The sequence below is a fragment of the Paenibacillus sp. PsM32 genome (assembly GCF_030433815.1).
GTDB classification, from domain to species: domain Bacteria; phylum Bacillota; class Bacilli; order Paenibacillales; family Paenibacillaceae; genus Saccharibacillus; species Saccharibacillus kyungheensis.
Window position 1 is genome coordinate 346030 of the sequence record NZ_JARUWY010000003.1, and the last position, 115343, is coordinate 461372.

The window sequence follows — 115343 nt, forward strand, 5'->3', positions numbered from 1 at the left end:
CAACTGAAAGTTATCATTAATCTGTTTGAAAAAATAATCTCGATCTGCAACAGGGCCAATCCATTGACCATACTTCAAAATATCAAGCGGTGCTTTCATGTACGGATTTTCCTTCAGAAATTTAGGGTTATTTGCGACTTCTTTTTTGGGAGGTACCGTAAATGTACTTATATTCCATTGAAGCAGATTTTCATTTTCACTTAGGAATTGAATAAAATTCAAAGCTTGCTTCTGTATTTCACTTTTACTGGCTACTACTACACCCCATCCTGATTCTGCTGCAAAATAAGGATTCTCATTCTTAAATGAAGGAACAGGTACATACTCAAAGTCTTTTACCTTATAGTTATCCAATCCAGAAGCAACCGTCCAAGGCCCACGATAGGTCATAGCAGAATTGCCACGGAAAAAGTAGTCAGAACTATCCAATTGACCGCCAAAAACAGAAAGATCAGTCACTTTATCTACACTAACCAAAGAAGTAAGCGTATTCATTGCTTGGATAGCTTCTGGAGTTTGAAAGTTTACATGGTTATCTGTTCCCCAATACTTTCCATTCTGTTGCAAAATCATAGAAAGAAAGGTAAACGTAATATTGTCTAAAGAAATAAAATCAAATCCTTTGATTTGGATACCGTTATCATTACGTACTGTTAATATTTTGGCATTTTCGACTAAATCGTCCCATGTTTTGGGTGGGTACTCTAGCCCTTTGTTTTTGAACATTTCAGGATGGATTAACATACCTCCGTTTTCGAGGTTGTATTCAAGTGGTAAGCCATACAACTTTCCATTGTATTGATAAGCTCCTAATGGTGCAGGATAATACTCTTTGCTGATCTTATCGATATTAGGAACTTCGGTCAGTGCTCCATTTTTGCTATACTCAGGAACCCATGTACCAAACATCTCAGCTACGTCAGGAGGGTTTTGTGCAGAAAAAGAAGCTTTAAGTTTTTGATTATACACATCATAAGGAAAAGTCTGAAAATCAATTTCGATATCGGGGTGTTTGGCTTCATAGGCTTGGATCAGCTTGTGATATGCATCATTCATTGCACTTTCTTGATGTGCCCAAAATACGATTTTAGTTTTACCGGAGGAACCTACATTTTTAGAATTTGATGCACACCCTGCTAGCATTACAGTAATCAAGACGAGAAAGATGAAATGATTCAAAACCTTAGTAAGCATATCAATGAATTCCCCCTTTCAAATTCAGTAGTCTTACATGCTCTATTGGTATTACATATAACGTATAGACAAAAGTTGGATATTAGACCTAAGCAACCTTGTCTATACGTATAAACAGCTATATCATCAGATAGATATCTCAATCATTAGACTAGTTGTAGTTGAACATGCTCTTTGTCACATAATTGCTGTAACCAGGAGTCAGCATGTACATTAGTGATAATGCCGGTCACTTCTTTTAAAGGCATAATCGTAAATAAAGCTGTTTTTTCAAGTTTACTTTGGTCGAATACCGCATACACTTCACTAGAACGTTCACTTAATTGCTGAGCAATCCGTACTTCTAATTCAGAATGCATCGTAAATCCTCGTTCAGATGCGACACCATCTACACCCAGAAACATTTTGCTTAAATTAATCTTCTGAATAACACTTTCAGCTAAAGGACCGATTAATTCATAACTTTGTGAGCGCATTACGCCACCAGTTAGAACCACTTGAATCCCTTCTGCATCTGCCAATTCAAAAGCAATATTGACGGCATTGGTAACCACAGTAATATTTTTATGATGCTTTAATGCCATCGCTATCAAAAAAGTAGTTGTACCACCTGTAAGTCCAATAACATCACCATCAACGACCAATGCAGCAGCAGCTTCCGCAATTTTTTGCTTATCTGGTTGCTGATCTAGCTGTTTATCAACAAATGGAACTTCATCTTGATTGATTTTGCTTCCACCTTCGTAGACGGCTCCACCAATCGTACGAATAAGCTGCCCTTCTTTCTCCATGAGATCGAGATCACGTCTAGCTGTAGCTTCAGAGCAACCAATAACTCCAGTGATTTCTTGAACAGATATTTTGCCATTCTTTTTGATCATATTCATAATTTTTGTACGTCGTAATTCACTTTTAGAATACTCCATTTCTGCAATCTCCTTTGATTTTTATGAGCATTATTAATATAATTTTGCTCTTTTTAATCATTTTGTATGATTACAGAATGAATTGCAAGCATCTATTATAGGATAATTTTTTCACCTTTATAAGGGAATGACCTGAACAGCAGATTCTAACTCCAGGTAAGTCGCATAATCCATATCGCCTGCTTTTTCAGATAATGCATTTGCAGTGGCAACAGCAGAAGCTAACTTTAACTGTTGTATAGGTTCATACTGTCTTGATGTTGCAAATGCCATCCCTGCTACAAAAGCATCACCGCACCCCACCGTATTGATGGCTTGAATAGATGGAGATATCACTTGATACACTTGCTTATTGATAATCGCAATAGATCCTTGACTTCCTCGGGTAATGCAAACTTTCTCTATACCACGATCAATTAGAAGCCAAGCGGCGTCAATGTATTGTTGATCTGTAGTCAGCAAAGTATTAGTCCATTGCTCTAACTCTTGTTGATTCGGTTTGATAAAATAAGGCTTAGCTTGGATCGAATCTGTAAAAGCAGCTCCACTTGTATCCAAAAAAGCATGTCCGCCTGCCTGCTGTACAATTTTGATGAGTTCAGCATACCCATTCGTCGCCACTCCTTGAGGCAAGCTTCCTGAAAAAACAATAATCGTAGACATCTGTGCAAGTTGCTGTATTTTCTGTTTGATAGCTATCCATTGCGATGAAGAAATGATAAGCCCGGGTTCTAACAATTCAGTAGAAGCATGTTGGCTAGATTCATCAATAATATTGAGACATGTTCTCGATTCACCTGATGTCATAACAAAATCTGTACTTATTTTGCGCGCTTGTAACAAATGGTCTATTATCTGTCCATTGTCTCCTCCTATACAACCCGAAGCAGTCACTTCGCCACCTAATAATTTGATGATTTTGGCTACGTTATTTCCTTTACCACCTGGTTCTGTGAGTACACGTCTAACCCGATTGACCTGATGTGTAGCAAATGAATCCATATAATAGGTTTTATCGACTGCTGCATTTAAGGTCACCGTAGTAATCATTGTAAAACGCCTGCTTTACCTGCCGATCCGCATAGTCCAATTTTTTGCATCGCTAATTGTTTAACCGCTTCTTTAGCAGGAATCATATATTTACGTGGATCATTTTCGGAAGGATTCTCGTCAAAAATATGTTTGATTGCATCTGAGAAAGCGATACGTAATTCAGTAGCTACATTCATTTTAGACATGCCTAGAGCAACTGCTCGCTTCACTTGTTCTGCTGGAATCCCTGAACCTCCGTGAAGAACCAATGGAATATCGACCAATGCTGCAATTTTCTCGATTCGTTCAAAATCAATATGAGGATCGCCTTTGTAAATACCATGAGCTGTTCCAATCGCAGGTGCTAATGTAAGTACTCCTGTTTGTTTTACAAATTGTAGACATTCTTCAGGATCTGCTAATAAAGCATCTTGTTCATCAACAACAATATCGTCTTCTACCCCTCCTACTTTGCCAAGCTCTGCTTCTACATTCACACCCGCAGCATTTGCTATTTCCATAACTTTACTAGTGATGGCTACATTATCCTCATAAGGATGCATTGAAGCATCAATCATGACTGAGGTATAGCCTGCTCGTATACACTCAATAATAAGATTGAATTCTGTACAGTGATCCAAATGAAGTGCAATAGGAATAGAAGATTGATTCGCAGCAACTGTAGCTGCTTCAACTAGATACTTCGCACCTAAATGACGAACAGTACCTACTGTCGATTGGATAATAAGTGGAGATTCCATTTCTGTAGCAGCATCTACAACAGCCTGTAGCATTTCCAAAGTATGTACATTGAAAGCAGCTACAGCATAGTGATGTTCTCTTGCCTTTTGGAGCATGACAGTTGATGAAATAATTGGCATATTAGCATCTCCTTAATGATTGAATAAATCATTTAAATTGATTCTTTAGATCATTTTTTAATTATAATACTCTTAATTAATGATCAAAACAATCTTTTTTTATCATTTTTTGTTAATTTATTTATTTTTTGATTAAAAATATAAAAAATAAGTCTAAAATATATTTATTTGATTTATTTAGTCATAATAATGATTGAATAAATCATATTAAAGAAATATACTATATGGTAAGTACCCATTGTAATGATTATCTTGCAAAATATACTATATGGAGGTCAATTCATGAACTTAACGTATCAGGAAGTGAAAAAGCAATATACAGCCCTACATCAGACATTCGATTATATGTTAGAACATCGTCAAGCTATCCAAGACTTACTGGAACAACTTCATCCTACTTCTATTACCTTTGTAGGTTGCGGTTCTAGTTACTGTCTAAGTGAATCGGCTGCTTTTTCTACTCGTTTGTATACCAATATGCCTGCATCCGCATTAGCAGGGGGCGATCTCATGCTAAATGCAGAGCGGTATGCTCCCCTTTTGGCAAATACATTATTGGTCGCTCCATCACGCTCAGGGAGTACGAGCGAAATTATAGAAGCTATTCAACGTGTACGTAAACAACAACCTCTTTCTGTTCTTTCTCTATCTTGTGTATCCAGTTCTCCTTTATCTACAGAAGCTGATTTATCGTTAGAATTACCATGGGCGTTTGATCATAGTGTCTGTCAGACTCGTACAGTAACAAATTTGTATGTAGCTAATCTATTGATTAATGCTTTTTGGAGTAATAACGAAAAAATAATTGAGGATATTCAAAGTGCCATTCAAATGGGCGAAGCTTATATGGAAAAAGTAGAAGCTTCGATTCGAGAAGTAGCTGATTTCGCATGGAAACGTGTCATTTTATTAGCAGATGGTGAATTACAAGGATTAGCTAATGAAGGTGCAATTGCTATCACTGAAATTGCTCAAGCAGAAGCACATGCTTTTCACTTATTAGATGTTCGTCATGGACCAATGGTAACTATTGATCAAGATACTTTGGTGATTGCAGCACTAACTGGAGAAGGCACATCGTATCAACACAATCTTATTCAAGATATCCATGCTCGTGGAGCACGAATTATTGCGTTAGCAGATCACTCCAATCGGATTCCAGACGCATCGGTAAATCTAGGCATTGTTTTAGAACAACCTTTGCATCCAGCAGCTCAAGGGATTCCTTTTATTTTCATCCCACAAATAGTAGCATTAGCCAGTGCAGAGCGTCAGAATATTAATCCTGATCAACCGGATGGATTGGAAGCATGGGTCAAGTTGTAAAGATCGATTTTTGATAGCTATAATGCCTTATATACAATAAAATCAAAAAGAGAACAGTCCTGTATAAGGATCTGTTCTCTTTTTGATTTTACTATTTTGCATGTAGTTTATTTATTTCATATCACACCCAGACCTGCTAATAACGTCCAAATTCCCGATAAAATGATCAAACCAAGCGAATACTTTTTAAATTTCTGTTCATTCAAATACTTAACGGCTTTGACTCCTACCCATGTACCAATTAGCATCACCGGTAACATCCAACCTAGATATAGGCTCATCTCCTGATCGATCAATCCACTATATACAAAGGTAATAATCGTCACTCCATTTAATATTACACCGACTAATGCTAGATTCGCTCGAAACATCTGCTTGGACATGCCTTGATTAGACAACATCAATGCCATCGGAGGCCCACTTACAGATATACTTCCACTTAATAATCCGCTGATAGCTCCTGCTAAGACATAAGCGACTTTTTCATTAGCAATCGGAATAATTCGTCCACTCATCAAAAATACAGCAAATAAAGTGATCAGTATACCTGTTACAATTTTAAGAGTACTTCCACTAATAATAAGCAGAAACAACGTTCCAACCGGCGCCATAACCACACTTGCAATAATCAATAATCCTATTTTATGGATATTGGTATCCCTATAGAGAGAACACAAAACCAACAAGCAAATCAGCATACTTAATATGACAATCATCGGCACGACACGCTGAATTGGTAGAAATAAACTAAGTAAAGGCAGAGCAATTAAAGCAAAACCAAAACTTGTTAATCCTTGCACAAAACTTGCAATAAGGATAATCCCTGCACCGATCAACAAAGCATTTATAGTAATCATGTATACTCCTTTATAACAACTAGATTCTACAGTTTCACCACTTACTTTTTCGATAATGATGATCCCTAAATACATAACGATAATATGAGCTGTTTTTTCTTTTAAACTATCAGTTTCTCATTTGCTGTAACTGTTGCAATGCTTCAGTAACAGATTGTTGAACAGCAGGATTATGATGCAACGTATATGATTATACAACTTGCTTATATTATACCGCTTATAGTATGCATGCTTACTTTTTTAAAATGTAACTTTCCTTTATCTAAATCCACCAACATCTTTGATTATATTCTAAGGTATACTGTTATAGATTAAGGAATAAAGCAACTCACTATGATCCAAATAAGAAGCAAATAAATCATAACAATAGGCGGGATAATGCTATGAAATTAGAGCGATTGATTGCGATGATCTACAAATTGCTTAATCATGAAGTGTTATCTGCTTCTGTCTTGGCTGAGCAGTTTCAAGTGTCACAACGAACGATTTATCGGGATATTGATGTACTCTGTGCGGCTGGATTGCCGATTGTATCGTATCAAGGAAGTAGTGGTGGATATGGGATTATAGATGGGTATAAAATGGACAAAAGTCTGCTTGGTGCATATGACGTCGATTCATTAATTACTGTGCTAACGAGTCTTTCCACTGTCTTTCAAGATGAACGTGCGCAAAGTACAATCGAACGTCTACAGACCATTGCACCTGAACATCACAATTCTAATCTAGCAATCAATTTCGATACATACCGAACAGAACCTTATGCTCTTGTTTATCTACGTCAAGGGATTACAGATACCAAAGTAGTCCATTTTGATTATATTAACGCCAATAATGAACATACTCATCGGAAGATCGAACCGCTCTGGCTTCATTTCAAATATAGCACATGGTATGTACATGGATTTTGCCAGAGTAAACAGGATTATCGAGAGTTCCGCTTATCTCGAATGATGGATGTACAGTTAACGACCGAAGATTTTCATCCTCATCCATCTACTCCACAGAACATTCTACAGACTGAGCCAGAATGGGAAAAGCAATTAAAAGAAATTGTGATTCGAGTAGCCCCTCAATCTTTAGCAGAAGCAATGGATCAATTTCAGCAAGCAGACAAAACATTTCAGTCTGATGGAAGTATGATCATGCGTATTCCTATCTATAAACCTCTTGAAGCCAAATGGTTATGGTCGATTTTGCTTAGCTTTGGGAGTGGTGCTGAAGTGTTAGAACCTGCCGAGTTACGAGTCATATTAAAACAACAACTTGAACAAGCACTCCACCTTTATAAAGAAGTATGACACACTGTTGTCATACTTCTTTGGCTATGATGAGAACTGTAATACCATTCATTATCATTCCAAAGGAGCTGTTATTGATGTCTAATCATCCTGTAGAAATGTTCAAGTACCACATCTGGGCAAGTCGTATTATTATGGAAAGAATCCAAGCACTTCCTGAGTCTGTACTACATCAGGAGGTGAATAGCTCTTTCCCAACGATAGCGCATGCGTTAAGTCATATGTATGCAGTGGATCGAATGTTTTATCAAGTTTTACAAGGTGAAGAAATGCCGGAAGCCTTACAAGAATGTATGGCTTTGAATCAGACCACACTGACTTCTATCGATGAGTATATCACTCGTTTTGCAGTATTAACTGATCAGTATCAACAATGGCTACAAAGTGGAATAGATTTAGAACAATCTTTTCTCCTGAACAATCCTTATGTCGGCCCAAGGCAGACGAGCTTAGCGGAAATCGTACTCCATGTAGTAAACCACGGAACATATCATCGAGGAAATATTTCTACTATGCTTCGTCAATTAGGTCATGCTTCTGTAATGAATGATTATCTATTATTCTGGTATCAGGAATCGGCATCATCTATCTAATGATCGAAAGGAACATGATACATTGAATATTTCTAGCGTTTGCCAAGCCCTATCAAAGAATACGAATAGATACGATTCAGAGTACGTATCATCAACCAGAGTTGTTCTACAACCGACTTCAGAAATTTATCATCAACACCAAAGCCAATAAAATGTATGGTCAACGGCATGACAATGGACGATTATGGGATGAACACGATTCGTTATAAATAATAATCTATATGTATATATGAGGTAGAAATAGAAATCTGATATAATTAAAACGTGTACTTCGATGCCAGACATTGACATCGAGTACACGTTTTCGTTTACCTATTGATAATAACAATACTAACTTACAACTTCTTGTTATGTTACAAGATAGTTGGACTAGATCGATTGCGACTCTATCCAACTTTTCAATTTGGGAAAGACTTGAAGCGCATTATGATAAAATACATTTTCCCACTGTGCTTCAGGTATAAGATTTTTGATAAAAGCAATATAAGCATCTAAAGGTACTAATGGCCAATCGGTTCCAAAGACCAGTCGATCATACTTCTCTGCGAATACGATAGCTCGCTTAAAATGATCAACATACGTTTGTTCCCCCATGAGACGATATACTTTGGAGCTATCACCAACGATCCAACCGGATAGATCAGCATACAGATTCGGATTTTTTTCAAGCAAAGCCGCTGTATCCATCACCCACGGATCACCTAGATGACATAACATAAAGGTAATATCCCGATGCTTGAGAAACGTTTCTTCCATTGATAAAGGATGAGAGTATTTGAGTAGCCCATGATCTGAATAAGTCAGTCCACCATGAATAACGATAGGGAGCTGATACTTGCGAGCAAGGTCATACACCGGATCATAGATAGCGTCACCCACATTATAATGATAATATCCGGCATATAACTTAATGCCGACCACATGATCCCATTGTAAAGATTGCTCGACGGCTTCTAATTGCCCTTCTTCATGAAGAGTCACTGGATTAATACCTATACATGTAAAAAGATTATCTGGCATATGCCCCTTCAAATCCAACAACATCGGATTGCGTGCGGCAGTATCAGGGAAACCTCCAGCAGACGTTTCGGTGACGCCCATACCGACAGCTGCTACTACTTCAGAACGTGCAAATTCGTCCAATAGCCCTTTTTCAGTATAATCAATAGATGCTAATGACTTAGCAGTATCGTAAAAAGAATCAATTTCGGAAAAATGGATATGTGCATCGATGATTTTCATGGTGTACTCCCTTCTTAATCCTCTGTTACAGGATTGAAATCGAATTGAATATGAAATAAATCCGTTAAAGTTGAATCCGGAATATCCGTATCCGAAATCATGTAAAACTGTGGTTTACCCCATACCTGTTGCTGATGATTAGCAAAGATTTTCTGAATAACGACAGCTGCGATCAGATGTGTATTTACAAAAACAGCGCAAGTCTCATTATCTGGATGATCGACAACGATTAATTGCGACTTCCGTTCATGAGAACCAAAGCGAATGACTTTATCTTTCACTTCGGTTTCATATTGAACTCTACCCGCTTTATAGATAATATTTTCTTTTGCTGTATTTGTAACATATGCTTTAGCATCTGTGATCTCTTCGCTCACTTTGTAAAAGCTAAAATGATTCGCTCCAAATGGTGCTAACGTTGTTCCCGTTTGTTGATCAAGCTTAATAAAGTGACAAAGCACTGGAACACCTGGCAGAGTAACATAATACTGTTGAATCGATAATCCTTTTAACTTGACATTGTTCTCAATATCAATAGTAATACAGATGCCTGACCATGTATTTCCTAGATTATCTTTGATTTCTGTAAATTCTACAGACCGTTTTTCTTCCAATAATGTTCGCTGTGATAAACCATGCACTTCTAATGAAATACCGCCTATCCACGGATTCCACCATGATCTGGCTACTGGTTGTGGAAATGAAGAATCTAACCATTCTGATCCATCATATTTAAGTGAAAATAAAGTCGGTGCAAAAGATTGACTGGCTTGAAATTCCAACACACCGTTACGCACCGTATGAATATCTCCATGTTCTGTTGAGATCACTTCTTGAATAATTGCCTGTTCAGATACTGGAAATACCAATCTTTTCTCTTCCAATACATACGAGTCCATATCCAGTTGTAATGTAAGTACATCTATTGTAGAAGATGTCTGTAGAGGAAGTTGCACCTGAAAATCATGTAATTCTAATGTTTTGGATAATTCATATTGAGTCTGTTCCACACTACCCAACTGAGATGAAATTGAGAGTGTTCCATCTAATATTGCATTTTTGTGCTCTATAATCTGTACATCTACTGATTGCTGGACGAATGGATTGCCTTGATTTAATTTACATTCAAGAGGCACAGTCGTTGTTAGATTGTGATCTGAACTATTCTGTACTGCAAATTTTCTGAAATCTTGCCAATTACTCCATGTACCGATGGCGAATAGAAGTGCAGGTGTTTCGACTTTATCTCCTACATTGCTTAAAGACAATGGATGTTCTAATCCATACAGCCAGTGATCGGTCGTTAATGTTATATCTTTTGACCACATTACACCGTATGTGGAATCAGAAGTATAGGAAAACAACCAATTTTCTGTAATATCGCTAGCTTGCCAGTAATCTATTGCAGAAGCGTCTGAACTTTTAGCTGTGTCAATATACTGATTACGGTAAGGAATAATGCTATTTTCTAACGGGAAACGGAAATGCTCTTTCAAAAATAGCGGCTCACTACGTTCCTGCTCATGTTGATTCTCTATAGTGTAATAACGGCTTATCATACCGTTTGCATACAATGTAACGATCGTTGTTAAAACAACCCCGATATGGTCTACATCGTACCTTGCTTCCATGATCATAGCATCTTCATGACGGAACGTGACTTGAGACGCACGATTTTTTTGAAATTCATTTTTATAAGGCAGTCCAAATTTAGGATAAAACAGACGAGCAGCTTCTTCTGTACCTTCATAGATCGTAAAATTATTATTGATTTTATTTAAATATACGCTGTATTTACCATTGGCTATCACCCAATCTTTAGCAGTCTCGCCTCCGAATGCAGATTGTATGCCTGGAAATACAAGACTTATGTGTTGCTCTAGTATGCGACTCTCTTCAGTACATTCTGGCTGTGTATAGATTGGAATAGCATGATGCCAGATCCCATATTGAAGTAATGTGGCTGTAAGAGTAACACAGCGACGTGATCGAGCAGGTACTTCAATAGCTACCCTAGTATCTTGAAACGACAAAATATTATCGTTAGGGCATTGCAGGTAATAAGTCATCTGTTGATCGTACTCATTTTCGACTGTTAATTCTAGTGCGACCTCTTCCCCTACTATTAACGTACGGTGAGGAGCTTCTACTTTTAAGCGTACCGGGAACTTGGGTTCAACACCGATTTTGAATACGGCAGATTGCCCATTGATGACTAATTCTGCTTCTACGACAGGATGTGTCTGAAACGGATCTTGCTCTTCTTCAATCGGCTTAATCTGAAAATGCCCTTCAATCGTAGCTTGTGATTCTACTATTCTGGATTCTTGCAATTCAAAAGCAATATCATCGTTACCGATAGACTTAATCTCAAGCGATAATGGCTTACCTGTTTTGTTAATCACTTCATAGACGATTGGATAATCGGTTCCAAATGGCAATTGATGAGCAACAGGAATGGTAGCCTGAATCAGATAATCATTCGTTTCAATCAATCGTAGGCCACGACCGGTTCGTTCATATTCCATTTTGAGTTGTAGATCATCTTTGCTCCACTGATATGTGAAATAATCAAACCCGTATTCCTGTCGTCCATCAGGTTCGGTTATAATCTCACGCGTGCTGTCGGTATACCAGTCAATCTGTTCAAAATAAGGCTGTACTGCTGGTGTCTGTAACACTGCTGGAATCAAATTAATAAGGTGTGTTGTATCGTCACGTCGTTCCCAGAAAAATCCTGCTTTTTTATACGTAGGTACAGCTTTGATATTACCCGGCCATGTGTATAAATCTAATCTTGGCCAACCTCGTTGTAATGTTTCTTCTACTGCTCGTAATACTAATCTTTTTCCGATTTTGTATCCATGATAATCTGGACGTACATTCAGTAATGGAATATAAAGTGCTCCTGTGTCTTCTTTATAATGAGAAAAGCTACAGTATCCAACCACTTCATCGTCTTTTACTGCTAGAAAAATATCAATATGTGTATGATTATGGTGCTCTTTCAAAATCATTTCTTCGGTCTGGACCGTATTATCACCGCCCCAACTTTCATGACTGGCATTCCACATCTCTGCAATCGATGCAGCAAAACGTGGCTCGTAGGTTACAATTTGAATAGTATCCATTTGGGTCATTGTCGTGGCTCCTCTTATGTAGATAGAATATCTATATTGGTATACCTAATTATGCAAGTAAGATACAATTGTCGCTCCTTTCTATCGTATTGTCTCTTATCATACTATGTGTTTGAACGATAATCAAAGTGTAACAACCATTATGTGTATTATGTGTATATCGCAAAAAGGAACAGATATCCTAAACAAAAAACCTCCTTAACTAGCAGGAGGTTTTCTATCTGTCTTGTATTATTATTGTAAAATCATTACACCATAAGCCGGTATCGTCGTCGTGCCTTCAATTATAGTATCTGTTAATACATCTGTACGTTGTTGTTTGATCTGAATAGAAGCCTCTTGATCGCTATAATTGAGCAAAAAGATGTACTGGTGTTGTTCATTCTGACGAATCCCTATCTCCACCTGTTCCGGAACTTCTAACCAATCAGCTACAGGTGAGGATATCTCTAAGATCGACAATAATTCATCGACAACCTCTTCATGGAAAGCTGCCCCATAATATAACACTTTACCTTTGCCGTATAGTCGCTGTGTTAATGCAGGAGCTTCTTCATAGTAAGATGATGTATAGGTCGCCAATACTTCTACATCGTCTTCATTTACTTGTAAAATATCGTTAAATAACTCGGCTACTTGCGCTATATGATGATGGTTATGTTGCCAGCGAAGTCCTGGCACTTGAGCATTACCTGTAATCGAAGTGAAATCCGCTACAGAGATTCCGCATAAGGAAGCGACAGGGCCCGGCATAGGCGCCATTCGGCAATGACCGGATAACTCTTTGTATCCTGTGCGTGCACCCAAAATTAGTGTTCCACCTGCTTCTACATACCGAGTCAATAAAGTCGCTGTCTGCTCAGACATGATTGCGGCATGCGGATAAATAAGCACTTTATATTGTTGTAATTCTGCGAGTGTCTGCTTACGTAAATAAATAATATCTGTTGGGATATGCTGATATTGAAGTTGCTTGAACCATGCGTTGATACTTTTGCCTGTTAAAGGGCCATGCCATATATCGTATTCGCCATCCCAATCGTTATCATAATCTTTGACGATAGCTATATCTGCTTGATAAGTTGTACCTGCAATCTTGTCACCGATCGCCACAAATTCTTGCCCTACTTGAGATGCTTCTTGAATACGACGGTTCGGTTGATTATGGTAATCATTTAAGCCATGCCAGTAGATTTCTGTACCAAATGTAGCCGTGCGCCAACGGAAATACATTACCAGATCAGCGCCATGTAATACCGATTGGTATGTCCATAATCTTAATTGCCCCGGACGTGGAGCAGGCATATTCATTCGATTCACCCATCCACCTGGCCCGGCTTGCTGTTCCATAATACAGAAATTGTTAGATATATTACGGACAACGCTCAGATTCTGACTCCATTTACGATCCAACAATGGCTTAGGTTCGTCACTGCCAAAGATGGTTGAAAATTGCGGATATGAATCATAGGAGAAAAAGTCGAGCATTTCTTCTGTTAACGCATGACTATCTAAATGTCCAAACAGACCATTCGTTGTAATCCAATGATGAGGAGCAATCTCTCTTAAAATGTCTGCTTGAATACGAGCAAAAGCGATAGTATTGTCAGAAATAAATCGTTTCTCATCTAACGCCAGATGCGGATTAGGAGAATGTGCTGTAGTAAGACGTGGCAAATACACTTGATTCCAATCTGTGTAAGTCTGACTCCAGAATACAGTCCCCCATGCTTGATTAAGCGCTTCCAAAGTATGGTAACGTTCTTGTACCCATTGACGGAAAGCAATATGGTCAGCTTCTGCATAGAATTCACTGACTTCACAATTCAGTTCATTATCAATCTGCCACCCGATAATAGCTGGATGATTTTTAAAATGATTTGCCATTTGACGTGTAATATTTGCACATAGTTCCTGATATTTAGGGCTACTATAATTGTAATGTCTTCGCATGCCATGCTGATATGTAACACCTTCAATCGTTGCATTCAATACTTCAGGATATTTCTGTGTTAACCATGCTGGTGGTGTGGCAGTAGGTGTTCCCATAATCACTTTCAGACCATATTGGTGCGCTAAGTCTAATACGCGGTCAAACAGATCAAAGTCGTATACTCCCTCTTGCGGTTCAAAAATACTCCAAGCAAATTCACCAATTCGAATATGAGACAGATTCATATCTTTCATACGTTTAAAATCATCTTCCCAGAGCGAATCAGACCATTGTTCAGGATAATAACATACTCCTAATTGTAAAGAATCAAGTTGAATCGATTTGTTCATGACAATCACCTCTAATGTTTGGATATCTTTATTTTAAAGCTATGTCATGTTTACGTATATAACGAGTAATTATCCTGATAACAATATTTTGCGATGAATATTTCAATATATAGCTGGTATTGCTATAAAATAGACTGTAGTATAGTATAAATTTCATCTGAAAGGAGTACTAAGATGAGAGAACATATTTTCTTCCCCAATCCATCATTTGCACATTATAGTTGTTATCCAGATTTTATAGGAGGTTATCAGAACCATTCTTCTCATATCGTTGATCGTCCGGCGAACAGTAGTGATTTCAAATTAAATCGATTGTATAACCTACACTTTATTTTGAAAGGAAAAGGTTATGTATACAGTCAGGGAACCAGATATGAGCTGAGTGCCGGTCATGGATTCTTATATGGCCCCGAGTTAGCAGAACGTTATGAAGCAGATTCTTATGATCCATGGGATATCCGTTGGATTCACTTTTCCGCTTCTGGTCTGGAATCGTTATTAGGTAAACGTGGAATTAGCGAAGTATGGTTATTTGAACTACACTCTATGCAGACATTGAATATATGTATGGAAGAACTGTTAGCTTTAGGTCGTAACTTTGATCTCAAGCAAGAAATACGCGCTTCGACTGTACTTTATGAGATGTTATTACATATTACCAAAGATGCAGTATCTCTTCATTTGCCCAAAGATCCTGCCCTGCCAGGTATTCATGCAGCCGCTAATTATATGCGTGAGCACTGTACAGAACCATTATCAATCAAAGAGATCGCTCAATTTACAGGATACAGCGTACCTTATTTTACGCGTAAATTTCACCAGTCTATGGGAGTAACACCAACTGCTTATTTACTGGAATCACGTATTTTATATGCGAAAAAGCTTCTTCTTTCTACAAATAAGACTATTCAAGATATCGCCTTAGATTCAGGTTTTTCGCAAAGTAGCTACTTTATTCATTGCTTCAAAAAAGTCGTTGCTATGACACCAGAACAATTCAGAGTAAGTTGGGATTCTTGATAGATCATTAGTATTAAATTCCAATGACATCCTACAACAAAAAAACCAATCCGAAACAACCATATACTATGATCGGGATTGATTTTTTTGATATTTAAAGTTATATCCACATATTTTCAATGCAATTCGTATTGTCTTTGTTCTGTAACTCCCACAGAATCAAGCATAATGATCGGATATTGTTCTATACAGTGAAGCAATATTTTCACCAGTGTACATCGTTCTTTGGTGTTCATTATTTCCTGTTCTACCTGTTGTATTTCAAGCCATTTATTGCGTTTGGTATCTATAGTTGCATTATCACCATGCACCCTTATTTTTGAATGATACAGATTGTGTTGAATATCTAATGCTCGGGATAATGTAAGACTATTGGACTGCTTGATCTGTTGGCGCAAATAATCTGTATTCCATCCTAACAGATTAACACTATCTAGCTCATATAACACAGTATTCATGATTTCTAGAAGTAAAGCACTCAACTTATATTCCAGTCGTTGATAAGCATAATGAATTGTGGAATTATGCCATTTATTTTTGTCGATCATACTGTTCTGAGATATATGCGGATAAATAAGTATCATATGTTGCATATAATTTTGTATATAGACGATTATTTTTTGCTCTGGCGTGATCTGCTGATCGGCATAATTGTAGAAAATAAGATCATCAATGTCCTGACCGATTGTATCCAAAACCAAGCAATACGCATGATCTTTACTTTTCAACTGATTAGCAAAATCGGCTTCTGTTAGACGACATATTTGCATAATATCTTGTGCTGAAGTATCTTCATATCCCTTGGTAACAAACAATAATTTGATTTGTTCAATCATCGGATAGGTATTATTCATCCAGTACCTCCTTGGCACAATGACATAGATAGCAACAACATACATCGTTGTCACTATCTACGTATAATAACTTTGCTTGGAGAAGCGATTATAATGACGAACTACTCTATTACATCGGTTGTTGATGTTTGGCTAATCGTTTGTTTTTACGTGCTAACTTGGAAGTCATGCGTTTATCGGTATACCGTGCCATAACCATATACAGTGAAGGTACAACAAATAATGTTAAGACCGTTGAGAATACCAGGCCGAAAATAATAACAACACCTAATGGACGGAATAACAGTTCACCTACTGTAGCAATTGGAATCATCCCTACTATAGCTGTTAATGATGTCAAAATAATCGGGCGAAAACGTGCGGATGCTGCCAGAATAATCGCTTCCGTTAATTCCATGCCTTCATGTCTGGCATCTTCTATAAATTCGATCAATACGATACCATTACGCACCACAATCCCTGCGAGTGCAATAATCCCCATTACCGCCATAAATCCAATCGGCGTCTGAGTGACAAATAGTCCTAACACTCCACCTGCGGCCGCTAAATATACAGTTGTCATAATAATAAACGGAATCAATAACGAATAGAATTGCATCGTAATCAGGATAAAGATAATAAATACAGCGACTAAAAATAATGCACCCAAATCTGTAAACGTATCTGTCTGGCTGGATGTTTCTCCGCCAACTTCCCATGCATATCCTTCTGGAAGCTGAATTTGCTCAAGCTTAGGTCTAATATCTTGCATCGCTTCTGTTGCTGTAGGTCCACTGAGTTCTGCTTCTATTGTATTCACACGCTTGAGATCATAATGGTTGATCTGTTGAATTGAAAATACAGGCTTGATATCGACAATTTGAGATAATGGAATCTGTATACCAGCCGCATTGGTGATATTTACCTGTTGCAATAATGTATTTGGACTGCTGTTACGTGAATCTTTGATATATAACTTGAGATCGATCAAATCACTACCATTATCAAAATCACCTACACTAAATCCGCTACCCATCATCAGCAATGTTTGAGTTAAATTTTTGTATGTGACTTGATAGCGATCCATCGCTTGTTTGTTGACAGCAAAATCTAATGTATAACTATCATTTCCGGTACTATCTGTAATCCCATACGTACCTGGAGACTCTGAAATAATCTGCTTGATCTGATCGCTCAGATGACGCAGTTCTGGTAATTGATCACCTGTTACACGGATCGAGATAGGCTTTCCGACTGGAATCCCAAGCGCAGCACCTTTTACAGAGATTTGAGTACCAGGATATTCTGTTTTTAATGATTGTGACCATAGCTCTACTATAGAATCGACATTCATACCATGTTTTCCTGTAACCAAGATCTGACCGGAATTTGCTCCACTTCCAGATTCAGAAGTACTATTGAATAGCTTGGGAGCTGCTCCGCCTACAGCATAAGCTAACTTATCAATATCAGGTTGCTTTTTCACCCAACTAGCAATATTTTCTGTAACTCGATTAGTTTCTGCCAGCGATGTTCCTGAAGGCAAGTTAACATCAACAGAAATTTGCGGTTCTTCTGATGTTCCGAACAGCTCCACAGGTGTTGCCAAAACAAGACTATACACTGCTGTACTGATCACTAACCCTGTTAAAGCAACGATCAATGGACGTTTGAGTATACCTGGCATTAAGCGGAAAGCATATCCATTTGTTAATTTCTGAATTTGTTTTCCTAATAGACCTGCTGGCTTATCAATATGACGTTTGCCTTTTTCAATTTGTCTATTTTCATACCATTCTCGGAAAATAGGAATAATCGTTAATGACATAATCATCGAAGCTAGCATACATAATGAAATAATCACTGGAATCGGTCGGATAAACGAACCCATATCCCCGGGTAGCAACATTAACGGGACAAAAGCAGCAATCGTAGCAAGTGTTGCTGTAATAATCGAAACGGATACTTCTTTGGTCCCCCGTACAGAAGCTTCTTTGGGATTTTCTCCAAGTGTGGATAGCCTTCGCTCGATATTATCATTGACTACTACAGCATCATCCACCAGAATCCCTAATACAATAATAAGACCAACAATAGTAATCTGGTTCAATGTGATGCCTGCTTGCGGTAATACAATTAAGGCTAGCGCAATAGAGATTGGAATCGAAAGAGCTACAAAACCTGCTGTCAGTAAATTCATGCCTAACGTACAGATCAGAATAACAGCAATAATAGCGATAGCCATTTCTCGTATCAAATCGTTAAAGATTCGCTGTACTTCATCATTTTGCGCAAATAATGAATCTATTTTTAGATTAGAAGGTAATGTTTTTTCTAAAGAAGCTATTTTAGTAGATAATGCTTTATTCATATTGATAACATCTGAACCGGCTTGACTACTAATATCCATCGTGATAGATGGTACTCCATTGTAGTAACTCAGATAAGATGCGGTAGTAGGAACCATTTTCACATCTGCTACATCTTTGAGATAGACAGGAATACCAGCATCTGTCTGAGCGATCAGAATATCATTTATCGTCTGAAAGTCGTCTGATTTATCGACTTTGAGCTGATACGTACGATTTTCATAGGTCAGATTTCCGACAGGTATGCGGTCATTTTCAGATTGAATCGCTTGCATTACCGTCTCCCAGGTAATATTGTATTGCTTTAACTTAGTAGTATCTGCTTCAATACTGATCTCCTGCTGAGGTAGACCTTTGATAGATACTTCAGTAATTCCTGGAATAGCACGAAGTTGCTTGCTCCATGTGTTCATCAGATCATTTAGAGCATAGATATCTTCTTTGGTTTTGCCATAGATAGCAAAAGACTGTACAAAGCTTTGTGCCAGATTATCGTTGACGATCGGCACATCTGCATCAGCAGGTAAGCTCGACTGAGCATCTTCTACTTTACGTCTAATTTCATTCCATACACTTTCTGCATCTGCTTTATCTTCCGCTTGCACAACAATCGTAGAGATGCCGTTGCCTGACGTAGATGATATTGTTTTGAGATCAGTCACTTCTTTGATCTTTTGCTCTAACACTTCGGTAACTGTCTGTTCCATCAGTTCTGGTGAAGCACCGGCATATGTTGTAGTGATTACCGCAGTTTTGACGACAACATCAGGTTGTAATTGTCGTGGTAATCCTAGACCGGAATAGACACCGTACGCAATCAACAATACAAAAAATAATAGCGTAACTTTACGTTTTTTGATAAAAAATTCAATCATGTGCAGTTACCTCTTGTTGATTCTTTGTAGTACTTTGATTTGTCTTAGTCGTAGAACTATTGGCTGGGGTAGCAAGAGCATCTCCATTGAACAAACGGTCTGCCCCTTGTACAACGACTTGATCTCCGACTTGAAGCCCGCTTTTAATCAAATATTGATTGTTATACGATTCACCTATAGTGACAAACGTCTGAACCGCTTTGCCTTTGTTATTTCTAAATACATAAGGTTTATCTCCTGTACTAATCACTGCTTCTACAGGTAATAAGATTCCTTTTTGAGTAGTTGCCTGACGGGAAGCTTTGATCACTTGACCGGGCTTCCAATCTTGCTTCGGATTGCTGACAGTTACTTCCGCGTTGATAGAACCCGTACTTTCATTGGTTTGCGGATACAATTTGGTTACTTTACCTGTACGCACATCATCATACAGGCTGACGCTCACTTGTTGCCCTACTTTCCACTGATTGATTTCACTATCAGCGATTGGAAGTAGAACTTTTAAGCGTGTTGTTTCTCCAATCACGAATGGATCAGATGAACCACCCATTGCTCCGCCACCGCTTGAACCTGCACTGACCGTTTGACCTACAGATACATTTTTTTCTAAAATCACTCCAGATGTTTGGGCTTTGAGTGTTGTATACGATAGGCTCAATACGATTTTATTTTTGGCAATAACGGCTTGATCGTAACTTGCTTGCGACTTTTGTATGTTTGCTTGAGATTGTGCAATGCCTGCTTCAGCTTGAGCTACACCGGCTTTGGCTTGTTCTATCGTTGCCTGTGCATTCGCAATGCCTGTCTGCGCTTCTTTCACTGTCGATGCTGCACTTGCACGCTCTGAAGCACTTGCACCTTCTACGATTAAAGAAAGCTTGGCTTGAGCATCTTTGAGACTATCGGTCGCATCTGCTAGTGCAGTTTGTGCTTGCTCATTTTCTTGTTGCGTTAGCAATCCATTACTAGCTAGGGTCTGCGAACGAGTTGCTTCTGCTTTTGCCTGATTGTATGCGGTTTGCGCTTTGTTTACTGCATTTTGCGCTTGTGCTTTTTCTTGGGATCGTGCTCCAGATAGCACACTTTGTTGACTCACACGAGCACTTTCAATTTTGGCTTGAGCACTTTCTAGTTGCGCGTTAGCCGAAGAGACGGTAGCTAATGAATTTTGTTTGGCTGCTTGAGCATCTCTTAAAGAAGCATTTGCACTGGACAGATCTGCTTGAGCAGCAGCGACTGACTGATTCGCATCTGCTAACGACAATTGTAGATCAGCAGTATCCAGAGTAGCTAATACCGCGCCTTTATTGACTTTCTGTCCAATTTCTCCTTTTACAGAAGTGACTGTTCCAGCCGTTCGGAAAGTAACAGGCGTTTCGTTATACGCTGTTAATGTGCCGGATAGATCGTAATTTACATCTAACGCTTGTTGCTTAATTGTTGTAAATGTGACATTGTTGCTTGTTGTCTGCACAGCAGCAGTCGATGGTTCTGTCGAGCAAGCTGTTAGACTAACCATCAGCAAGAGCGCTATCACAATGGAAGAACGTTTTGGGTTCATAGATCATATTCCTTTCTTATCTCTATCCAATATAGTTTTCTTTTCTCTGCTTTGATCCTAACAAAGCTTGCGCTCTAGCGAATCGTCCATCCGTACATCCAGCTATTGCCCTTTCGGGCATGTACGCAAAAAAGAACACACCACTATAACTATGTGATGTGTTCTTTATGTTGTTTGGCTAGATATGCACTAATCCTTGTTCTACTGCTATCGCAACAGCTTGTGCTCTTGAATCTACACCTAGTTTATTATAAATATTAGTCAAATGTGCTTTGACGGTTCGTTCGGCTATCCCCATATCAAAAGCAATTTCTTTACTCCGATGCCCATAAGCTGCTGCTTGTAGCACAATTTTTTCTTTTTCCGATAAAGAAGGAAACGAATTAGAAGTACTCTGTTTCTTCGGTGTCGCCTGACGCTTCGCTTGAAAAACGATCTCCATGATCTCCGGTTGTAATAATGTCTCACCTCGAATAGCGGAATCGAGTGTACGAAATAAATGCTCACGTTTGGTGTCTTTGAGCAAATAACCTTTTGCTCCTATGGTAAGTCCTTTGATCATAAGATCGTCTTCATTGTAGGTAGTTAGGATAACGATAGGGATAGAGCTGTGTTGTTCTTGTAATTTCTCTATCGCTTCGATCCCATTCATAACAGGCATATTAAGATCCATCAAAATAATATCAGGCTTGAGTTGTTCTATCCGCTGTAGAGCCACTTGACCATTTTCCGCTTCACCTATCACCTGATACTCTTCGCTTGTCTCCAAAATAAGCTTGAGCCCTTCTCTTACTACAAAGTGATCATCGACTATCAATACGTTATGTTTCATTATATTCTCCTGCTCTCCAGGGAATCTTCAGATGAATTGAAGTTCCTTGAGGAATACGGTTAGTAATCGTTAGTGTTCCATGTATAATACGTGTCCGTTCTTGCATACCGATCAGCCCATAATGTCCGCTTAGCTTACCAATCTGACGAGTATCAAATCCTTTACCATTATCACATATATCGATAATCAGATCATATGGATTACTGCCAATCGTTAACTCCACTTGTGTCGCCTGAGCATGCTTAATAATATTGGTTAAACATTCGCGTATAATCTGAATACTATGTTCATGAATAAGCTGTGATACCTCTATAGGTGCTACAATCTTATACTCTATCGGTATACCTGTAGATTCAATAAAATGTTGTATTTCTTTTTCAACAGATTCAGTAAAATCAATCTGTAGCCCTGTATGCACACGCAAATCATCAATAGCATTACGGGCTTCTGCTAATGTATGACGAGCACCATTCATAGATAAATGAACGATTTCATGCGCCCTTTTGATATTATTTACTGACAAATGAGCATCGACTGCTTCTAATTGCATGACCAGACCCGCTAAGCCCTGTGCCAGTGTATCATGCAAATCTCTTGCCATCCGCTGACGCTCATTCGCTACGGTTAATTCTTCTACTTGATAATGAGCAATCTCTAATTCGTTCAAAAAATGCTGTGTCCGCAAACGCGCTGAAAATTGGCGTAAAGTTAATCGAATAATTCCAGCCACCATGATATTCATCAATGTGAATAAACAGATAAACAGGATACTAATATAGACGGAATCAATATACCACATATAAAAAATACATATAATATAACTAATAATAACAAATGATATGATCTTTACTTTGGAGTAAGGGGAGTACAACATCTGTCCAATCATAATCGGATAAAGTCCGATCATCACCAAATAATAACCGGAAGTCATAAAATAAGCAGCTATGATTAAAATACCACTTTGTAATATAAAATACATCCATGTCCTTTTCTCAATAAAACGTGAGAAATGCCAATTTAAAAATATAAAACAAAAAATACTTATATTACTAATAATGATATCAAGAACACGATTATGATTCAATACTTCTAATAATGTGATCCCTATATGTGCAATAATAATCCATATCATGACAGGTTTACGCAATTCTCTAGCTATCTCAATCAAATGCTGTTTTTGCATAATGCCCTCCTTTCACAAGCTTCTTATAGTATATCAGTTGCTTGTAAAAGGATATTGTACTTTCGGGCATGTACGTTTCAAAATATAGCAATAAAACGTTTACAGCTTAACTTGCTGATTCTTTTGAAAAGCGAATATGATTTGTAAGGATTTGCTTAGCAGATGTCCACTGTATGCCAGAATAGCGATTATTATTAATCTGTTCTAGCTTTCCTAATCCGCTGAACATACCATGAACATACTGCATCCCTTGCCAAGCAGGATATAGATCATCGGTTGACTTCGAGCAGGTACGTACAATCTTAATCAATGTCTCTAAAAAGTTACGGCTTCCTGCTTTGAACAAACGGAAGCGCTGACCGGTTAGCGAGCTCATCAACACCGCTAATTGACGTGCACTGATCTGATCTCCTGCAATATAGACAAAGCGTGGAGTATGATCATCCAGAGCGATTTTGGCTGTAAAGGTAGCAACATTGTCTTTGGTGGTAAAATCCATCGGTTGATCAGCATCGTCCCAATACAGGATTCGTTTGTGAGAAAACAAAACAATCGGCGCCATACCGGTTAGCATATCTGCAAATGCTCCATTTAAAACCGATGTTGCTGTGATCGGAGCCTGATCCAATATTTTCATAAAGTCACGACGTAACTCTAAATTGCGATTCGATCCTACAGGCAATTTGGTATAATCCATAGAATAATCAGAAGGAATAAAGCGAGGAACACCTGCTGCTACAGCCGCTTCTAATAATAAAGTCTGCGTTTCTATAATTACTTCATCCAATCCACTAAGAGCTGACACTACACAAGATACATCGAGACATGCTTCTTTCATTTCAGTAGCGTTATGATAATCGACTTCTACAATGTGTATTCCTAGCTGTTCTAACGGGACTATTTTGTCTAAAGGTGTGCCCCGACGGATCAAAGCTCGTACAGTTGCTCTTTCATCGACAAGTGCTCTAGCAATTCGTCCTCCTAGATCACCTGTACTGCCTGCAATTAGAACGGTTTTGTGTTGTGATATCAATGAGATGTCCTCCTTTTAATCTAGGTCTACATTCTACGACTCTATTATCTATAACACCAAATCGCTTAAATGATGCACTACAAAAAAAGCTTATGCAGATATATAGCATAAGCTTGAACGTATGAACGACTCTATTTAACTATTCCATTCATCTCCAGAAAAGCGTTCTGTAGCTCTAGCATGTTCTTGCTTGGCTTGTTCGCTAAGACGATAACGAATCTCTTGAAGCATAATCGACATGATTTCTCTACGTTCTCCCAGATCAATCAATGCTTTGCGTAATCCGTCTCGTACCATCCCTTGTTGTTCACCTTGCTGATAACTGGCTAGCGCATTCGCACCTTTTTCTATTTCTAATTGCAAATCTTTAACATACGAAGTAATGAGCAATAACGATTCTTCGTATACGTCGCTAGAAAATCCTTTGAGCGGAGAACGAATAAACCGCTCCTGTACTTGATCTTGAACATTAACCATTACAAAAGCGGGATTACTCAACAGCAATTGCATACTTTGCATTTGTAAATCTTCAGGCATCCGATCAATTAAAATTGCTTCATTTTGTTCTAACAACTGTTTTAAGCAATAATTCAGTTCGGCATCACCTTCTGGTAATTTCTCTACTTGGTTTTTTCTCACGAAATAGATCATTGTTGTCTCCTTTAGGTTACTGAATACGTTTACTAAAATAGCTAAACAAAGTATATCGTTGTTAACATCATTATGAACAAGAGTCTTAGTAAGAAGATACGCAATATTTTAAGTATTTTTTTATAACTTAACCATTTTAAGTACATTGTTAGCATGTTCCACTCAAAAATAGACTCTTATTTACAATAATCGGCTTAAAACAAAGAAAATGTTATGTATAAATGCGAATATTAGACAAATTATGCACTAAGACCTATAACGAAAAAGACGAAAAAGAACAAAGAAATTTCATTTTTCCTTGTTCTTGCCACATTCAGGACGATTATTACATTTTAACTAATAATAATACACTTGCTATCACTATTATGACCGATTCCTTTGGATTTTACGATAGGAATAGGACGCTGTGCAGTCAGTTGTAACAGATATTGCTGAATCTGATGCCATTCATGGTGTTGTTCTATTTCGGTAAATGTACCTAACAGTATCCCCGAACAGGTAGAAAACACACCGATTTGATGTAGCTGATCCAGCATAGACATTATGCGTGCTGCACGTCCACTCCATGATTCTAACAAAATAACTTTACCCGATACATCTGGAAAATAAGGAGTACCGACCAATTTCAAAAAGCAACGAATATTGCCTCCGATCACATCACCATTCAGATTTTCACCTTGTATAAAGTCAAAATCAAATTGATATAAATCTGAACCACCTTCAAAAAAGGTACGATAAAATTGTTGCCGTTGCTCTGCTCCATGTTCTTTGATTATATTCATGATCTGATAATGGTACGTCTGAATCTGTGATTGTTGTACGATTGCATTTAAGACTACTGTTAGATCACTCATGCCAAAAAACGCGGTTTGAGCTGTGCGGATCTGTGCATAGTTTAGATACGGAAGTATTCCATTCGCCAGATCGCCACCTGAAATATCAAAAATCGCTTTGATTTGAGGATCAGCAAACAACCGATTCAATTCGTTTGCTTTTTCTTGTGCCGTATGAGCATCAATCAATGGGCTAGCTTCTACTACTTGAAGCCCCCATTGTTGTAAATGCCCGATCAGTTCATTAATCTGTACTCGCCGATCCTGTGAAATAGGGTCTGAACAAGCAATAAGTGCTACCGTATCTCCTGATTTCAGTTGCAGTGTCATTTATGTATTGCTCCTCTCTGTTGAGTGTGATCACCTTATGAATCCAGTATAACGGATAACTGATAAAACTTTTTATCCACTTGCATTACTGGAAAAGAAGCAGGTAGTTGGGTTACTTCTATTTCTTGAAAGCCATTTTTTTCATAAAATCGATGGGCGGCTATAAATTGTAGAGTTGTGCCTAAATATATATGCGTCAATTGCTGTTGGGTTGCCCACGAGACGGCTTGTTGTAACAATAATGTAGCTGTATTCCACACTTTTCCTCGATAATCAGAATGGACAAACATTTTGCGAAGAGCAACCTGTTGATTCCCTATATCTAACAAAGCAATCGTACCCACTACTTGATCACCAGCACAAGCCACCCAGAAGTTACCGTTCCCTTTTTGATAAAAAGATTGAATGGATAACAGGTCTGGCTGATCTTCCTTAGTAATCGGTATATTGTATTCTTGTTGCTGAATATGGAGAATAAGCTGTACTACTTGTTCTTGATCAATTTCTGCGTAATTTCGAATACTTAGCGATGAATTCATTGGCGATACTCCTTTAGGAAAGAATTCCATTTCTTTTTGGAAAAAGGTTTATATAACAACGTCTCAAACCCATCATATTGTTCTTCATTCATACGTAGCACTATAGCTTTTTTAGCAATTTTAGCACAGGGTTGTGAAGAATAGTTTGGACTGCCTAACTTTCTTCGGACAGGAATATTAAATTGCAACAGATCCGCTAAATCGTTCCAGCTTTCCCAGCTCCATCTAGCTTTGCGTTTCCAATCTATCGCATATAATATGTAATCAGATGTAGAGTTATTTTGTTTTTCGATCATAATCCATGTAGCTGGAATGACTTTTTGAGCTTGTCGTTGATTCATATTTGCTCCCTCACAATATGATTTCGTTATTGTTCTATTTTCATATGAATAGTCTATAAATTCAACGTTCAATTATCAATATGCAAAACAAAAAGCCATTCACCGGAAATCTTTCAGCGAACGACTTTGATTTAAAATTTATTTTAAAATTAAAATGTATGATCTAAAAAACACATTTTACAATAAAATCGAGATTAAGATAGGTAAAGAAATTAAGGATAATACCGAACTAATAACAAAAGAAGAAGCTGTTTCGACTTCCAGCGTTTCAAAGCGAGACGCAATCATTGCGGCGACTGCTGATCCCGGGAAAGATACCAACAATACAGCCATCGTAATATCTTTTGAAGATAATCCAAATGCTAAAGCTAATACATACGTTAAAATAGGTAATCCGACTACTTTTAATACCGAAATACTGATAGCATTCGCACTAAATTGAATACGATTCAGACCAATAGTTACACCAATTGCAAATAATGCCGCACCGGATGTAATACTACCAATTTGATCAAGTGAACTTTGCAGCAATTCAGGAGAATGGAATCCAAACATCGTAAGCACAACCCCTAATAAAGGAACACAAGCTAAAGGTTCTCTAAGACCATGTAAAATCGAATGAACAGTCAGTTTGAGCAAGTTTTCAGGATGTCCATCTTTTTGCCCTGCTTGTGTTTTTTTACCTACAGAACTGACAATGGTTGCGATTGGATCAAGTAACGCATTAACAACAATACCTGTAATCGCAATTGGAATAGCAACTTCAGCAGCTCCAAACAAACTTCCAAGTACAGGTATACCCATAAAAGCGAAAGAAGGTTGAGTCGCATTTAAGGAGAAAATAGATGATCTATTTAAATCTTTTTTGAACACAAGTCTTAGGATTAACAGCAAAATTACATAAAACCCGATAATCCCTAAAAACATTGTGATAAAAAAAGGCCATTTATCGATTAACGTTTGTTTACTGGTTGTAGTAATTCCGATAAAAAGGTGAGCAGGTAGTGCAAATTTGGTAACTAATGTATTTAAACCTTTGGACGATGCGGAATTGAATACTTTAAAATGACCGCCCAAAAATCCAAGAATAATAACAAAGAAAATAGGTATTAAAATAATAAAAATATGACCGACTGACATGTTGTAGGACCTCCATTATATTTTCAAATCTACCCTGTAAAGGGCAGACTGCCTATCTGCTATAGATAGACAATCTGAGAGTGATGCGATTTAGTAATAAAGCGTTGTTTAGTTTACTGGCGTCATCTCTGTAGATTTAACGGTTCTATATACGGGATGCCACATTGCGTCTTTGACAGCTTGTTCGATATCGGTTGGAGTATTTTGTGCAACACCATCTTGAATAGCCGCTTTGGCAACAGCTACAGCAACATTGAATGATACTGCTTGTAGATTTTTTACTCTAGGTAATAGTGGAGCTCCTAGATCAGAAGAGTCTACAGCATGAGCAACAGCATCGGCTGCCGCTGTAAACATTCCTTTGGTAAATACATTAGCTTTGGCAACAATCGCTCCAAGACCAAGTCCAGGGAATACAAAAGCATTGTTGGATTGACCAAATTCAAATGTGGTTCCTTGATATTCGATAGGTTCAAACGGGCTACCAGTAGCGATCAATGCTTTGCCATCTGTCCATTTGATCAAGTCAGCCGGTACAGCTTCAGCAAGTGATGTTGGGTTAGACATTGGCATAATCATTGGACGTTCTACATGTTTAGCCATTTCTTTAATGATCTCTTCTGTAAAAGCACCTGTTACACCAGAAGTACCGATCATAATAGTAGGTTTTACTTGTTTAACGACTTCCAAAAGACTTACTTTTCCATTTTCATCTGTTGCCCAATCTGCAATTTCAGACATTTGGCGAAGATATGGTTTTTGGAAAGCAAACACATTTTCTGTTTCTTCAGTAAGTAGACCACGATAATCGTATGCCCAGAAGCGATCTTCTGCTTCTTCTTCTGACAATCCTTCTTTCATCATCGCATCTCGAATCTGATCGGCATTCCCGATACCAGCCGCGCCTGGTCCAAATACAAGTACACGTTGATCTTTTAGTGATGTACCGCTAACTTGTAAACCGGACATCACAGCTGCAAGTGTTACTGCGCCTGTACCTTGAATATCATCGTTGAATGTCAAAATTTGATCGCCGTATTTTTCAATGATATTACGTGCATTCACATTTCCAAGATCTTCCCAGTGCAATAATGCGTTAGGGAATAATTTCATCGCTGTTTGTACATAACGATCTACGAACTCATCGTATTTGTCACCGCGAACTCTTTCATGACGATTACCGATATATAATGGATCATTCAATAATTTCTGATTGTTCGTTCCGGCATCAAGTACAACTGCAAGTACACGACTAGGATCAATACCTACAGCAGCAGTATATACTGCTAATTTACCAATAGCGATATTAATACCACCTACGCCCCAATCACCAATTCCTAGAATACTTTCAGAGTCGGTAGCTACGATCAGGTCGATATCTCCAGGTTGTACGCCTGTATTACGGAAAGCTTCTTCAATCCCATCCATATTATCGATTGAAAGATACACACCACCTGGTTTGTGGTATTGCTGACTGTATTCTTGAATCGCTTGTCCTACTGTTGGTGTATATACAATTGGAAGAAATTCACTCAGGTGCTCGCTTAGTAAGCGATAGTATAAAACAACATTGCGATTATATAAATCGTTTAACATTGTATTTTTGCGAAGGTTATTCGGTTCAGTACTGATCTGGTCATACACACGATTAACTTGTTCTTCAATCGTTAAGATCATAGGAGGCAAAATTCCGTTCAGTTCCAAATCTGTTCTTTCTTCTGCTGTAAAAGCGACCCCTTTATTCAAAATAGGGTTAGCTAAAATTTCTTTTCCTTTAAGAATCGTTTTAATAGAGCCGTCATTATCCAAATAAAATGCGTTCATGTTCAATTCCTTCTTTCGTAATATTGTCATATATGTGTTTTTTCTGTGTCTAAATAGTGATTACCTTATTAATAATAGTATCATATTGACATATTGTAAAGGTCATTTTCTATGATAAATAATTTAATCATTGTTAAAAACTATGATAAATCTATTTATTACATATTCAATATAAATTTTCAGAAAAATTATACATCCATAAATACGTTTTCATTGTTGTCTATTATGATAAAAATGATATATTATGTACATAATCAATAATAATGGTAGAATGATTTATCATAGTTAAAAACAATGATAAAAAGAAAATTAAATCTATTATTTTACCGTTAATCATAAGATTTAAGAAAGGAATGCTTATGGAAATTAGACAACTTGAATATTTTGTAGCCGTTTGTGAGGAATTACATTTTACCAAAGCCGCAGAGCGATTGGGGATTACTCAACCTACACTTAGTATACAAATTCGAACGATGGAAGAAGAAGTAGGTACACTCCTTTTTGATCGGATCGGCAAAAAGATTACTCTTACTGAAGCAGGATTTATTTTATTACGTCAGGCACGAAGTATTTTGTTAAAGTTGCAAGATGCTTTCGATGAGATTAATGGATTACGCGAATATACAGGCGGGAATCTGGTCGTAGGGGTAATGGCAGCAGAGTTGGACTATCGAATTACACCGATCTTGATTGATTTTCATCATCAATTTCCTAATATTCATCTTAAAATCTCTTCTGCGATTGAGGTAGCAGAGATGGTTATCAATAATGTAGTCGATATTGGTATTACATTAATTGAATTTACAGATCCTAGATTAGTTACAACTCCACTATATACAGAAGAATTTGTTCTAGTTGTCTCCGAGAATCATGAGCTGGCGGATCAAGAGTCGATTTCACTTGCCGCTTTACCTTCTATTCCATTGGTACTTTATCCTAAAGGGTTCAAAGGACGGGAATTAATCGAGCGTCACTGTAAAGAGCATGGATTAAACTTAAATATTATTATAGAGACTTCTACAGCTTCTTCATTATATGGCTTTGTCAAATCGAATGTAGCAGCATGTATTCAGCCTTATTCATTATCCGCTTCTCTTAATGATCCAACATTGCGTCTGATTAAAATAGCAGATTTCCCACCTACCCGTCAGATTGGTATTATGCATCGTACGGATAAGTATCTTGGTGTAGCGGCTTTAGAATTTATGAAGATGATCGAGAAGCATTTAAAAATGTAACGTTACAGCAAAAAAGAAGGATAAGCTTTATATGCTTATCCTTCTTTTAATTCCCTCTATATTAACTGTCATCTACTGTTCCTTAATGATTCTTTTTTTAACGGATCACTTTACTTTGCCATGCTTTCTCTAATAACTCACTGTTGATACTTATTGCCGCCATCGAACCCATTGACGCAGCAGCGACCACCTGATATTTACGTGAAGCCGAATCTCCTGCACTGTAGACACCAGCAATATTGGTTTTACCAAACTCATCTACAATGACCATTCCGGTATCTGCTAGTTCGCATCCTAACATCTGAGGCACTTCGGATCCTGCTTCCAATTCAGGTGCAAAAAATATTCCTGTACACGAAAGTGATGTACCATCTTCAAATACAATCTGTTTGACCATACCTGCTTCTGATTGTATTTGCTGAATCGGGGACGTTACTATCGGGATATGACGTTGTTCCAACTCTTCTTTTTCTTCTTCACTCCAATCCTCTGTTCCATGGGTACAAATCGTGAACTGGTCTGTCCATCCAGAGATTGTTTTGGCAAGATGCAGTGCCATCGCTCCGCTGATGATTAAAGCTAAAGGCTGATCTCGCAATTCCCAACCATCGCAATATGGACAGACGAATGCGCTTTTACCATAGACTTCTTGTAGACCAGCAATAGCAAGAGGACGATCTTTCATTCCAGTAGCAAATAGTATCTTTTTGCCTCTGTATGTATTGCCTTGTATCGTTGTCATCTCGAAATCTCCATCTTGACCTGTTGCGCGGATAACCGTATCTTTTACAAACTGTACTGAAGGATAGACACTAATCTGTTCTCTAGCTATCTGGCGAAATGTAGCAGGTGTAACTCCATCTCTGGTTAAAAATCCATGCGACTCTTTAGTCACTCGATTACGTGGAAGTTCTTCATCAATCACCAGCACATTTTTTCGCGCTCTTCCCAAAACAAGAGCTGCATTCAATCCCGCAGGTCCGCCGCCAACAATAATTACATCTACTAATTGTTCCATATTCATAAGCTCCTTTATAATTGGTTTTAAGGTAAATTTCTATATTGTTATATATTCACTTATCTATCTAGCATTTTAAGCGTAGAGATTTTATTTGAATAAGTCGGTGTAGATTCTACATTATTGGACAAATTGAGCAATCCAAGCTGGCATCGGTATCCCTTGCGGGTTCCAACCTAGTAGATGACGAGCATGTACAGCCACAGCACTGCCAATATAACCAGTGACACCTGTTATAAAAATGTTCATTTAGCTTACCCCTCATTTCTAATAAAAAGGTTATTTATAATTAAAGACGTTAAAGACTTATATTATCTCTAATTGTCGTAAAAATAAATAGAACTACGTGTGAAAGCTTATCTTTAAACTATATAATCTTTTTTTTCAATTAGAGACTTTATTTGTCTATAATATACTTAATTCATTTTAGAAGTCAAGTCATGATCGTTTTGTGCTTTTTATCAGATGAATAAATGTGGATCACCAGCATTTTACTAGGTCATTTTATACTATTATTTTAAAATACATATTCTTCTATTATTTTATATAAATGCCTATTTCTTTTTTGTAAGCGCTATCTTATAATAAGTTGCGTAAACGTTTGCACAAAATATATGTACAGGAGGAATGGTTATATTGGCATCGGGTAAACCGCATTTTAAAAAGATTATTTTGATTTTATTCGGGGTATTACTTTTATTTCCGTTGCTGTTCAGTGGTTCGTATACGACTACTCATGCAGCAGACAATTCAGTGACTGTGTATTACAAAAAAGGGTTCACTACGCCTTATATTCATTATCGTCAAGCAGATGGCAATTGGACTACCGCTCCAGGTACTAAAATGGCTGATTCTGAAGTTAGTGGTTATACCAAAATTACTGTTAATATCGGTTCAGCTACACAATTAGAAGCTGTATTCAACAACGGTAATGGAACTTGGGACAATAACAATTCCAAAAATTACTTATTCAATCCGGGTACATTCACGTTTACACCTAATTCGAGCAATACAGTAGGTACGATTACGACAGGTGCACCAGGTGGAACAACCACACCTACCAATCCTACACCGACTCCAGATAATTTTGGCCCGGTGGATTGGAGTAAACGTAGTATTTACTTTATTATGACAGATCGATTCAGCGATGGAGACACGACCAACAATAATTACGGTGGCTTCGCTTCTAACAAAAGTAATCCTTCGCAATGGCATGGTGGAGATTTTCAGGGGATTATTAACAACCTCGACTATATCAAAAATCTTGGATTTACCGCAATCTGGATCACTCCTGTAACGATGCAAAAAAGTGTAAATGCGTATCATGGTTATCATACGTATGATTTCTATTCCGTCGATGGTCATTTAGGAACTATGGCTAAATTCCAGGAATTGGTGAAAACAGCACATAGCAAAAACATCGCAGTCATGCTAGATGTTGTTGTCAATCATACTGGAGATTTCCGTCCTACCAATGGAACAGCCAAAGCTCCTTTTGATAATCCAGATTGGTATCATAATGCTGGAGATATTACGCAAAATGATTACAACACTAATAATCAATCTCGTATTGAAAATGGTGATGTGGCTAGCCTAGATGATCTCAAGCAAGAAAATACAGCAGTGGCTACAGAATTGAAAAACTGGGGTAAATGGATTATCGCTCAATCTGGTGTAGATGGTCTACGTGTCGATACAGCGAAACATGTACCGAAATGGTTTTTGAAAGATTTCGATACCGCAGTTAATACATTTACTATCGGTGAAGTATTTAACGGTGATCCTGCTTATGTCGCTGATTATTCTAATTATTCCGATGCAGTGCTTGATTTCCCTATGTACTATACGATTCAAAATGTTTTTGGACATGACGGTTCAATGAACCAGATCAAAGATCGTTATAGCCAAGATTATCGTTACAAAAATACTAATTTAAATGGAACTTTTTTAGACAATCATGATGTCAAACGTTTCTTAAATGATGCTTCTGGTAAGCCCGGCAATGCATCAGACAAATGGCCACAATTGAAAGCAGCACTTGGATTTATGCTCACTTCTCGTGGTATTCCGATTGTGTATCAAGGAACAGAACAAGGATTTAGTGGCGGAGATGATCCTGCCAATCGTGAAGATATGACATTTAACACTAATAATGAGCTGTACAAATATATTGCGAAATTGAACGCTATTCGTAATAGTCACCCTGCGCTACAAAATGGTACTCAAAAAGAAAAATGGGTCGATACCAATTTCTACGGATTCCAACGTTCTAATAGTGGTGACGAAGCCGTTGTATTAATCAACAACTCATGGGAAAGCCAAACACGTACTATTCCGAACTTGGATAACTTCTCCAATGGTACAGTGTTACGCAATCAAATGGGTACTGATTCAGTGACTGTTAATGGTGGTTCGATCACTATCACACTAGCTCCAAAAGAAGTGAAGATTTTAACGAAATAACATTCTCATACAAGTAAAATGATGATGTCTGCAAAATACCCCAAAGCAGTCTGATTTCTGCAAAAGCTATCAGATGACTTTGGGGTTATACATATGAGTCTATACGAGGATCTACTTTTAAAAGCTATGGATACGTGAAAGCTACAGTTACACCGATAATGCTATTAACCTTTTTGATTGTATTGAGCCATAAAAGGTTCTGCTAATCGGGAAGGTTGTAACTTGGCACTTAGTCCAAAAAATTCACAGTAATTCATAATCAACGGATGCCACTTTTCAGGATCAATATAATCTTGATCAGGATGAAGTAAAATACTTTCTTCTACATGCACGCGTATCATCCGTAGTTCTATTGCCGCAATTGTACCAGTTTCGCTAAAAGGAGAAATTTGCTCTACACTAGCTTCTAATTGAATCGGACACTCTTGCACCAATGGCGCTTGGACAAGATCTGCTGGAATAGCGGTTAGCCCTGCACATTCAAATTTATGAGGTTCATAGTGATAGCCCATAGTAGCTTTGTATACAGGAACGTCTTCTTTTCCAGTTGTTAGCGCTAATCGATCAACATGGTTGACTAACTGAGCAGAAGGAAGATTAAGTACGCAACTTTTCTCTCTAATTAGATTCTGTACCGTCTGTGATTGATAGCTCATTCCTAACATACAGGATTGATTAACCCACCATGCTGAAGACATCGGGGCTAGATTAGGAGAGCCATCTGGATTTATCGTACTAATAAGAACTACAGGCGTTCCAAAATAAAATACTTTAGGGTGAACAATTTTGTGCATACGTCACTTCCTTTATAAAATTTGAGGATCACAGGAACGATATATAGGATCATGTGATGCCCTTATTATAAAAGAATTACTTATCCAAAACTTTCGATGTATTGCGCTCTTATTCGAGCCCATTGTTCCTTATGTAGTACATGATCTAGTAAGATATCATCAATACTGGACAACAAATCATAAAAATAACTCAAGAAACAATCTGTATATATCACAGACTATTTCTTGAGTATTTATGGGATGTAATCTATTTTTATCATAAATGCTTCATATGATATCTTTTGACATTACAGTTGAATCCACCACTCGTCCATATGACCAGCGACTTTACTGTACATTTAAGAATGTAGACTTTGAGCTAGCTCTGTAAAAATAACACCAAGTGCATGTGCACCTGCATCAGGGTAGCCAATACTACGCTCACCTACTGCGCCTGCTCGTCCCATACGTGCCACAATTTTTTTTGTGCTTTCTGCTCCTTGCACTGCGGCTTCTGCACCTTTTGTTAGAGCGGTATGCAAGTCATCTCCTGCTTGTGCACTGGCTGTCCATGCATCTGCACAAGGCACAAGCGCATCAATTAACGTTTTATCACCGACAACAGCTCCACGCCCAAATGAACGTTCACCTGTCGCCTGAATCCCTTTCACCGCAGCTTGCATCATGTCTGCAAATTCTGCTACAGTAATCTCTTTCTTATCTCCAACACTTTTGCCTGCCGCCCGGAAAGCTGAACCCCAGATTGGACCTGATGCTCCACCGCAAGCTTCCATAATGACCAGTGAGGAATGATCTAGAAAACGACCGATTGTCAGATCATCTTCTGCTAGAATTATACTCCATTCATGTTTGAGTTCACGAAATCCTTTAGCAATACTCATCCCGAAGTCACCATCACCTGCATGAGAATCCAGATCACAGAAAGGAACTTCATTTTCGATAATGATCTCACTCATTTTGTCTACAAGATAGATCATATTATTTAAGGTAAGTGTATTGCCTTGCAGTTGTGCATAACCTGGATCTGTCTGTACTTGATAAGATACCGGCTCATCTGGAACGTCTTCTACTGCCGCCGCTTCATAATGAACAGGTGCTACAGCGCCGGATACTTTAAAAGCAGGGGTATCACTTTCTTGAGAAAGTAATGTTTTGAGTTCTTCGTCTAATTTCATAATCGTCACTGAAATACCATCCATATCAATACTGGTCATATAATTACCGACAAATTCACGATTGATCTGGATACGACGATTAGACAATTCACGTGTGACCGCATGGTTGAACAGATATAACTCTTGTAAAGGAGTTCCTCCAAATCCATTGATCAGTAAGGCGATCTCGTCTGCATGTCCATCTTCTATTTTCATATCTCGCATCAGATCATCAACCATACGCTTAGCAAGTGTATCTGCTGATGCCATCTCTTCGCGTTTGATACCTGGCTCGCCATGAATCCCTACGCCGTACTCGATCTCATTGTCACCTAATTCAAATGTAGGGCTACCTTTGGCTGGAACGGTGCAAGAGGTTAATGCAAATCCAATACTGCGTACATTAGCAGCCGCTTTTTCTGCAACAGCTTTGACACCTGCTAGATTGCGTCCTTCTTCTGCCGCCGCACCTGCAATTTTATGCACCAGAACAGTACCTGCTACTCCGCGTCGTCCGACTGTATACAGGCTATCTTCGACAGCAATATCATCTTCCACCCGTACATAATCGACTTTGATCCCATCTTCTTCGCATAAATAAGCGGCATTTTTAAAATTCATCATATCACCGCTATAGTTTTTGATAATCATCAAAGTACCTTTTTCACCGGCAGTTGCTTTGATTGCTTGATAGACTTGAATCTGAGAAGGAGAAGCGAAAATATCTCCACATACAGCTGCATCTAGCATACCTTTCCCTATGTATCCTGCATGAGCCGGTTCATGTCCGCTACCTCCACCACTGATCAAAGATACTTTTTGCGGATTGAGCTCTTTCTTTTTAATGACTTTATATTTTGAAATGAGCTCAAGTTCAGGGTGAGCCAGCACCATTCCTTTTGCCATTTCCAGTACCATATCTTCTGCTTTATTCATTACTTTTTTCATATGTTTGTCCTCCTTGTCTTTCTACTATTCAATGTAGCTTCTTATGTATCATTACCCTAAACCTTACATTTCAAAAAAAGCTATACAGATCACTGACTCTGCATAGCTTTAAGATGATTTCTTTATAATTCAAAGAACAAACTCAATTATTATTTATCTGGTTAGGTTATTCATTTTGAATTTGAACATCTTGCCAATTGGGATTGTTTTTTAGCTCCGCAAGACTACCAGTGAAAATTCCTTCTGCTTTTTTATCATTTTTTAATGTCCAAGAAAACCAAGCTGTCATATATCCATCAGTGTCGATCATCATCTTATCATGATCTATATTTTTTCGCCTTGCTGTAATGATCTTTAGATTTCTTTGCATTTTCGAAACATTTTCTTTTAATGAAACCAAAGGAGTAATTAACTCAGAATCATATTTTCCTGTACTCGATATCATAAAAGACGGTATTCTTATTTTGGATACATCATAAGACCACTTTAACTTTTTTGCTAACTCTAAACTTGTTGCGCTCGCAGTAAATAAAGATGTAAATAAGGAACTATGATCAAAATTGGTTACTGCGTTTATTGCGCCCACTCCACCTTGTGAACCACCATAAATTCCAATATTTTTTAAATCTAACTTATGATAAAAGAAACTAGATTTATCTGCATTTAGATAAATAAGGAAATTCAAACTTTCTACAGCTGAAGCTCCTGTCCAACTTTGTCTGTCATTATTACCAACAACTACAAATCCCCAAGAAGCCAAATGTTCAAATATCGGTATATATCTTGAAAAAGTCATATTACTTCCGTTAGTTATTACGATTATTGGATATATTTTATCAGTAGTCATCAATTCAGTGGGATACCATACTTTATGCTGCCACAATGAATTTTTTAATGGATCTAATTTGATAGATTGTACAGAATCATTACCAGGAGCTGTATAAATAGCTTCTTTTTGTCCACCAGTCATTGTTGTTTTATAATAATCAGATTTTACAAGTGGTCCATACTGTCCCCATAGCCACCAACCAATAACAAGAACAGAGAGTAATAAAAAAGTTAATAACACTACTTTCATTATCTTTTTCATCACTCAATGTTCTTCCATTTTTGAATATAACAAGATAGTAAACAGGCTACCATTCCCAAGCTCACTTTGTACCTGAATCTTGCCACGACAAAGATCAACAATCCGTTTGACCAAAGGCAACCCTAAACCGTTACCAGTGCTAGCATGGGAAGTATTTCCTTGAAAAAATTTATCAAAAATATGCGATTTTGTTTCTTCATTCATTCCCATGCCTTCATCTTGTATCGTAAATCGTATTTCATTTTCTATTTTTTCTAAATTAATGGTGATAGAACTATCTGGATCTGAAAATTTTATTGCATTGTCCAAAAGATTAATCCAAATTTGTTGGGTTAGTTCTTCGTTTCCGAAAAAAGTTACTTTTTCTAAATCAATATTTATATTCAAATGTTTAGCTGACCACTTCAACTCCATCAAAATAATTGTTTTTCTGATTTGTTCATCCAATCTAAATGATGATTGATCTACAATAATCTCTAAATTCTCATATTTAGCTAACATCAGAATATTAGAAGAGAGTGCAGATAAACGTTCTGATTCCGTCACTATAATATTTAGATACTCCGTTCTCTCTTCTTCTGTTAGATTATTATCCTGAAGAAGCTTGGCAAAACCTCGGATAGATATAATGGGTGTTTTGAATTCATGAGAGAAGTTGTTAATAAAATCACTTCTCAATGTTTCAATACTAGCTAATTCTTGCGTCATTTTATTAAAACTTTCTGAAAGTTCTTCCAATTCTCCAATTCCTTTTATATCAACTTTTACATTGAAATTTCCAGCAGCTACTTGGTGTATTGAGGCAATAACTCTGCGTATTGGATTCAAAGCTTTTTTACTTAAAAAAGCAGTTATGGTTGTTCCAATCAGGATACAGATTATAAAAATATTAAATAAACTCCTTATCGGACTTTCTGGATTTGCTGTTTGATTTTGAGGCTCAGAAAACGTAGTTAATCCTAATGACGAAAGCAATAAAAAAATTATAATAATCGTTACAAAAGTGGCAACCAATACACCGAATACAAGTAACACTAATGTTATGGCTAGACTTAATCTTTTCTTGAACAGATGTATCATATTCTATTCAGCACCGCCTTATAACCTAATCCCCTGACCGTTATAATTTCAAACTCTTTCCAATCCTGAAGTCGATTTCGCAAACGATTAATATGAACGCTAATGGTATGATCATCTGTTTCCGATTCAAGTCCCCAGATTTCATCCATCAGCTGTAATCTGGTAAAGATCACATTAGGATACGAAAGTAATTTGAAAAGTAGCTGAAACTCTTTCTGTGGCAAAAGAAAAATTTGTTCTCCTTTTGCCACAGTTAATGAATCATAATCAAGTATTACTTTTCCAATATTCAACTTGTGTTCACTTGCGATTTTTGCTCGTCGAAGTAATGCTTTGATACGTAGTACCATTTCTTCTTCATCTACTGGTTTTATCATGTAATCATCGGTTCCAACAAGAAAACCTTTTCTTTTATCTTCTTGCTCTTGTTTGGCTGTTACCATTAAGATTGGTAGATCTCTCCATGCAAGACGAATTTGTTTTGTCAATTCATAGCCATCCATATTGGGCATCATCAGATCAAGCATTACTAAATCGATGTGTTGCTTTTCCATTAATTTGAGTGCCTCAATACCATCCTCTGCCCAATAAGTATTAAACCCCTTTTGCTTTAACACGGCGCATGTTAACTTTCTTATATTTGGATCATCTTCCACTATTAAAATAGTAAACAAATGTTTATCTCCTTTAAGTACAGCATCTGATTCGATATTAACAAAGTACTGTATAACGAATGATCAATATTTCTTGTCTAATAGACTTAACCCATAACTTTTTACATTATTATTTACAGCATCATATATCCATCTAGCAATACTTTTATTATCTATTATTTCTTTGAATACTTGGGGTATTACTAATATGGTATGTTGAGTTAATTCTGTATCTTTCTGAATAGATCCTTCAAAAATAAATATTCCAACATCCGGTATTTTATTTTGAAGATCTCTAACCATTTCTTTTAAATCACTTTGAAAAATATCTCCTCTTTTTCTAGAAGATTGTAGAGTTCCGTCAGTTATATAACCCTGATATTGAGAAAGAATTGCATCTCTTATAGAACAATCAAACAAAATTTTAACTTTTTTATTATATTTTTTCTTTAAAGCAACTAAGCTATCTAGAGTAATATTGTCTGTTTTCAAATTATTAGTTATTGCTTGCGGAGCGTGCCATATATTCTTGGCTGTTTCATGCCACTTAGTATACAGCAGAAGTGAACTATCTACAGCAACAGTTATATTGTTTGTATTTGGAAAATGACGTATGATATTGTCGGCAAGAAGTGCTGCTCCAAATCCACCTGCAGAAGAACCAGCTATCACTAAAGCTTCTGGATCAGTATTAATATACTTTAAGGCTTCGTCTAGCATTTTCGAGTAGTTAGTATACCCGTAATGAAATTTTATATCTTTTGTACCGTCTTCTTTTATATATTCGTAAGCACCAGCTCCAACATGAAAATCTCCTGTTGAGTAGGGTATTACAATGACAGTCCAATCTTTAAATGGGTTTTCGTTTTGAGTGCCACTAATCCCCCATTTAGCCATATTATCACCATTTTCACTAGCTACATTATAAAAACCATTTTTAATCCCTTTTATATTTGGTCTTTCCTCGGTGTAATTATCTATACTGACCCCACCACCATATAATTCAATTAAAACTTTATTTTCTTTTCCAATTTTAATATTACCGTGCCATTGTTTACCCATAGCAGACTTAGCATTTTTGGGGTAAATATTATACCATTCTCCAACTTTAGGATTATCCGTTAAATTGGTAAATTGATTTGTAAAATAATGTTTAACAACAAAAAAACCACTAATACTTATTATAATAATTCCCAGAAAAATTATACCTGTTATTTTCAAGCCCTTATATTTCTTCTTATTTTTATCTTTATTTTCAACTGTCATAATTAGCTCCTTACATTTTTGTTAAACTATATGATTCATTTGATTACATATAGTTTAATGGTTTTCAAAATATTTATGAGTATATTCGTCCATTTTCTCATAGTATTCTTGTAATTTATCCGGATCGTTTAGTAGACCGTGTCCTGAATTTGGAAATTCAATATAATCATAACTCACTTTATATTTATCCAATGTTTCCAATAGTGGTATTTTTAATTGAGATGGCACAATTTTATCTTTAGGACCGTAAGCTAATAACAAAGGAATCGTATTTTTAGTAATAAATGATACCGGACTAATTTCTTGTATAGCTTTTTGATATTCCTTTGACCCTAATTGTTTTAAAGTGAACTCTTTCCCCGCCATTTTATTTACAAAATCCACTTTATTCTTATCTGTAGTAGAAGCCCATAATTCAGGTTTAAAACTTGTAGGACCACTTTGTTCAAAAACAAATTTGATTGGAATCGGTGAACTAGTTCCATATCTAAAGGCAAATAACATTGCTAAACATCCGCCTGCAGATTCTCCTGTTGTCGCCATTTCAGATATAGGATAAGCTAATTCTTTAGTTTTACTATTTATTGAATCAAGTGCTGTTTTGAGTTCATTATACATAACATTTAAATTTGAAATTTCTTCTCCATCTTGGAGTGTATAGTTGACTGATGCTACCACATATCCCTTTGATGCAAAATACTTGCTTATCGGTTCTCCATCTGTTTTATCCCCTGCTGTAAAACCACCACCATGAATATACATGATTAATGAATAATTCTTTTTACTTTTGTCTGCAGGTAAATATAAATCATAATTATTATGTGAACCTTTACTATACGGTATATTACTTACAATAGATCCAACACTATCATCCCACTTTACTTTTAAATAACTGTATTGTTCATTCGCAATTTGTAGTTGAGCGACTTTTGAACCGGCTAAGCATGAAAAAAGAAATACTCCTAGACATAGGATGATAAAAAATAGAATCTTCAACAACTTTTTCATAGCTTTTAAATTCCTTTCGCAAACCCCATCGTTACGGAATACCCTACTACTAGACCAAAAATGATAATAAGCGAAACAACAATTATTTTTTTGCTCATACTTCTGTTTACTCCTTTATGAGATCCATCTAATTTTTATGTGGTCATTAGAATAAATTTCTGTTTATTGATTATAGTATTAAATTTAGTACAACTATATAAACTGAATATCAACTGGGAATAAAGATATAATGTTTTTATATTTTTTTGAAATGTATTGATGTTGAAGGAGAATTAAGAGAGGTGAAGGATCGTATATGATTAGAAAATAATCGAAGGTTCTATACATATCTGAAACATGTATGTGTAAAAGTGTCACTGTCTCTAGGTGTGAGTTAGAAATAGTAACACTTGAAGAAGATAATTTGGAGGTCTACAAATGAACTAGATAAGAATTAGTCCTATGATATTCCAAAAAAATTGTGTTTTCTTTGGCTTGTTTGACTCTTAATCCTCAAAGAGAGCATCAGTTTCCTCTTGCAGAGCGATCTCTATGAATTCAAAAAAATGAGTAGCTTCGACAGAACGATATTCCCAATCATGCCAGAAATATAACACTTGTCCTATCGTACCTTCTTCTGTCGGATCTGTATCTATACACAAATAATCTCCTCCACCATTACTAGCAATCGGAATCCATTTGGAATTCCATGCTAACGGTTGGACCCCTGGCTGTGAATCTATTTCCCAATCTTCAGGGTCAAATTCTTCTTGCAAGAAAGTCCAATTTTCGATAATTTCGTGTATAGGAGATAAAGTAAGATTTCGCACAAAGCATGTCGTTTCTATCTGTTCTTGTTGACCATTATGTATGCGATAAAATGCTTTAATCTGTTCAGGTATCACTACACCAAGAGCATCTTCCAACCCGGCGATGTCTTGATCTGTAGCACCAGACTGTAAATGAAGTTTAGTTTCAAATTGATGATCATCGACTGATCCTTTCGCAATAATCTGCTTCCATAATTTTCGCGCTTGAGTCTCCATACTATTCTCCTTGTCTATTAGTTGATAGATTATCTTTGCCACTCTTCTGGTACATATAACCATAAAGCAGGTTCAAGACATGGTTTATAATTTGCAGTTTGTTTAAAGTCATACATAATGTAATGTTTGATTTGTGTGTTCATATCTTTACTATATTCAGACTGATTTTTGAAAGAGAGCTTATCCAGCTCTGTCGTTGGAATTTCATGAAGAGGTAACATGGTTTCGCTAAACCACCCATTTCGATACTTGCTCCGCGGTCCTCCCATATGATGAGAACAATTCTTTTGCTGGAGTTCATCCGCTGAGTTAGAATAACACCACCATGTGACAGCATACACAACGATATTATGTGTAGTTAGTGCTTCTATAAAGTCGCTCACATCGGGCAATGCTGTGATGCAGTCTATATATCCTGTACCAACAGGTTCAACTTTATACTTTTCTAATAAGTCATTCAATACGGGTTGTATCGTTGCTTGATTGTGTTGCAATTGGTGCAGGTATTCTAATGACATTTCAGTTCTCCGATCTCTAATAAAGGATGAGTTAGTTAGAGGTAAAGTGATATTGTATATATTTTTGAGCTAATTCTTGATCTGTGATAGTATCTAACCAATCTGAACGTAACCAAAGAGGAATCTGAATAATACGTTGCAAAGCATGTACAGCTTGTTCGCAGTCTGTAATGGATAGAAGTTGATTTAGGGCATCAATATGTTCACGACCAACAAGTTCTGCAAGAATACTAATATCGGCTTCTTTATCTTCTAATCCATAATCTTCTCTTACTCCATCAGAACACCATATCTGAGCAGTACTTTCAGATCCATCAACAAATACATTCATTTCAAATACATCGTCATCAAAGTATCCGATTGCAAGTACAGGAAATGGTAGACAGCTCGATAATTCTTCTGCGAAAGAACTAACTTCTCCCCATACAAAAAAATCATTTAGTACTGAAACCCATCCTTTTTTATATTCTCCGACAACATATATATTTTTTGAAAAATGCCCCATTATTTCTTGATCACGATAAGGATTCACTTCCTGTAAAGCTTTTAACACTTCTTCCAATTGATCCGTCTGAATATGTATATTAGCAAAATGTGTCCCCATGTTCTACCTCCAAATTTAAGATGATGTAGCTAAATAAATACGATCTAACTCATTATAATAACTGTACTTATCAAATTGAAGTGTAGGTATCTCTTCAAACCATTGTACTGTATCACCGATATTATGATTGCATTCGTTTACAAAATAATACATTTTATAGTAGACTAAAAAGCTAGTATTGCTATTATGTAAGAAAGGAGAAGCAGATGAAGAAATGGGAAAAGTATTTGTTCTTTTCGATTGTAACAGCGCTCATTGTTATCCCTTTAATTGTATATGTAGCTAATCGTAATCATACGTTTGCAGAATTAGTAACCGAACGAATGACAGCTAGCGAACCTGTTGTATCCCTCTCTCTTACAAAATCATCAAGTGAGAAGCAGATAAAAATCAAAGATCCTGTTCAGATTCATCAGATTATGGATAACTTATCTACAACGCAATTAGTCAAAGTAAAGTCACCCCATCTACAAGGTACCTATTCTTATTATATTCATCTTAAAGTCGGAGATAACCGGCATAGTCGGGCACGGTACGGTCTTATTTTGTATAGTAACAATTATATCAGTATTTATGATTTTGAACGCAACGATAAATATAACGGATTAACCTATCAAATAAAGTCTCCTTATTCTATACAACAGATTGATCATTTGTATGCAGCTCTATCCCATAATACATAAGAAAAAAACAAGCCAACACGAGATTAAATCTAATGTGTTGGCTTGTTTTTATATTGAAACTATATACTCATTTTATTTAAATATTAAATATTTCATATACAACGCCGTCACCAATACCTAGCATATTCAGATAATTTTCACCGATATAAGACCAGATTTCGATCGTATGTCCATTATCTTTAGTGACTGTCTTTTTATCAGGATTTCCCCAGGATAATAATACTTGTCTGCTAGTCATTCCCTCCACAACTTCAGCATTAATAATGCGATTCCATGTTGCTTGTGACCAGTTGTATTTACTACGAATATCGTAATTAAAAAATTGTTCTGTATCTGATAATAGGCTTGTAATCTCTGCACCAGTTAATCGGTCAGATAAATATTCTTTACCTTTACGATCGCTAAATTGGATCACAAATCGTGTTCTATTATAAGCATCTTTTTCTGCGTTAATATCTTTGATCGTTACTTTGCTAAATCGCTCACCAGCTTTATGATAATAATTTACCCAGTACGACTTACCAAGTAGTCTTGTTAAATTGCCAATCTCTTCTTGTTTGATTAACTTTAAAGTTTTATCTGATTGAATCGTAATCGTTGAACCATTTACTTGTATCAGGGCTTGTTGATATTTCGTATCCCAATTCACTTTAGTGTCTTTGGAAAGGCTTGATAATAAAGTGGCTGGAAATACAGTCTGATTTCCAGAAGTTTGAACTTTGCCTTTCATCTTCACTGCTTGATTGTTAACTTGAGCAACTGCACTATTTTTATTTAATACTATGCTAGTAGTTCCCCAGTTAACTTTGAATTGATTGCCATTGACTAGAATCGTACTACCCATCGCTTTGAATATAGTCTGTAAAGGTAGATAGACTGAACCATCGATCATTACTGCGCCTGTTAAAGCTTCTTCTGTTGTTCCATTTAACGGAGATTGAGCTGTTAATGTATCTGTTGTTAAAGTAATCGTAGCATTACCAATTGCTTTTACTTTAATCGTACCATCGCTTAATATTTCCGCAACGGGCGAAGGAGCTACACTCAATTCATTGGCACTAGCCGGACGAGTATTTATAGAGCCGTTGGAATACACTTCCTGAATCTGTGCATTTATTTTATCTCCTACCGAAGCGTTGGTTTTGGATAAAATCAATTTCAACTCGCTAATAGATGGTGCTTGAAGTGGGGTTACTGTTTTGTTAGCATCTTCTACCCAATCGCCGCTTTTAGTTTGAGCATATATTCCGTTAGGTGAATAGACCACTTGCGCAATATTGGCGAGTTCGCTGATCTGTTGAGGGGCAAAGCCATTAGAACGACTATATGACCATACTGATCCATCTTTTTTCACTACCAGTAATGAACGTTTAGATCCTTGCCATTCTATAGATGTTGCATCATTTGCAATGACTTGAGGCGCATCACCAGATAACAGATCAAGCAAAGTCACGCTACCATCACTACGTAGAACAGCTATTGCTATTTCGTCTTGTTTTATCGATACAGCATCAGGATAAGATCCAATTTTACGACCTAGACCATTTTGATAATTTTTATAATATAAAATATCTCCAGATTGCTTGAGTATGGCATACGAATCATTAAATGCATCAAGTAATTTCACGCTGTTCGGTAAAGTATCTGGTTTGCCTGATCCGATCATATCCACTTTGCCATCTTTATGTAATACAATCCCATTGCCCGAGATGTGAGCAACATTATTCATTCCTGCAATCACTTCGATTTGTTGAGTGATATCATCCCATCCCATGGCTTGTCCACTTGTCGTCCAACCATAATATTGATGATTCGATCCTACGCTAATCCCTTCAAATTGATATTCAGAATGCCAGGGCCCTTTCATAGACATCGCCCACATTGAACCATCAGATAATAAGTAATGATCTTTATCAATAACGCTTACAATCTGAAGATTCGAATGATTAGTTTCTGCTGCCGATACCTTAAATATAGGAGAAAACAATGGTGCATTACTCCCCAAAGATATTCCTACTACTAGCGTTGATGATATTACCCATTTAGCCAATGGAATTTTTTTCTCAAGCATGTTATAACCCCTTTTTCTATGTATTTGATGTGTTGTATAAAGCCTATATCTAATGTAAGCCCTTCTTTATATCGGCATATCAGTGAATAATTTGTAATTTTGTTTGAAATACATGCGCCATATTTTATTTGACAAAGGGGTTGAGATGTTTATAATTTTCTTTTTTCATGATTTTGATTTTATTATTGTGAATTTTTCATATGTTGAAATTTTAATTTTAATAGTAGTAGGGTTATAAAAATATGAAATATTTTTTGCCGCTCCCCTCGCTATTTTGGGCACAAAAAAAGGACCAAAATAGGATCCTTTTCGTTGTTACTTATTATGTTTTTACTTATTATTCGGTTACAAAAACACCTTGTTGATGGTACACAGAAGTATGAAGTTGATCAATCATAAAATCAGCTAGATTAGCACGAGATAGCTTTTTCTTACTGGAAGTTCCTTTATTGATGTGTGGCTCATGGATATAAGTTCCTGTTTTCGCTCCTGATGTTAGAATCGGAGGTTGAACTGATATCCAGTCCAGCCCACTGTTGGCTAGAAAAGCTTCTTTTTCTCGGTGGTCTGCGATTAAGTTCTTCATCGCTAGTGGGACGATATATTTGTATAGTGCTCCTAATTGAGACGATTCTTTGCGAACACCTATAAAGGAAACATGAATAAATTTGCTGATCTGATTGGCTTGAGCTGCTTTGATAATGTTTTTGGTCGCTTCGGTAAGTACAGGATCTCTTTGAAAAGGAGTCTTCGCTCCTAAAGCTGAGAAAACAGCGTCATATGGATGTGCTCTCATAACTCGATCAATATCATCATAATGGGATAAGTCCCCTTTTTCGATGATCAGCTTGGGATCACTAATAGTTAGCTTTTCCGGATGACGTACCAATGCAGTGACTTGATACCCATGCTCTAACGACTGCTTCACCAGTTCAAGACCTGTTTTGCCTGTGGCTCCAAAAATGATAATATTCATTGATCTCACTCCTTTAGAATGGTATTCATTTGCATTTTTTTAGGTTTTATTATTATGAATTTTTCATATGTTGAAATTTTTAAATTTGCTGTATCGTTGGTTGATCATAGGTTCTAATTTCTTATAATTCTCTAAAGAATCCTGCACATGGTATTCACCAGGTAACGAACTTGCCAAACAATCGATATAATCTGCTAAATATAGATTATCATCTTTATTTAGATATTGACGTGCAAATGCATTTCCTTCTTCTGATAGATCATTTGAACTAAGTGAACCATCAAGATACTCCTCAAAAAAATGCGCACCGCTCATTTCACCCTGCTTTACTAGATTTATACTTGTTTGATACTGATCTACAATTTTCTGAGTCAGTAGATTATTTATTATAAGCCAAGTGACAAACATTCCAGTATGTATATAAGCTTGGAAAGGCAATAATGTTTTGGGATAGTCCCCATCATAGTGCCATTTCGCTTTGTCATATACATAAGCTTTCTCTCTTCTACTTAAATTAGCATATTTTATATCTGTATCTTGTAAAATTTTCGTATTTTGTTTTGTAAATCCTTCTTTTATTAGCTGTTCAATCAATTCGTCTACACGAACTTGTGCTTCTTTAAAATCCTTATACTGTTCAATGTTTTCTCTCTTTGTTCTTATTCGTTCAAGCATACGTCCTTTTACAATATAGAGAATACTTTGATAAGACAATCTTTCTAATCTCAAATGCATATATTGTGTCGATTTCTCACCACTTTTAGTCAGAAAATTTTCGAGTTCTGTTTTATATTCCATAAGCTTATTCACTCCATAATACCTTTTTGTATAGCATACTCTTTTTTATTTATTTTTGGTATCTACGCCCTTCTCTTCTACTTCGTTATCACTGTTCCCAAATAAAAAACCTAGACTCACTACCAGTGCCATACACACTCATAGTAACTCTAGGTTTTCCCATCAATAGTATAACGGACCTTTTTGAGCAATGATCATAGTTCTAATTACAAATCATATTAATCCCAAGCTGTAGCGATCTCTTGTTTTCGTTCTTCTAACAGCTTTTCTTTATCATCACGATAAAATAGATTGTACGTATCAAAAGGGATAATGCGCCCATCTGGATGGACAATATGCACACATGATTTTTTGACAGACCGAACATCAAAGTTATAAGCATCTAAAAACTGCATAATAATAACGCGGAATACATTATCATAGTTAATTTCCTTTGGCACTGCTGCAAGAGGTAGACAGCATAACAGACTTTTGAGCGATAGTGCCGAAGAAATCGGTGAGTGACCCGTCGATAACAGCTCAAATAATTTACCACGAATCACCGGATCTTGTTCAAATACAATCGTATTGCTATCCCCTTCTAACAAGATTGAAGGCTCAATCATGCGTGTTAATGGTAACACTTCCCGTCCTAATTTGAGTGCATAGCCCATTGCCAGACAATCAGGATGACAAGGAACCGGTAAAATATCATCTTCTTGAAATACTTCTGATTGATCAATAATCATTTGTCTGACTTCACTTACAGTTAAGCGATCTGTCGCCGGGTCGTATCCTTCTAATCGCCCTGCTGCTTGAATCGGTTGAATGGTGACACCACGAACAGCTTTTTGTTTGAGTCCATATTGAATAATTTTACCAATTTCTGTATCGTTTAATCCTTTTTTTAGCGTCACTACCAGAGTGGTCGACAAATTATATTTATTTAGATGACGAATCGCATCTTCTCGTATACGCCTAAGATCAGCACCACGTAATTCTTTCAATACATCAGCTTCAAAGCTATCAAATTGCAAATAGATTTCAAAGCCTGGCATATACGAAGCTAATCGCTTGGTGAACTCACGATCTTGCGCAATCCGAATCCCATTTGTATTGAGCATAATATGTTGAATTGGACGGCTTTTGCACATATCTAAAATTTCAAAAAATTGTGGATGTGTTGTCGGCTCTCCCCCACTGATCTGTACGATATCCGGTTCGCCTTCATTTTCTACAATCCGATCTAACATAAATGCAATCTGTTCTAGCGAACGATAAGAAGTACGATGAGGTGAAGATTCAGCAAAACAAATAGGGCATTGCAGATTACAATGATCCGTAATCTCTAATAAAGTAAGACAGCTATGTTGCTCATGATCCGGGCATAACCCGCAATCGTATGGGCAACCATACTTAATCGGTGTGTTCCAGACTAAAGGCATTTCTGAAGGCTTAATAAATTCTCGTGTGCGATGATAATACTCTACATCTGTAGAAATAAGTACTTTTTCAGGCCCATGTACAAGGCAACGCTTGAGCATATATATTCGTCCATCTTCTTCAATAATTTTGGCTTCGACTTTGCGGTAACAAGTCGTACAGATACTATTCGTCAATTCATGATATAGATACGGTCGATTTTTAGGCATAGTATATCGCTCCTTTTATGGTAGATATCCTAAAATATATTCACGTAACAGGTATATATAGCATTAGATAGGTTGGTTGTAATCATAATATGTAGAGCTTGGTAGAATATAAGTGTAAGGATAATGATTAATTTGCTTTCAATATATTGATCAAATATTGCATTATATTGCTTTTATCTGATGAGAATTATTTCTACGTTTGCCCCAGATCAGCCAGCTATAATAAATCAATCCAGCCACACAAGCCAATTGAATATTATTATGTCCCCAGTAAGGATGCAAAGTAGGCTTGATATATTCAATTACAAATCGAAATAACAGATAACTTGCCATAAACCACTGGAACATTCGACCGGATACATAGGAAGTGTACGATGTGGATGTCTGACCTTCAGACGATAATACAGATAATAGACGACTTTGACGATATAACGGAATCAAGCAAACAGCCAGTACAATTAGAAAAGCAATCTCGTATAATTGAGTCGGATGACGCATAATACCATCACCAAAATTTACACCTGTTATCCATGTTGTTGCTATCCCATACGTATGATCATCCAGTCCGGTCAAAAAGCATCCTATTCGCCCTAGCACCAGACCAAGTATAAGCGGATAGACAAAATCGTCTCCTGTAGAGCTTTTCCAACCGATCCAGCGCTTGGTCAATTCTACACCAATCAGCCCTCCTAACAATCCACCGACAATCGTTTTGCCACCCCACAACAAGTGAAACTGACGTAATTGTTCCCATGTTGCTACTGGATTTTCGAACCAGAATAATAACTTAGCACCTACCGCCGCTCCGAGAATCGTACCTGCTAATATTTGCAGACTCATCAGCTTGGACATTTCACTAGGTCGACGTGTCCACAAATAGAGGCGAAATCCCAAAAAGTAACCTAACGATTCAAACAACACATGGGGATGAATACGCCATGACCCTAAATAAAGATAGACAGGAAACTCCATTCAAGCACTCCTTTAGTAAGAATAGATCATCGCTCCACAGATCGCTGCTAACAGTAAAGCCAATGCCCCCACAATCGCCAGTAAAGCTACAACAATTTGCCAGAATGTATTTTTAGGTTGAGGTTGTTGAGGTTCTAAAGTGCTTGCGGTAGCAGGGTTATTGCAATATGCACGACAGGTCTGCATCTCAGGGTTATAACATTCATCACATAATGGCTTTCCACACCTTGTACATTGATGAACCGCTGCACGATCTGGATGATTCATACAATGAAATTCTTCCATTTGAGCACCTCCCTTGTCATTTATTTCTATTGTAAGCGTTGATACTTAATTGAGCCATCAAAAACCTTATAGACTCGCTAGATTTCTAATTTTTATAGATTTGGTGTAGTATTAGTATGTATTTAGCTTCTATATAAATGATTCATTCCTAACAAAATGATTGCCGATACGGTTGATAGGGTAAAATGGTAATGAGACTATTTCAAGGAGGAACCATCGTTATGTCTATTTCACTTAAAAAATTAAAAGATCAAGTTATCGTTATTACAGGTGCTTCAAGTAAAGTTGGTATTGCTACAGCTAAAATGGCAGCAGCTAAAGGCGCAAAAGTTCTACTTACTTCTAAAAATGAAGATGCGCTCCTCCAATTAGCTACAGAACTTCGTGCTAAAGGATATCCAGCAACATGGGTTCCCGCAGATATTGGAAGAGAAGAAGATGTTCACAAGATTGCCGATGCCGCTATTCGTACATTTGGACGTTTTGATACTTGGGTGAACAGCTCTGATGTCTCTTTACTTGGCGATTCTACAGAAGCGACTCAAGACGATATCAAGCGTATGTTCAATATGAATTATCGCGGAATTATTTATAGTTCGAAGATTGCTATCAATCATTTCAAAGAACGTGGCGTTCCTGGCGCATTGATCAATATGAGTGCTGTCTGGAGTGATCGTGGTACAGTGATTCCTGTTCCTTCTTCCGCTTCTAATTTTTCTGTAAAAGAATGGACAGATAATCTAAGAGCAGAGGTTGCTAAAGATAAAGTTCCTGTATCTATTACGCTTCTTCATCCGGGCAAAGCAGTAACTCCATATAACGAAACGATGAAAAAACATAAAGTTATGGTCTATCCAGCAGGTTCTGTTGCTGAAAATATTATCTATGCCGCTCAAAATCCTAAAGAAGATATTCCTGTGTATGTAAAAGAAAGCAAACACCCTATTTTATCTTCTCTTGCTGTTGCAGGTCTTGGTGTTATTGTCTATGCTTCGATCAAGCAAAAAGACCAACCATACCAATCCAAAGATCAAGTGTAATCGATACTTACTGTTTTCTATAAAGTGTAATACCAGTACTTATGTTATTCAAAAAAGACGATCTTCTGTGTATAGAAGATCGTCTTTTTATATTGAAGTGACTCTATAAAATAGCTATAGTAAATGTAATATACAGCTCATTTGAAGTAGAAAGGATTATACAATGACTACGAATAACAACAAATTGTACAAACAAAAATTAAAAATATTGCAAAAGTTATATCATTATCAAAACAGTGATTATGATGCTACACGTCAGGTCATTATTTATCGTGAAGAAGCATTAACACCAGATGAACGTGAACGATTGCAACAAGATCACTGGAAAATTAACGAGATTATATCGATCGATCATAATACGCTTATTGAATCTATTAGAGTCTGGGGACAAGATGAACAGTTATCGCTCGAACGTGCTAGCGCTGAATTTATAGCGGCTGTAGGTGGCAGTTACCCTCGTGGAATGACAACTTTACATAGTACACTTTTTGCAAAAACCGTACCTGAGCATGATTATCAACCAGCACGTCGCCTGATAGCATGTGGAGTGTGTGGATTTTCAACTTCCAATGCAACACCGCATGATGGACATTGGAGTAATATTGCTTCTATACGGAACTCGTTGTATCAAGGTAGACTGTACCATTCCGTAATCGGTGTTTATACCGATCTACAAGAAAGGCTCACCTTACCTGCTGTCTCGCCTACAGAAGAAGATATCAATGTTTTTCGCAATCTACTCCATCATTTGGATCAAGCCTATGAAGATGAGACTCCGGGTTCATATGAGAAGCGTCTTACTGCTGCCAAATTAATCAAAGGAAATGCAGGCACAAGGCGAGATATTTTACAAACGTTAGCAATCGCAGGGATTCTACCTAATTCACAGATATCACTTGACCCGTTAACATGGACTTCATTTGAAGATATGGTAGATCCTGAGGTGAATCTCAACAATACCAAAGGTCGTTCCGATATGGAGATGCCCTGGGCAGCTTGGGAAGGCAAATTAGGAGTCAATTGGGATCAAGCACGTCTATTATTCGGAGCTTATTTATAAAAAGAATAAATACAGAAAAAAACCTGCCACTCTCTAAAGTAGGCAGGTTCTTTTGTTAACCAGTAGAATATTTATTATAAATAAAGCCAATCATATCTTATTGATGTTTACCTTGTTCTTTTTCCATGCGAATTTTATCGGGTGTAACATCATTTCCTAATTCATCCACAACAGTCAAACCTGAGAAAGTACTCAGTACCTGTCCACGGATTTCGCTTAAATATTCTTTACGCAAGACTTGCTGTTCCGCTTTCTCTTCAGCAGTCAGACCTTCTTCACGCTGTTTTTTAGCCAATTCATTAATACGATTCAAACTTACTATCATTTGTACTCTCTCCTTTCACTTCCTTGTTCCTATTATACACAAACACATGTGATTAGCGAAATTGTATATCTATTGGAAGTATCTGATTCTCTTGATATTAACGATAACCTTTTATCTTAATATTAAGATAAATATAATATACTATATATTTGTTGCTAATACAAGTTTTTGCTTAGAAGTGATTAAGTAGTACATAAGAACACATACAAAAGCTGATCAAGATACCGCTTATACATACAATCGTATTGAAGTATTTCTGATTTTTATGATCTTTGTAAACGTTAAACTGTTTTTGATTACTATAGAACGCTAAATAATTGATTCCTAGCCATAACAAACCCCAACATAATAGGCATATATACCATATAAAATCCAATAAGATTGGCAAAAGCCTGGATAGCTATCACTCTCCATATTACCAACCTGGGATACTCTATGGTTACACTCTGTTCTAACATATTATTATTCTCCTTTGTATTTCCCAAACAAAAAAAACACGCGCTACCCTGTTAAGGATGGCGCGTGCTTCGCGTTTGGTCATATTGAATTTTTCTTATTCTACCATGTCTATATTTATGGGGCAAATACTATCAGTATTTTGATTCTACAGTTGTCTGCTCTACTTGGATAACTTCTCCTGCTTGTTGTTCAGACTTTTTGAACGCTAATGGATAAGCAATAAGGGCAATCAATAAGCTAATCAATCCTATCAAGCTAAGTGCCAATATATCTTGCACAATAGCAGACATGCCCTGACCTTTTAACGTAATGGCTCGTACTGCGTCCAGATAATAAGTTAACGGTAACGCTTTGGCAACCATTTGCAAAAACGTAGGCATCGCTTCTAACGGCCATGTATAACCAGATAACATAAAGGAAGGCACAGCAATCAGCATCAATGTCTGGGTAGCATCGACTTTGGTACGTGAGAACAGACTGAACAAAAATCCTAATCCACATAAGGCTAGATTAAAAGCAATCGAAATGAGAAGAAAAGGCAACAACTGTCCTTTGAATGGAATATGAAATGCAAATGCCGCTATGCTGAATACGGTGATTACATTGACCATTCCGGCTAGAAAATAAGGTGTAAGCTTCGCAACCGCAAGTCTCCATGGGGTATGTCGCCAGTGATAAAACCGACCCCATGTGCCAAGCTCTTTATCTCTTGTACATGATAAAGCAATACCTAACAATAAACATTGCTGAAGCGCTGTAGAGATAACACCGATCGGCATAAATAATTTGTAATTATACACCGGATTGTATAATACTCGTGAACGAAAAGGAATCGTGCTAAAAACAGAATTGGCTTGATCGCTATTCATTCCTTTTTGCTCCAATGCTTTCATTGATGCCCCTGCACTCACACTACTAATGACCTGATTTGCAATCCGACTAGCGCTGTTGGAATACATTAGATTACTACCATCAATCACTGTCAGTATCGGAACATTTTCACCATGCTTGAGTGAGGCTGAAAAGTCATTAGGTATAATCAATCCTACTTTAAATTGCCCTTCTTCGACTTGCTGGACAATATCATCTTGATTCCAGCTTTGCTTGGTAACCGCAAAGGTATCAGTAGCATCGAATGCTTGAATAATTTGCCTGCTTAATTGCGAATTGTCGCCATCATAGACAACGATCGGAATCTCTGTAATCCGTTCATGTGAATATAAAAATCCAAATAATACAGAATATAAAATCGGTGTAATTAATAAAATAATAATCAGCTTTTTGTCTTTAAGCATCAAGCCCAATTCTTCGCGGAATACTTTTCCTATCGTAAGCCGTTCCATATTACTGAACTCCTTTACCATGGAAAATAACCGTCGAACCTGTAGGTACTGTAGCAGGCAGATTGAGCAATTCTACTTTGACTCCGAATGAACGGATATCTGTATCACCAGAAGTTTGACTTGGTTTTTGAATCGCAAAGTCAGCCGCGGCATCAATGACACTTACTTTTCCTTTAACGACTGTATTTCCAGAAAGTAAAGTCACTTGAACAGGATCGCCTACTCGAAGTCCATTCAGATCGGTTTCGGTTACGTAAAATTTCGCCCAGCGCTGGCTAGTAGTCTCCAGTGCATAGACCGGGAAGCCTGCACTTGCCATTTCACCAACATTTAATGACTTGGATTGTATTACTCCATCGACAGAAGCACGCAATACGGTATAGCTAAAATACGTTTGGGCTTCTTGCAAAGCGGCTTTCGCCTGACTCACTTGTGAACGGGCTGCTTTGACTTTGGATTTGGCTTGGGTGAGTGTAGCTGTTGCTTGCTCGATAGCGCCTTGGGCTTGAGCAACAGCACCTTGAGCTTGAGCTACAGCGCCTTGAGCTTGATCAATGCCTGCTGTTGCCGCTTTGACTCCTTCTTGTTGCAAAGCCACTTGTCCCTGTCCGGCTTCCGCTTCTTTTATACTTGCTAATGCTTGTTCATATTGCGCTTGCGCCGCCGCAATCTCTTGTGGACGACTTCCTTTTTGTACTAATTGGAGTTGTTGGACTGCGGCATCATATTTCGCCTGTGCTTGTTTTTGTTCAATAGTGGCTTGATCGAGTGCGGCTTCGGTAGCTAACCCGTTGGTATGTAATTGCTGCACACGTTTGAGACTTTTATTCACAGTTGCCAGTGCTTCTTTAGTTATTTGCATATTCACTTTCGCTTGTTGAATCTCTTCAGGTCTGGCTCCACTTTTGAGCGCTTCCCATTTGGCTTTAGCGGCTTTGGCAGCAGCTTGAGCTTCTTGTAATTTGCTAGAAGCGGTATTCGCTGTTACATCAACTGTCATTTCGCCCTGACTTTTTTTCACCTGTGCAGCATTCACTGCGGCTTGGGCTTCGGTCACACTTGCACTTGCTTGTACTTTGCCTGCTTGCGCCTGAGTTACTCCAGCTTGAGCTTGTTCAACACCGGCTTGGGCTTGAGCTACATTAGCATTGGCTGTCTCAACCGCAGCTTGAGCTTGCGCTACTTTATTCTGCAATTCTTTACTTTCAAGACGAGCAATAATCTGCCCTTTTTTCACTTGCTGTCCTTCTTGTACTAACAATTGATCCACTCTACCAGCTACTTTGAAGCTAGCATTAATGACATCTGATTCGACATAAGCAGTTGGTGTAGAAGTCGATGCTTCTGCATTTAATAAATGACCTTGTTTTCCCCATGTAAACACCGCATAAAAGCAAAGCAAGATTGCGATCACAATCACACTGTATATGGCGTATTTTTTAAATTTCATGTAAGAATCCTCCTATAGAATGTAGTCGTGAAATAAGGTTAACTCGTAAATAAACCAACCTGTGTACGCATAGGTTGGTTAGGATTATTCGCTTGTATAGGGATCTAGATTCCAACGAATAATGAAAAGAATAGCTATGTAGTCTCAATATAACATATACTTGTAGTACACTATATCTACCATAAGTAGACTTGTATAACCTTTTAGTTCACTTAAAATTAAGCTAATGATTATCTACTATTATTACTAACCATGATCGACAATATGGAAGCCGAAAAAAGAGAGGATTACATATGAATATAGAGCAAATGGAATATATTATTGAAGTAGCCAAATGCGGATCATTAACCAAAGCCGCTGAAAATTGTCATATTACAGTAACCGGAGTCAGTCGTGCAATCTCTTTATTTGAACAAGAAATCGGTATGCGAATATTTATACGTTCCCGATCAGGAACTACTGTGACTCCTGAAGGACAAAGCATTATTACCAAAGCCAGTCGAATTCTCAAGCAAATCGAAGAACTCAAATCAGAAGCGCAAAGTTATCGAGAAATGAATAATGCCAAATTACGCATTTCTACGATTCCCGGACCGATCTCTTTATTAATAGATGTAATCACTGAACTCAAAAAAGAATTTCCAAATAGCCGGATAGAAATTAAAGAAAATAGTACAGATGCTGTAATTGATGATGTGGAGCATGAACGTAGTGATATCGGCTTTTTTCTTTTAAAAGAACATCATTTACCGGCTACATCAGATCTGATATTTGAGCCGTTAATGAAAGATAATATGGTGCTGGGTGTTAGTGTACACAGTCCTCTCTCCAACCAATCATCAGTTACTTTACAAGATTTGAAAGACTATCCGTTTGTACTATATAACGATCCATATATTATCGCTTTTGTTAATACGTTAGATAAGCCGGATATTTTATTTCAAAGTAATAATGTAGAAGCTATTCTCAAAGCCGTCAAAGAAGATATAGCAGTAACGATCGGTACCGATTATTCGTTTCGGGGATATACGATGTCTCAAAATCGAGGGATTGTCACAATACCTTTTGAAATATCAGCGGAAGACCCTTCTTATCTATGGTCTGTCACCTCACGTAATAATACGGCGTCTGAAGCAGAGCAACTGTTTGTCAAAAGAGTCAAAAATCTATTACTCCTTTAAGTAGATACTCTGCAATACAAAAAGAATGATCCCTTTATTAATGAAGGATCATTCTTTTAAAGTTATGATTGAGCGGATATATTTGCTGGGACTTCCATCGTATACATGCTGCGGTCTTGCAGTCGTATCAATACTTTGCCAAAACGCCCGCCTTCTTGAATCGATACTATACCTGAAGGATATTGCTGATCTAAATAATCGGAGATCAATTGCTTAGCATCTGCACGTATATTGACCTGATGTAAATGAAGTATCATCATCACATGTTGTAACGCATCGTGCTTGGACATTTCAACTGTTTTCATTTCATGCGTAACAATTGACTCGTATGCATACCCTTTTAGATACAACAAATGAAGTAAATATCCCATATCTGAGCCATGATGTTGTATCGGTTGGTTATCTTCACTGACAAGCGGTAACACTTCATTCACCAGACTGTTTTCTCTTGGCCCGGCAGTTGAACTAATATAACAGAATTGACTAGCACATTGTAGTACTTTCTCTACACTTGGCCAATCATAGATGACCGGACACATCAAGACAAATACCAGATCAAAAGCTTGATTCCACCCTTTAGCTTCAACATCAATATCTTGAAATTCTTCTGGCACAATCGTAATTTTACCTGAGGCCATACGATCTGCATTTTCTTGTAACAATTGTTGTAAAGGAACACAAGGTTCAACCGATGTGACCATTCCACCTCGCTGAGCAAACGGAATCGAAAATCCACCAGAAGCTGCTCCAATATCAAGAATAGAAGCATTTTCAAATGGAACGCCTTGTCCTTGAATCCAATTTAGGATTCGTGTAGTTCTTTGTTGACCTTCTGCTGAGAATACGTCTTTGTTAAATGAGACTGCTTTGGTATCAAAAGAATGAGCAGGGTCTATGCCTGCTGCTTTCATTTGTTTTACCGATGTAAACGAATCATTCGCCCATGCTTGCTCCCATACTAACGGATGAAATAAATCATTTGATATATCGTTTGTAATTGGTATCCCTCTTTCATTATTTAAAGTCTATTACAGATATATAATATCTATAATGTATGTAATAGATGCTTTTGTCAATGATTATAATGTAAAAATATGACTTTATTTGGGTTTTTGGGAGCCTTTTTTAGCGCGGAATCGTCTAACTTTCATTAAATTCCCACATGTTTTATCTTCACAATAACGCTTGGTACGACTACGTGTATCATCATAAAAGACCCAGCGACAATCTGGATTATCACAGATACGAATACGATGAATATCTTGATCTAGCACAGTATGCACGAAATCCGATACAATATCAGCCATCACGCTATTCCAATCCCCAGTTAACGGTACATAGGCTAACTGTCTGCTTCCATCACTATTATTCCACTGTCTAATCACAGGAACTTGTGCCATAATCTTATTCAATTGATCCCAGTTGATCTGATCTGCTGACGAACCGTTGGCAAGCGCTATTGCATAATCATGCAGTAATTTTCGCAGTGAGTGTAATGACTGTAACTCGCTTGTTGATGCCGGAACAGATGCTGTTAATTTCCAATCCTCTACAAAACGTTGTTGCCATGAAGTCAGTACCAAGCGATCTTCATGCTTACCACTTTCTCGAAAATCATGCCAATCGCTGTTGATAAAATCTGTCCATAAAGTATCCATTGCCCTGTACTCCTTTTGCCTTTTTCTTGATGTTCGATAATCAGTAACGACCTTTATTACAGAAAGATGGTTACATTCCTTTGTTTTGTGGTATATGTATTGTAACGCTTTAGTATATCATTAGCCAGTTACATCTACTGGCAATTAGGAGGATCTTATGACGAATACGAACATGTTAGATCTACTTCTTTTGCAGAAAAAAGATATTTGGGAACACGAAGATTGGATTGTGCCTTTATCTGTAGCGTTAGAAGGTCTTACAAGTGAACAAGCCGCATGGATTCCACCTGGTGGCGGAAATAGTATCTGGCAATTGGTACATCATATGAATTATTACAATCATGAATTATTATGTCATATGCAAAATATTGATCCAGGCCCTCGTGCCGAAAATAACAATAAAACTTTTGAGTATCATGATAGTGCAGACCATGAAGAACAATGGCAACAAGCTCTTCAAGAGATTAGACGACTTGCCAGAGCGATTGAGTTAGAACTTGCCAAATGGGATGAAATAAAATTACAGGAGATTCGCCCTGCTGGCGATCAGACGTGGGGACAAGCTATTGCGCGTTGGCTTCCTCATGATGCTTATCATGCTGGTCAAATTGTACTTATTCGGAGATTGCAAGGAAGCTGGAGAATCTAATCATAGACAAAATAAAAATCCCTTATAATGACAAAGGGATTTGGAATATTCACAGCTTATGTGATAAATATACGTATAACGTTCAAAAGGATTGCGATCATAATCGCGGTCTTTTTTTATTTTTCTTCCATCATACTTTGATATGCCCATTGACTTACAACATGTCTTGCCGTTACATAACGATTTTGGAAATAAGCTTCAGACAGACTGCTGATCGTTACACCATGACTTGTTGAAGCATGTGCAAAATTTCTACCATCTACCATAACGCCTACATGAGATATTCCACGTCCACTTGTATTAAAGAAAACAAGATCACCAGCACTTAAATTACTTTTTGATACGTATGTACCCATTTTCGCTTGCACACTAGCTGTGCGCGGTAATTCTATGTCGAATTTATTAAAAACGTAGCGTGTAAAACCGGAACAATCGAATCCGTTGGTTGTTGTACCTCCCCAAACGTAAGGTGTTCCCATTACACCGCTAACGGCTTGATCAAGATTAGATGTGCTAGCAAAAGTATTTGTTGGCTGAGCTGAGAAAATGATTGCAGCGCCAAGTAGCGATAATACGACTTTCTTCACTAAAAAAATTCTCCCTTCGATGCCTGTAGAGTAAATCAATTTGGAATTCAAATTTGAAACTCGGCAAATATTAATATTTTGTAACTATTGACCACTTTAAGGCATAAGGATGTATCTTGTCAAACTTTATAACAAACTTTTTTGCTTGTTTTTCGCTAAAAATGTGTATATTTCGTGATTTTCGCCAGTTTTTAAGGTGACAGTCTTACAATAAAAAAGATGACAATAGTAAATTTATTGTCATCAATTATTTTACAAAAAACTGTTTCAAAACCAAAAAGCCTTCATCTAACTTCGAAGGCTCCTGTTCTTTTTACTTACTTTTGAGTACTCTTAAACTGTTTAAAATCACTAATAATGCTGCCCCTGTATCACTTAATACAGCTACCCATAATGTAAGCCAACCGGGGAAAATAAATAATAAAGCGATACATTTGATCGTTATCGAAAACCAAATATTTTGTTTGATAATACGTAATGTCTGACGGCTTAGATTGATTGCATAAGGTAATTTTTCTAAATGATCTGCCATCAGTACGATATCCGCCGTCTCAATCGCTGTATCTGCTCCTGCTCCGCCCATCGCTATACCGATATCGGCTGTTGCGAGTGCAGGTGCATCATTGATTCCATCGCCTACCATCGCTACTTTTTTACCTGTCTGTTGCCAATTTTTGATATGGTTCATTTTATCGGCGGGTAGTAAATGAGCAAAATATTGATCTACTCCTGTTGCATTAGCCACTTGATAAGCAATACGTTCATGATCTCCTGTTAACATTACCGTTGATTCGATTCCTGCTGATTTTAATTGTTGCAATGTCTCTGACGCTGTAGAGCGAACTTGATCAGCAACAGTAATAATACCTAGAATACGTTCGATAGAACCGACAACCATAATAGATACACCTTTATCATGAAGTTGTTGCATTTGCTCTGTAATATATTGTACCGGTGCGCCTATCTCTTCTAACCATCCGTAATGTCCTACATAATACGTCTGATGATCTATACAAGCTTGTACACCTTTTCCTGCTATAGTCTGTACAGAAGTTACAGGTAATTGCGGAATATGATGTTGTTCTGCATACGATGTAATCGCCAGAGCAATAGGATGAGATGATTGCTGTTCGATCGAACTGGCAATACTCCATAATTCTGCTTCTGTAACGGCTATAGGATACGTGTTCACTACATGAGGTCTGCCTTCTGTTAATGTGCCTGTTTTGTCCAGGGCTATTATCTGCAAACCTGCTATCGCTTCCAACGCAGAGCCACCTTTGATTAACACTCCCTGCTTGGCTGCAACTCCTATTGCTGATACAATCGCAACCGGGGTTGAGATTACTAATGCACAAGGACATGCAATCACTAACAATTCCAATCCGCGATAAAACCATTCTGACCAACTGGCATTCCATACTAAAGGTGGCACAACAGACACAATAATCGCTAATCCAAAAACGATCGGTGTATATCTATTGGCAAATCGATCTACCAGTGCTTGTAGTGGAGATTTGTTAGCTTGTGCTTCTTCAACCATATGAATCATACGCGCTACTACAGTATCTTTGACTGTAGTAGTCACCTGAATCGTTAACAATCCTTCTTCATTTAATGTACCTGCATATACAAGATCTCCATTTTGCTTGATTACCGACTGTGATTCCCCTGTAATTGGTGCTTGATTTACATGCGAATCTCCTGTAGTAACAATTCCGTCTAAAGGAATTTTGTCGCCTGCTTTGACGATAATGGTCTCACCGATCTCTATATCGTCTACAGAACGTTGGATCATCTTCTCCCCTTGCATGATCCATACTGAGGCAGGAACCAGATTCAGTAATCCTTTGACAGAATGACGGGTACGCTCTAATGACATTTGTTGCAACGTGTTCCCTAGTGCAAACAAAAATACCACTGTTGCCCCTTCGCCCCACTGTCCAATACATACAGCCCCTATCGCGGCTACCGACATTAATACGTTCATATCAAGCGATCCACTTTTGATTGCAAAAAAAGCACTTTTAACCGGTTTGTATCCACCGATCACAAGAACAGCACCATATAATATCGTTGCGATCATCGGTAAAACTGATAACCATGTAAAGATAAAAGCAATAATTAGCAATCCTCCAGATAATAATGTAGGTAGCCAACTTTGCCAAAATGTAGGCTGATTCGGTATCTGGTCTTCTGCTGTAGGAGCTATACCAAAGCCTACTCGCTTCACTTCACGCATAATTCGATCAGGTTCAGTAGTCGCCGCAATATTCATTTTGCCTGTAGAGAAATGAACTTGAACCGATTGCACGCCTTTTAATTTTTTAAGACTTTTCTCAATCGTCATTGCACAAGAAGGACAATCCATACCTTGAATAGCATATTCAGTAGACGGTATTCCATTTACCGTTAGAAAAGAAGGAGGAAATGCACTGAGAGATACAGTATCATTAGCACGCTCTTGATCTGTAGCACTGATCTTGCTTGAACACGTAGAAGCTGTAGAACAACATGACTTGGTTTCTTCTTTATGCTCCATGCTCTACACCGCCCTGTGTAGGAAGCAATGTTTCATTTTGTTCGCAGCAAGCTACTTTAGATTCAACTTCTTCTAAGGCTTCGTCGAACATAGTCAATAATAATTTGATTTTTTGATTTGCTAGCTGATAATAGACATATTTTCCTTCTTGTCGCCCTGTAATAATGCCGCATCCTTTAAGACAAGATAAATGTTGAGAAATATTTGATTGATTTCCCTGAATAGCATTTACAATTTGGCTTACTGTTTTTTCTTCTTCCAATAAGCAATCTAGTATTTGCAGACGTGTTTTATCTGAAAATCCACGTATAAATTTAGTGCGAGTATCTAGCGATGTTTTGGTTTCGATACAATTGTTATTTTCCATTTTAGTTTCCATTATTGTACATCCTTTCGTTATCATATTAGTCTACACTGATACGTTATATATTAGTATAGACTAATACGTTTGATAATAGAAGGTTATTTTTTTGTGATACGTTCTATTTTTCACCCATCTTCTTACTCTGCAATGGATTATAAATATTATGCTATTCGTAATCTCAACGATCTTTGGTATACTAGGTGTACGAAAAAGATTCTATACAACTTTATTACTTCGTGTTAGGAAGGTGAGCATATTGGAGTCGGATGCTATTATAGACGAGTGTAACCATAGCAGTGAAGCTTCACAACAGATGCTTGCACAAATAAAAGATGAGCTTATTGACGGTACAACTGCTGTCGATATGGCTGAATTGTTCAAAGCATTAGGAGATCCAACACGCATTAGATTAATCTATGCTCTGTCGCAAAAAGAGTTATGTGTTCATGATCTGTGCAGTGTATTAGATATGACTCAGTCTGCTATTTCGCATCAATTGCGTTATTTACGTAATATGCGTATTGTGAAGCGACGCAAAGTTGGTAAAACGGTTTTTTATTCGTTAGATGATTATCATGTAGAAGAAATTTTTCTACAGACCCATGAACATTTAACCCATAAATAAAAGCAATTTGATGTATACACAAGCTAATGTAAGCGACTGAAATAGAAGTGTTGATATTTCGGCTTACTTTATAGCTTGCAATCATCACTATACAAAAAAGGGATCTACACCGTTACAGTGTAGATCCCTTTTTGATGTTCATCGGCTATTGATGCGCAATATTACACTGAATACCCGGTGTATCCATCTGGATAGTAATATGCTTAATTTCATAATCTTCTTTAATTAATTTCTGTGCTTGCTGCATAACGACACTATGATAAGCCTGATCTTCAGTAACGATATGACAGCTTAACAATATAATATCTGAAGATAACGCCCATACATGCAGATCATGTACTTCTACAACATGGTCTATACGAAGCAAAGACTGTTCTAACTCATCGGTGTTGATAGTAACAGGTGTACCTTCCATTAGAATATGGATCGAATCGCGGGTCACACGATATGCACTAAGCACTACCAATACTGCTACAATTACACTTGCAATCGGATCGGCTAGATTCCAACCAAAGAACATAATTAACAAAGCGGCAACAATCGCACCGACTGAACCCAGTAGATCTCCTAAAACATGTAGAAAAGCACTACGTACATTCAAATTTTCCGAAGTATCGCCTTTCATTAATATAAATGCCGCTGCGATATTAACCAGCAATCCAATAACAGCAATCGTCAACATTCCCCCACTCATAACCCCTGGAGGATTCGCAAACCGTTGAAAAGCTTCCCAGAAAATATAAATAGAAATCACTGACAAAGCTAGACCGTTAATAAAAGCAGCTAATACTTCGAAACGTTTGTAACCGAACGTTTTGGATTTACTGGCTTGTTTCTGACCCCATGTCATCGCTAGATAACTCAGTCCAAGAGCCGCTGCATCACTAAGCATATGCCCTGCATCCGATAACAAAGCAAGACTGTTAGTCATAAGTCCACCGATCACTTCGACGATCATATAACTTGCAATCAGAAAGAACGATAATTTCAACGCATTTTTGTTAGCACCATGTCCATGCGAGTGTGAATGTCCGTGTCCATGGGAATGTCCATGACTGTGCGAATGACTATGCTTTTTCCCTTTAGAATGTTGATGATCTTCATGATCGTGGTCGCATGCAGTATGTTCTTCATGGGTATGACTTTTACTACTCATTGACCTGCACCTCTATTCTTTATTAATAGATATTATATTGATTAAAATAACATATGAGCACTTATTCATATATTATAGTTTACCTACATCTAATCTGCAAGTTCTGCAAAGTGAATAGGATAACATTTCACTAAATCATCAATTAATGTTCACTATGGATTAGCAGATTGATAAATGCAGATAACGTTATAGAAGGTGAATTCTGCTTCGAAACCACAAATTGAATACGCGCTTGTTGCAACGGTATTGGTAACGTATGACTATGAAGTTGTGGATAAGAACGAACGATCCGCTCTGGCAATAAGGATATACCTAGTCCGTCAGTGACTCCACGAATAATAGCTTCTACTGTATCTACTTCTATTATACGAGGTAGTTGTTGAAGGGAATGACTTTTACTCTTAGTGTGATACCACTCTTCTAAACATTTTCGATACGGACAATCAGGAAATGTATTAACGATTAACCGTTGTTGGAGTAATTCTGATTCGGTATGAATATGACCAGCAGATACAATCACTAATTGTTCATTGTATTCAAAGACCGATTGAATATCTTGATGATGGTATTGACTGCTAATAAAAGCTCCATCCAACTTGTGATTAACCACTTGATTCATTAGTTCGATCTGTCCATGCGTTTGAATAGATACATCTACATCCCTATTTTCTTCATAATAAGTAAGTAACCACTGCGGTAATCTGGAAGCCGCTACAGTCGGTGTTGCTCCTAATTGTAATTGATATGACGGCAACTTTACTTTCAAAACGCGAGTAGCTTCATCTAATAAATCTACAATCTGATCTGCATAGCTCCACAATTGTTGCCCTGCTTCTGTAATCGTGATGCCTTTATTACTACGATCGAATAGAGATTGACCCAGTTCTTTTTCCAACTTCTGAATACGTAATGTAATATTTGACTGTACATATCCCATTTTCAGTGCCGCTTTGGAAATAGATTGCTCTTGAGCTACAATCCGAAAAATACGCAAATCACTACTTTCCAAACCCATTGCCACCTTTCTTTACTATTTCTCTTATATGTATAACACAGTTCATTTGGATATCATTATTTTTAATACCCAATATCATTTCTAACTATTATACAGACCTTTTATCTTCTTTTACACTATACAAAGAAATAACAAACGAGTATAAAGCTAAAGGAGCGCTAAACATGGACTGGATTGACAAAGTCGTCATCGTCACAGGCGGAGGCACAGGAATAGGACAAGCAACATGCTTACAACTTGCTGAAAAAGGAGCAAAAGTAGTCATCAATTACTCCCGTTCACAGCTACAAGCAGAAGAAAATGCTCTACAAATTAATCAAAATGGTGGACAAGCTATCACGATTCAAGCCGATGTATCTAAGCAACATCAAGTACAAGATATGATTACAGAAGTCATCCATACGTATGGCAGAATCGATGGCTTGGTGAATAACGCCAGTATAACCAGACAACTGCCTTTTGCTGATTTGGAACAGATCACTGATGATATCTGGGATGAGCTATACAATATTAATGTCAAAGGAATGTTTTATTGTGCTCAAGCGGTAGCCCCATGGATGAAAAAGGCACATCAAGGATCTATTATCAATCTAGGTAGTATTGCAGGCAGTACAGGCTACGGTTCTTCGCTTCCTTATGCTGTCTCCAAAGGTGCTGTTCATACGTTAACCAAATCGTTAGCAAGAGCACTTTCTCCACATATACGCGTTAATTGCATTATTCCAGGTGCAGTAGACACACGTTGGTGGACTGGAAATGAAGACAAAATGAAACGTTTGACAACACAGTTATTATTAGAACGAATATCAACGCCTGCTGATATTGCTTCATTAATCTGTGCTATTTTACAACAAGAATCAATGACCGGTCAGCTAGTGACTGTCGATAATGGGCAAACATTATAAGTTTTCTATATAAAAGATTTCTGTTTATTTAAGTATGATTTGAAAAACGTTATCTAAAAAATTGTATCAATCGATTGCCTACTTCTGCTGGCTTATCATGCTGTATCCAGTGTGTTGCATCGTCATAATGATGAATTTCTGTATTTGGTACCCATTCTGGTAGTGGATCAGCAAGGTCTTTAGATAAATGTGGATCAAGATCACCAAATAAAATAAGTACAGGTTGCTCAATTTTGCGCATCTGTGCTTTTTTGGTTTCTGCTGAACGGCGGAACATAGCCCGGTAATAATTAATAGCCGCACTGAGCGTTTCTTTTTGCTCAAAAGCTTTGAGATACACTTGCACTTCTTGATCGGAAAAAGGCTCTTTCGGTTCTTTTTTGAAAATAGTTCGTAACATATGATTGTTATCTCGTGCTAGAGCTTTCTCAGGCAACTTGGGAATCTGGAAAAAGAACATATACCAGCTTCTACGCAGTTGCGGTAATGTACGCAATCCTGTCTGCAAACGCTCGGGATGGAGCATATTGAGTATTGCCAAACGGCGAACCCGATGTGGATACATCATTGTAAAATACCATGAGATATTACCACCCCAATCATGCCCTGTCAGAAACACTTGCTCTTCGCCTAAATGTTCAATTAATCCATTTACATCTGCACATAATGTATCGATACTGTAATAATCGACACCTTCTGGTTTGGAAGAAAGGTTGTATCCACGTAGATCAGGAGCCACCACACGATAACCCGCTTCTATTAACATTGGAATCTGTTCTTTCCATGTATACCAGAAGTCCGGGAACCCGTGCAATAACATAACCGTAGGGCCTTCTCCACCGATCACATAATGCAATTTCACTCCATTCACTTCAGCAAATCGATGTTCGATAACATTTTCTACTTGATGAGCCATATCTAATTTGCCTCCTTAGCGGTATATATTACTGTGATGTTTGCTAATATATCTTTTTCAACATATCTCTTTAAGCATTACCCAATGATGAGACACATTCTACAATACATAGCAAAAAGACTGTTTACCGAATAGATCAGTAGACAGCCTTTTTGCTTTTTATTATGCTGCATCATCATTTAAAAACGTTATATCTTACTTATATTATGTGTATACTTTCTCTAGTGTACGTTGTCGCCACTGGGGATGATCTAATTGATATAATCTGCGATAACGTTCGGAAGAATCAATTAAGTGTTCATGAGTCCCTTGCATCGCAATCTTTCCTTGATCCATAAATATAATATGATCCATTTGCTGTACTTCAAGCAGATGATGGGTAACCCAGATCAATGTTTTGCCCTGTAAGCTTTGCAGTATCGTACGAATAAGTTCACGTTCGGTACGTGGATCTAGACCGACTGTAGGCTCATCCAGAATCACAATCGGCGTATTTTGCAACAATACACGTGCAAGAGCAATACGCTGACGTTCTCCTCCTGAGAAGCGCTGACCGGCTTCACGCATCGGAGTCTGATCTCCTTCTGGTAAAGAAGCAATCAGCTCGCTTAATTGTGCTTGCTCTATCACCTGTCTGACTTCCTCTTCTGTCGCTGTTGGACGACCAAGACGAATATTATTTAGTAGGCTGGTATCAAAGAGATAAGGTTTCTGATTCAGTACAGATACTTGTTCTGTAATCTGATCGCCCCACTCTGCTATTGTTTTACCTTGAATATAAATCTGTCCTTGCTGAGGAAGATAAGCACCCTGTATTAATTTAAGCAAGGTCGACTTACCTGCTCCACTACGACCGATAATAGCTATTTTTTGACCGGACTTTACTTCTATACTTATATTGTTGACTGCATACTCATTTGGCTCATGATAACTATAACAAGTCTCTTTTAATGTAATAGCAGGTGGTCTAGTAGCTTTCTCAATAAAGAATTGATCATCATTGGAAAAATCATTGATGCTAGCAAGATCCGTGAAGTTTTGAGAAGATCGAGCATGTTCTTTATTGGGATAAACTGTTGATTGTTCGATCTGTGTTAGACGTTGAAGTGATTCTTGATATACAGGAATACGCTGCACCGCATCAGTCACAGGGATAAACGCATCTGCAAGTGGAATAACGACTAGAATAAAAGCAGCTAATAATGTCGCATCCATTCCATTTTCTCCTACTTGCGACGTTGCCCAGATTGCCATCTGTGCGACAATCAATCCGATAACTGTCTGAGTAATTAGACCGATATAACGTTTGTGACGGCTTAATTTACGTTCATATACGGCTGCCTGACGTTCACTCTCTTCATACTGATTCACAAATTCACTTGCTCGTCCACTAATCATCAGATCGCTTAGTCCAAGTACAGCATCGGTTAAGTGACGATAGAGCGCAGATTGATTGCTTTTAAGTCTTTTCTGAAATGTACGTGTCATCAGAAGCGAAAAGGTCGGTACAATCACAATCAGAATCAAAATATACACAGCAATCAACATTGCAAAAGACATATCAAACCAACCGAGCGCACAGACAACCGCTCCATACATAATCAGTGCAGTAATACCTGGAAAAATAGTACGAACATACATATTTTGCAGAGATTCGATATCGTCAGACATCATGCCTAATAGATCACCTGTCTGATGACGTGACTTCAGTTGTAATGCTTGAGGCTCCAACGTTCGATATAGACGCACTCTCATTTTGGATAATACACGGAGTACCGCATCATGAGCTTGCAGACGTTCTACATAGCGCAACACCGATCTGCCTATCCCAAATGCGCGTACTCCTACAATCGGTACATATAACATCAGTATATTTTCTGGACGTAAGGCTGCTTTGGAAATTAAAAATCCTGATGTAAAAGTCAACATCCCTGCTGACAGTAGCGTCAATGCGCCAATAGCAATAATACCTGCAAATCGAAACGCATGAACACGCATATAAGACATCACCCATCCCTGACTGCTCATGCGCTCTCCCCCCATTGACTATCAATCAGACGACAATAAGCACCTTGACGTGCTAGTAATTGTTCATGAGTGCCTTGCTCTACAATCTGTCCATGTTCTAATACAATAATCCAATCCATATCCACCATCCAGTGCATCCGATGAGTAGCTAGAATCACAAATCGATTATTGAAAAGCTCTAACATGGTCTGCTTTAATTCATACTCTGTTTCTATATCTAAATGCGCTGTCGGCTCATCTAATAACATAATCTGCCGTTGCCCTAACAAAGCTCGTGCAAGCGCAACACGTTGTTCTTGACCTCCACTGAGTGTACGTCCAGCTCCTCCAACCGGTTCTTCGATACCTTGAGGCAATTGGCTGACCAGATCATATAATCCTGTATCACGAATGACTTGCCATAATTGCTCATCGGTTGCTTCAGGTTCATACAATCTAAGATTATCTGCTAATGTGCCACTGAATAGATAAGGATGCTGTGGAATATATGTCGTTTGTTGACGCCAGATATTAGAATTGAGCGGATAACTTTCTCCTAGACTATCCTTCCATAGGACTTCTCCTTGTGTAGGTGTAAGAAACCCACTTAATACATCGATCAGTGTTGATTTGCCTGCTCCACTTTCACCAATAATACCCATTTTGCAATAACCTCCAATACGAAGATTAAGCTGTTCAAAAGAGAAGTTGCTTTCTGCATCATGCTGTACAGAAAGCTGATTCAATACCATCTGACTGGAAGCTGACCATACAGGCTTAGAACGATACATATCGCTAGTGTTCTGTGCATCTACTGTACCGATCGTGGTAGAGGTATGGATAATCCGCTGAATATCTTCACCAGCTTCTTTGCCATCCATCGTGGCATGATAATCCGCTCCTAATGAACGAATAGGCACAAAAAATTCAGGTGCAAGTATCAAAATCGTTAACGCCGGTTCTAAAATGATAGTGCCATGGACAAGGCGAAGCCCCAGACTCACCGCTACACAAGCAACAGATAACATCGTAAAGAAATCCAGAGCAAATGAAGATAAAAAAGCAACACGCATCGAAGAAATCGTTGCTTTACGATAACGTTCACTGGTGCGTCCTATCGTTTCTTCATGCGCACGACTGCGACCGAGAAAGCGTAAAGTCTCAAGTCCTCTTAATGAATCGACAAAATGATTAGATAATACGCGATATGTTGCCCATTGCTTATCCATTTGTTTTTGCGCAGCCAAGCCAAGTAAAATCATAAAAATAATCAATAACGGAAATACAGCTCCCAGAATCAGTGCCGAGATCCAATCTAACTTTAAAATAAAAATGCCGATCAATAGCGGAGTGAGACTATTAGACATCATACGCGGAATAATCAGCTCCAGATATGTTCTATACTTGGATATACCTTCACGCACAAGTGTTACAAGATTACCTGTCCCCTGCCCTATTGCAAATGTAGGTCGAAGTTCAAATAATTGATCCATCATCAGCTTGCGCATACTTCTGCCTGTCCGCTCTGCGAAATCATATGCTATTTTTTGCATGATTACTGATAATAATTGTCGAACAACCAGAGCACCTACGAATCCGAAGACATGACCAAGCTGACGATGAAGAGAATCCCCGGTAAATAAACCGGAGACCGCTTCTGCCAACCATAATGACTGCATAATAATAACGATTGTCTGCATGAATGTGAATAGACCTGTTAATGCCATAATCGGTTTGATGCCTTGTAGTTGGATTAGCCCTTTACCCATGATTAATACTCCAAATGTGTTTTTTCGTGTAGACGTTTGTGAAACACAAAATATGTCCAGATTTGATAACCAAGTACAAACGGTAATAATGTACAGGCTACAATCGTCATTACTTTTAACGAATAATGCCCGGAAGCTGTATTGTATAAAGTCAGATCATACATGGCTCCTAGTGAACTGACCATTACACGCGGGAACAAGCCGATAAAAACAGAAGCAATCGATAAAATAATCAATCCGCCTGTCATACCGAACGCCCACCCTTCGCGTTTTTGTTTCATAAAATATCCTGCAAGTATAAATACAATCACACCTACGATTGCTATAGCGATTAGAATCGGACCATGCACAGTAAAAACATCTGTGTATACAGAGGTCAAAATCGCAAGCAATACCAACAATCCAGCAAGTGGAATCAACAATTTACGTGCCATTATACTTGCTCGTACTCGAATATCACCTGTAGTGCGTAGTGCAGCAAACATTAATCCATGAACGATACAGAGCATAACCGTTGTTACACCTGCTAAAAGAGAGTAGGGATTAATGATATCTCCAAACCCTGCATGCATCTCCATATCTGCTCCTATTGGTAATCCTTTGAGCATCGTCGCAAAAGCCACGCCGAATAACAAAGGCGGTAACAAACTACCGAAAAAGATACACATATCCCACGTCTTGCTCCATGCAGAATGACCGACTTTACCACGAAATTCAAAAGCAACACCACGAGCGATCAAAGCAAGCAATAAGGCTACAAAAGGAAGATAAAAGCCGCTAAACATTGTCGCATACCAGTTCGGAAATGCCGCGAACATCGCTCCGCCTGCTGTAATTAACCATACTTCATTACCATCCCAGAAAGGCCCAATCGAGTTAATTAGCATACGACGTTCCATATCATTACGAGCTAACAACTGCGTAGACATACCAATCCCAAAATCAAAACCTTCTAAAAAGAAAAAACCAACAAACAATACAGCGATCAATACAAACCATACTTCATTAAGAGATAGCATGTTTCAACTCCTCCATTTCAAACGGATCATTGGAATGATCGTCATGCGAATGCTCATCACCCGGGCCTTTTTTTATTTCACGAACAAATAAAACCACTGTGATTGCTCCAAGAACGGTATAGACCAGAGTAAACGTAATCGTCGAAAATAACACAGAACCTGCGGATACGCTTGGTGATACACTATCTGCGGTAGTCATGAGTCCAAATACTGTCCATGGTTGACGACCGACTTCTGTCATAATCCAACCGGATGTATTGCCGATAAAAGGTAACGCAATCCCATACATCATCGCATACCAATACCATTTCGGTGCTTGTTCTACTTTGCGTCGGAACATTAGATACACACCATAAGCAGATAAAGCGATCATTAACATGCCGCTAGCCACCATAATACGGAAACTCCAAAATGTTGTTTTGACAGGTGGTATGTAATTGCCTTCGCCATATTTTTGCTCATACTGAGCTTGAAGTTCTTTCATCCCTGTCACAGAACCTGTGAATTTTCCATATGATAGATAACTGAGTAATCCTTTAAGCGGAAAGTTAATCTCGAATGTATTTTGTTGCATCTTGGTATCAATTCCACCTACTAACATCCAGGGCGCTTTTTCAGCAGTAGTGTTCCATACCCCTTCAGCAGCAGCCATTTTCATCGGTTGCGTTTCTACTAGATATTGAGCTTGAGAGTGACCGCTAAAAGCTACTCCTAACGATGATACGATGCCTACAATAATCGCAATTTGAAATGACTTGCGGAATACGTCAATATCTTCACGCCGCAACATTTTATATGCGCTGATTCCTGCCATAAGAAAGGCTGAAGTAACAAAAGCACCAAATACGGTATGTGGAAATTCAACCAACACCTGACCGTTGGTAATAAGAGCAAAAAAGTCATTCATTTCGGCACGTCCATTATTGATCGTGAATCCGACAGGATGTTGCATAAACGAATTCGCTGTTAAGATCCAGAACGCAGATAGTGTGGTTCCGAATGCGACTAGCCAGATACATAATAAATGTACTTTGGCAGACAAGCGTTCCCAACCAAAGATCCATAATCCAATAAAAGTAGACTCCAGAAAAAAGGCAAATAAAGCTTCTACTGCAAGTGGTGCACCAAACACATCACCTACAAAACGTGAATAATTAGACCAGTTCATGCCAAATTGAAATTCTTGAAAAATCCCTGTAACCACCCCAACAGCAAAGTTGATCAAAAACAGCTTGCCCCAAAACTTGGTCATTAATTTGTACTGATCTTTTTTAGTGATAACATACATCGTTTCCATAATAGCTACCAACAATACGAGCCCAATCGATACCGGTACAAAGAAAAAGTGAAATACGGTCGTTAGCGCGTACTGAATCCGGGATAGCATAAGAACATCCATCCGATAACTTCCTTTCTTTTCTGAAAATTGATTAAAAAACTAAATACATTGTAGTCAAAAAGTAATAGATACGATTGTGATTAAAATCACAAATTTTCTTTGAAAATGTAACAAAAAGTGACAAAATGTGATTGAGATCACAAAATAAAAAAAGCCGATGAAATTCATCGACTTTGAGATCACTACTTTTATGCTATTTATTTACATCATAAGAACTTAATGATAGATCGCTACTAATATTAATGGCCCGATAAAAGAAGAGACAATCGCACTAATCGTTAATGCTAGAGATCCCATAGACACTGCTATTTCTCCGTGTTCAAGAGCTTTAGCTGTTCCCAGTGCATGGGATGAGACACCTAGCGCAATCCCGACACTAATCGCATTTTTAACCCGAAATAATTTCAGGCAACCAAGCCCCAAAATAACCCCTGTAAAGCCAGCAATCATTACAAAGACAGAAGTAAGCGAAGCTTCTCCACCCAAATTATTCGAAATTTGAAGAGCAACAGGTGTCGTAACAGACTTAGGAATAATAGAAATAATATAAGGTTCACTGAATCCTAATACCAAAGCCATGCCCACTCCACTCAGCATTCCTACGACAACACCAATTAATGAACTTCCCAGAATAGATAACCCGTACTGCTTGAACAAATGTCGTTGTCGATATAGCGGATACGCTAATGCTACCACAGCAGGCCCCATTAATTTACTGATCCATTCTCCACCGATCATATAAGTAGAATACGAAGTATGCGTAAGTAGTAAAATAACAACAATCATAAAAGTGGTTGTTAGTACAGGAATTAGAATCGATATCCGTACATGTTTGTACAATAGACTAGCTACAACATATAGCGCCAACGTCATCGCAATCATTAATAAAGCTATACCTATATTCATTTGTGCTGATCTCTACTTTCATAGATCAATTTGTGTTCAGGTATAGGAGCAGGCGATTGTGTATTGGATTTGGATCGATCAGCCAGTGCAATAAGCCACTGTGCTACAAAACCTGTAATTCCGATCGTGAACAATGTACTAATAACAACAATTAGAATCAATAATAGTCCTTTACCTGCAAATAAATCGAGATGCTCTATAACTCCTACTGTCGCCGGGATAAAAAACAACGGTAAATAGAACAGTAAAGTATTGGCTCCTGTCTGAATCCACTTTTCAGGAAAAACATTTAACATTAATAAAGCAAATAATAACAACATTCCTAGCACACTGCCCGGTATAAACAAATGAAAATATTGCTGAATTAACGTTCCAATTATGTAAAATAGGTATAACACAGCAATTTGAAGCACCATTTTAATAATCTTCATACGTATAGCTCTCCTTTGTCTTTCACTCTCTATCTCTATATCTCTTTTGGTGTAAAACCTCTCCAAGTTTTACCCTTATAGCAAGATCACATCAAAAAGATCATCCTCTTCTTTTTAAGAGTGATGATCTTTTGTGATGTAAAATCTTATCTTACCTGGCACATATAATCGTTATGCTTTTGCAGACTTATTTTTACTTTGATTGGCTTGGCGAGCCAGTTTTTTGGCTTTTGTGTTACTTATGGCTACAGGCTCTAACGTTTCAGGTTCAGGTTCGACTTCAATTTCAAGTGCGGTCTGAACAGGAATACTGTTCGGATACATTTTGCGGAATAGTAAAGTCTGCACTAATAAGAACGATCCACTCACCATCCAGTATAAAGGCATCGCTGCCGGTGCACTAAATGAGAAAAATGCCATCATAATTGGAGACAAATACCCCATAATTGCAAATTGTTTTTGTTGCTCAGGTGTCATATTATACTGTGAGACTTTGGCTTGAAGCATATACAGTAATGCTACAATAATTGCCATAATCCAGTTAGGCTCTCCTAATTTGAACCACAAAAAAGAATGAGAAGCCAGTTCCGGTGTAGCACGAATCGCTGTATACATACCTGATAAAATAGGCAATTGAATCAAAATAGGCAGACAACCGATATTTAATGGATTAAAGCTATGCTTTTTGTAGATCTCCATCATTTCTTGTTGTTGCTTTTGTTTGTCTTCAGTACTGGTTTTATTCTCATATTTCTTTTTGAGCTGATCAAGTTCAGGTTGCATAATGCTCATTTTACGCTTCATGCCTTGTTGACCTTTAGCTTGACGCATCATTAATGGGAATAAAGCAAACCGTACTGCCAGTGTCAAAGTAATAATAGCCAGCCCGTAACTTCCACCGAACCAAGTTGCAATATGCTGCATACTATAAGTTAATGGAAAGACAACATAATGAGTAAAAAAGCCGGGTGTGGATGAATTGACTTCTTGTACAGATGAGGTACCGCACCCTGCTAATAATACCATCATCATTAAACCCAGTATTAAACCGTAAATACGACCTTGTTTTCCCGTAAAAGTGAATCCCTTGAATAATTGCATGTTGTTCCTCCTCGTTGATGTTGTTGCTTATGGCTCAACGAGGATAGGCAATCTCCTGCATCTTCATCAGGAGCTTCTTTACGGCGTATGATTCGTGCCAGTGTTATCGGTGTATGATGTATCGTTTTGAAAATGATCAAAGGTAGATCATAATGTCCACGAAGTTGCCGGTTACTGATCCAAAATTCGGTGATTCCGCAATACAAATGAGCAATATATCCATAACTCACTGTAATTAACAGACCAATCGAAAATAAATACGGTATCCAATCATGCATTTCAAACAAGGTATTCACCCCCTCTGACTATCCTAAGATAGTTAATATGTTAATTATAACACTACTCGATCCTTTTTACATAAGACAAATTACGACAATTATAATATGATTTGACGAATAATGGATAAACATTAGAAAAAATCTGCAAATCACTCTTGTAATCGCTTTTATTATATACTACAATAAAGTTAGTTAAAGGATTGTGACCGGTTAAGCGGGCAATGCCTGAGATTATTGTAATATCATTTTGTAGAAAAATGGTATTGGAATGATTTCGGGCATTTTTTATATTTATATACATGTATTGCTGTATATTTTCTATAAAATAACCCCCGTTCATTTTAGAATTGTAGGTGGAAGATTATGATTATAGAGAAAATATTAAATAATAATGTGCTACTGACCAAAAATCAAAAAGGCAAAGAAATTATTGTAATGGGTCGAGGTATTTCTTTTAATAAAGTGATTGGTGATCCGGTAGATGATACCAAAATAGATAAAATCTTTATGTTAAATGAGAACGAATTCACAGCCAAGTTAACCGAGTTGTTGAATGAGATTCCTGTCTCCCATCTAGAACTAGTCAATCAAATTGTAAATCATGCCAATGCGGTGCTAGGTACAACATTGAGCGATAATATTTATTTGACACTGACAGATCATATTCATTTTGCATTAGAGCGTTATGAGAAACAACTTCATATCAAAAATGCGTTACTTTTTGAAATTCAACGCTTTTACAAAAAAGAATACAGTGTCGGTCAAGATGCTTTACAGATGATCAAAGACAGTACTGGTATTTCATTAGGCGAAGACGAAGCTGGGTTTATCACTCTTCATATTGTAAATGCTCGTATGGATGGTAATGAAATGCAAGCTACGATCAAAATGACAGAGATCGTACAGCATGTACTCAATATCGTGACTTATCATTATGGCATTGTACTGGATGAATCGTCACTTAACTATTCTCGCTTTGTTACTCATCTGCAATATTTTGCGATGCGATTGTTACGCAAAGAGATTCATTATAGTGGAGAAGAATTCCTTTATAATCAAGTCAAAACAGCGTATAGCAAAGCATTTGAATGTGTCTCCAAAATCAATGATTATTTAGAAAAAACGTATGATCAATCATTGAGTAAAGATGAATATGTCTATCTCACTATTCATATTCACCGGGTAACCGAACGAACAACGATTGAAGAAGAACAATCATAATTAAATACATTCCATCCATTAGGATTGTGACTGGTTATGCAGGCAAAACCTAAACTGATGGTGAAAAGGACGCGCTGGTTCGCTGTCTATTTCACCACGAGTTTAGGTTTTTCTTGTTTATAAAAGAAAATAAAGAGCGCCGGCAATTTCTCTTTGTTCTTTTATTGACAGTAAAGCTTTCCTTTCACCCATGTCGGCCAACATGTCGTGAGGATCTTGTACTAATCGATGTATTTATTCATAAAGGAGCTATCAATCATGAGTAATCAAGATTTATCCAAACAAATTATTAATCTGGTCGGCGGAGAATCGAATGTCAATTCGGTATTCCATTGTGCAACACGTCTACGCTTTAGCTTAAAAGATTCCAGTAAAGCAGATAAAGCAACGCTCGAAAAAACACCGGGTGTGATCACAGTCGTCGAAAATAGCGGACAATTTCAAGTCGTTATCGGCAACTCTGTTAGTCAGGTGTACGATAAAATTATGGCGGAAACGAATTTGCAAGATGTAGAGAAATCGACTGAAGCATCAACGACGGCTACAGATAAAGATACCAATATACTAGGTAAAGCAGTCGATATTATTTCTAGCATCTTCTCTCCTCTGCTTGGAGCTTTGGCAGGTGCAGGGGTATTAAAAGGATTAGTTGCTTTATTTCTAGCACTTCATTGGCTAGATAACACATCAGGCACCTATCTTGTTCTGAATGCAGCATCAGATAGTGTATTTTATTTCTTACCGATCTTCCTGGCGGTTACATCTGCACGTAAGTTCAAAACCAATCAGTTTGTATCGATTGCGATTGCAGGTGCGTTAGTCTATCCTACGATTTTGACAGCATTAGATAGTGGGATCAGTTTAAGCTTTCTGAATATTCCGATTGTACTGGTTAACTATACATCCAGCGTTATTCCGATTATTTTGGCAGTATGGGTACAATCGTATGTAGAACGATTTGCAAGCAAATTTATTCATGAATCTGTTAAAAATATCCTGGTGCCTATGGTGGCTTTGTTAGTTGTTATTCCTCTAACATTCCTTGTATTCGGTCCTGTAGGTCATTTAGTGAGTCAAGGATTAGCATCAGGATTCACATGGATTTATAATTTGAGCCCTATTCTAGCAGGTGGTATCGCAGGGGCATTCTGGCAAGTATTTGTTATTTTCGGCGTCCACTGGGGCTTTGTTCCGATTATGCTTGGAAATATTGCAGCTAATGGATTTGATCCAATGTTGCCGATGTTAACAGCTGCGGTTATGGCTCAAGCGGGTGCAACCTTAGGTGTATTTTTCAAATCAAGAAATAAAGATACCAAAGCATTAGCCGGTTCTTCTACACTTGCCGCAATCTTCGGGATCACTGAACCAACGATTTACGGGATTACATTGAAATTGAAAAAACCATTTATTTATGCTTGTATCGCTGGTGCTGTAGGTGGCGCGATTATCGGTGCTGGTGGCTCAAGAGCGATTGCTTTTGCTCTACCTGGTTTGCTTGCTCTTCCTACGTATATCGGTACAGGGTTCGCTGCTGTTGTGATTGGACTGCTAGTTGCTTTTGTTCTAGCTGCTCTGTTGGTATATATTCTTGGATTCAAAGAAGAAGCTACAGTCGTTACAGCCAATGATGCTCCTGCTCCAACAGGAAATGCAGCTACGACTACTGCAACAACCGCTTCTGTTATTGCAAAAGAAGTTATTATTAGCCCATTACAAGGAACAACAATGCCACTAGAGTCACTTGAAGATCCAGCTTTTTCTTCCGGTGCTATGGGTAAAGGTATTGCGATAGAACCTACTTCAGGTCTACTGACTTCACCTGTAAATGGTACAGTAACGACTGTTTTCCCTACCGGACATGCGATAGGTATCACATCTAATGATGGCGCTGAAATGTTAATTCATGTCGGTATGAATACCGTTCGTTTGAAAGGTCAATTTTTTGAGAAAATGGTTAAAGAAGGCGATATCGTAGAGCAAGGACAATTGTTGCTCAAATTCGATATTGAGCAGATCCGCGCCGCTGGTTATGTTCTGTCTACGCCTGTTATTGTCACCAATGCAGCTAGTTATCTAGATGTACTCAAAACATCTGAATCCGAAGTCAACAATCAAGACTATCTATTAACCGCTGTTGTCTAAGATTCACGTTAGATTTATGGCAGGTGCTTGAAAACGCTATTCTTGTGTATTACAATAAGAAAAGATAAATAAATAACTCAGGATTGTGACTGGTCATGCAGGCAAAACCTAAATGGATGATGTAAAGGTACTCTTACGTAGAGACTTCCTTTCATTTTCTGTTTAGGTTTTTGTTGTTTTATAGGGTATTTTCGCCTGATCATCATAATTCTCAATTATAATTTTATACTCTATGACGAAAGAGGTAATGAACATGACGAATGTACAACAAGGATTTCCTAAAGACTTCTTATGGGGCGGAGCAACCGCAGCGAACCAACTAGAAGGCGCATATAATGTAGATGGTAAAGGTCTATCCAGTGCGGATATGATCGCTTATATTCCAAAAGAAGAACGCGGAATTACCAACCATGCTATGGAAGTTTCTTCAGAACGTATTGCACAAATTCTAAGTGGTGAATTTGAAGCACGCTTCCCTAAACGTGACGGGATCGACTTTTATCACCGTTACAAAGAAGATATTGCTTTGTTTGCAGAAATGGGCTTCAAAGTGTTCCGCCTTTCGATTCATTGGTCACGTATTTTCCCTAATGGTTATGATGAGCAACCGAATGAAGCAGGTCTTCAATTCTATGACAATGTATTCGATGAGTTGCGTAAATATAATATAGAGCCTTTGGTAACTCTTTCTCACTATGAGACTCCACTCGGTTTAACTGAAAAGTATAACGGTTGGGTAAATCGTGAAGTCGTTGATCATTTTGCTCGTTATGCAGAAACGGTATTTACTCGTTATAAAGACAAAGTAAAATACTGGTTAACGTTTAACGAAATCAACGTATTGACGATCAGTGCTTTTACAGGCGGCGGCGTTGTTATCGATCGCGAAGAAAACAAACTACAAGCGATGTACCAAGCATTGCATCACCAATTTGTAGCTAGCTCTATCGCGACTAAATTGTGTCACGAAATTATTCCAGGTTCTCAAATCGGCTGTATGTTAGCTCGTATGGAGACATATCCGTTCAGCAGTAATCCAGCAGATATTCGCCAGGCGCAACATGATAACCAGATGAACCTATTCTTCACTGATGTTCATGCACGTGGTGAATATCCAAGATTCATGAACCGTTATTTTGCTGAAAATAATATCGTGATTCAAAAAGAAGCTGGCGATGATGAAATTCTTAAAAAATATACTGTCGATTATATTTCCTTTAGCTACTACATGTCGATCACTGTAACTACAGGAGCAGATGGTGACAAAGCGGCTGGTAACTTATTTGGTGGTGTAAAAAACCCTTATTTGGAAGCTTCAGATTGGGGATGGCAGATCGATCCAATCGGTCTACGTGTAACATTGAACAACTTCTATGATCGTTACCAAAAACCATTATTTATCGTTGAAAATGGTCTGGGGGCATTTGATAAAGTAGAAGAAGATGGTTCTATCCATGATACGTATCGTATCGAATACTTGCGCAAACATATCGAGCAAATGCGTGAAGCGATTGCAGACGGTGTAGAATTGATGGGTTACACAAGCTGGGGTCCTATCGACCTTGTAAGTATGTCTACTTCTGAAATGTCTAAACGTTATGGATTTATCTATGTTGATCAAGATGACGATGGTAATGGTACACTCAAACGTTCCAAAAAAGATTCTTTCGAGTGGTACAAAAATGTAATTGCTACGAATGGAGCAGAACTGTAAAACAGCAACACACTTCATATGGTACTATGATTGCACTCTTTCTGAGCGATTAGCTGACTAGATCATCAATCTTCAGGTAACTAACAAGAAAGAGTGTGACAAAGTCATAAAAAAGACGTATCTTCTCTGCATAGAGGATACGTCTTTTTTATATGCAAATATACTTTTACGTATGACGGGCTAACATTCGTTCGCTAACGACCGCATCACATTCATGACTATTGCGATCGGGATTTTGCGCTGTTTCCATATAATGTTCAATCGTATATTCCAAAAAACGCTGGGTTTCCAGTAATTGTGCAATACTTTCCTGTACTTTAAGATGATGTTCTTTAAGTATCTGTAATCTTGTATCTAATGTACTGTCACCGGTGACTGCTAATTCCCGATACTGCTTCATCTGTTCTAACGTCATCCCTGTTGCTTTCAAGCGGGTCAAAAAGATAATCCCTTGAATTTGCTGCTTATTATACGTTCGATGTCCATTCGGCTGACGATCTGCATAAGGCAATAATCCTAATTTTTCATAATACCGAATCGTGTCTTCGCTTAGACCTGTTAATTCAGAAGCCTGTTTAATCGTTGTATATTGTTCAGTATTATCGATTGTACTCATATTGTGATCTCCTTGATGTAGATTGGATATTACCAAGGAACAATTCCATTTTCATCAAAAAATTGTCCTGTTGGTCCATTTTCATCTAATGTAGCAAGTTTTACAATAATGGTAGCTGCTTGTTCTACGGAACGAGGCCCTGTATTACCATTAAAGTCAGTAGCCGTATATCCTGGATCAGCAGCATTGATTTTGAGTGCAGTATCTTTAAATTCTTTGGCAAACATCACAGTTACTGCGTTCAAACTTGCTTTAGAACTAGAATAAGCGAGTCCGTTAAACGCTGCATATTCATAATTAGGATCGCTATTCTGAGTCAGTGAGCCCAGTCCACTGGATACATTGACGATACGTCCTGCTGAAGATTTTTGTAGTAAAGGCAACAATTGTTGTGTTAATTCAACGACTGCGAATACGTTAGTATCGTACACCTTGCGCATATTTTCTACTTTATATTGACTAGGTGGCGACATCTCGTCGATTGACACACCTGCATTATTTATCAATACATCTAATGATCCTGATAGTTGTTCGATCTGATGAACAGCAGATTGGATTGTTGAAGAATCAGTAACATCTAATAATACAAAATGGGCTTCTATTCCTTGTTGTAACAATTGATCTACAGCCGTCTGTCCACGCGACTCATCACGAGCTCCTATAAATACAATATATCCTTGACGACCTAATTGTTGTGCCGTCTCATAACCAATTCCTTTGTTAGCTCCTGTAATTAAAACTGTTTTAGCATGACTCATGAATGTAGCCTCTTTTCTGATTTAGATTAATTGTGCTACATCTACTGTACAACTTGGAGTATACTCCAAGTCAATCATAAGATTTCAAAATGTGTAGTAGAGCGATTATCTAAAGCTCTATTAAAGGCGATTGGAAATTATTGGTATAAGTATAACATAGAAAAACATTTACACTATTTACGTTCATTCCATTTGAAATAATCACATTTTGATAAAAAATAACGAATTTTCTCAAAATCAAAGAAAATTCGTTATTTGTATATATCTATTATTTTACTTTTCGAGAATGTACATGAGGTATTCGTTGAACCGGTACTTCTGCAACTACAGGACGATGTCTATAGGCTTCGATCGATAGCACACACTGCCAGATCAATAATAATACGGTAATCCATGCTGTGATGATCACTATTCCACTCTGTAGAGCTGATGTCGATGAAGTAACAAGTGCACTTCCATTGAGCATGATAAGACGCCATGTAAATAGATTGAATATTCCGAGTGTAAATATTCGACTCCACTGAGTCACATCATACGTACCGACTGCTGTTTTCCAACCATTTCGTCTGATTCTCATCACAGCACGAATCATTTCGATACATTCCACGACAAGTAAAATAGCCAATGTCACCCACCATAAGATAGATACAGCACCCAGTGTCCAGCTAGACGTTTCAATAACAGCTACACCTGTAATCGCCAATGCTCCATACATCATCACATTGTTGCTTTGTGACTGATCAGCTGTATTCCAGGCATACCGCACGTAGCGATAGATCATTAAGCTGGCTAACACGACATATAGAATCAATCCCCAACCAATCAGCAAACGACAAATAATCAACATCGCTTCACTATGTCCAAAAATATCATACAACAACATCGCAATCGATTGAGTAGCTACTGTCGCTAGTAACACAATCCCATGCACATGTCGTCCACCCTGCATTCGAGCGATATCAATCATACTTTTACCAACCCAATACATAAAGAAAACCCATAATCCTATCGTCATTACTGCTAAGATCAATACGGTTTCATATACCCATGAAGATGGAAACGAAGTATAGATCGTAATCAGTAAAATGGATGTTCCTGCAATCCATGTTCCTATTGCAAATCGTCCGACTGGATCAGCCAAATGTATATTAAAAAATTCATCTTTACGAATAGAAGTAATATAACCCAGTAATAAGTAAATCCAAATAGCGATCAATATGATCACAAAGATAGAAGTTGCATGAGAATACACAGATAATCCTGTAATTTCACTCCAAGCTCCTTGTATAAAAATACCTCCGACCATCAGTATACTTCCTGCAGCAGTAGGCATATCAGACTTGCGCCTATACGTATGTGTAGTCATTAAACCTACAATGATGCAAGCGAGCATCAAAATAATCAGCATCTCTATTGATCTTCCTTTCGAGTTGTACAAAATGAAATATATTCATTAAAAAAAGTAGTTGCATTTGAGTCATATTAACTTCTGATTTCAAAATAAATAGTAGCTTTAGTATAGCATAGTATGTAATGAATGTAAGGTAATTGCTTTGTTCTTTCAGAAGCATTCTATTTTTCCGATTGGGTTTATTTAAAAACTTTATAATGTAACTATTTGCACATTTTTTGTTGATTATCTTTTTGCTTTTAAACACAAATAAAGAAGGCCAATAGTATATTGACCTTCTACATTATATGATTTAGTTTATTTTAGCTAAGTACTGCGTTTTTTATTGATCTTCTTTTGTGACTAATTTCAGAGGAGCTGGAATAGATTTCTCGACCGTTTTTCCTTGCAATACATCACGAGCAGCATCGACTGCCATTTGTCCGATCAGTTCAGGTTGTTGAGCGACTGTAGCTGTCAATTTGCCGTCTTTGATCGAATTGAGCGCATCCTCATTACCATCGAAGCCGATCACAGGAATGTCTTTACCTGAACTTTGGATCGCTTCTATCGCACCGAGTGCCATTTCATCGTTATGAGCGAATACGGCTTGTACATCTGGATTTCCTTGAAGTAGATTTTCCATAACGGTTAGACCTTTAGTACGGTCAAAATCTGCTGCCTGACTAGCAACTACATCTAATTCTTTATCTGCGATATCATGGAATCCTTTACCACGTTCACGAGTAGCAGATGCACCAGGTACGCCTTGTAATTCGATCACTTTAGCATCTTTGCCTAATTGTTTGACAATATATTCAGCTGCCATTTTACCGCCTTTGACATTATCGGAAGCGACCAATGCTTTGACATCTCCTTTGTCCGCAGAACGATCTAACGTCACAACAGGAATATCTAGTGTATTGGCAGATTGAACTGCCGCCGAGATCGCTGCTGAATCAGTCGGGTTGATTAACAGTGCGTCTACCCCTTGCTGAATCAAATCATCCACATCATTACTTTGTTTGGCAGAATCATTTTGAGCATCAACAACGATCACTTGGATATTTAGCTTTTTCGCTTCTTTTACGACTCCATCTTTGAGTGATACGAAAAATGGATTATTTAAAGTAGATACAGAGAGACCAATCTTAATCTCGCCTGCATTTGCTGATTTTTTGGATTTGGCCCATGCTGGAGGTTGAAGTGAACATCCTGCTAATAGGATCACAGTCATTATAACTGCAAGTAGCGATATACCTTTTTTCATACTGGATTCCTCTTTTCGTTTTAAAATCAATGTATTATGCAGATTTTTTACGATCAATCAATACCGCAATAACAATAACGATCCCTTTTACAACCATCTGATAGAAAGAAGACACCCCTAGCAAATTCAGACCGTTATTTAAGGTACCAATAATCAATGCGCCAATCAGTGTACCTACAATGCGTCCACGTCCACCTGAAAGACTGGTTCCTCCTAGTACGACTGCTGCAATAGCATCCAGCTCATATGATGTACCTGCTGTTGGTTGTGCAGAATTAAGACGAGATGTTAAGATTGCGCCTGCTAATGCAGATAATGCACCTGCTAAAGAGTAAATCATAATTTTAACACGTGGTACTTTAATACCAGATACGATAGCTGCTTTTTCATTACCACCGATAGCATATGTTTTACGACCAAATGGTGTTTTGTGCAAGATCACCCATAGTACGATAAATGTAATTGCCATCGTAATCGCCGGTACAGGAATCCCTAAGAAATATCCACGTCCGAATAATTGAAATGCCATACTGTCGCCAAGCCCTGTGATAGGATTACCATTGGTATATACGAGAGTCAGTCCACGGAATATGGTCATTGTCGCTAGTGTAGCAATAAATGGAGCCATTTTACCTTTGGTGATCATCAGTCCATTGACCATACCCATAACGCCACCTGCTGCACATCCGATAATAATTGCTAAGATCGGATCAACCCCTGCTAACATCAGATTCGCTACAAATGCACTGGATAAAGCAAGAATCGAACCAACCGATAGATCAATACCACCTGTCAAAATAACAAAAGTCATACCAAATGCAATTAACGCATTAATCGCCACCTGGCGCAACAGATTTAAAATATTAAGCGGTTCCAAAAAGTCTGGATTCAATACCGATACAATAATGACTAGAATAATAAATCCAAGCAACGGACCGAGCTTTTGTGTTACATTCGATAATTTGAAATTTTTCTCTGGTTTTTCTTTCGTTATGGTTGTCATATTACTGTCCTCCTGTAGCTAACGTCATAATATTTTCTTGCGTAGCTTCTTGACTGGATAATTCTCCGCTAATCTTACCTTCATGGACAACTACAATACGGTCACTCATTCCAAGTACTTCTGGCAATTCAGAGGACACCATAATAATCGCTACACCACGATCGGTAAGTTCATTCATCAATTGATAAATTTCACGCTTCGCTCCTACATCTACCCCGCGTGTCGGTTCGTCCAAGATCAATACGCTTGGGCCAATACCAATCCATTTCGCAATTACGACTTTTTGCTGATTACCACCGGAAAGGCTACGTGCAGGTGTCTCCGCAGATTGAGTTTTTACTTGCAATCGTTTGATTAATGTATCTACAAATTCCGCTTCTTTTTTACTAGAAATAAATCCTTTCGAAGAGAAACTAAATAAGTTAGGTAGCGCCATATTTTCACGAATTGAAAAATCAAGTACTAATCCTTCATCTTTACGATCTTCGGTAATAAAGCCTATACCATGCTTCACTGCATCATCAGGTCTGCGAATATTTACTTTTTTACCACGTATCCAGATTTCTCCGCTATCGAGCGTGTCTAGTCCAAACAACGTACGCATAATCTCTGTGCGTCCCGAACCCATCAATCCGGAGAAACCTACAATTTCTCCTGCATGAACCGTAAAACTTACATTCTGGAATTGACCTTTTTTGCTAGCATTTTTCACTTCCAAAATCACTTCACCAGGTTGCGGTGTACGGGCAGGATAACGTTCTGTCAATTCACGACCTACCATTTTTTTGACTACTTCATCGAAATGAGTATGTGGAATTTCTTTGGTATCGACTGTTTTGCCATCACGCATAATTGTAATTCGATCACAAATCGCAAATATTTCTTCCATTCTGTGCGAAATGTACACAATCGACACACCTTCTTTTTTGAGCGCCATTATCACTTCAAATAACTTTTGAATTTCACGCTCGGTTAGTGCGGCAGTTGGTTCATCCATCACGATTACTTTCGCATCTGTCATTAAAGCTTTGGCGATCTCGATCATTTGCTGTTGTCCAACAGAACAATCTCCTGCTTCACCTTGCAAAGGTAAATCGACTGCTAATTTGCGGAATTGCTCTTTTGCTAGCGTTTTCATTTGTTTGGTATTGAGTAAACCCCATTTGGATGTCATCTCTTTACCGATAAATAAATTTTCAAGTACGGTCATATCACGCCAGATATTAAGCTCTTGATGGATAAAAGCGATTCCTTTTTGTTCAGCAACTTTGGGATTATCAAAATAGGTCTCTTGTCCATCTATTACAATGGTGCCTTGATCGCGCTCATGCAGACCAATCAAAATATTCATTAATGTTGACTTGCCAGCTCCATTTTCACCCATCAGTGCATGAACTTCGCCTGCGCGGAGATCAAAATTGACTCCGCTCAAGACTTGGTTTGTACCGAAGGATTTGTAAATACCATTCATTTGAATCTGCATAGACAATGCCTCCTTTAAATCTGTTGTGCTATTTATGCGTCCTACTCTTGCTGTTCTTTTACTGCTGTGTTGCTCCAAAATGAACACCTGCATGCAAAATGCAATTAGCATAGGGTCTGGATTCACCCGTACGAATAATTACTTTGGCTTTTTGACAGTAACGCTTGAATTCTTCATGGCTACATCTGGATAATGGAATACTTGCGAACTTATCTTGCATATATAAAAATGTATCTTTATTCTGCTGTACCATCTCTTCTGCGATTGTAATCTGTTCGATTTCCATATCTTCTGAGATCACATGAACGACATCGCGGAAGCTAGGTACTCCATACGTAAGAGCAAGATCAATCTTAGGCACTCCATCCGGTACAGGTAATCCTATATCAGCAATCACAATATAATCGGTATGCCCAAGATCAGCCAATACTTTAGCAATATGACTATTCAAAATTCCACTTTTCTTCATTACAATTGTTCCTCTACTTCCTGACGTGTAGGCATTCCGCCTTGTGCACCAAATTTAGTGACTGAAAGAGAAGCTGCGCGATTGCCAAAACGTAGTGCATCTTGCAAAGACTGACCTTCTGCTAAAGCCACCCCGAAAGCCGCATTGAACGTATCTCCTGCACCTGTTGTATCTACAGCGTCTACTTTGTACGTTGGCACAACCACCTCTTGTTGCCCATCATAATAGCGAACACCGTTACTACCTTCGGTTACGAACAAACGATTGGGATGTTGACGTAATGCTTCTTCTAATGTGAGCCCTTCAAACACGATACCTGCTTCATGTTCATTCGGTGTAATATAAGAAAGATTGTTGATCACAGTCTCATTCACATGACGAGCCGGTGCTGGATTTAACAATAAAGGCACATTAGCATCAGCGCATATTTGACTAACATAGGTTACCGTTTCTTCAGGAATTTCTTGCTGAATCATCACAATATCGGAAGCTTTAATCACATCAATCGCTTGAGCTACATACGCTGGAGTCACATGATCATTAGCCGCTTTCACGACAATAATACTGTTATCTCCTTCAGCTAAAATAATATGTGCTGTACCGCTCTCCATATCTGTAACCGGTTCCACATAGTCTACATTTACATCATTGTCTTTGAAGTTTTGTAAAATCGTTGTTCCCAAATGATCATCACCCACACGACCGATCATAGTCACTTCTGCTCCTAATCGTGCGGCGGCTACAGCTTGATTAGCTCCTTTTCCACCGGGAACCGTTTTGAAGCTTTCTCCAAGAACGGTTTCTCCTGCACCCGGGCGCTTCTCAGAAGTAACCACTAAATCCATCGAACAACTACCAATAACACAAATTTTAGCTTTAGAAGAATGATGCTGAGATTGAGACATATTAAATTTCCACCTTTCTACTTCTTTTTATTGGGCAATCAAGACATGCTATTTTATATTTAGTATCAATTAACTGTACTTAACAATGATCTTATATAAAACTAATACATTACAGCTTACGTGTTGTCTCGCGTTCTATAAATTGAACAGGCATCTGAATTGTCCGTTGTTCTCCTGCTGTACCTTCAATCAATTGAATTAATAAATCTGCCGCCGCTCTGCCCATATCATAGGCTGGTTGACGAATTGTAGATAATGCTGGTGATAACAGACTACTTAAAGGAATATCATCAAATCCGATAATCTGCACATCTTGCGGTACTTTTTTGCCCAGACGATAGGCTTCTTGTATTACTGCTGTCGCTACAATATCGTTGCTTGCAATCACACCATCTGTATCAGGATATTGTTCAAACAGCTCTTTTGCCCAGCGATCTGCATCGGTAAATGAAAAAGATGAAGTCTGTGTCGTATGATAATCGATTCCCATATCTTGCAACACTTCTATCGCTCCTTGAAAACGATCTTGTGCAGGGCGAATATGAATAGGTCCTTGCATCACTGTAATATGATGGCTTCCACGCTGAATCATTTGCTGGGCTGCAAGTCGTCCACCTTCTCGACCATCTGCATACACAGCAGGACGATCACTGGATATACGATCCAAAAAGACGACCGGAATTTTGAGTGAGCGATATGAAGCTGTACCTGGATCATTGGTAGATGAGATCACACCGACAACATTGTTTTGGACAAAAGTCTGTATGTAATCTTGCTCTTTCTTTTGACTTTCGTCACTATTGCCAAAAATTAAGCGGAATCCACTTTCCTGCATCCGATCTTCTACCCCACGAGCTAATTGAGGAAAGTAAGGGTTCGTAATATCAGGTAGCAACAGACCGATTAATCTGGATTTACGTTTATATAAAGAACGTGCTACTTCATTAGGTGTATAGTTCAATTGTTGAACAGATTCTTCTACTTTACGCCGCGTATCTTCATGCACATAACCTGTCTCATTAATCACTCGTGAAACAGTAGCAACAGATACGCCTGCATGGCGTGCTACATCTTTTATCGTTGTCATTTTCTTTTCACCTCGATGTGTAACCGGTTACAGGTATAAATTATCATATGTTTTTCGTTTTGACAACTATTATTTTAGATTTTATATGTTGATGGGGATAATGGAGTCACGTCTTCCTTTTTACATCTTGGATTTAGATGCCTCATGAGTATGGATGATATGTGTAGTAGCAAAGTATATTTTTTTGTTTTATTGTTTTGAATTTTTCATATAATGAAATTTAATAAAATAGAGTTGATAAAGGCTATATTGTACCGACCGTATCGCACAAAAAAGCTACCTTCTATAATTTCTAAGAAGATAGCTCCTATTTATGATGAAAATAGATGTGTTTATTATATCAATCGAATCTATATTACGTTTGTCCTACCCATTCTGGTTCCGCAATTTCTTGCCAGCGACTGCGTATTGCTTCGAAATGTTCTTTGGATAGTGCTCCTTCTTTTAATAAAGCAGCATTTTCGGTCCAACGACTTGGCTTTGTTGTTCCAACAATCGCTGTATCTATTCCTTCAATACTCAATGTAAAACGTAGTGCACGCTCGATACTTTTTTGCACTTCTTCATCTTGCAAAAATCCATAATTCAGATCACGCAATCGATTCCAATATACAAACGGATATTCTTGCGCACCGACCGTTTCAAATGTCCATGCAGCATTAGCAATAGGACGCTTGGCAACAATACCCATTCCTTGCTTGCGTGCTTCTGGAATAGTAAGAGCAATCGCTTCTTGATCAGCAATATTGACAGATGTTTCAAGACTATCAAATACGCCTGTATTGATAGCATACAGGGCATTAGTATGATCACCACTATAACCGATATAGCGTGTTTTGCCTGCTTGTTTGGCACGTTGTAGCACTTCAATCACTTCGCCACGACGTAGCACTTCTTCAGAGCAACTATGTAAATGGATCACATCTACATAATCTGTTTTGAGTCGCTTCAGACTGCGATCAATACTTTGTTCTAACATCACAGGGTCCCAGTCTGGTGCATCAAAATCTGCGGCATGACCACATTTAGTAAATAAATAATAATCATCCCGACGATGAGACAGTGTATTTCCAATTAATTCTTCACTTTTTCCATAACATTCAGCAGTATCAATTACATTTAAGCCAGCATCTAATGCGCTATTCAGTAATTGTTTAACATCACTTTCGCTGACTCCACTGCCTATTTCAGAACCACCAAATCCCAGTACACTGACTTCCATATCTGTTTTACCATATTTGCGCTTCTCCATGATTGTAGCCTCCCTGGTCATCTTGATTCGCTAATTTATTACCCTTCAGCTGTAAGCGTAATCACTTTATTGGAAAATGATGTACGAATCTTCTCATAACTCCAAATCGAATTCATCATCTTCTAAACGTTCTGGACTGATCCAGCTCATTTTTTGAAGATTCAGTATCTCTTTAAATTGATCCACCAAATCATGCATAAAATCTAACTGATCTAGATGCTTTTGAGTCATAATCTGCTTTAATTGCTCAATCTGTTCTGGACTCACTTCGAATAGAGTAAATTGCTCTACATGGCAATTTTGAAATAGCTGTTGAAGTTGTTCTTGGTATGCCGGGTTCTGATGTAATTCAGCCAGCAATTGTGAACGAACTCCTTCAAAATCAGGATTAGTATATAACAGCTCTACCGGATCTTCTTCAGGGTAACGATCCAGTGCCATTTGATGCAAAGATATTTCTTCTAACTCGTAATTATAATCAAAGTGAGCTTTTGATATGCCGTTCGATATAATTTCATAACTCCAGCCATGATCTTCTGCATGATCAAAATGGAGCACAGGTACCGTATTGGAAATCTGATAAATAGAGTCAGGAACTTTTTTCTTAAAACTGGTATCTTTCATAAAAAACAAAGTCCAATGTTCATTAAGATGACCTGTAAAAAGAGGATTAAAATCTTCCAATAACTCACTATGTTTGCGCTGAATCAAATGTCCAATCGTATATTCACTCATTAGGCAACTCCTTATCATGTTAGAACTTTTTTATGGAAGCTGTAGCATGGCTTTGATCATGGCAAGATATTCACGCAACATATTTTGAGGCAATAAATACCCTAGTGATGGGCTTGCTATACCATGCACTTTGAAGCCAAGTGTAGAAGCGATCATTTCTGCACGATACAGATGATAATTGCTCGTTACGATCATAATCGAAGGTTGATGGATACCTCGTGCTTGCAAAATATCTTGAGAAAACTTCAAATTTTCAAAAGTGCTGGTTGAACGATTTTCTTGAATAATACGAGTCTGATCAATGCCTTGACTAACCAGATAGCGACTCATTGCTTCCGCTTCTGGAATATCTTCCCCGGGACCTTGACCACCGGATACGATAACAGGCATATGAGGGTGTTGCTTCAGATAAACAATCCCTGTATCAACTCGCTGTTGCAAAATAATCGATAACTGTGAACCTTTCAGCCCTGAACCCAAAATAATTATATAATCTACATGAGAAGCTTGCGTATCATTGATTTTAAAACCAGATATGATCATAGATTTAATAATTGCAAATGAAAGCACAACTACAAAAATTACTGTAACGATCATTCTTTTAAATATGTCATGACTGCCTATCTTTTTCAAACGTGTTAACATGATTGTTCTCCTTATGTACAAGCGAATTGCTATTGAACCGATGACCTACTCTATCTTGTTTGTCGTTACAATTCGTTCTATTGAAATATGATTTATATAGATGTAGAAAAAACAATAATAATATAAATACCAACGATCCAATTCATATAAGCTGCCCATTTTCGATCTGAGCGAAAAGCAGAAGCTCCGGAAGAAATAAGCAGTAAGCCAAGTAATAGAAAAATATACCCGCTCGATTGATGACTCACCAGTTCCCAAATAGATAAACCAACAGTAACTATCGCCAACACTATTGTAATTGGCATAAAAATATCTTTATTACGTAACATCATATCCCTCCTTTCTTTTTTAAAATTATAACATCATTACAGATGGTTGCGAAATGTATGCTAAATGTACAGCACATCAAAACCATCAAAAAGACTCCACTGCTACTTGAGCAACAGTGAAGTCTTTGACAAAGCAATTCTTGTAATTGTTTAGTTCTTTTCTTGATGTATTTCTTTGTTCATACCATTTACAATACGTAATAATTCTTTCCCTGTACCTAACTTGTATCCTTGCAAGCAGTATCGAACTCGTTGTTGTGCATCTACAACGATCACAACAGGTAGCTGATCTCCTCCTAATGAAGTGAGGCACTCTGACCATTGTTGTAGAAATTGGTAGTTTGAATCGATTGCAATCTGAGACTGAGCTGGCAAAGGATCTAAAATAACTGCTCCATATTCTTGCTCATCTGCAATCAATAACTGAATATCACCCGCCCATATTTCCAATTCTGCTCGCAGTTCTGCCAATTCACGTAATAAATGCTTGGTCGGTTCACGTTCAGGCTCTAGCCATGCTAGAATATGACCTTCTTTTCTATCCTTTTTATCTTCGTTTGGTTGCAACGAATAAATATGATGTTGTAAAAGTTCTGGCAATGTTTCCAAAAGAACAGGTATCTGTTGCTGTTCTGTACGGAATATTAACTCTACTTCTATTTGCTGATCAGGTTGTACGTTAAAGTAAGCAAAGGTACCTAACACACTTCCATCTTCAAGACGGGTTCCTGTTGTCAAACGATAATCACCTGCTAATACATCGTACGGTTGCTGGTACACCTCTTTTTCGCCATAAGGAATATCCAATGTGCGATAAATACCATTTTCAAAAATAGCGATCGTAAAATTATGCTGATATTCTGCAACCACTTCTACATCATCTGAAGCACGTACAAACTGTATTTGACTAGTAGCAGAAGCCAATACACTATCCTCAATAAATGTAGATTGCTCTTGCTTCCATTGAACTGAATGCCATGTACCTTGTAACTGATATTGGGGAATAGCATTTAGCGGTTCTAAACGCGCCGCAATACCAAGACTACGTGCAGCCGCTACAAAAGCAATATCACGACTTACCGAATCAGTAACTCCTAATTGATGAGCCGCCGCAGGTGTTGCCATTCCTGTATAACGATCTATATGATTATTGACTGTGATCTCTTGTTCCAGTACAGTAGCTAATAGCATAGGATCAGAGCGGAATGCCTGTTCTTGCTCTGTATTCCATTGATCAGCGAAATAGTTACGATACGGTGTAAGCATTTCAAAATGAACTCGTGGACATAGAACGTATTGATCCCAATCACTTGAATAGATATGAGATGATTCGTCTAATGATATAACACCTTGCAGATGATCGTGTAATACCGGTCGAAACGTATCTGTTAGATCTTTAGGACGTAACGATTCTAATAAACGCAACCCTAACGCACGTTCAGCCAGAGTACATTCGCCAAGAAAAGCGGCAATCTCCTCTCCGTTTCCTTTCGCTGTTTGCAGTATATTCCACACCCGCTCTGTCGGTAACTGCCATTCTTCTGCATATTGACGCGCTTGTTCTTGATCTATAAATGTGTGTTCAAAAGCAGTACGAATTCCTGTACCTGCTTTGATTCTGTGTATATGTTGATGAGCAGTAGATTCGTCCACTTTCGCTCCACTATCAATAACAGGAGCAACAGGTGGAGTCATTTTCCATTCTTCTCTTACAACCGTTGGACTTGTATTAGTGGTAGTGTGTTCTGCATATACATGAATGTTATACCTTTTTAATACTAATGTTAGTTCAGATGATGTATTCGTATTTAGAAAAGCTGTTCCCCATACAGAAGATGTATACGCATGAATAAACAAGTCACCATATCCTGTTGTTAACGAAGCATGTCCTTGATCATCGGTCATTAACGAAGTCAAAGGATAAAATTCAGCCGAGTTGTACAATTGAAATTGAACTTCAGCTACTACAGGCTTTCCTGCTTCATCGGTTACATGAATATGAATCGTTTTGACATCCGCATAATGAGCCAACAAATTAATTTCGGTATACCAGGGATGTGTGGTTGTTACTTCTTCAGGACCATTATAATCTGCAAATACACGTGTGTGTACTAACATCGCACGCTTAGCAGGTAAGCGAAACCACCCTTCGTCAAGTACAGGTTCCGGTTCACACGCTCCTAAAAAGTGCCATTCTCCATCTGCCCATGCTTCTACCCATGCATGATTAGAATCGCAATGTGCCCAGCGCGGTGTGTAACATTGACGAGCAGGAATTCCAATACTACGCAGTGCAGTTACAGTCAAGGTCGATTGCTCCCCACAACGTCCGAGTGCAGTCCTCATGATTGTAAGCGGAGAAACAGTGCGTATATCTGTTCCAATATAAGTTGCACGCTCATGACACCAATAATTTGTTTCCAATATAGCATCCGTCATAGATAAATGCTGTACCCGCTCTGCTAATTCCTCGTAGATCACTGACCGACTGTGATCGATATTCTCGTTATTTACTCGATAAGGCAAAACATAATTTACAAAGATTTCATCAGGAATACGTGCGCCCCAAGGCATATCTGCTTGTACTTGTAGCACTTGCCGAATATGGTTTAGAAAAAAAGCACCATCATAATCAGCCAGATCATGCAATGGCATATACGCATATAGAAATTGAAGTAACTGCTTTTCCTGCTCTGAAAGGTCTTGTTCAAATACAGCAAATAGTGATTCCTCGCGTCCTTGAGCTTGTTCTTTTTTCCAAGCAAACTTTTCTTCGATTACATCCATATTGAGCCCATAAGCTGTATTGACTGTCATCAATATACCTCCCGATCCATAATGATCACTGCACCATTATGATTGTAGTATTTTCCTTATTTAGCAAGATTCATTCCCAATACTAATCAAGCTTCTTGCCATACCCATCCATCTTGCCGAATACAGAGACGAGTCTGCTCATCCGGTATTTTGATAGAAATCTGAAACATACTACTTGTCGTCTCCAATTGAAGTTGTTCTATATCTGCAATATTTTGAATGTCTTGAGGTAAAGTGTGGTAAATCGTTGCCAGTTGATCACAATACTGTTGATGTTCACTTGCATACTGACGCTGACGATAATAGAGCTGTCGTAATAACCATTTGTATTGTTCAACCGTAGTCAGATGCAATTGTTGTTCGGTATCGTTGATGTTCTGCTCATCTGTAAAGATTACATATCCCCATAGCTCAGGATAGTGCATATTTACAATTCCCATTGGACTCCATACCCAGTTGTCTTCTGGAAAAGAACGACCTGTCGCTGGATCAATTCTTTTAACATATTGATCATCTATAATATCTACTTGCCATTGTACACGTGAGAAATTAACACGCCAGTGCTCACCAGCTAGCGGAGCACGTTTATGTAGCGAACACTCTTTCAAAATAGACCATGGCATGGCAATCTCTACACTCCATTTACGATTGGGAGCTAGCGGATTGTTTAACTTTCCATCAATATACACGGCTGTACGTAGTCCGCTCATATCCCATCCATTTATTGCAGGCCCTTCATCTCGATACGGCTTCACGAGTAATAAATCCCAGACTGTATTAAGCGCATTGATTTCAAACTCATAATACTGATGTGTATCTCCATCAGGATCGATAAAAACTTCAAAATCATTATCATAAAAAATAACAGAATCTCGCTCTGTCTGTGTTGCCCATATTTCATTGTCTTCTAATTCTGCACCTATATAAAAATAATCATCATCCCAAAGCATTTTGACACGTGTCTGCTTGGAAGGTAATGGCTTCAAATCACCTTCAATATCGATAAATGAATCTGTCCAACTGGTTTGCTCCCAAAAAGGCTGGTCTAATTTCCCACTCCAGTCGCTTTGTCCTTCTGCTCGTTTACATACATAATGTTTGGGTTGGTATTGAATATGAGGTTCAGGAACCGCAGATAGCTTATGCACGATGTCATCTCCTTTGTTTGTCAGCAATTCTTACATTTATTCTAAAGTAGATCATAATGTTCGTAAATATGGCATTTATACACTTCAATATATGTCGTATTTGTCTTTATCATCACTAAAATAGTACAAAACAGCGTTATTTGTACAGATAATAGTCAATGATGCTTACAATCAATAGCAAAAAAACTCCGGTATACGTGGATAGCGTATATAGGAGTTTTTTGCTTGTGTTGCTTTATTTTATTGAGAAGGACTGATATGCATATTCCAAAACTCGGCGATCGGAACAGCTTTTTTACTACTTTGATCAGACGATCCTTCTTGCGTCCAAAGAGGGGGATAAAAATGAATTGCACAATCAGGCGCCAAGTTCGAGATATCTTCTTGCCAACCGTTCCAGCGCATCGTTTCATAAAATTGAGATAATCGTCCAGAAGCTAACCAGATCACAAATTCAGAATAAGATAACTCGGTATCTTCCCACTCTAATGTATCTGGAGCAAAATAATAGATGGTAGGCTCTTCACCTAATCCTCCACCATTTAAAGCAAAAAATCCTCCTACCACATCGTAAGCTACTACTAAGGCTTTGGCGATCGGTTGTATTGTATTAGACTGTTCGGCTTGAGATTGTCCATTCCATGATAACAAATCTCCATAAATTCGTTCGTTACCTGAACCTAATAGCTTAATCCAACCTTGATCAAATAAAATGCCGCCAGTTTCATACGCAATACAACCAAGATACGATTTCGTTGTAATTTGCATCTGCAACAATGTCGATTGTGCTTGTAGATCTTGTTTGGGCAAAATAGTATACGGTGTTTCCCCTTGATTCAAAACATCCTGTATTTCTTGCCAAGCATGTTCCTGTGTATTGACCAATTGTTCAATTGATTTCATATTGAGCTTCCTCTCTATTGTCAAAGTAAAATAGATGTTATAGTTATTTTCTTTTATGGTAAATTATTTTCATAGTCATCTAAACTAGTTCCATTGTCTAACTTCCAGTCCTTTCTTCCATTCGTTGAACTATTTCTTACAATAGCTCCTGCAGCAGATGGTGATTTAAAATCAATATCTTTTAACAATATATAAAAGTCAGTATCTTCTGATACTGTAAAATAGTGTTCATCTTCTAATTGTTTACGTAATTTAGAATAGTTATGTGATATAAATCCTCGATTATGTTCTTTTCTAATATAAGATCCCTTTAATAACTTATATATTCCATTTACAATTTGAAGTTTAGCTTGTTTTTTAGCTATATTTATTTTAAAAATGGGACTATCTGATACAGGTAATCGATTTAAATTAGAATGTTCTAAATTATTAATATCTGTACTACTTGTTTTAGTAAAATCCATAATTCTTAAATTTTTTAAAACAAATGTTATATTTTCACTAAATTCATCCATATCTTCTCGATCTGATTGAGGCATTTTAGAACCAGTAGGTATATTTGTATTATCTACTTTTACAGTAGTTGTATTATTTTTAGCTACAATATATAATTCTTTTTCTAAATAGCGTACATGTGCTTTGGTCAGATTATTATCTTTACTAATAAAAATAGCAAATGTACTCCACCACTCTTTAGACTTATAATGATCTTGTAATCTTTGGTTTACCTCATCTGCTTCTCCTATATATATACGTTTCAAGTATGATTCTTCAATGTCAGATATTAAAAAATATATACCAGGCGCAAATAATTCTTCAAACTTTTTCAAAAGTTGTACATGTTTTCTTTCTCCAATGTATACTTTTCCTGTCCAATTGCCTAACTCAGCTATTTGCAAATTTTTATATTGTTCACTCATTGTATAGAGTTTAATGGTTCTCCCTCTCATAACAGCCCCCTGAATTCAATCCGCTCATATTCTATATTTATTAATTATTGTTTTTGAAATAACTCAAACACATAATCAAATCTAATAACAATTATATACTCAGTATTTTATCTATAAATTAATATACTTCTCCTTCTTCTCCAATAACTTTTGCTTGTAATTTAATTGCTATTTTTTTCATTTTGTTAATCATCATCATATCGCCATACTTAGAAAAAATATTACCATCACTATAAAGTAGATATATTTTTTGTTTTTCGTTTTCAATTGTATATTCCCAAATTGCCATTCCTTCTTGTTCTTGAGACAATATCAATCCATTAGGTAAAGTTGTCTCTAATTTGTCTATAGCTTCTAACTCATTATCTGCACGAATAATATCCTTCCATTCTTTTAATGAAATTCGAGAATCTTCATTTTCATAGATATCTTCTGCTCTGGTAATATAGATATTGTATCCCATTATCTAACTCCCTTTAATTATATTCACTACTGAATCTCTGTTCGTAAATACCTTGCAGAGCAAATTTTTGCGGTCTATTAATTAGGCATGCGCATGATAGCTGCTCTAAGTGCATTGGTTCCTTGTTCAGTTTGCAAATAAGACAGCGGTGTTTTGTGATCTAACGCCGGGATAGTCCGTTCAATCCATTGAAATGTATATTCACCTAACTTAGCAAGCAATACGATTTGAATATCTTTTGGAATAGTAGTCTGGCTCATTTTTGTTTTTAATAAAGGATCAATAGGATCATATAACTCTTGATGAATTCCCACAAATTTTTCCCAACTGTCTTTATTGTATTCTTCACCATAAATATCGTATATATCAGACATATCTGTTCTCCTTATAAAGTAAAATGTATAACATACCAAAATACACTAAGCATGTATACTTAGTGTATTTTGAATGATACGTAATAACAAGTTTTTCAAAATCCAAATACAGACATTCCACCATCTATCATAATCGTTTGTCCTGTAATATACCCTGCCGCTTCCGAAGCTAAAAAGACTACTGGCCCTACGACTTCTTCTAGATTACCTACACGTTTCATAGGAGTGCGATCCAGAATGTCTTGCATGTACTGTTCATCTGCTAAGATCGTCTCGGTAAGAGGAGTACGGAAATACCAGGGGCCTACACCATTGACTTGGATGCCGTATTGTGCCCATTCCATAGCTAGAATTTTGGTCATATGGATGAGACCTGCTTTGGTTGCGCCATAGACTACACCTGTACGCAAAGCAGTATGCCCACCCACAGAAGCAATATTAATAATTTTGCCTCCACCATGTTCTTTCATTAGATGTGCAGCTATTTGTGAAGCGATTAGCGCTGAATGTAAATTTGTTTCTACAATTGTATGCCATTCACTGTCAGTGACATCCAGCGCTTTGGAACGAATATTCATCCCTGCATTATTAACTAGAATATCCGGTGCGCCAAAAGCCAATTCAAACCGATCAAAAGCGGCTTGCATTTGCTCACGATCTGTTACATCAGCAGTGATACAGATTGCTTTGCGACTGCTATGTTTTTCGATTAATTGTTTGGTCACTTCTAGATCTGATCCTGTTCTAGCGATCAATCCTACATCTGCTCCAGCTTGAGCAAGTCCAACAGCCAGAGCTTGCCCGATGCCTTTGCCTGCTCCGGTTACGATAGCTTTTTTATTAGATAATGAAAATGATGGTAAATACATAATGTGTCTTCCTCTCTATGCTGTGATTAGGTGCAAATGATATTATTCAGCTTGTTGTGTATCAAAATACTGACTGGGATTGCCATAGTGTGGATGAACCACTTCCCGATACTGCTCTTTTGTATACTCTCCAATCACCTGACGCCAAAATAGCTGTGCCGGACGATTAGTCTGGACTTGCGTTACTTTCCATGTGCCTGCATACCGTGAGAACAATTGATGAGCAGCCCACTTACCGACTCCTGTACGCCTGTATTTTTTTAACACAAAAAATTCGGTCATATAATAATCTGCTTCTAAAGGATCTTTCAACCGATCGACCAGAGCGAAGCCAGCAATATACGAATCGACATAAATTAAAAATGGAAACTTTTTACCAGGTTGACTCCAATATTGATTTAACCCCGGGTATTCGGGAAAGCGACCTTTCTCATCAAGATCAATACTCAAATAATATGTAAAATCATAAAGATACAATTGCATCATTTCCCGGATTACACGTCTGCGACTACGTGGCACTTGCTCAAGCTTTAATCTCATGATGAACCTCCATCACCGAAGTCAGGTCGTTTAGCGTTGCACATGTACGTTTTTCTTTTCCTTTTACTATATACTTTTCTCTCTAAAAGAAGCAAATCATTTCCAATTGAAGAAACAGATGATCTACTCCTATTTGTGCTACAATCGGATAAGAGGTGAATATCAACATGAGTGTACAAAAAATAGCAGATCGCTTGAAATTAGATGAAAAATTGCCTTCAATGCCATGGTTTGTAGAGCAATTTATCAATTATAAATTACCTGATCTTTCTCCATCTACATTGCTGGAGTACATACGAGATTACGAGTCTTTTTTCGGTTGGATGATCGTAGAAGGATTATCTACAGCCGCTGATTACAAACAAATTCAATTACTGGAATTGGAAACGTTGCGGATGGAAGATGTTACGAATTATCGTCTTCATTTAACGACTCGAACCGAAGGCACAAATACGCGTGTAACTGTATCTCGTAAATTATCTTCTCTCCGCTCACTATTTCATTATTTGAGCCAGATTGCTGAAGATGATGATTTTTATCCTTTTCTCAGACGTAATATTATGGCAAAAGTTGAAGTGAAACGGATGCACAAACCAAAAGATACTGCCGCCAAATTAAAAGGTAAGATTTTGGAAGATGAAGAATTGCTGGAATTTGTCGGTTATATTCTGGAAGGATATCGTGAAGATATTGCTACTAACAAACAAGCACTGTATTCATATGAACTTAATCGTGAGCGGGATGCTTGTATTACGAGCTTAATTTTGAACTCAGGCTTGCGTGTATCAGAAGTGGTCAACCTTAACTTAATCGATCTTGATCTCAATCAGAAATTAATGTATGTATCGCGTAAAGGGAACAATGATGAGACTTTTAAAACGCCTATCTATTTTCGTGAGCAAGCTAAAGACGAGATTCAAACCTATCTACAATTGCGTGAGACTCGTTATCGCACACCGAAAAAAGAAACGGCCTTATTTGTCGCCCGTCCCAATGGACAGTCTTCTGGCAAACGAATGACTAAGCGAGCGATTCAAGCGATGATTATGAAATATGCTAAAAGCTTTGGCAAACCTTATCTTACGGTGCACAAATTACGTCATTCGTTTGCAACCGATTATTATTTACAAAACGATATTTACAAAACAAAAGAACAATTAGGGCATGCTTCTACCGAAACAACAGAAATTTATGCGCATCTTACCGATAAAACGATGTCTGAAGCGATCGAAAAAAGAACAGATTTGTAGTGTTCAGATTGTAACTATATGCTCATTCTTATGACACTGTATAACAATTTTATAAATTAGAAACAATTAATATCTATAGCAAAATCCCCTTACTATGTCAGCGAACACTCCCTATAGGAGTAAGTTCCATGCTGTTAGTAAGGGGATTTGGTTATTTCAATACGTTGTTGAATACAATACTTATGCTTGTGTATCCAAACAGCAAACTTAATACTGCTTTACAATCTATTTCATTCTGTATAAGTATACGGGCAAAATAGTACAACTATACTAAAGTCAGCTTACGCAGACGCACTACTTAATTTGGATGCTAGCTCAATAAAGTTTTCAACTGCTTTGCGAATACGCAGTTCTGTTCCTTCATCGATCGGTTCTCCGTTTTCATTAAATTCACGCTGTGATCCACCAATTGAGATCCATTCCGGACAGTTAATACCATGTACATTACGAACAATAGTCTGTAAATGTAACAAAGAAGCTGTACCGATCAATCCACCTGCTGAGTTCGCAGATAACACAGCTTTATTATTAAAATAATCGCTACCCAAGAAGTCTAATGCATTTTTGAGTACGCCTGAAATCGAACCATGATATTCAGGTGTCGCTAATACAAGAGCATCCGCAGACTTCGCAGCTTGTGCAAGCTTCTGTACTTCTTCATGTCCATACGCTTCACCTGGTCCGTATAACGGCAATTGGTGTTCATACAAATTAAATACTTCTGCTTCATGTCCATGCTCTTGAAGCAGACGGGCAATATACTGGCTAAGTAAAGTAGTTGATGCGTCCGGACGATTACTGCCGGCGATAAGTGTGATTTTCATTTCTGATGTTCCCCCTGAGCTTCAATGTAATTTTCCAATTCATGGATTATCGTTATAATACCATCTTTTTTAGCATCTATAAAAGTGATTTCTTTCAAATTTGAAGATATAAATGAATCATACCGATTGTAGACCCATTTCACATGCGATAATTCAGCAGGTAAAGAAATGCCTTCTTGATCGGCAACAATCACAATTTTGGGATAATGAGCTTGCTTGAATCCTTCTACCAGAATCAAGTCATATCCAACAGCAAATCTAGCGATTAATTGTTCTAATGATGAAGGTTGTTGCTCTATGATTGCTGTTCGTGTAGCTGAACTAATCGCTATCGCTGCAGCGCCTGATTGGGTATGAGCATACGTATCTGTACCTGCATGATCCATGTCAAATTCATGAGCATCATGTTTGATAACAGCAATTCTTTTTCCTTGCGTAGACCAGTGTTGCAACAGTGCTCCGATCAATGTGGTTTTGCCTGAATTTTTGTAACCTACAATTTGAATAACTACCGGCAAACGTACAGAATGATCATTAGATGAGGACATAGTATCTGTCATAATATCAACGACTCAGACGTAATACAGATACTGTCGTTCCTGCTGGCAGTACTTCGCTCGTAGGTGGAATGACGATTAAGCAATCACTATCTTTGATCGTGACCATTACACTTGATTCATCTAGGCTAGCCGGATAAGCAACAATCTTACCTTCTTCTACAGCTATAGTTCCGCGTACATAACGGGTAAAGCTATTGATTTTATGATAATCGTGCCCTAATGTTGCTGTCCATTCTGGTAAATAATCTTGCTTGGAGTTCATCATTTGACGAATCGTTGGACGTACCAGTAATTCGCAACCCACAAAACAAGCGCCTGGATTACCCGATAAGGCAAATAATAACTTGCCATCTTTGACTGCACCTGTAGTAACACTACCCGGACGCATAGATATTTTGTTAAATAACATCTCTACTTCATCACTACGTACCAGATCACCCATAACATCATAATCGCCTACAGATACACCACCACTTGAGATCACAATATCGTAAGAAGACAAAGCATGTAACATTGTAGTGCGTGCCAGTTCCAGATCATCCATAATAGCACCTAGTACATGTGGCTCTCCGCCTGCTGCTTTGACTTGTTCAGCTAACATGTATGAATTACTATTGCGAATTTTGCCGGGTTCAATAGGTTCTTCTACAGATAATAATTCTGTACCTGTTGAAAAAATAGCGACTTGCGGACGGCGATACACTTCAACTTCATGCACACCAAATGTAGCTAATACCGAAATTTCTCCTGCGCTAATCTGTGCACCTTTGGTTAATAAAATATCTCCTGCTTGGATTTCAAGTCCAATTGGCGTAATATTACGCCCCTGCTCCACCGAGCGCTTAAAGCCTACCCACTCTTGCCCTTCTGCTTGTCTTGTCTCTGTCATTTCTAACATTACAACTGTATCTGCTTCGTCTGGAACCATTGCTCCAGTCATAATACGTGCGGCTGTGCCTTGTATCAATTGCACCGATGGTGTCTGTCCGCAAGGAATATTATCGATCACTTGTAACCAGATTAGATGGTCACTTGAAGCTTGAGCAATATCACTAGCAATCACTGCATACCCATCCATCCCTGAACGTCGAAAATGCGGATATGGATGAGGGGCTTGTATATCTTCCGCCAAAAAGCGTCCGCCTGCTGTATAAATTGATACTTTTTCTGTATCGATTATACGTACATAATCAGCGATTTTTTGCTGTGCAGTTGCTGGAGTAATAGGCTTACGGTTAAATTTAGCTGGATTATGGTCAACAGGATTTGAACTTTCCTGTTTATCGAATAACGATGATTGTGGTTCCTTCATATCGATGTTCCTCCTGTATGTAGCTATTTGGCATGTATATACTTTTCTATTCTTTTCTTTTATAGACTAACATCAAAGATCATGCAAGTTTTGTTGTTCATTTAAAAGCAGATCAATAGAGCTATTATGTATATTTACTCCACGTTATTTATTGAATCATTTATAGTAGATATTTATTTTATATAGAAATCCTTTGATACGAGAACTTGGTTTGGCATTTAAGGTTTATGGAGTTGGGGTTGAGATTTTTTTTGATTTCTTATTATGAATTTTTCATGTAATGATATTTTATTATATAATTCTATATAAAAAAATAAGTCATTTAATACTACCAAATCATATACTACTACTAAAATAATCTTTATTTAGATTTACCTGTAGATTTATCTAGTTGAAGATTAAAGATAGTTTACCTACAATAGGATAGCTATACAGTCATTCAATAAAGTCAAAAAAACCGTAACCCATAATATGGATACGGTCTTTTAGCAGATGAAATATACAATGATGTTAAAGGTGGAGCTTGTTTCGATCATTCTACTTCTACTTTTATACTTTTGATAGGCTACCTTCGACCTCGCTTGCGTATTTTGCCTGATCCTGAGCTGGTCTTCGGTTTACTGCTACGTGATGGAGAAAAGAATCCGCCACCTGATGAATCTGAGCGGCTACCTCGATTGATTGTTCCACTTGATCCATTGGAAGAAGAGGAACCACGATTGAAAATACTACCGCTATCTTTAGAACGCTTGGAACTAGAAGATGTGCCACGCTTGAAGATAGAACCTGATTTGTTCACTGTTAAAGGTGGAGCTTGTTTGATATCTTGAGCGGTTGGTTTTTTGTATTGGATCGTGGGCTTATAGGTGTTGTACGTTGTATATCCACGATAACTGCCACCATAATGATATCCACCGAATGAGTTAAATAAATTACTGATAATACTCGCTGTAAGATACCCTTGTAAAAAGCTAGAATCATAATTTCGAGCAACATATTTGTCCGAATCGACTTCTATCAAAGTATCTTCTTTTTTCTCAGGGTCTTGTTGAACTTGGATCAATTCATTATCGTAGACCAAAAACATCCGCTCAGGATCTTGTACACTCATCTCTTGCGGTGTGCGTTGATCTGATAATTGCTCTGCAACTACAGGAACGGTCTCTCCTGCTGCCCGGTATACATATGAAGTCGAATCGCCATCTCTACTTACAGATTCCAGTGGATAATTGACGTCAACTTTGGAATTACCACAGCCTGATAATAATGAAGTTAATAAGGCAAGCATTATTGCTATTTTGAGCAACCATGATGCACGTTGTTTCATTCTTCTTCGCTCCTAACTAGCACGGATAACATGAACGTCTCCGTTAAGTACGAATTCTCCTTCATACAAAGTAAAACGTCCAGCTTGCCATTCGACACGAAGTAATTTACGATCATCTGATTGATATTGCCATACCGATTGATCTCCACTTTGTAACGCTGGTGTTCTGCCTGTAGATATCACTGTTCCTTCATATTGTTCTTCTAAGTAATAATCGGTATCATCCATTTCAATATGGCTAGGTACTTGACTTGAATCTTCAAGACCGCCATCAATTGGATAATACAGAGCATAGCGTACCGTTTCTCGCTCTTCGATATGCAGATAAGCAATCGCATTGCCATCTTGTATCGTGAGAACCACTGCATTACGAGCGCGGTTACGAACGCTTCCTTTAACTTCATATGTAACCAATGATACTTCACAAATATCCCCAACACTCAAGTCCATCGGGCTTTTTTCAACTTTAGCCGGTTCTGGCTTTGATACGAGGTTTGTAAGTCTTTTCCACAATCCCATCGTCACTCTTCCTTTCGTGATCTTTTATAATGAAGCTGAAATAATCAATGCACCTACAATTTGCAATGCTCCGCCAAGTAAACCGTAACCGATTTGACCTTGCTTGGTGCCTTCATCTAGATCAAGACCCATCATTTGTTTCAATAAGAAGCGTACGATTAATTCTAAGATTAATAAGATTACAAATGATACCACAGACACAAGAACAGCTTCGCCAAGACTCCATGATGTACCGATCGCTACCGATAAAATATAACCTTGAGCAAATAACTTCATAACCAAACGAGTTGCGACTGCATTATTTCCTGCTTTAATTTCTGCAATATCTTTGTACTTGGTAAATAAGGAATCGACATACATCAAAACAAATAAAAGTACTGCTCCTACTGCTGTCCATACCGCTATTGATCCTAAAATGTTCCAACTCATACTAGACATCCTCCACATATTCAACATTGTAAAACTATTTGTAGCGTATTAAAGCGTGTACTATTTTCGGCATATCAATTAACATCATCAACCAATCACGATTCATCAAAAATCCATACAAAAAGCGAAGGAGAACAAGCTGTATCGTTCCGACCTTCGCTTTGTAATAAGATATAAGAATAGCCTAATTTATATTGGGATGAAATTAAGATTTGTTCTCGTATTGTTTCATCAATGCTGCTAATTCATCTTCAACAGCTTTGTCTTTACCGAGCGATGCGAACTCATCATCTAGTGATTTGTTCTGACCATTCACTTCTTCACTCGCTTGTGCTTGAGCTTCCATTTGTAGCATTTTTTCTTCCATACGTTTCAAGCCAGATGTTGCAGAATCAGAGCTAAATTCGCTCATTGCATGATTGATTTCTTTTTGCGCTTTGGCTGCTTGATAACGAGCGATTAATGTATCGCGTTTGTTTTTCATTTCAGTCAATTGCTTACGCATTTCATTTAATTTGGCACGAAGATTATCTGCAGAAGCTTTGTTTTGCTCATAGTTCGCTTTGAACTCATCACGTTTGGCTTCAGCGTTTTTCTTTTCTTCTAGTGCACGACGAGCCAGATCAATATTTTGCGCTTGAGCAGCCATATGTGCTTGCTCTTCACGTTTTTTGACCAATGCTTCTTGCTCTTCATACGATTGTTTGAAACGTTTCTCAATAGCGATCTGCGATGCAACAGCTTTCTCTGCATCTTCAAGGTCAGCAGACATATCACGAATATATTGATCTGTCATTTTAATAGGATCTTCTGCCTTCTCAATCAAAGCAAACACATTGGATAAAGTTAAATCACGTAATCTTTTGAAAATAGACATAAATAATTACCTCCAATTTAATAATTGATCACTATTGTCGTGTCAATGATAGATCATAATACGAAGCATGATATTTAATGTTTCAATAATTTGTAATTTGACCGCTATTCATCGTTCTATATTCTGACTATATGACTGCATATAAACACCAATAGGTTCCTTATACTACCTATTTTACGGGATTATGGGTCTTTCGTCTATATCACCCTGCTCATTGCAATCTATACATATAAAATTAAACATATTTGAAACTAAAAAAACACTCTCGGTCGATAAGACCAAGAGTGTTTTTATCTATATAGGCGTCAATCACACCGAGATGGGTTGGCTATGGGCATAACCGAATATCTCATCGTAGTGAACGCTATCTTACATCGCTTTTGTTAACGTAATTGAACCATCTGCTTTGTTCCATTTTACGTCCCAACCTAATAGTTCAGTAATCGAACGTAAAGGTACTAATGTTCTGCCATCGCTATTCACCATAGCATTTGCACTTAACATTTTAGTAGTTCCATTTACATCTACTTTTTTGTTATTAATCCAGAATTTCATTGTATCACTGCCTGCCATTACCGTTACTTGACCCGCAGATTTATTCCAGCTTACTTTAGCACCGATTCCCTCACCCAGGTAACGAAGTGGGATATACGTTGTGCCATTTTTAACGACTGGAGCTGTATCCATCATCGTTGTTTTGTCACCAATTTTGAGCTGTTTGCTATTCAACTTCATCCATACCATCATCATTGAATCATTCGATGTTGTAGGAGCAGTTGTTGTTGGTTGTGTTGGTGTTTGAGTGGTTGGCGCTGTAGGCATAGGTGTTGTTGCTGCTGTTTTAAATTTATCTGGATATTGCGTTACGATCGCACCACCCAATGCTTTACCAATACCGAACATTGTTTTGTATCCTTCACGATCTGCTGTATATGCACCTGCATAGTTTTTAGCTGCATATTGATCGATAACAGCTTGCACTTGATCTTCATGTGTACGCAATGCTGCTAAAGCTGCATCTGCTGGCAAGTTATTTGCTGTAGCTGTACCTAAAAATGTAGAGAATTCTTTGGTGAAGTCAGTAATACGATCTTTGACAGCTTGTAAAGAAGTTTGGTTATTTGATTTGAGTGCATCTACATAATCGCTTTGTGCTTTGATATGATTGGTCACCCAAATTTTTTCAAATTGGTTAGCACCTTCTGCACCATAGATTGATGAGATAGCTGCTTTAAAGTCTGCTGTATTGCCTGCTTCAGCTGCGATTAATGCATCAGAATCAGGTTCACCGTTATATTGTTTTTGCATTTGTAGTACAGATAATGCAAAGTGTTCTGCTGCTAGATGATTAAGTGCTGAACGCAAATCTGCTGCTGGTGTATCGACAGAAGTGTTATCGAATTTAGCAGGGAATTGAGTTACAATCGCACCTGATAACGCTTTACTTACGGTAAACATCGTTTCCAAACCTTCACGATATTCGGTGTAAGCGCCTGTATAATCACCGGCTACATATTTTTCAAATACATCTTGTACTTGATCTTCATGGAGACGAAGAGCATTTTCAGCCGTTTGTTCAGGTAATTTACCTTCTGTTGCTGTAGATAAGAATTTGGCAAATTCATCTACAAATCCTTGTACTTTCGCTTCTGCGGCTTTGATTGCATCTTCATTTTTCATTTTAGTCGCTTTTACCAATTCATCAGTGTATTGATTATGAGCGCGGAAGATTCTTTCGAATTCCGCTGCGCCTTCTTTACCATACAAAGACTCAATAGCCGGTTGCATATCTAATGCATTTTTATCCAATGCGTCTAACGCTTGTGCAGCATCAGGAGCACCTTCATATGCTTTGGTCATCGCTACAACAGCTAGCGCAAAATGTTCAGATAATAGATAATCAAGATCTGAACGAAGATCTGCTGCTTTGGTGCTTACAGTTGGCATTGATGCTGAAGTCGCATCTGCGGCAAAAGCACCTGTAGTGGGAACTAACAAAGATAAGCTAAGTACCGGCACTATTAATTTTTTCATTTTCATCATCAAAACTCCTTTATGTGTTTGTTTTAGTTTTTGTTGTCGTCCTTACACAGATGAACGGAAGAGATTCATTTTTGGATCACTTTGTTATTTTAATTTTTAGAAATAGATTTCAAAAATAGAGCGTTTCACGAATCGAATGTCAGCCTATAGACGATGCATTCCGCTATTACTTTTAAGCAAAAAAAAGCCTGTATCCCTTGATGTACAAAGGGTACAGGCTTTTTAAAATGATGACTTATAATTCGCTATTCTTTTTCTACATAACCGTTATCTAGCGTCAAAAAATTTTTATTATTGTTCAAAAAATACAATGACATGGTAATCAATATTTTGGTAAATATACATATTTAAGTATAATTATCTATGATATCCACGTGCATATTGTACCGGAACTTCTGCTTCTAATTGAAGTTCTTTGGCAGCATGAGTTGCCCAGTATGGATCACGTAACATAGCTCGACCTACTGCTACAAGATCAGCTTGATCGTTTTCGATCACTTTTTCAGCAACTTCATACTCATCCAAAAGACCTACCGCAATCACAGGCATGTTTAACGCTTTTTTGATATGAGTTGCTAATTCTACTTGATATCCCGGACCTACTTGCATACCACCGGAACCGACAGGGCCTTCACCACCAGAAGAAATATGCATCATATCTACTCCTGCTTCTTGGTAACGACGGCAAACGTCAGTAATATAATCGATACCATATCCACCATCAACATATTCACGTGCAGATACACGCATAATTACAGCCATCTCAGCAGGAACCACTTCACGAATGGCTTCTACTACACGTACACCGAACAATGCAAGATCTTGACCGTATTCGTCTTGACGTTGATTGACAAGTGGCGAATGGAATTGATGAATTAAATAACCATGTGCTCCATGCACTTCAACAGTATCAAATGCAGCTTCTACAGCACGACGTGCACCTTGACGATACGCTTCGATCATGTCTTCAACTTCTGCTGTTGTCAGTTCATGAGGTGTTTTGTAACCATCTCCATCATAACGAACAGCCGAAGGTGCCACCGGTGGATTAGCATCTTCTGCTTTGCGTCCAGCATGACCTAATTGAATACCGATCTTCGCTCCATATTGATGTACTCCATCAACAATTTTGCGATAAGCAGGAATGAAAGAATCGTCCCAGATTCCTGTATCGTTGTCTGTAATTCGTCCGTCTGGATGTACAGCAGTCATTTCAACAATAATAAGACCTGTACCGCCTACAGCGCGGCTAATATAGTGAACGTTATGCCAATCATTTGGCATGCCGTCTTTAGTATCTACAGAATATTGACACATCGGTGGCATAACTACCCGATTTTTAAGCTCTAAATTTTTGAATGTGTATGGTGTAAATAGATTGGTCATTATTTTCCCTCCAACAGTATATGATGATCTGTATTATGCCAAATTTATCGTAATAAATAATAACATACTTATTATTATATACTAAAATGAACACAACAAAACATCACAAAAGACATATTAGCTATTTTCACTAAATCTTCATAAAGTTGTCCCAACAAATAATTGATATCATTGTTACAAGAGCGTCTCTATTTCTTATTCTATGCTAAATAGAAAAAAGAGCTGATAAATATATCAGCTCTTTTTCATTTGCTTATTTTCACCTTATTTAGTAGGTTACAGTTGATTGATTTATAGTACTTTGCTCAAAAAGTCTTGTGTACGTGGATGGCTTGGAGCCCCGAATACTTCTTCCGGTGTACCTTGCTCTACAATTTGCCCTGCATCCATAAAAATAATACGGTCGCCTACTTCACGCGCAAAGTTCATTTCATGGGTAACTATGACCATCGTCATGCCTTCATGAGCAAGCTTCTGCATTACTTCTAGCACTTCACCAACCATCTCAGGATCAAGCGCTGATGTAGGTTCATCGAACAACATCACATGCGGTTGCATCGCCAGTGCACGTGCAATCGCAATACGTTGCTTTTGCCCACCGGATAACTGACTTGGGTAAGCATTGTATTTATCTGCTAACCCTACCGTGTGTAACAGATCTTCTGCGATTTTATTAGCCGCATTAGTATTCATTTTTTTCACTTTAATCGGTGCGATGATTAGATTTTGCAATACCGTTTTGTGTGGAAAAAGGTTAAAGTGCTGGAACACCATTCCCATTTTTTTACGAGTATTATCAATATCATGCTTACGCGCTGTAATTAATTCATTTTCAAAATGAATCTCGCCTGCGGTCGGTTGCTCTAACAAGTTGAGACAGCGTAAAAATGTACTTTTACCCGATCCACTCGGTCCAATAATAACAACCACTTCACCTTGAGCGATATCCATATCGATGCCAGTTAATACTTCATTTTTGCCGTATGACTTTTTAAGACCTTTAACGTTGATCACTTGCACTCAACCTCCGTTCTACAATACCTAGTAGTTTGGACAATATAAATGTCATAACAAAGTAAATTGCTGCCGCAATAATCAATGGGCTCAATGCAGAATACGTAATACTACGAA

Annotated in this window: 105 protein-coding genes and 2 pseudogenes (2 of these 107 only partly in view); 18 read left to right on the top strand and 89 right to left on the bottom strand. The window is 37.8% G+C overall.

Annotated features, from left to right (window positions below; translation table 11 throughout):
• From QCD85_RS09375 to fba, 4 genes are all read right to left on the bottom strand, one after another.
• Window positions 1-1194, bottom strand: the 5' portion of a protein-coding gene (locus tag QCD85_RS09375; RefSeq protein ID WP_301262405.1) for an ABC transporter substrate-binding protein. 84 nt of this gene lie to the left of the window's left edge; 1194 of the gene's 1278 nt are visible here — the first part of the coding sequence; it begins with the start codon at window positions 1192-1194; the stop codon falls past the left edge of the window.
• Between the two features lie 146 nt (window positions 1195-1340).
• Window positions 1341-2120, bottom strand: coding sequence for a DeoR/GlpR family DNA-binding transcription regulator (locus tag QCD85_RS09380; protein WP_301262406.1), 780 nt, complete (start codon window positions 2118-2120; stop codon window positions 1341-1343).
• 117 nt (window positions 2121-2237) lie between these two features.
• Window positions 2238-3170, bottom strand: a complete 933-nt coding sequence (locus tag QCD85_RS09385; protein WP_301262407.1) for a 1-phosphofructokinase family hexose kinase — start codon at window positions 3168-3170, stop codon at window positions 2238-2240.
• Window positions 3167-4033: a class II fructose-1,6-bisphosphate aldolase gene (fba, locus tag QCD85_RS09390; protein WP_274172811.1), complete on the bottom strand. Its 867-nt coding sequence runs from the start codon at window positions 4031-4033 to the stop codon at window positions 3167-3169. Before fba ends, QCD85_RS09385 begins: the two co-directional genes overlap by 4 nt.
• A gap of 282 nt (window positions 4034-4315) precedes the next feature.
• Here fba and QCD85_RS09395 point away from each other — a divergent pair, with 282 nt between their 5' ends.
• Complete coding sequence (locus QCD85_RS09395) at window positions 4316-5359, top strand: SIS domain-containing protein (protein WP_301262408.1); 1044 nt, start codon at window positions 4316-4318, stop codon at window positions 5357-5359.
• A 116-nt stretch (window positions 5360-5475) separates the two neighbouring features.
• Here QCD85_RS09395 and QCD85_RS09400 read toward each other — a convergent pair whose 3' ends face one another.
• On the bottom strand, window positions 5476-6216 hold the full coding sequence (locus tag QCD85_RS09400) for a sulfite exporter TauE/SafE family protein (protein ID WP_301262409.1): 741 nt from the start codon (window positions 6214-6216) through the stop codon (window positions 5476-5478).
• Window positions 6217-6599: 383 nt separating this feature from the next.
• Here QCD85_RS09400 and QCD85_RS09405 point away from each other — a divergent pair, with 383 nt between their 5' ends.
• The 3 genes and pseudogenes from QCD85_RS09405 to QCD85_RS23930 form a co-directional block, all read left to right on the top strand.
• Entirely contained in the window at window positions 6600-7517 is a 918-nt protein-coding gene (locus QCD85_RS09405; protein ID WP_301262410.1) for a helix-turn-helix transcriptional regulator, read from the top strand.
• 77 nt (window positions 7518-7594) lie between these two features.
• The gene (locus QCD85_RS09410) at window positions 7595-8110 is read left to right on the top strand and encodes a DinB family protein (protein WP_301262411.1); all 516 of its coding nucleotides are present in this window, start codon (window positions 7595-7597) and stop codon (window positions 8108-8110) included.
• 29 nt (window positions 8111-8139) lie between these two features.
• Window positions 8140-8319, top strand: a pseudogene (locus QCD85_RS23930) (YdeI/OmpD-associated family protein); the annotation flags it as partial.
• A gap of 160 nt (window positions 8320-8479) precedes the next feature.
• Here the strand turns inward: QCD85_RS23930 and QCD85_RS09415 are convergent.
• The 3 genes from QCD85_RS09415 to QCD85_RS09425 all read right to left on the bottom strand — a co-directional run bounded on the left by QCD85_RS09415 (window position 8480) and on the right by QCD85_RS09425 (window position 14775).
• Entirely contained in the window at window positions 8480-9352 is an 873-nt protein-coding gene (locus tag QCD85_RS09415) for an amidohydrolase family protein (RefSeq protein WP_301262412.1), read from the bottom strand.
• Between the two features lie 14 nt (window positions 9353-9366).
• Entirely contained in the window at window positions 9367-12492 is a 3126-nt protein-coding gene (locus tag QCD85_RS09420) for a GNAT family N-acetyltransferase (protein ID WP_301262413.1), read from the bottom strand.
• A 234-nt stretch (window positions 12493-12726) separates the two neighbouring features.
• Window positions 12727-14775, bottom strand: coding sequence for a beta-galactosidase (locus QCD85_RS09425; protein ID WP_301262414.1), 2049 nt, complete (start codon window positions 14773-14775; stop codon window positions 12727-12729).
• Window positions 14776-14949: 174 nt separating this feature from the next.
• Between QCD85_RS09425 and QCD85_RS09430 the strand changes: the two genes are divergently transcribed.
• Complete coding sequence (locus QCD85_RS09430) at window positions 14950-15795, top strand: AraC family transcriptional regulator (protein WP_301262415.1); 846 nt, start codon at window positions 14950-14952, stop codon at window positions 15793-15795.
• A gap of 116 nt (window positions 15796-15911) precedes the next feature.
• Here the strand turns inward: QCD85_RS09430 and QCD85_RS09435 are convergent, their stop codons facing one another.
• The 12 genes from QCD85_RS09435 to QCD85_RS09490 all read right to left on the bottom strand — a co-directional run bounded on the left by QCD85_RS09435 (window position 15912) and on the right by QCD85_RS09490 (window position 30139).
• On the bottom strand, window positions 15912-16649 hold the full coding sequence (locus QCD85_RS09435) for a hypothetical protein (RefSeq protein ID WP_301262416.1): 738 nt from the start codon (window positions 16647-16649) through the stop codon (window positions 15912-15914).
• 109 nt (window positions 16650-16758) lie between these two features.
• Complete coding sequence (locus QCD85_RS09440; protein ID WP_301262417.1) at window positions 16759-19872, bottom strand: efflux RND transporter permease subunit; 3114 nt, start codon at window positions 19870-19872, stop codon at window positions 16759-16761.
• Window positions 19865-21433 (bottom strand): efflux RND transporter periplasmic adaptor subunit, encoded by a 1569-nt coding sequence (locus tag QCD85_RS09445; RefSeq protein WP_301262418.1) that lies wholly within the window; start codon window positions 21431-21433, stop codon window positions 19865-19867. The genes QCD85_RS09440 and QCD85_RS09445 overlap by 8 nt, the downstream gene beginning before the upstream one ends.
• Before the next feature lie 178 nt (window positions 21434-21611).
• Complete coding sequence (locus tag QCD85_RS09450) at window positions 21612-22265, bottom strand: response regulator (RefSeq protein WP_301262419.1); 654 nt, start codon at window positions 22263-22265, stop codon at window positions 21612-21614.
• Window positions 22255-23448 carry a sensor histidine kinase gene (locus QCD85_RS09455; RefSeq protein WP_301262420.1) on the bottom strand — a complete coding sequence of 398 codons (1194 nt, stop codon included), beginning with the start codon at window positions 23446-23448 and terminating at the stop codon, window positions 22255-22257. Before QCD85_RS09455 ends, QCD85_RS09450 begins: the two co-directional genes overlap by 11 nt.
• A gap of 106 nt (window positions 23449-23554) precedes the next feature.
• On the bottom strand, window positions 23555-24481 hold the full coding sequence (locus QCD85_RS09460; RefSeq protein WP_301262421.1) for an aromatic alcohol reductase: 927 nt from the start codon (window positions 24479-24481) through the stop codon (window positions 23555-23557).
• A 135-nt stretch (window positions 24482-24616) separates the two neighbouring features.
• On the bottom strand, window positions 24617-25132 hold the full coding sequence (locus tag QCD85_RS09465) for a hypothetical protein (protein ID WP_273612518.1): 516 nt from the start codon (window positions 25130-25132) through the stop codon (window positions 24617-24619).
• Between the two features lie 332 nt (window positions 25133-25464).
• The gene (locus QCD85_RS09470) at window positions 25465-26295 is read right to left on the bottom strand and encodes a S66 peptidase family protein (protein ID WP_301262422.1); all 831 of its coding nucleotides are present in this window, start codon (window positions 26293-26295) and stop codon (window positions 25465-25467) included.
• A gap of 35 nt (window positions 26296-26330) precedes the next feature.
• A complete protein-coding gene (locus QCD85_RS09475; protein WP_301262423.1) occupies window positions 26331-26834 on the bottom strand; it encodes a GNAT family N-acetyltransferase in 504 nt (167 codons plus the stop codon).
• Window positions 26831-27175: a hypothetical protein gene (locus tag QCD85_RS09480; RefSeq protein ID WP_301262424.1), complete on the bottom strand. Its 345-nt coding sequence runs from the start codon at window positions 27173-27175 to the stop codon at window positions 26831-26833. Before QCD85_RS09480 ends, QCD85_RS09475 begins: the two co-directional genes overlap by 4 nt.
• A 177-nt stretch (window positions 27176-27352) precedes the next feature.
• The gene (locus QCD85_RS09485; RefSeq protein ID WP_137221734.1) at window positions 27353-28315 is read right to left on the bottom strand and encodes an AEC family transporter; all 963 of its coding nucleotides are present in this window, start codon (window positions 28313-28315) and stop codon (window positions 27353-27355) included.
• A 108-nt stretch (window positions 28316-28423) separates the two neighbouring features.
• Window positions 28424-30139 (bottom strand): NAD-dependent malic enzyme, encoded by a 1716-nt coding sequence (locus QCD85_RS09490; RefSeq protein WP_301262425.1) that lies wholly within the window; start codon window positions 30137-30139, stop codon window positions 28424-28426.
• A 359-nt stretch (window positions 30140-30498) separates the two neighbouring features.
• Between QCD85_RS09490 and QCD85_RS09495 the strand changes: the two genes are divergently transcribed.
• Complete coding sequence (locus QCD85_RS09495) at window positions 30499-31377, top strand: LysR family transcriptional regulator (RefSeq protein WP_273612524.1); 879 nt, start codon at window positions 30499-30501, stop codon at window positions 31375-31377.
• Window positions 31378-31474: 97 nt separating this feature from the next.
• On the opposite strand, the gene QCD85_RS09500 is transcribed toward QCD85_RS09495, so the two are convergent.
• Both QCD85_RS09500 and QCD85_RS09505 read right to left on the bottom strand, forming a co-directional pair.
• Window positions 31475-32395: an NAD(P)/FAD-dependent oxidoreductase gene (locus QCD85_RS09500; RefSeq protein WP_301262426.1), complete on the bottom strand. Its 921-nt coding sequence runs from the start codon at window positions 32393-32395 to the stop codon at window positions 31475-31477.
• Between the two features lie 120 nt (window positions 32396-32515).
• The gene (locus QCD85_RS09505) at window positions 32516-32644 is read right to left on the bottom strand and encodes a hypothetical protein (protein WP_301262427.1); all 129 of its coding nucleotides are present in this window, start codon (window positions 32642-32644) and stop codon (window positions 32516-32518) included.
• 498 nt (window positions 32645-33142) lie between these two features.
• Here QCD85_RS09505 and QCD85_RS09510 point away from each other — a divergent pair.
• A pseudogene (locus tag QCD85_RS09510) lies at window positions 33143-34858 on the top strand (alpha-amylase family glycosyl hydrolase); the annotation flags it as partial.
• Window positions 34859-35022: 164 nt separating this feature from the next.
• Here the strand turns inward: QCD85_RS09510 and QCD85_RS09515 are convergent.
• The 10 genes from QCD85_RS09515 to QCD85_RS09560 form a co-directional block, all read right to left on the bottom strand.
• On the bottom strand, window positions 35023-35652 hold the full coding sequence (locus QCD85_RS09515; RefSeq protein ID WP_273612527.1) for a flavin reductase family protein: 630 nt from the start codon (window positions 35650-35652) through the stop codon (window positions 35023-35025).
• Between the two features lie 338 nt (window positions 35653-35990).
• Window positions 35991-37754, bottom strand: a complete 1764-nt coding sequence (gene dhaK / locus QCD85_RS09520) for a dihydroxyacetone kinase subunit DhaK (RefSeq protein ID WP_301262428.1) — start codon at window positions 37752-37754, stop codon at window positions 35991-35993.
• Window positions 37755-37920: 166 nt separating this feature from the next.
• Complete coding sequence (locus QCD85_RS09525) at window positions 37921-38844, bottom strand: poly(ethylene terephthalate) hydrolase family protein (protein WP_441005615.1); 924 nt, start codon at window positions 38842-38844, stop codon at window positions 37921-37923.
• A gap of 3 nt (window positions 38845-38847) precedes the next feature.
• Window positions 38848-39924 carry a HAMP domain-containing sensor histidine kinase gene (locus QCD85_RS09530; RefSeq protein ID WP_301262430.1) on the bottom strand — a complete coding sequence of 359 codons (1077 nt, stop codon included), beginning with the start codon at window positions 39922-39924 and terminating at the stop codon, window positions 38848-38850.
• Window positions 39921-40598: a response regulator transcription factor gene (locus QCD85_RS09535; protein ID WP_301262431.1), complete on the bottom strand. Its 678-nt coding sequence runs from the start codon at window positions 40596-40598 to the stop codon at window positions 39921-39923. The genes QCD85_RS09530 and QCD85_RS09535 overlap by 4 nt, the downstream gene beginning before the upstream one ends.
• 63 nt (window positions 40599-40661) lie before the next feature.
• Window positions 40662-41843: a pectin acetylesterase-family hydrolase gene (locus QCD85_RS09540; RefSeq protein ID WP_301262432.1), complete on the bottom strand. Its 1182-nt coding sequence runs from the start codon at window positions 41841-41843 to the stop codon at window positions 40662-40664.
• A gap of 54 nt (window positions 41844-41897) precedes the next feature.
• Complete coding sequence (locus QCD85_RS09545; RefSeq protein ID WP_301262433.1) at window positions 41898-42851, bottom strand: alpha/beta hydrolase family protein; 954 nt, start codon at window positions 42849-42851, stop codon at window positions 41898-41900.
• A 485-nt stretch (window positions 42852-43336) separates the two neighbouring features.
• Window positions 43337-43876 carry an SMI1/KNR4 family protein gene (locus QCD85_RS09550; protein WP_301262434.1) on the bottom strand — a complete coding sequence of 180 codons (540 nt, stop codon included), beginning with the start codon at window positions 43874-43876 and terminating at the stop codon, window positions 43337-43339.
• Window positions 43877-43905: 29 nt separating this feature from the next.
• Window positions 43906-44394, bottom strand: a complete 489-nt coding sequence (locus QCD85_RS09555; RefSeq protein WP_301262435.1) for a hypothetical protein — start codon at window positions 44392-44394, stop codon at window positions 43906-43908.
• A gap of 31 nt (window positions 44395-44425) precedes the next feature.
• Window positions 44426-44998: a hypothetical protein gene (locus QCD85_RS09560; RefSeq protein ID WP_274172786.1), complete on the bottom strand. Its 573-nt coding sequence runs from the start codon at window positions 44996-44998 to the stop codon at window positions 44426-44428.
• Window positions 44999-45204: 206 nt separating this feature from the next.
• On the opposite strand from QCD85_RS09560, the gene QCD85_RS09565 reads away from it, so the two are divergent.
• Window positions 45205-45681, top strand: coding sequence for a DUF5301 domain-containing protein (locus tag QCD85_RS09565; protein ID WP_301262436.1), 477 nt, complete (start codon window positions 45205-45207; stop codon window positions 45679-45681).
• A gap of 76 nt (window positions 45682-45757) precedes the next feature.
• Here QCD85_RS09565 and QCD85_RS09570 read toward each other — a convergent pair whose 3' ends face one another.
• From QCD85_RS09570 to QCD85_RS09595, 6 genes are all read right to left on the bottom strand, one after another.
• Window positions 45758-47752, bottom strand: a complete 1995-nt coding sequence (locus tag QCD85_RS09570; RefSeq protein ID WP_301262437.1) for a stalk domain-containing protein — start codon at window positions 47750-47752, stop codon at window positions 45758-45760.
• Window positions 47753-48089: 337 nt separating this feature from the next.
• Window positions 48090-48728, bottom strand: coding sequence for an NAD(P)-dependent oxidoreductase (locus QCD85_RS09575; RefSeq protein ID WP_301262438.1), 639 nt, complete (start codon window positions 48726-48728; stop codon window positions 48090-48092).
• A 63-nt stretch (window positions 48729-48791) separates the two neighbouring features.
• Window positions 48792-49526, bottom strand: a complete 735-nt coding sequence (locus QCD85_RS09580; RefSeq protein ID WP_301262439.1) for a DUF7832 domain-containing protein — start codon at window positions 49524-49526, stop codon at window positions 48792-48794.
• 218 nt (window positions 49527-49744) lie between these two features.
• Window positions 49745-51157: a radical SAM protein gene (locus tag QCD85_RS09585; RefSeq protein ID WP_204823946.1), complete on the bottom strand. Its 1413-nt coding sequence runs from the start codon at window positions 51155-51157 to the stop codon at window positions 49745-49747.
• 162 nt (window positions 51158-51319) lie between these two features.
• Window positions 51320-52129, bottom strand: a complete 810-nt coding sequence (locus tag QCD85_RS09590; protein ID WP_301262440.1) for a prolipoprotein diacylglyceryl transferase — start codon at window positions 52127-52129, stop codon at window positions 51320-51322.
• Between the two features lie 12 nt (window positions 52130-52141).
• Window positions 52142-52414, bottom strand: coding sequence for a hypothetical protein (locus tag QCD85_RS09595; RefSeq protein ID WP_301262441.1), 273 nt, complete (start codon window positions 52412-52414; stop codon window positions 52142-52144).
• Between the two features lie 221 nt (window positions 52415-52635).
• Between QCD85_RS09595 and QCD85_RS09600 the strand changes: the two genes are divergently transcribed.
• Both QCD85_RS09600 and QCD85_RS09605 read left to right on the top strand, forming a co-directional pair.
• Window positions 52636-53454, top strand: coding sequence for an SDR family NAD(P)-dependent oxidoreductase (locus tag QCD85_RS09600; protein ID WP_273612539.1), 819 nt, complete (start codon window positions 52636-52638; stop codon window positions 53452-53454).
• 163 nt (window positions 53455-53617) lie between these two features.
• Complete coding sequence (locus tag QCD85_RS09605; protein WP_301262442.1) at window positions 53618-54514, top strand: hypothetical protein; 897 nt, start codon at window positions 53618-53620, stop codon at window positions 54512-54514.
• Between the two features lie 97 nt (window positions 54515-54611).
• Here QCD85_RS09605 and QCD85_RS09610 read toward each other — a convergent pair whose 3' ends face one another.
• The 3 genes from QCD85_RS09610 to QCD85_RS09620 all read right to left on the bottom strand — a co-directional run bounded on the left by QCD85_RS09610 (window position 54612) and on the right by QCD85_RS09620 (window position 58091).
• Window positions 54612-54839 carry a DUF896 domain-containing protein gene (locus tag QCD85_RS09610; RefSeq protein ID WP_273612541.1) on the bottom strand — a complete coding sequence of 76 codons (228 nt, stop codon included), beginning with the start codon at window positions 54837-54839 and terminating at the stop codon, window positions 54612-54614.
• Between the two features lie 590 nt (window positions 54840-55429).
• Window positions 55430-56641 carry an ABC transporter permease gene (locus tag QCD85_RS09615; RefSeq protein WP_301262443.1) on the bottom strand — a complete coding sequence of 404 codons (1212 nt, stop codon included), beginning with the start codon at window positions 56639-56641 and terminating at the stop codon, window positions 55430-55432.
• 1 nt (window position 56642) lies between these two features.
• Entirely contained in the window at window positions 56643-58091 is a 1449-nt protein-coding gene (locus QCD85_RS09620; RefSeq protein WP_274172775.1) for an HlyD family secretion protein, read from the bottom strand.
• 293 nt (window positions 58092-58384) lie between these two features.
• Here QCD85_RS09620 and QCD85_RS09625 point away from each other — a divergent pair, with 293 nt between their 5' ends.
• On the top strand, window positions 58385-59272 hold the full coding sequence (locus QCD85_RS09625) for a LysR family transcriptional regulator (RefSeq protein WP_274172774.1): 888 nt from the start codon (window positions 58385-58387) through the stop codon (window positions 59270-59272).
• A 62-nt stretch (window positions 59273-59334) separates the two neighbouring features.
• Here QCD85_RS09625 and QCD85_RS09630 read toward each other — a convergent pair whose 3' ends face one another.
• Window positions 59335-60183, bottom strand: a complete 849-nt coding sequence (locus QCD85_RS09630) for a class I SAM-dependent methyltransferase (protein WP_301262444.1) — start codon at window positions 60181-60183, stop codon at window positions 59335-59337.
• 189 nt (window positions 60184-60372) lie between these two features.
• Window positions 60373-60930, bottom strand: coding sequence for a CGNR zinc finger domain-containing protein (locus tag QCD85_RS09635; protein ID WP_301262445.1), 558 nt, complete (start codon window positions 60928-60930; stop codon window positions 60373-60375).
• A 157-nt stretch (window positions 60931-61087) separates the two neighbouring features.
• Between QCD85_RS09635 and QCD85_RS09640 the strand changes: the two genes are divergently transcribed.
• A complete protein-coding gene (locus QCD85_RS09640) occupies window positions 61088-61579 on the top strand; it encodes a DinB family protein (RefSeq protein WP_273612547.1) in 492 nt (163 codons plus the stop codon).
• Between the two features lie 116 nt (window positions 61580-61695).
• On the opposite strand, the gene QCD85_RS09645 is transcribed toward QCD85_RS09640, so the two are convergent.
• From QCD85_RS09645 to QCD85_RS09655, 3 genes are all read right to left on the bottom strand, one after another.
• Complete coding sequence (locus tag QCD85_RS09645; protein WP_273612548.1) at window positions 61696-62166, bottom strand: C40 family peptidase; 471 nt, start codon at window positions 62164-62166, stop codon at window positions 61696-61698.
• 313 nt (window positions 62167-62479) lie between these two features.
• Window positions 62480-64708 (bottom strand): heavy metal translocating P-type ATPase, encoded by a 2229-nt coding sequence (locus QCD85_RS09650; protein WP_301262446.1) that lies wholly within the window; start codon window positions 64706-64708, stop codon window positions 62480-62482.
• On the bottom strand, window positions 64698-65087 hold the full coding sequence (locus QCD85_RS09655) for an ArsR/SmtB family transcription factor (protein WP_441005612.1): 390 nt from the start codon (window positions 65085-65087) through the stop codon (window positions 64698-64700). Before QCD85_RS09655 ends, QCD85_RS09650 begins: the two co-directional genes overlap by 11 nt.
• A gap of 298 nt (window positions 65088-65385) precedes the next feature.
• Between QCD85_RS09655 and QCD85_RS09660 the strand changes: the two genes are divergently transcribed.
• On the top strand, window positions 65386-65697 hold the full coding sequence (locus QCD85_RS09660; RefSeq protein WP_273616311.1) for an ArsR/SmtB family transcription factor: 312 nt from the start codon (window positions 65386-65388) through the stop codon (window positions 65695-65697).
• A 145-nt stretch (window positions 65698-65842) separates the two neighbouring features.
• Here QCD85_RS09660 and QCD85_RS09665 read toward each other — a convergent pair whose 3' ends face one another.
• Window positions 65843-66853 (bottom strand): cation diffusion facilitator family transporter, encoded by a 1011-nt coding sequence (locus QCD85_RS09665; RefSeq protein ID WP_274172770.1) that lies wholly within the window; start codon window positions 66851-66853, stop codon window positions 65843-65845.
• A 142-nt stretch (window positions 66854-66995) separates the two neighbouring features.
• A complete protein-coding gene (locus QCD85_RS09670) occupies window positions 66996-67862 on the bottom strand; it encodes a LysR family transcriptional regulator (RefSeq protein ID WP_301262447.1) in 867 nt (288 codons plus the stop codon).
• Window positions 67863-68032: 170 nt separating this feature from the next.
• Between QCD85_RS09670 and QCD85_RS09675 the strand changes: the two genes are divergently transcribed.
• Window positions 68033-68773 carry an SDR family NAD(P)-dependent oxidoreductase gene (locus tag QCD85_RS09675; protein WP_301262448.1) on the top strand — a complete coding sequence of 247 codons (741 nt, stop codon included), beginning with the start codon at window positions 68033-68035 and terminating at the stop codon, window positions 68771-68773.
• A gap of 49 nt (window positions 68774-68822) precedes the next feature.
• On the opposite strand, the gene QCD85_RS09680 is transcribed toward QCD85_RS09675, so the two are convergent.
• From QCD85_RS09680 to QCD85_RS09720, 9 genes are all read right to left on the bottom strand, one after another.
• On the bottom strand, window positions 68823-69689 hold the full coding sequence (locus QCD85_RS09680) for an alpha/beta fold hydrolase (protein ID WP_301262449.1): 867 nt from the start codon (window positions 69687-69689) through the stop codon (window positions 68823-68825).
• 204 nt (window positions 69690-69893) lie between these two features.
• Window positions 69894-71717 carry a thiol reductant ABC exporter subunit CydC gene (gene cydC / locus QCD85_RS09685; RefSeq protein ID WP_301262450.1) on the bottom strand — a complete coding sequence of 608 codons (1824 nt, stop codon included), beginning with the start codon at window positions 71715-71717 and terminating at the stop codon, window positions 69894-69896.
• Window positions 71714-73465: a thiol reductant ABC exporter subunit CydD gene (gene cydD / locus QCD85_RS09690; protein ID WP_301262451.1), complete on the bottom strand. Its 1752-nt coding sequence runs from the start codon at window positions 73463-73465 to the stop codon at window positions 71714-71716. Before cydD ends, cydC begins: the two co-directional genes overlap by 4 nt.
• A gap of 2 nt (window positions 73466-73467) precedes the next feature.
• Window positions 73468-74484: a cytochrome d ubiquinol oxidase subunit II gene (cydB, locus tag QCD85_RS09695; protein WP_301262452.1), complete on the bottom strand. Its 1017-nt coding sequence runs from the start codon at window positions 74482-74484 to the stop codon at window positions 73468-73470.
• Window positions 74471-75883 carry a cytochrome ubiquinol oxidase subunit I gene (locus QCD85_RS09700; protein WP_301262453.1) on the bottom strand — a complete coding sequence of 471 codons (1413 nt, stop codon included), beginning with the start codon at window positions 75881-75883 and terminating at the stop codon, window positions 74471-74473. The genes cydB and QCD85_RS09700 overlap by 14 nt, the downstream gene beginning before the upstream one ends.
• Before the next feature lie 216 nt (window positions 75884-76099).
• Entirely contained in the window at window positions 76100-76789 is a 690-nt protein-coding gene (locus QCD85_RS09705; RefSeq protein WP_301262454.1) for an LrgB family protein, read from the bottom strand.
• On the bottom strand, window positions 76786-77220 hold the full coding sequence (locus QCD85_RS09710) for a CidA/LrgA family protein (RefSeq protein WP_273612559.1): 435 nt from the start codon (window positions 77218-77220) through the stop codon (window positions 76786-76788). The genes QCD85_RS09705 and QCD85_RS09710 overlap by 4 nt, the downstream gene beginning before the upstream one ends.
• Window positions 77221-77391: 171 nt before the next feature.
• A complete protein-coding gene (yidC, locus tag QCD85_RS09715; protein ID WP_301262455.1) occupies window positions 77392-78321 on the bottom strand; it encodes a membrane protein insertase YidC in 930 nt (309 codons plus the stop codon).
• On the bottom strand, window positions 78264-78608 hold the full coding sequence (locus QCD85_RS09720; RefSeq protein WP_273612561.1) for a hypothetical protein: 345 nt from the start codon (window positions 78606-78608) through the stop codon (window positions 78264-78266). Before QCD85_RS09720 ends, yidC begins: the two co-directional genes overlap by 58 nt.
• A gap of 354 nt (window positions 78609-78962) precedes the next feature.
• On the opposite strand from QCD85_RS09720, the gene licT reads away from it, so the two are divergent.
• From licT to QCD85_RS09735, 3 genes are all read left to right on the top strand, one after another.
• Window positions 78963-79820: a BglG family transcription antiterminator LicT gene (gene licT / locus QCD85_RS09725; RefSeq protein ID WP_273612562.1), complete on the top strand. Its 858-nt coding sequence runs from the start codon at window positions 78963-78965 to the stop codon at window positions 79818-79820.
• Window positions 79821-80078: 258 nt separating this feature from the next.
• Complete coding sequence (locus QCD85_RS09730; protein WP_274172761.1) at window positions 80079-81965, top strand: beta-glucoside-specific PTS transporter subunit IIABC; 1887 nt, start codon at window positions 80079-80081, stop codon at window positions 81963-81965.
• 253 nt (window positions 81966-82218) lie between these two features.
• Window positions 82219-83679 carry a glycoside hydrolase family 1 protein gene (locus QCD85_RS09735; RefSeq protein ID WP_204823925.1) on the top strand — a complete coding sequence of 487 codons (1461 nt, stop codon included), beginning with the start codon at window positions 82219-82221 and terminating at the stop codon, window positions 83677-83679.
• Window positions 83680-83845: 166 nt separating this feature from the next.
• On the opposite strand, the gene QCD85_RS09740 is transcribed toward QCD85_RS09735, so the two are convergent.
• The 21 genes from QCD85_RS09740 to QCD85_RS09840 form a co-directional block, all read right to left on the bottom strand.
• The gene (locus tag QCD85_RS09740) at window positions 83846-84295 is read right to left on the bottom strand and encodes a MerR family transcriptional regulator (RefSeq protein WP_273612564.1); all 450 of its coding nucleotides are present in this window, start codon (window positions 84293-84295) and stop codon (window positions 83846-83848) included.
• Window positions 84296-84324: 29 nt separating this feature from the next.
• Window positions 84325-85053, bottom strand: a complete 729-nt coding sequence (locus QCD85_RS09745) for an SDR family oxidoreductase (protein ID WP_301262456.1) — start codon at window positions 85051-85053, stop codon at window positions 84325-84327.
• Window positions 85054-85321: 268 nt separating this feature from the next.
• On the bottom strand, window positions 85322-86461 hold the full coding sequence (locus QCD85_RS09750) for a hypothetical protein (RefSeq protein WP_301262457.1): 1140 nt from the start codon (window positions 86459-86461) through the stop codon (window positions 85322-85324).
• 325 nt (window positions 86462-86786) lie between these two features.
• Entirely contained in the window at window positions 86787-87713 is a 927-nt protein-coding gene (rbsB, locus tag QCD85_RS09755; protein ID WP_301262458.1) for a ribose ABC transporter substrate-binding protein RbsB, read from the bottom strand.
• Between the two features lie 34 nt (window positions 87714-87747).
• Window positions 87748-88716: an ABC transporter permease subunit gene (gene rbsC, locus QCD85_RS09760; RefSeq protein ID WP_204823919.1), complete on the bottom strand. Its 969-nt coding sequence runs from the start codon at window positions 88714-88716 to the stop codon at window positions 87748-87750.
• A gap of 1 nt (window position 88717) precedes the next feature.
• Window positions 88718-90199 (bottom strand): sugar ABC transporter ATP-binding protein, encoded by a 1482-nt coding sequence (locus tag QCD85_RS09765; protein WP_301262459.1) that lies wholly within the window; start codon window positions 90197-90199, stop codon window positions 88718-88720.
• A gap of 58 nt (window positions 90200-90257) precedes the next feature.
• Entirely contained in the window at window positions 90258-90668 is a 411-nt protein-coding gene (gene rbsD, locus QCD85_RS09770; RefSeq protein ID WP_301262460.1) for a D-ribose pyranase, read from the bottom strand.
• The gene (rbsK, locus tag QCD85_RS09775; protein WP_301262461.1) at window positions 90668-91573 is read right to left on the bottom strand and encodes a ribokinase; all 906 of its coding nucleotides are present in this window, start codon (window positions 91571-91573) and stop codon (window positions 90668-90670) included. The genes rbsD and rbsK overlap by 1 nt, the downstream gene beginning before the upstream one ends.
• 109 nt (window positions 91574-91682) lie before the next feature.
• Window positions 91683-92660 (bottom strand): LacI family DNA-binding transcriptional regulator, encoded by a 978-nt coding sequence (locus QCD85_RS09780; protein ID WP_204823915.1) that lies wholly within the window; start codon window positions 92658-92660, stop codon window positions 91683-91685.
• Between the two features lie 355 nt (window positions 92661-93015).
• Window positions 93016-93912: an aldo/keto reductase gene (locus tag QCD85_RS09785; RefSeq protein WP_273612573.1), complete on the bottom strand. Its 897-nt coding sequence runs from the start codon at window positions 93910-93912 to the stop codon at window positions 93016-93018.
• 93 nt (window positions 93913-94005) lie between these two features.
• On the bottom strand, window positions 94006-94647 hold the full coding sequence (locus QCD85_RS09790; protein WP_301262462.1) for a hypothetical protein: 642 nt from the start codon (window positions 94645-94647) through the stop codon (window positions 94006-94008).
• A 30-nt stretch (window positions 94648-94677) separates the two neighbouring features.
• Entirely contained in the window at window positions 94678-95292 is a 615-nt protein-coding gene (locus QCD85_RS09795) for a YdcF family protein (RefSeq protein WP_301262463.1), read from the bottom strand.
• A 92-nt stretch (window positions 95293-95384) separates the two neighbouring features.
• On the bottom strand, window positions 95385-95621 hold the full coding sequence (locus QCD85_RS09800; protein WP_301262464.1) for a hypothetical protein: 237 nt from the start codon (window positions 95619-95621) through the stop codon (window positions 95385-95387).
• Between the two features lie 150 nt (window positions 95622-95771).
• Window positions 95772-98438 carry a transglutaminase-like domain-containing protein gene (locus tag QCD85_RS09805; protein WP_301262465.1) on the bottom strand — a complete coding sequence of 889 codons (2667 nt, stop codon included), beginning with the start codon at window positions 98436-98438 and terminating at the stop codon, window positions 95772-95774.
• An 86-nt stretch (window positions 98439-98524) separates the two neighbouring features.
• Window positions 98525-99586 (bottom strand): carbohydrate-binding family 9-like protein, encoded by a 1062-nt coding sequence (locus tag QCD85_RS09810; protein ID WP_301262466.1) that lies wholly within the window; start codon window positions 99584-99586, stop codon window positions 98525-98527.
• Between the two features lie 240 nt (window positions 99587-99826).
• Complete coding sequence (locus tag QCD85_RS09815; RefSeq protein WP_273612580.1) at window positions 99827-100489, bottom strand: DUF2625 family protein; 663 nt, start codon at window positions 100487-100489, stop codon at window positions 99827-99829.
• A 53-nt stretch (window positions 100490-100542) separates the two neighbouring features.
• On the bottom strand, window positions 100543-101439 hold the full coding sequence (locus tag QCD85_RS09820) for a GIY-YIG nuclease family protein (protein WP_301262467.1): 897 nt from the start codon (window positions 101437-101439) through the stop codon (window positions 100543-100545).
• A gap of 118 nt (window positions 101440-101557) precedes the next feature.
• Entirely contained in the window at window positions 101558-101902 is a 345-nt protein-coding gene (locus QCD85_RS09825; protein WP_301262468.1) for a hypothetical protein, read from the bottom strand.
• 77 nt (window positions 101903-101979) lie between these two features.
• Window positions 101980-102276, bottom strand: a complete 297-nt coding sequence (locus tag QCD85_RS09830; protein ID WP_301262469.1) for an MbcA/ParS/Xre antitoxin family protein — start codon at window positions 102274-102276, stop codon at window positions 101980-101982.
• A gap of 95 nt (window positions 102277-102371) precedes the next feature.
• Window positions 102372-103145, bottom strand: coding sequence for an SDR family NAD(P)-dependent oxidoreductase (locus QCD85_RS09835; protein WP_301262470.1), 774 nt, complete (start codon window positions 103143-103145; stop codon window positions 102372-102374).
• 42 nt (window positions 103146-103187) lie between these two features.
• Window positions 103188-103685 (bottom strand): GNAT family N-acetyltransferase, encoded by a 498-nt coding sequence (locus tag QCD85_RS09840; protein WP_273612586.1) that lies wholly within the window; start codon window positions 103683-103685, stop codon window positions 103188-103190.
• Window positions 103686-103852: 167 nt separating this feature from the next.
• Between QCD85_RS09840 and xerS the strand changes: the two genes are divergently transcribed.
• Entirely contained in the window at window positions 103853-104935 is a 1083-nt protein-coding gene (xerS, locus tag QCD85_RS09845) for a tyrosine recombinase XerS (protein ID WP_301262471.1), read from the top strand.
• A gap of 281 nt (window positions 104936-105216) precedes the next feature.
• Here the strand turns inward: xerS and QCD85_RS09850 are convergent, their stop codons facing one another.
• The 11 genes from QCD85_RS09850 to QCD85_RS09900 form a co-directional block, all read right to left on the bottom strand.
• Window positions 105217-105759: an NADPH-dependent FMN reductase gene (locus QCD85_RS09850; protein WP_273612588.1), complete on the bottom strand. Its 543-nt coding sequence runs from the start codon at window positions 105757-105759 to the stop codon at window positions 105217-105219.
• Window positions 105756-106319 carry a molybdopterin-guanine dinucleotide biosynthesis protein B gene (mobB, locus tag QCD85_RS09855; RefSeq protein ID WP_301262472.1) on the bottom strand — a complete coding sequence of 188 codons (564 nt, stop codon included), beginning with the start codon at window positions 106317-106319 and terminating at the stop codon, window positions 105756-105758. Before mobB ends, QCD85_RS09850 begins: the two co-directional genes overlap by 4 nt.
• A 4-nt stretch (window positions 106320-106323) precedes the next feature.
• Window positions 106324-107631, bottom strand: a complete 1308-nt coding sequence (locus QCD85_RS09860) for a molybdopterin molybdotransferase MoeA (RefSeq protein ID WP_301262473.1) — start codon at window positions 107629-107631, stop codon at window positions 106324-106326.
• A 565-nt stretch (window positions 107632-108196) separates the two neighbouring features.
• The gene (locus QCD85_RS09865; protein ID WP_301262474.1) at window positions 108197-108958 is read right to left on the bottom strand and encodes a DUF4247 domain-containing protein; all 762 of its coding nucleotides are present in this window, start codon (window positions 108956-108958) and stop codon (window positions 108197-108199) included.
• A 12-nt stretch (window positions 108959-108970) separates the two neighbouring features.
• Window positions 108971-109477, bottom strand: a complete 507-nt coding sequence (locus QCD85_RS09870; protein ID WP_273612592.1) for a DUF4178 domain-containing protein — start codon at window positions 109475-109477, stop codon at window positions 108971-108973.
• 24 nt (window positions 109478-109501) lie between these two features.
• Complete coding sequence (locus QCD85_RS09875; protein ID WP_273612593.1) at window positions 109502-109906, bottom strand: DUF350 domain-containing protein; 405 nt, start codon at window positions 109904-109906, stop codon at window positions 109502-109504.
• 205 nt (window positions 109907-110111) lie between these two features.
• Complete coding sequence (locus QCD85_RS09880; RefSeq protein ID WP_069328148.1) at window positions 110112-110783, bottom strand: PspA/IM30 family protein; 672 nt, start codon at window positions 110781-110783, stop codon at window positions 110112-110114.
• Between the two features lie 369 nt (window positions 110784-111152).
• Entirely contained in the window at window positions 111153-112823 is a 1671-nt protein-coding gene (locus QCD85_RS09885) for a copper amine oxidase N-terminal domain-containing protein (protein WP_301262475.1), read from the bottom strand.
• 360 nt (window positions 112824-113183) lie between these two features.
• Window positions 113184-114212 (bottom strand): NADH:flavin oxidoreductase/NADH oxidase, encoded by a 1029-nt coding sequence (locus QCD85_RS09890; protein WP_301262476.1) that lies wholly within the window; start codon window positions 114210-114212, stop codon window positions 113184-113186.
• Window positions 114213-114503: 291 nt separating this feature from the next.
• The gene (locus QCD85_RS09895; RefSeq protein ID WP_301262477.1) at window positions 114504-115226 is read right to left on the bottom strand and encodes an amino acid ABC transporter ATP-binding protein; all 723 of its coding nucleotides are present in this window, start codon (window positions 115224-115226) and stop codon (window positions 114504-114506) included.
• Window positions 115213-115343, bottom strand: the 3' portion of a protein-coding gene (locus QCD85_RS09900) for an ABC transporter substrate-binding protein/permease (RefSeq protein ID WP_441005613.1). 1357 nt of this gene lie beyond the right edge of the window; the window shows 131 of its 1488 coding nt (coding positions 1358-1488); its start codon lies off the right edge, out of view — the gene reads right to left on this strand; the stop codon is at window positions 115213-115215. The genes QCD85_RS09895 and QCD85_RS09900 overlap by 14 nt, the downstream gene beginning before the upstream one ends.

Excerpts from the sequence above, each read along its gene's own strand:
- QCD85_RS09530 (WP_301262430.1), bottom strand. The coding sequence starts at position 39,924 with ATGATACATCTGTTCAAGAAAAGATTAAGTCTAGCCATAACATTAGTG.
- QCD85_RS09890 (WP_301262476.1), bottom strand. The coding sequence starts at position 114,212 with ATGACCAATCTATTTACACCATACACATTCAAAAATTTAGAGCTTAAA.
- QCD85_RS09475 (WP_301262423.1), bottom strand. The coding sequence starts at position 26,834 with ATGAATTCATCGCTAAGTATTCGAAATTACGCAGAAATTGATCAAGAA.
- QCD85_RS09565 (WP_301262436.1), top strand. The coding sequence starts at position 45,205 with ATGAAGAAATGGGAAAAGTATTTGTTCTTTTCGATTGTAACAGCGCTC.
- QCD85_RS09870 (WP_273612592.1), bottom strand. The coding sequence starts at position 109,477 with ATGGGATTGTGGAAAAGACTTACAAACCTCGTATCAAAGCCAGAACCG.
- dhaK (WP_301262428.1), bottom strand. The coding sequence starts at position 37,754 with ATGAAAAAAGTAATGAATAAAGCAGAAGATATGGTACTGGAAATGGCA.
- QCD85_RS09885 (WP_301262475.1), bottom strand. The coding sequence starts at position 112,823 with ATGAAAATGAAAAAATTAATAGTGCCGGTACTTAGCTTATCTTTGTTA.
- QCD85_RS09605 (WP_301262442.1), top strand. The coding sequence starts at position 53,618 with ATGACTACGAATAACAACAAATTGTACAAACAAAAATTAAAAATATTG.
- QCD85_RS09750 (WP_301262457.1), bottom strand. The coding sequence starts at position 86,461 with ATGCTGATTATTTTGATGCTCGCTTGCATCATTGTAGGTTTAATGACT.
- licT (WP_273612562.1), top strand. The coding sequence starts at position 78,963 with ATGATTATAGAGAAAATATTAAATAATAATGTGCTACTGACCAAAAAT.
- QCD85_RS09580 (WP_301262439.1), bottom strand. The coding sequence starts at position 49,526 with ATGGAATATAAAACAGAACTCGAAAATTTTCTGACTAAAAGTGGTGAG.
- QCD85_RS09815 (WP_273612580.1), bottom strand. The coding sequence starts at position 100,489 with ATGAAATCAATTGAACAATTGGTCAATACACAGGAACATGCTTGGCAA.
- QCD85_RS09805 (WP_301262465.1), bottom strand. The coding sequence starts at position 98,438 with ATGACAGTCAATACAGCTTATGGGCTCAATATGGATGTAATCGAAGAA.
- QCD85_RS09675 (WP_301262448.1), top strand. The coding sequence starts at position 68,033 with ATGGACTGGATTGACAAAGTCGTCATCGTCACAGGCGGAGGCACAGGA.
- QCD85_RS09500 (WP_301262426.1), bottom strand. The coding sequence starts at position 32,395 with ATGGAACAATTAGTAGATGTAATTATTGTTGGCGGCGGACCTGCGGGA.
- QCD85_RS09550 (WP_301262434.1), bottom strand. The coding sequence starts at position 43,876 with ATGGAGACTCAAGCGCGAAAATTATGGAAGCAGATTATTGCGAAAGGA.
- QCD85_RS09435 (WP_301262416.1), bottom strand. The coding sequence starts at position 16,649 with ATGAATAATACCTATCCGATGATTGAACAAATCAAATTATTGTTTGTT.
- QCD85_RS09680 (WP_301262449.1), bottom strand. The coding sequence starts at position 69,689 with ATGGCTCATCAAGTAGAAAATGTTATCGAACATCGATTTGCTGAAGTG.
- QCD85_RS09425 (WP_301262414.1), bottom strand. The coding sequence starts at position 14,775 with ATGAACAAATCGATTCAACTTGATTCTTTACAATTAGGAGTATGTTAT.
- QCD85_RS09545 (WP_301262433.1), bottom strand. The coding sequence starts at position 42,851 with ATGAAAAAGTTGTTGAAGATTCTATTTTTTATCATCCTATGTCTAGGA.
- QCD85_RS09830 (WP_301262469.1), bottom strand. The coding sequence starts at position 102,276 with ATGTCTGATATATACGATATTTATGGTGAAGAATACAATAAAGACAGT.
- QCD85_RS09800 (WP_301262464.1), bottom strand. The coding sequence starts at position 95,621 with ATGTTACGTAATAAAGATATTTTTATGCCAATTACAATAGTGTTGGCG.
- QCD85_RS09595 (WP_301262441.1), bottom strand. The coding sequence starts at position 52,414 with ATGGAAGAATTTCATTGTATGAATCATCCAGATCGTGCAGCGGTTCAT.
- cydB (WP_301262452.1), bottom strand. The coding sequence starts at position 74,484 with ATGCTATCTCTTAATGAAGTATGGTTTGTATTGATCGCTGTATTGTTT.
- QCD85_RS09570 (WP_301262437.1), bottom strand. The coding sequence starts at position 47,752 with ATGCTTGAGAAAAAAATTCCATTGGCTAAATGGGTAATATCATCAACG.
- QCD85_RS09400 (WP_301262409.1), bottom strand. The coding sequence starts at position 6,216 with ATGATTACTATAAATGCTTTGTTGATCGGTGCAGGGATTATCCTTATT.
- QCD85_RS09655 (WP_441005612.1), bottom strand. The coding sequence starts at position 65,087 with ATGGAAACTAAAATGGAAAATAACAATTGTATCGAAACCAAAACATCG.
- QCD85_RS09540 (WP_301262432.1), bottom strand. The coding sequence starts at position 41,843 with ATGACAGTTGAAAATAAAGATAAAAATAAGAAGAAATATAAGGGCTTG.
- QCD85_RS09615 (WP_301262443.1), bottom strand. The coding sequence starts at position 56,641 with ATGGAACGGCTTACGATAGGAAAAGTATTCCGCGAAGAATTGGGCTTG.
- QCD85_RS09765 (WP_301262459.1), bottom strand. The coding sequence starts at position 90,199 with ATGCAGATTCAAATGAATGGTATTTACAAATCCTTCGGTACAAACCAA.
- QCD85_RS09650 (WP_301262446.1), bottom strand. The coding sequence starts at position 64,708 with ATGGAGCATAAAGAAGAAACCAAGTCATGTTGTTCTACAGCTTCTACG.
- fba (WP_274172811.1), bottom strand. The coding sequence starts at position 4,033 with ATGCCAATTATTTCATCAACTGTCATGCTCCAAAAGGCAAGAGAACAT.
- xerS (WP_301262471.1), top strand. The coding sequence starts at position 103,853 with ATGAGTGTACAAAAAATAGCAGATCGCTTGAAATTAGATGAAAAATTG.
- rbsC (WP_204823919.1), bottom strand. The coding sequence starts at position 88,716 with ATGACAACCATAACGAAAGAAAAACCAGAGAAAAATTTCAAATTATCG.
- QCD85_RS09465 (WP_273612518.1), bottom strand. The coding sequence starts at position 25,132 with ATGATCTATTTCGTGAGAAAAAACCAAGTAGAGAAATTACCAGAAGGT.
- QCD85_RS09705 (WP_301262454.1), bottom strand. The coding sequence starts at position 76,789 with ATGAATATAGGTATAGCTTTATTAATGATTGCGATGACGTTGGCGCTA.
- QCD85_RS09450 (WP_301262419.1), bottom strand. The coding sequence starts at position 22,265 with ATGAAACATAACGTATTGATAGTCGATGATCACTTTGTAGTAAGAGAA.
- QCD85_RS09575 (WP_301262438.1), bottom strand. The coding sequence starts at position 48,728 with ATGAATATTATCATTTTTGGAGCCACAGGCAAAACAGGTCTTGAACTG.
- rbsK (WP_301262461.1), bottom strand. The coding sequence starts at position 91,573 with ATGTCTCAATCTCAGCATCATTCTTCTAAAGCTAAAATTTGTGTTATT.
- QCD85_RS09665 (WP_274172770.1), bottom strand. The coding sequence starts at position 66,853 with ATGAGTAGTAAAAGTCATACCCATGAAGAACATACTGCATGCGACCAC.
- QCD85_RS09525 (WP_441005615.1), bottom strand. The coding sequence starts at position 38,844 with ATGAAAAAGATAATGAAAGTAGTGTTATTAACTTTTTTATTACTCTCT.
- QCD85_RS09625 (WP_274172774.1), top strand. The coding sequence starts at position 58,385 with ATGAATATAGAGCAAATGGAATATATTATTGAAGTAGCCAAATGCGGA.
- QCD85_RS09700 (WP_301262453.1), bottom strand. The coding sequence starts at position 75,883 with ATGGATGTTCTTATGCTATCCCGGATTCAGTACGCGCTAACGACCGTA.
- QCD85_RS09785 (WP_273612573.1), bottom strand. The coding sequence starts at position 93,912 with ATGGAGAAGCGCAAATATGGTAAAACAGATATGGAAGTCAGTGTACTG.
- QCD85_RS09440 (WP_301262417.1), bottom strand. The coding sequence starts at position 19,872 with ATGATTGAATTTTTTATCAAAAAACGTAAAGTTACGCTATTATTTTTT.
- QCD85_RS09745 (WP_301262456.1), bottom strand. The coding sequence starts at position 85,053 with ATGAGTCATGCTAAAACAGTTTTAATTACAGGAGCTAACAAAGGAATT.
- QCD85_RS09630 (WP_301262444.1), bottom strand. The coding sequence starts at position 60,183 with ATGAAAGCAGCAGGCATAGACCCTGCTCATTCTTTTGATACCAAAGCA.
- QCD85_RS09495 (WP_273612524.1), top strand. The coding sequence starts at position 30,499 with ATGGAAATTAGACAACTTGAATATTTTGTAGCCGTTTGTGAGGAATTA.
- QCD85_RS09555 (WP_301262435.1), bottom strand. The coding sequence starts at position 44,394 with ATGTCATTAGAATACCTGCACCAATTGCAACACAATCAAGCAACGATA.
- QCD85_RS09865 (WP_301262474.1), bottom strand. The coding sequence starts at position 108,958 with ATGAAACAACGTGCATCATGGTTGCTCAAAATAGCAATAATGCTTGCC.
- QCD85_RS09480 (WP_301262424.1), bottom strand. The coding sequence starts at position 27,175 with ATGAATCAACGACAAGCTCAAAAAGTCATTCCAGCTACATGGATTATG.
- QCD85_RS09445 (WP_301262418.1), bottom strand. The coding sequence starts at position 21,433 with ATGAACCCAAAACGTTCTTCCATTGTGATAGCGCTCTTGCTGATGGTT.
- mobB (WP_301262472.1), bottom strand. The coding sequence starts at position 106,319 with ATGACAGATACTATGTCCTCATCTAATGATCATTCTGTACGTTTGCCG.
- cydC (WP_301262450.1), bottom strand. The coding sequence starts at position 71,717 with ATGAGCAGTCAGGGATGGGTGATGTCTTATATGCGTGTTCATGCGTTT.
- QCD85_RS09420 (WP_301262413.1), bottom strand. The coding sequence starts at position 12,492 with ATGACCCAAATGGATACTATTCAAATTGTAACCTACGAGCCACGTTTT.
- QCD85_RS09490 (WP_301262425.1), bottom strand. The coding sequence starts at position 30,139 with ATGAACGCATTTTATTTGGATAATGACGGCTCTATTAAAACGATTCTT.
- QCD85_RS09455 (WP_301262420.1), bottom strand. The coding sequence starts at position 23,448 with ATGCAAAAACAGCATTTGATTGAGATAGCTAGAGAATTGCGTAAACCT.
- QCD85_RS09780 (WP_204823915.1), bottom strand. The coding sequence starts at position 92,660 with ATGACAACGATAAAAGATGTAGCACGCCATGCAGGCGTATCTGTTGCT.
- QCD85_RS09880 (WP_069328148.1), bottom strand. The coding sequence starts at position 110,783 with ATGTCTATTTTCAAAAGATTACGTGATTTAACTTTATCCAATGTGTTT.
- QCD85_RS09415 (WP_301262412.1), bottom strand. The coding sequence starts at position 9,352 with ATGAAAATCATCGATGCACATATCCATTTTTCCGAAATTGATTCTTTT.
- QCD85_RS09430 (WP_301262415.1), top strand. The coding sequence starts at position 14,950 with ATGAGAGAACATATTTTCTTCCCCAATCCATCATTTGCACATTATAGT.
- QCD85_RS09825 (WP_301262468.1), bottom strand. The coding sequence starts at position 101,902 with ATGGGATACAATATCTATATTACCAGAGCAGAAGATATCTATGAAAAT.
- cydD (WP_301262451.1), bottom strand. The coding sequence starts at position 73,465 with ATGGGTAAAGGGCTAATCCAACTACAAGGCATCAAACCGATTATGGCA.
- QCD85_RS09590 (WP_301262440.1), bottom strand. The coding sequence starts at position 52,129 with ATGGAGTTTCCTGTCTATCTTTATTTAGGGTCATGGCGTATTCATCCC.
- QCD85_RS09585 (WP_204823946.1), bottom strand. The coding sequence starts at position 51,157 with ATGCCTAAAAATCGACCGTATCTATATCATGAATTGACGAATAGTATC.
- QCD85_RS09875 (WP_273612593.1), bottom strand. The coding sequence starts at position 109,906 with ATGAGTTGGAACATTTTAGGATCAATAGCGGTATGGACAGCAGTAGGA.
- QCD85_RS09850 (WP_273612588.1), bottom strand. The coding sequence starts at position 105,759 with ATGAAAATCACACTTATCGCCGGCAGTAATCGTCCGGACGCATCAACT.
- QCD85_RS09410 (WP_301262411.1), top strand. The coding sequence starts at position 7,595 with ATGTCTAATCATCCTGTAGAAATGTTCAAGTACCACATCTGGGCAAGT.
- QCD85_RS09835 (WP_301262470.1), bottom strand. The coding sequence starts at position 103,145 with ATGTATTTACCATCATTTTCATTATCTAATAAAAAAGCTATCGTAACC.
- QCD85_RS09790 (WP_301262462.1), bottom strand. The coding sequence starts at position 94,647 with ATGAGTGAATATACGATTGGACATTTGATTCAGCGCAAACATAGTGAG.
- rbsD (WP_301262460.1), bottom strand. The coding sequence starts at position 90,668 with ATGAAGAAAAGTGGAATTTTGAATAGTCATATTGCTAAAGTATTGGCT.
- QCD85_RS09385 (WP_301262407.1), bottom strand. The coding sequence starts at position 3,170 with ATGATTACTACGGTGACCTTAAATGCAGCAGTCGATAAAACCTATTAT.
- QCD85_RS09380 (WP_301262406.1), bottom strand. The coding sequence starts at position 2,120 with ATGGAGTATTCTAAAAGTGAATTACGACGTACAAAAATTATGAATATG.
- QCD85_RS09515 (WP_273612527.1), bottom strand. The coding sequence starts at position 35,652 with ATGCACAAAATTGTTCACCCTAAAGTATTTTATTTTGGAACGCCTGTA.
- QCD85_RS09485 (WP_137221734.1), bottom strand. The coding sequence starts at position 28,315 with ATGTCAGTCGGTCATATTTTTATTATTTTAATACCTATTTTCTTTGTT.
- QCD85_RS09820 (WP_301262467.1), bottom strand. The coding sequence starts at position 101,439 with ATGAGAGGGAGAACCATTAAACTCTATACAATGAGTGAACAATATAAA.
- QCD85_RS09470 (WP_301262422.1), bottom strand. The coding sequence starts at position 26,295 with ATGACACTGCAACTGAAATCAGGAGATACGGTAGCACTTATTGCTTGT.
- QCD85_RS09740 (WP_273612564.1), bottom strand. The coding sequence starts at position 84,295 with ATGAGTACAATCGATAATACTGAACAATATACAACGATTAAACAGGCT.
- QCD85_RS09640 (WP_273612547.1), top strand. The coding sequence starts at position 61,088 with ATGACGAATACGAACATGTTAGATCTACTTCTTTTGCAGAAAAAAGAT.
- QCD85_RS09505 (WP_301262427.1), bottom strand. The coding sequence starts at position 32,644 with ATGAACATTTTTATAACAGGTGTCACTGGTTATATTGGCAGTGCTGTG.
- QCD85_RS09710 (WP_273612559.1), bottom strand. The coding sequence starts at position 77,220 with ATGAAGATTATTAAAATGGTGCTTCAAATTGCTGTGTTATACCTATTT.
- QCD85_RS09560 (WP_274172786.1), bottom strand. The coding sequence starts at position 44,998 with ATGGGGACACATTTTGCTAATATACATATTCAGACGGATCAATTGGAA.
- QCD85_RS09735 (WP_204823925.1), top strand. The coding sequence starts at position 82,219 with ATGACGAATGTACAACAAGGATTTCCTAAAGACTTCTTATGGGGCGGA.
- QCD85_RS09610 (WP_273612541.1), bottom strand. The coding sequence starts at position 54,839 with ATGATAGTAAGTTTGAATCGTATTAATGAATTGGCTAAAAAACAGCGT.
- QCD85_RS09620 (WP_274172775.1), bottom strand. The coding sequence starts at position 58,091 with ATGAAATTTAAAAAATACGCCATATACAGTGTGATTGTGATCGCAATC.
- QCD85_RS09660 (WP_273616311.1), top strand. The coding sequence starts at position 65,386 with ATGCTTGCACAAATAAAAGATGAGCTTATTGACGGTACAACTGCTGTC.
- rbsB (WP_301262458.1), bottom strand. The coding sequence starts at position 87,713 with ATGAAAAAAGGTATATCGCTACTTGCAGTTATAATGACTGTGATCCTA.
- QCD85_RS09600 (WP_273612539.1), top strand. The coding sequence starts at position 52,636 with ATGTCTATTTCACTTAAAAAATTAAAAGATCAAGTTATCGTTATTACA.
- QCD85_RS09795 (WP_301262463.1), bottom strand. The coding sequence starts at position 95,292 with ATGTTAACACGTTTGAAAAAGATAGGCAGTCATGACATATTTAAAAGA.
- yidC (WP_301262455.1), bottom strand. The coding sequence starts at position 78,321 with ATGCAATTATTCAAGGGATTCACTTTTACGGGAAAACAAGGTCGTATT.
- QCD85_RS09730 (WP_274172761.1), top strand. The coding sequence starts at position 80,079 with ATGAGTAATCAAGATTTATCCAAACAAATTATTAATCTGGTCGGCGGA.
- QCD85_RS09635 (WP_301262445.1), bottom strand. The coding sequence starts at position 60,930 with ATGGATACTTTATGGACAGATTTTATCAACAGCGATTGGCATGATTTT.
- QCD85_RS09860 (WP_301262473.1), bottom strand. The coding sequence starts at position 107,631 with ATGAAGGAACCACAATCATCGTTATTCGATAAACAGGAAAGTTCAAAT.
- QCD85_RS09840 (WP_273612586.1), bottom strand. The coding sequence starts at position 103,685 with ATGAGATTAAAGCTTGAGCAAGTGCCACGTAGTCGCAGACGTGTAATC.
- QCD85_RS09405 (WP_301262410.1), top strand. The coding sequence starts at position 6,600 with ATGAAATTAGAGCGATTGATTGCGATGATCTACAAATTGCTTAATCAT.
- QCD85_RS09395 (WP_301262408.1), top strand. The coding sequence starts at position 4,316 with ATGAACTTAACGTATCAGGAAGTGAAAAAGCAATATACAGCCCTACAT.